We start from the raw sequence: 113,639 nt of genomic DNA, 5'->3' as shown, positions 1-113,639 counted from the left end.
CACCGCCGAGGACCGCCGCCAGCACCGCCTCGATCAGCATCATGAAGAAGGCAAACCAGCTGGCTTTCGCCGTTGCCGCCGCGGCTTTCTCTGCGGCTTCCCGCGCTTTCTGCTCCGCTTCCTGCTTCAGCTGCTGATATTTCTGCATCGCCTGTTGATAGCTTTGCTCAGTCTGATTAACGATCTGTTCCGCTTCCTGATCGCTTTTTCCGGTCCGCGCTTTAATAATGTTTTTCAGCGCATCGCGGTCTGCAGCCTGCAGCGTATCGGCATGACGACTCAGTACACCACGGATCCAATTGGCAATATCATTGTCGGCATTCTGTGGATTCTGTGCCGTCTGTTTCGCCTGGTTTTGCGCATTATTCGCTTCGCTATTTACATCCTGCTGTAAATTTTCCGGCTGCAGTTCCGGTTTGCCGGTCTGACGCAGCGTAGTTTGCAATTCATTTTGCAAATCATCCAGGTTGATATTATTTTCCTGCAGCTTCTCTTTCGCCATATTGGTCACCGATGGCGCTACCGCAGAAATACCGTTACCCAGGGCATTAAAACCGGAGCCTAAAATATTAAAGGCACCGCCGATAATACCGCTGGCAAGGGAAATCGCCAGCCACAGCGTAATCAGGGTACTGACACCAAACATCAGCAGACCGTGCAGCGCACCTTCGCGCTGAGCCAGCCGTCCGGCAACGTAGCTACCGACCGCCAGCGCAATCAGCATGCTGGCCCCGGTCCAAATCAGCGCCCCGGTCCCCAGATGTTCCAGCGGATTTTGTTCCTGCTGGGGATCGATGGTCGTGGCGCCGATCGCGGTTCCCAGCAGCCCCAGTAAAATATGAATGATTAATGCCGCTATCACCCCTGCAAATACGGCACTCCAGGAAATGCGTTTCAACGGTAAACCGCCGTGCGTTTCCACCACCGTTTCCGTGCTGCCATTATTAGTCCAGGTTTCAGGCATATTTATTTCCTCACAAACATTGACGATAAAGAGTAACGCATATAAGAGCACACCCTGTCCTTTTTGATATTATCTAGCGTAGACAGAGAAAACTCTTTTCACCAGATCGGCGGGCAAGAGAAATTAAACTCTGCGTCGCGGGCAAAAAAAAACGCAGCATATTCAGGGAACATGCTGCGCTTATTTTTTAAAGCGTATTAATTAAAAAGGACGCAGACCGCCACCGAAGCCGGGCGTAGCACTGTGCCATAAAATAAAGCCGGCCAGCAGCAACAGCAGGCTGCCAGCCAGCATCACGGCCGGCAACAACCATTGCGCTGCCCCTCTGCTGCTGACCCTGCCGAGACGCACCGCCAGCACGCGCGAGCGCTGCACCAGCAAACCCAGCAGCGACACGGTGAGCGCGGTGCCCAGCGACATGGTCAGCGCCGAGGCCACGCCCCAGCCATACACGCCAATCACTTTGGCAAACAACAGCATCATGATGGCACCGGAACAGGGCCGCAGCCCCATCGACAGCACCACCAGCGCCTGGGTTCTGCCGCTCACCGCACCGGCCAGCTGTTGCGCGCTCGGCAGGTGGGCATGACCGCAGCCGCAGTCAGCATGGTGCTGATGATGCGGCCGTACCGCGCGAATCTGGAGCCCGGTTGCCGGACGGAACGCGCGGCGTAACCCCTGTAGCGCGCGCCAGCCCACCCAGACGCCGAGCGCCATCACCAGCAAATAGCTGCCTTTCTCCAGCCAGTAACTGGTGAGATGCAGCTGGCGCGACGAGGTTTGCAGCACTACCAGCATCAGCGTCACCAGAGCAATCGCCACCGTGCCCTGCAACAGCGCCGCCAGCAGCGTCAGCTTCATGCTGGTTTTCAGCTGCGCCGGATGGGTAGCGAGAAAGGTGCTGATCACCACTTTGCCGTGGCCCGGCCCCAGCGCATGCAGCACGCCGTAGGCAAGGCTGAACAGCATCAGCGTGACACCGGCCTGCTGCGGCTGCTGCGCCACCTGTTGCAGGAGCTGCGTCATCTCACGGTGCAGAACCTTCTGCCACAGTACGCTTTGCAGCAGAATCTGCGGCCAGTGCAGCCACAGCAACGCGCCCGCGCTAATCAGCAGCGCAGCCAGCAGCCACAGTGGCCACCAGCGACGGGAAGCGCCAGGCAGTGAAATCAACGACATGTCAGGGTTACCGTCTGGGCAAACTGCTGGCCGAGATCCATATCTTCGGGCGGTGCGTCAGCTTTATCCAGCGACAGCGCGTACTGTTTTAGCGAGTCATCCGGTTTGGGCGTGTGTAAGTCAAACTGGCAATGGGCTTTCACGGTCTCATCCATGGTGATGGCTTGCGGATTGTCATAATACATATCAACAAAGTAACTGGGATCGAAGGTCTGGATGCGGTACTGCCTGGCGCTTAACGACTGCGGTTCGCCGAACGGCACAATGAACTCCAGCACTGCTTTGTTGCCCTTGCGCGACAGCTGATACTCCTGCGGCAGGTTGAGAAATTTCACCCGATTTTTATCCTGCCACACTTCGGTAAAATAGTGCTGGCCCAGTACATTGGCCATTACCTGCGCCGCCAGCTTTTTCCACACCACCTCGCCGGGTTTGGCGTTGCCGGCATCGTACAGCAGATCGGCGGAGGTGATCTCGTCCATGGTCCATACCATCTTCATCGCGCTGAGATGATCGTCCTTACCGAGCAGTTCGGTCTGCATATCAATAAAGCTGTGTGGATGCGCCCACACGGCGCCGCTGAACAACAGCGTAAAGCTAACGAGCGCAATTTTCATATGTTATAAAGTAACAAATTTTAAAGTCAGAAGGATACCGGGCCAGAAAAAACTGTGACCCGCCCTGAAGCTCTGAACAAAAGTCATGACAAAGGCCAGGGTCAGCGCGTGGAGTTGGCTATTCTTAGCTGAAAAATGACCTGCGGATAACACGATTGATGAGTTCAGCGCATTCTACTGCTCCCCTCTTCAGCCGCGCCCAGCGTCGTTGCCATCTGCTGCTGCTGCTGTTTCTGCCTGCTCCCGCGTTAACGCTTGAAAAGCTCTGCCAGTTAAATGGCGTGGACCCTGTTGTCGCCCGACAGGATATCGCGGATGTCGGAGATGAGATACAGCGCTTTCACCAGCTGGAATTACACCAGATGGTGGATGGCAGCTTTCGCATTCATGGCACGGAACTGGACCGGCGTCTGTGCCTGCTGCACTGGCTGCGCCGCGCGCTGCGCCTGTCGCAGGATTTCGTCTGCACGCATTTTGCGCCGGCACTGCGCCAGCGGCTGAAGGTGCTGAAAATTGAGAAAGCGCTGTGGGATGAAACCAATCTGCAGGCGCTGATCCAGCACTGCAGCCTGCGGCTGGCGCGCGATTTCACGCCGCGCGACCGGCTGTTTCTGCAAATCTTCATGAAATATGCGCTGTGTCAGCGTCAGACGGCGCTGTTCAGCGAGCGCCAGCGCGCCTGGCTGGCGGCGAAGATCGAACGCAGCGCAGCGGATGACGTGATCCATCACTGGCAGAAACGTTGCCATCTGGCCCCGGACGTCAGCGAAACCGATTTCTGGACGCTGCTGTTCAGCCTGATTCACGCGCCAGACGGCAGCCAGCTGGCAGATAGTCAGGCACACAAGCTGATGGCCGCGGTGGAAGCCCTGATCGCCCGCTTTGAGCAACTGGCGCAGACGCGCATCAAAAATCAGCAGCAGCTGAAGCTGCAGCTCTATACTCACCTGGCGCAGGCGCTGGATCGTAGCCACTTTGCCATCGGCATTGATAACAGCGTGGCGCTGGACGTGGCGCGTCTCTATCCGCGCCTGCTGCGCACCACGGCGCGCGCGCTGCAGCACTTCAGCAGCGATTTCGGCACGCAGTTTAGCGCGGAAGAAGTAAGCCTGGTGGCGGTGCAGTTTGGAGGCTGGCTGATGCAGGAGAGCGCGCTACAGGAGAAACAGGTGCTGTTACTGACCGGCGCTGACGCGGCGCTGGAACAGCTGCTGGAGCAGCAGCTGCGGGAAATGATGCTGTTGCCGATCAATATTACCTATCAGGATATGCTGCACTTTCAGCGTGAGGGCGCACCGCGCGATGTGGCGCTGGTGGTGACGCCCTACGCCACCGCCCTGCCGCTCTACTCGCCGCCGCTGATCCACGCTGAGCTGCCGCTGAGCGATCACCAGCAGCAGCGCATTCGTCAGCTGCTGGAGTCTTAAGCCGCGCGTGGCCGCAGGAATAGCGCCGGCAGCGCCACCAGCGCCATCACCCAGAACAGCTGGCCGTGCAGGTGAGTAAACAGCACGCCGCAAACCATCGTCATCACCGCAATGCCGCCGCCCATTGCCAGCGCCGAATAGAGCGACTGCAGACGAATCACCTCTGCGCCTTTACGCGCGGCGATAAAACGCATCGCCGCCAGATGGCAGACGGTAAAGCTGCCGCAGTGCAGAATCTGCGCCACAATCAACAGCGGTAGCGCTGTGCTGGCACCCAGCAGCGTCCAGCGCACCAGCGCGCAAACGCCGGACAGCAGCAGCAGATCGCGCGCGCTCCAGCGGCGAAACAGCCGGTTACTCAGGGCAAAAATCACGATTTCGGCCACCACGCCCAGCGACCACAGGTAGCCCACGACCGACGCGGAGTAGCCCGCTTCCTGCCACCAGATGGCGCTGAAGCTGTAATACGCGGCGTGTGCGCCCTGCATTAGCGTTACGCACAGCATGAAACGCCAGACGCTGTTCTCGCGCAGCAGGTCGCGCCACGCCGCCCAGCCCCCGCTCGCGCCCTGGCGTAGCTCACCCTGCGGTCGGGTTTGTGGCGGCAGCAGCATGCCGGACAGCATCGCCAGCGCGCCTGCGCTCAACAGCAGCAGAATCACCTGCGATGACCAGGCGCTGACCAGCATACCGGTGAGCGCCGAGCTGATAACAAACGCCAGCGAGCCCCACAGCCGTACCGGACCATAGGCCAGCCCGATTTGCTGTGTCCAGGTGGCCGCCAGCGCATCACTCAGCGGCACCAGCGGCGAGAAGAACAGGTTAAAACCAATCATCACCAGCAGCAGCCATAGCCACTGACCGCCCAGCCAGAAACCGAGCGCGAACAGACAGGTCACCAGCGCCAGCAGGCGCAGCGCAACAATCAGCTGCGCTGGATTTTTCACCTGCGAAGCAATCAACAGGCTGCCGGCAAAGCGCGCCACCATGCCACAGCCGAGCAGCAGACCAATTTTTTCCGCATCCAGCCCGTTGCCCTTCAGCCACACGCTCCAGAACGGCAGATAGATGCCATAGCAGAAAAAGTAGGTGAAGTAGCTCAGTCCCAGCCACCTGGCCGATCCGATGGTCATGTTTCCTCCTGTTGACGCTCCGCCGTGCGCGGAATGGCCGTTACTTTCTCAAAGCCGCCTGCGAAAGGGAATAAAAAAAGGATGGCTTGCGCCATCCTTCATCACACTGCGGGTTTAGCGTTTATCAGGCATAAACCGGCAGACGGGCACAGATATCCAGCACTTTCTGTTTGGTGCGCTCGATAGTGGCTTCGTCGTTGATATTGTCGAGAACGTCAGCGATCCAGCCCGCCAGCTCGCGCACTTCCGCTTCTTTGAAGCCGCGACGGGTCACTGCTGGCGTACCGATACGCACACCGGAGGTCACAAACGGGCTCTTCGGATCGTTAGGTACGCTGTTTTTGTTCACGGTGATGTTAGCGCGGCCCAGAGCGGCATCCGCCTCTTTACCGGTCAGACCTTTGCTCACCAGATCGATCAGGAACAGGTGGTTGTAAGTACCACCTGAGACGATGTTGTAACCGCGCTCCAGCAGCACTTCCACCATCGCTTTGGCGTTCTTCGCGACCTGCTGCTGATAAGCCTTGAACTCCGGCTCCATGGCTTCTTTGAACGCGACGGCTTTACCGGCGATAACGTGCATCAGCGGGCCGCCCTGACCACCCGGGAACACCGCGGAGTTCAGTTTCTTGTACAGCTCTTCGTCGCCGTTTTTCGCCAGAATCAGGCCACCACGCGGACCGGCCAGCGTTTTGTGCGTGGTCGAGGTCACGATGTGCGCGTGCGGTACCGGGTTCGGGTACACATCAGCAGCGATCAGACCGGCAACGTGGGCCATATCAACAAACAGCCAGGCGCCGATGCTGTCGGCGATTTCACGCATTTTGGCCCAGTCGCACACGCCAGAGTAAGCAGAGAAGCCGCCCACGATCATTTTTGGCTTGTGGGTCTGCGCCAGTTCGGCCAGCTCTTCGTAATTGATTTTGCCGGTTTCATCGATGCCGTAAGGGATAACGTTGTACAGCTTACCGGACAGGTTGACCGGCGAACCGTGGGTCAGGTGACCACCGTGTGCCAGGTTCATGCCCAGAATGGTGTCGCCCGGCTGCAGCAGCGCGGTGTACACCGCGAAGTTAGCCTGGGAGCCGGAGTGCGGCTGCACGTTAGCGTAATCCGCGCCGAACAGCGCTTTGGCGCGATCGATCGCCAGCTGCTCAACGATATCCACATATTCACATCCGCCGTAGTAGCGTTTGCCCGGATAGCCTTCGGCATATTTGTTGGTGAGCTGTGAACCTTGCGCCTGCATAACGCGTGGGCTGGTGTAGTTTTCCGAAGCAATCAGTTCAATGTGCTCTTCCTGACGCACCTTCTCCTGCTCCATAGCCTGCCACAACTCGGCATCATAATCGGCAATGTTCATATCACGCTTTAACATCCGCATCTCCTGACTCAGCAACTTTTTAACGGCAGTTTAAGCCCCGGCTGGGGGCGAAGGCCAACAGTGTAAACGGTTTTGCCAGGTGACGGTAGCGCCAATCCCCTCTTTTTACGCAAACGATTGGCAAGGCGCTGGCACGGGATTTTTACGCTTTTTAGCCGGGGAAGAAAACCGGAGATTTGTTCATCAGCAGCGGGAAAATTTTTCAGCTTTGCGCGCCCGCCAGCAGATTGACACTCGTCACCCCAGACAAAACGGGGGATTTACAGTGCGCGGCAACAGGCATAACATGCATTTAAAATACATGTTTAAAATTACTCTGAGGATCAGCCCATGCTTGACGCGCAAACCATCGCCACCGTGAAATCTACCCTGCCCGCGATTGCTCAACTCGGCCCGCAGCTGACCGGTCACTTTTATCAGCGGATGCTGACGCAGCATCCCGAGCTGAAGAACGTGTTTAACATGAACAACCAGCGCAGCGGCAATCAGCGTGAAGCGCTGTTTAACGCGATCTGCGCGTACGGCAGCAACCTGGAAAATCTTGCGGTGCTGCTGCCGGCGGTGGAGAAAATTGCACAGAAGCATGCCAGCCTGAATATTCAGCCGGCGCAGTACGCGATTGTCGGGGAAAACCTGCTGGCGACGATTAAAGAGCTGCTCAATCCAGGCGATGAAGTACTGGCGGCGTGGGGCAAAGCCTATGGCGTGCTGGCTGAGGTGTTTATCCAGCGTGAAGCAGCGATTTACCGTGCGTCGGAAGAAAAGGTCGGCGGCTGGCGTGGCGCGCGCGATTTCCGCATCCGTGCGATTACCGCGCAGAGCTCGGTAATTAAAAGCATTGAGCTGGTGCCGAATGATGGAGAGACGGTGGCGGACTTCCTGCCCGGTCAGTATCTGACCCTCAGTCTGCGCCCGGCGGACAGCGACTACATTCAGCACCGCCAGTATTCGCTGACGCATCTGCCGGATGGCAAAGCCTATCGCATTGCGGTGAAACACGAAGCGCAGGGCAGCGTCTCCGGCTGGCTGCATCAGCATGCGAAGGTCGGCGATATCGTGCAGTGCGCCGCGCCGGCCGGGGATTTCTTCCTGCAGGCAGCGGCGCAGACGCCGGTGACGTTGATCTCAGCAGGCGTCGGGCAAACGCCGCTGTTAGCCATGCTGGCCAGCCTGGCGGAGCAGCAGCACCCGGCCGCAGTATGCTGGCTGCACGCTAGCGAAAACGGCGCGCAGCACGCGTTTGCTGATGAAGTCGCGGCGCTGGGTGCGCAACTACCGCGCTTTAGCCGCCACGTCTGGTATCGCCAGCCGCAAGCTGACGACGCGGGACGTTACGACGCGCAGGGTCTGATGGATTTAGCCACCGTCTCAACCGCCCTGACCCAGTCCGAGGGTGAGTTCTGGATTTGCGGCCCGCTGGCATTCATGCAGTTTGTCGCGCGCCAGCTGACCGACGCCGGCATCAGCGCCGACCGCATTCACTACGAGGTGTTCGGTCCGCACAAGGTGCTGTAAATGAAAAAGCCTGCACGCGGCAGGCTTTGTGTCTGGTGAGGAGCGAAGGGCTCAGATGGCCTCTTCGTCTTCCTCGCCGGTACGAATACGCACGACGCGCGCCACGTCAAAGACAAAAATTTTGCCGTCGCCGATTTTACCGGTCTGCGCGGTTTTCATGATGGTTTCTACGCAGGTATCGACGATATCATCGCCCACCACCATCTCGATTTTTACTTTTGGCAGAAAATCGACCATGTATTCGGCACCGCGGTACAGCTCGGTGTGGCCTTTCTGACGTCCGAAGCCTTTCACTTCGCTGACCGTCATCCCGGTGATGCCCACTTCCGCTAAGGCTTCACGCACATCATCGAGTTTGAATGGTTTGATAATTGCATCGATCTTTTTCATCACAGATCCTTTTTTCGCTCCCTCCATGATGGACGGGTAACTATGAGTATAAGTGTTCCTGACGCTGCCGCAGCAAGCTACTCTTTAAATTCGCTGGCGTCCAGTTCGTGGCGCGACAGCAGCTTATAAAACTCGGTACGGTTGCGTCCAGCCAGACGCGCCGCATGCGTCACATTACCTTTGGTCATCTGCAGCAGCTTGCGCAGATAGTTAAGCTCAAACTGGTTGCGTGCTTCGACAAAGGTCGGTAGCGCCGTGTTCTCGCCAGCCAGCGCCTGCTCTACCAGCGCGTCACTAATTACCGGCGACGTAGTAAGCGCCACGCACTGCTCAATCACGTTAACCAGCTGGCGCACATTTCCCGGCCAGCTGGCACTCACCAGCCGTTTCATCGCATCGACCGAGAAGCTGCGCACAAACGGTTTGTGGCGATCGGCCGACTGGCGCAGCAGATGGTTGGCCAGCAGCGGGATGTCTTCGGCGCGTTCATGCAACGCCGGGATCCTGAGATTCACCACGTTGAGACGATAGTAGAGATCTTCGCGGAAGCTTTTCTTCTCCATTGCCTTCGGCAGATCGCGGTGCGTGGCAGAGATGATGCGCACGTTGATGTCGAGATCGCGGTTGCTGCCCAGCGGGCGCACTTTGCGCTCCTGCAGCACGCGGAGAAGCTTCACCTGCAGCGCCTGCGGCATGTCGCCAATCTCATCGAGAAACAGCGTGCCGCCTTCCGCCGCCTGAAACAGCCCTTCGCGCGCACTTACGGCCCCGGTAAAGGCGCCTTTGGCGTGGCCAAACAGCTCGGACTCCAGCAGCTGTTCCGGCAGCGCGCCGCAGTTGATGGCAATGAAAGGTTTGCCGGCGCGCGGACTGGCAGCATGAATCGCCTGCGCCAGCACCTCTTTGCCGGTGCCGCTCTGGCCGTTAATCAATATACTGACGTCAGATTGCGCCACCATGTGCGCCTGCTCCAGCAGCCGCAGCATCAGCGGATTACGCGTGACGATCGCTTCGCGCCAGCCGTCATCGCTGACCGGCGCGCGCTGCGCCAGTGCTTCGTCAATCGCTTTGTATAGCGCATCGCGATCGACCGGTTTGGTCAGAAAGCTAAACACGCCCTGCTGCGTGGCGGCTACCGCGTCCGGAATCGAGCCGTGCGCGGTCAGGATGATGACCGGCAGTCCGGTATGGCGCTTCTGGATTTCAGCAAACAGCGCCAGGCCATCCATTTCATCCATGCGCAGATCGCTGATCACCAAATCGACTTTCTCTTTCTGCAGATGACGCAGGGCTTCCGGCCCGCTGGCCGCGGTCGCTACCTGATAGCCTTCACTGCTGAGACGCATACCGAGCAGCTTGAGTAAGCCCGGATCGTCATCCACCAGCAGTAAGCGTGCGGCCTGTTTCATGGTTACTGCTCCTCGCTTTGGGCATCGCTGGCACCGTGTGTGCTGTCGCCGCTGTCCGGCGCTTTGCGCGATGACAGCTGACGCTCGATGTCAGTCAGTCGCTGCAATTTACGCTGGGTATCGTCCAGCGTTTGCCGCAGTTGCGTTTGCTGCTGACGCAGGCGATCCAGTTCGGCGTCATTGCTTTGCTGCAGCGCGGCGTAGCGGCCGCGCGCCTCGCTCAGCTCCAGCTGCGCGGCCTGGTTACTGCGCCACAGCTGCAGCAGCGGACGCACCGCCGCCGGATAATCCGCGCTGTAGCTGTCGAGCGTATCAACGTACTGACGGCGCTCCACCGGCGTCACGTTGCCGTTCGCCAGCAGGATGCCCTGCTTAAAGGCGCGCGCCCAGTTCTGTACCGGCCAGCGCCGCGCTTCCGCCCGCGCTTCGGCCGCCGACAGCCGCTCACCGCAGTCGATAGCGCGCTGCCAGTAAAGTGGATTGCTCATGGCCGCCGGTGCTTCAATCTGCCAGACATTCTGGCAATCGGTGGCCAGATAATCCGCCAGGCGCACGTCCGGCTCCGGCAGGTTCACCGCACCGCGCGGCGTACTGCTCTGGGGCGGCGCCTGACAGGCGCTCAGGCCGATGGCGATCAGTGCGCCGACGAGAAATCGGCTGGATGTGAGTTTCATTAATCAGGCATTCCCGGCGCTGGTAGTCAAAATGATACGAAAACAGACGTCCGCGTCCGTGCGCGTGACCAACTGCAAATCACCCTGCATCCTGCGCAGGCAATCTTTGGCGATGCTTAATCCCAGCCCGCTGCCTTTCACCGGCCCTTTGCGCTGCTGGCTCCCCTGATAAAAGGGCTCAAAGATCATCGCCTGCTCTTCAGCCGGAATCGGCGTGCCGGTGTTCGCCACCTCAATCCACACCTGGTTGCCCTTCTGCTGGCTCTGCAGCCAGATGTTACCGGATTCGCTACCGTAGTTCACGGCGTTCGAGTAGAGGTTATCAATCACTCGCTGCAACAGCGTCGGTTCCGCCAGACAATAACGGGCCTGCAGATCGACATGCGTGTGCATCTGGCGCGCGCTGGCGGGCAGTGAGTGCACCCTGACGACGCTATCAATGATAGCGTCGATAGCCACCGGTTCCAGCCGCATTGGACTCTCCGCCAGCCGGCGATTGTAGTCGAGCAACTGTTCAATCAGCCGCTGCAGATGACGGCTGCTGGTGTCGAGAATGGCGACAACTTCCTGCTGTTCCGCATTGAGCGGGCCGGCAACCTGATCGGCCAGCAGTTCGGTGCCTTCGCGCAGGCTGGCCAGCGGCGTTTTGAGTTCGTGCGACAGGTGGCGCAGAAACTCATGCCGCTGTGCTTCCAGCCAGCTAAGACGTTCGCTGAGCCAGACTATGCGCTGTCCCAGCGAGCGAATTTCGCGCGGCCCGCGAAAGCTGACGCTATTGCCCAGCGTTTTCCCCTCGCCCAGTCGGTTGATCATGCGTTCGACGCGCTTAACCGGGCCGATAATCATGCCGGTGAACAGCAGCACCAGCACCAGACTGATCAAAAACAGTATCAGCGCCTGCCAGCCAAAAAACTGGCCGCGATCGGCAATTTCGCGCTGCAGCTGCAGGCCGCGTGAAAACACCACTTCACGCGTGGCCTGCACCATGCGGGTGTTGGCGGCGGAGAATGCCTCCAGCGCGCTCGCCGCCGGTGCCAGCAGATTGCCGTTATCACACTGCAGCTTTTCCAGCTGCGGCAGCGCGCTCTGCAATATTTTGAACGTTGGCAAATCGGGCAGGCTGGCGGCATGGCTGCTGAGCATCTGGCCATAGCGGCTCCACTGCGTTTGATACAGGCGTGCCAGACTGGCATCGCCCAGCACACAATACTGGCGATAGCTACGCTCCAGCTCCAGCGCCGTACGCGCCATCGCCTCGCTGCGACGCACGTCGGTGAAGGTGTTGCGGTTAGTGTCCGCCGCCTGATTACTCAATGCTGAAAGGCTTTCCCACGCCTGCCATGCCAGCACCAGCAGCGGCAGCAGCACCAGCAGAAAGGCCATTAAAACCAGTTGCCGCAGGGATCGGGGAAACAGACGCCATCTCTTCACAACCGCGCTTCCTTTAAGGTGAGTTGCAGGCATGCTAGCGAAGTCCGGCAAGGTTAGAAAGGCTGAAAACGAAAACGGCAGGCCTTTTGGCCTGCCGTGAGAGCGACGCCGCAGCATCGCCTGCAAAATAGGTGGAGCCTAACTCAACGTTGCGTCCGGTGCTTGATAACGTTGCAAAGCAAGCGATTATCGGTTGGGTGGACGGCAGGCTCCGTTTGGTGCGTCATTCGATATTTTATGAGCTCAACCGCAGTGCGGGGCAATCATAGACAGGAGAATGAGCAACGTAATGAGTATAGCAACTATCGTGCCAGAAAATAAATAGCCTTGTTAATCAGCATACTGCCAGCTCAGAGAGGGAATTAACGACGCTTTCGGACCGGCTGGTCTGGAAAAAGTGTCGCCGATTAGCAACGGCTTTAACGCGCTAACTTTGCGCCTATAAAAAACAACGATTTAAATGTCACCTTTTAGCGACAATTCAGTCATGGGATTGTCGTCATTTTCCGACATGCCACAGATGTCAGGGAATCACAGCGGATCGACAGCGGTGCCCACGCGACAAAAAATAAAAAAGGCCGCGTTGAGCGGCCTTTGCACGGTGCCCGTGAATGAGCACCGGTAAGAGACAGGATTCAGGTTTAACCCAGCTGCTTGCGCGCGTTGCGGAAAATGCGCATCCACGGGCTGTCTTCGCCCCACTCCGCCGGATGCCACGAATTGCTGACGGTGCGGAACACGCGCTCCGGATGCGGCATCATGATAGTGACGCGCCCGCTTTCGTTGGTCACGGCGGTGATGCCGTTCGGTGAGCCGTTCGGGTTCGCCGGATAGGTCTCGGTGACTTTACCGAAGTTATCGACGAAGCGCAGCGCCACCAGCCCTTTCGCTTCCAGCTCAGCCAGATGCGCACCGTCACGTACTTCAACAAAACCTTCACCGTGCGAGACGGCAATCGGCATGCGAGAACCGACCATGCCGTCCAGCAGCAGTGACGGACTGGCGGCCACTTCCACCAGGCTGAAGCGCGCTTCAAAGCGCTCGGACTGGTTACGCACAAAGCGTGGCCACAGCTCGCTGCCCGGAATCAGTTCACGCAGATTCGACATCATCTGGCAGCCGTTACACACGCCCAGCGCCAGCGTCTGCGGACGATGGAAGAAGTTTTCAAACTCGTCACGCACGCGGCTGTTGAACAGAATTGATTTCGCCCAGCCTTCGCCCGCACCCAGCACGTCGCCGTAGGAGAAGCCGCCACAGGCGACCAGCGCGTGGAACTCCTCCAGACCACGACGGCCCGCCAGCAGATCGCTCATGTGCACATCAACCGCGGTGAAGCCTGCGCGGTGGAAGGCAGCGGCCATCTCAACGTGCGAGTTCACGCCCTGCTCGCGCAGCACGGCAACGCGCGGACGCGCGCCAGTGGCGATCATCGGTGCCGCCACATCCTCTTCCGGACGGAAGGTCAGCTGCACGTTCAGGCCAGGATCGTTATCGTCTTTCTTCGCTTCATGTTCCTGATCGGCACAGGCCGGGTTATCGCGCAGGCGCTGCATCTGCCAGGTGGTTTCAGCCCACCAGGTACGCAGGGTGGTACGGCTTTCGCTGTACACCGCGCTGTCGCCGGAGCGGATAACAAAACGGTCACCCGGCAGCGCTTTACCGATGACGTGAACATTGCTACTCAGGCCGTGATCGGCAAACACTTTTTCCACGGCCGCGCGGTCGGCAGCGTTAATCTGCAGTACCGCGCCCAGCTCTTCCGTAAACAGTGCTGCCAGCGCATCGCTGCCCAGCGCGGCGATATCCGCCTCAATACCGCAGTGGCCGGTGAAGGCCATCTCAGCCAGCGTGACCAGCAGACCGCCATCCGAGCGGTCGTGGTAAGCCAGCAGTTTCTGCTCGCTGACCAGCGTCTGAATTGCATTGAAGAAGCCGGCCAGCTGCGCGGCATCGCGCACGTCGGCCGGTTTGTCGCCCAGCTGACGATACACCTGCGACAGCGCCGTGGCGCCGAGGGTGTTAGCACCGTTGCCGAGGTCCACCAGCAGCAGCAGGTTGTCGCCTTCCGGCTGCAGCTGTGGCGTCACGGTGCGACGCACATCCTCAACGCGTGCAAAAGCCGTAATGACCAGCGACAGCGGCGAGGTCATTTCGCGCTGTTCAGTGCCCTGCTGCCAGCGGGTTTTCATCGACATGGAGTCTTTACCCACCGGAATGGTGATCCCCAGCGCCGGGCACAGCTCTTCGCCCACCGCTTTCACCGCAGCGTACAGGCCTGCGTCTTCGCCCGGGTGACCGGCTGCAGCCATCCAGTTTGCCGACAGCTTCACGCGCTTCAGCGAACCGATCGCGGTCGCGGCCAGGTTGGTCAGCGCTTCGCCCACCGCCAGGCGGCCGGACGCAGCGAAATCAAGCAGCGCTACCGGCGCACGTTCGCCCATGGCAAACGCTTCACCGTGGTAGCTGTCGAGGCTGGCGGTGGTCACGGCGCAGTTCGCCACCGGGATCTGCCACGGCCCGACCATCTGATCGCGCGCCACCATGCCGGTTACGCTGCGGTCACCGATGGTCACCAGGAAGGTTTTCTCCGCCACGGTTGGCAGATGCAGCACGCGGTTTACCGCATCGGCAACAGTGATGCCGTCCCGCACCAGCGCGTCACCTTTCGCCTGCTGGCTGGCCACGTCACGCGTCATTTTTGGCGTTTTACCCAGCAGCACATCGAGCGGCATGTCGATCGGTTTGTTATCGAAATGGCTGTCGGCAAGGTTCAGGTGCTGCTCTTCGGTCGCTTCACCAATCACCGCGTACGGCGCACGTTCGCGCTGGCACAGCTCATCGAACAGCGCCAGTTTGTCCGGCGCAACCGCCAGCACATAACGCTCCTGCGACTCGTTACACCATACTTCCAGCGGGCTCATGCCTGGCTCATCGCTGAGGATGTCGCGCAGGTTGAAGTTGCCACCGCGGCCACCGTCGCTCACCAGCTCCGGCATGGCGTTAGACAGGCCACCGGCACCGACGTCGTGGATAAACAGAATCGGGTTGGCTTCGCCCAGCTGCCAGCAGCGGTCAATTACTTCCTGACAGCGACGCTCCATCTCCGGGTTGTCGCGCTGCACCGAGGCGAAGTCGAGATCGGCATCCGACTGGCCGGACGCCATCGAGGACGCCGCACCGCCGCCAAGGCCGATATTCATCGCCGGACCGCCCAGCACGATCAGCTTCGCGCCAACCACGATCTCACCCTTCTGCACGTGATCGGCGCGGATGTTACCAATGCCGCCGGCCAGCATGATCGGCTTGTGATAGCCGCGCAGCTCAACGCCGTTGTGGCTGTTGACCTGCTCTTCATAAGTACGGAAATAGCCGTTCAGCGCCGGGCGACCAAATTCGTTGTTAAACGCGGCGCCGCCTAACGGGCCTTCGGTCATGATATCCAGCGCGGTAACAATGCGATCCGGCTTGCCGAAATCCTCTTCCCACGGCTGTTCAAAGCCGGGAATACGCAGGTTGGAAACCGAGAAGCCGACCAGACCCGCTTTCGGCTTCGCGCCGCGTCCGGTGGCGCCTTCGTCACGGATTTCCCCGCCGGAACCGGTGGCGGCACCTGGCCATGGCGAAATGGCCGTCGGGTGGTTGTGGGTTTCCACCTTCATCAGGATATGCGCGGCTTCCTGATGGAACTCGTATTCGCCCTGCTGCGCATCCGCGTAGAAACGCCCGACCTCGGAGCCTTCCATCACCGCGGCATTGTCTTTATACGCCGACAGGACGTGTTCCGGATGCTGCTCAAAGGTGTTTTTAATCATTTTAAACAGCGATTTCGGCTGTTTTTCGCCGTCGATAATCCAGTCGGCGTTAAAAATCTTGTGACGACAGTGCTCGGAGTTCGCCTGGGCGAACATATAGAGCTCGATGTCGTTCGGATTGCGGCCCAGTCTGGTGAAGGCATCAAGCAGGTAATCAATTTCGTCATCGGCCAGCGCCAGGCCGAGCGTGCGGTTAGCCTGTTCCAGCGCCTCGCGCCCTCCGCCCAGCACGTCTACGCTTTTCAGCGGCTGCGGCTCATGATGCGCGAACAGCTGTTCTGCCGCGCTGAGCTCCGTGAACACGGTTTCCATCATGCGGTCGTGCAGCAGGCTGGCCAGTTGCTGCCACTGCGCGTCAGTCAGCTGCGGTGCCTGTACATAGAAGGCCAGACCGCGCTCCAGGCGCAATACCTGTGGCAGGTCGCAATTGTGGGCGATATCGGTGGCTTTCGATGACCAGGGAGAAATGGTGCCGGGACGCGGCGTCACCAGCAACAGACGCCCTTGTGGCGCATGTTCGGCGAGAGAAGGACCGTATTTCAGCAGACGCTGCAGGCGGGCTTGCTGTTCCGCGCTGAGCGGTGCGCTGACATCGGCGAAATGGACGTACTCGGCGTAAATATCACTCACCGGCAGATGAGCGTCCTGAAAGCGGGTCAGCAGTTTGTTTACACGAAATGCCGACAGAGCGGGCGAACCACGCAGAATTTCCATCATTAAAGATCTCTCGTCTTCGAAGCGCCGGGCGACGCTTCATGGGGCGCAACAGGGAAAACGGGCGGTATTATAGAGAAATGGCACGGGTTACGAAACCGTTTGCGCAGAAAAACTGAGCCTCAGGATTTGCCTGAATTTTGCGCAAATCTTGCTATATAAGTTGCCCTGTTGCGCTTTGTTGCGCAAAATGCCCCTCGCTCTGGGAGTGCAAAACAACATAAATACTGCCTTTAAAAGACAGAGGCCTGTGAGCCATTACGAGACAACTATTTGAAACGCCTGAAATTAAATTATCTGTTTATCGGTCTGATCACCGTGCTGCTTGCGCTGGCGCTGTGGCCGTCCATCCCCTGGTACGGGGGCGGAAAAGACGCGTTATCACAGATCAAATCGCGGGGAGTGTTGCGCATCAGTACCGTCAACTCGCCGCTGACTTACTACACCATCAATAATGCACCAGCCGGTATGGACTACGAGCTGGCGAAGCGTTTCGCCGATTATCTTGGCGTGAAGCTGGAAGTCACGGTGCGGCCCAACCTCGGCGACCTGTTTGACGATCTTGACGACGGCAAAGCCGACCTGCTGGCCGCCGGGCTGATCTACAACAGCGAGCGCCTCAGCCGTTATCAGAGTGGCCCGAGCTACTATTCGGTGTCGCAGCAGCTGGTGTATCGCATCGACAAGCCGCGGCCCAAAAACCTTGGTGATCTGAAAGGCCGGCTGATTGTGCAGTCCGGTTCAGCCTATCTGTCAACGTTACGTTCCGCCAAAGCGGACAGCTATCCCGATCTCGACTGGGCCATCTCCACCGATATGGGCCAGAAAGCGCTGCTGGAAGCGGTCGCCGACGGCAAGCTCGACTATACCGTGGGGGATTCGGTGACCATCGGCCTGCTGCAGCGTATCCATCCACAGCTGGCAGTGGCGTTTGATATTACCGATGAAGAGCCGGTGACCTGGTATCTGCCGCGTAACGATGACGATAGCCTGAACGCCGCCATGCTCGACTTCTACAGTCAGATGGGGGAAGAAGGCACCATGGCGCGGCTGGAAGAGAAGTATCTCGGCCACGTCGGCACCTTCGATTATGTCGATACCCGCACCTTCCTGCGCGCAATTGATAACACGCTGCCGGATATCAAGCCGCTGTTTGAGAAGTACGCATCCAGTATCGACTGGCGCCTGCTGGCGGCGATTTCCTATCAGGAGTCGCACTGGAATCCGCAGGCGACCTCGCCCACCGGCGTGCGCGGCATGATGATGCTGACGCGCAATACCGCTGACAGCCTCGACGTGAACGATCGTCTCGATCCGGAACAGAGCATTCGCGGCGGCAGCGAATACCTGCGGCGCATGATGGAAAAAGTGCCGGAGACCATTCCGGAAGATGAACGCATCTGGTTTGCGCTGGCGGCCTATAACATGGGCTACGCACATATGCTGGATGCACGCCGGCTGACCCTCAAACAGGGTGGCAATCCGGACAGCTGGGCCGACGTTAAGCTGCGCCTGCCGATGCTGAGCCAGAAGCGCTATTACGCGCAGACCACTTATGGCTATGCGCGCGGCCACGAAGCTTATAACTACGTTGAGAACATCCGTAAGTATCAGATCAGCCTGGTAGGCTATCTGCAGGAGCAGGAGAAACGGCTGGCACAGCAGTCGGCGCTGGAAGCGGAACTCGGTGCCGGTTATCCGGCTGTCGAACCGAAGATTGCGATGAACTAATCGGCGCGCAGCGCCTGCCGCTGCGCACGTTTCTGTTCGCGCCGCATACGGAAGAAGTCGCTCAGCAGCGTGGCGCACTCCTCGGCCAGGACGCCATGCGCAATCTCAATCTGATGATTCATGCCCGGATGGCCGATCACATCCAGCAGCGAACCGGCGGCACCGGTTTTCTCATCCTTCGCGCCATAGACCAGACGGGTAATCCGGCTGTGCACCATGGCACCGGCGCACATCACGCACGGCTCCAGCGTCACGTATAAGGTGGTGTCGAGCAGCCGGTAGTTATCAATCACTTTTCCGCCCTGACGCAGCGCCATAATCTCGGCATGCGCGGTGGGATCGCACTGGCTAATCGGCCGGTTCCAGCCCTCGCCAATCACTCTGTCGCCCTGCACCAGCACCGCACCGACCGGCACTTCGCCCTGCTCCCACGCACGCCGCGCCAGTTCAAGCGCGTGGCGCATCCAGTATTCATCAGTTTGTGGGTTCAACGGGCAACTCCTGCGGATTAACAAGGCGGCGCATTATAGACGGAATCCAGCTGCGATTCACTCCAGCTGTTGCAGTTCACCGCGCGGCGTCACGCGCCAGCGGTGCTGGCAGAAAAACAGCAGCGGGTTATCCTGCTTGCTGTCGCTGTAACCGCTGTACAGCTGCAGCGGCGTACCGATTTTTTCCTCGAGCTGCGCCACTTTTTCATGGCCAAGACAGCGCATGGCTAATACCCGGCCGCCACGGCCCGGCTTCATCTGGCTGGCGATCAGTTTTACGCGCGGCAGAAACGCGGAATCAAAATAGACCTGCTCCACCAGCGACTGCGGCGAGCCGGTAATCAGCCAGACATCGGCATCTTCACTGCTGAGGTAGTCAGTAAGCCGCTGCTGCACCACCGGAAACGCGGTGACGCGCTCGCGAAACCAGCGGGCAAATTCGGCCTCACGCTGGCGCAGCGTGGCCTCACGATGGCCAAAGGTGATAGCCCACAGCAGCAGGCTCATCGGCCAGCGCGCGGCGCGGCCCTTTATCAGCATACCCATGCCGATGACCGGCAGCAGCGGCACCACCAGCACCAGATTGAGCGGCTGGCGGCGCAGCAGATAACGCATAAATGTGCCAAACATGTCCTGCTGATGCAGCGTGCCGTCCAGGTCAAAAAATACCACGCGGCGATGCGAACCCTTTGTCAAACCCGACTCCTTTTTCTAAACGCGGCGATACCTGCTCTACAGTGTAGCCAGCATCGCGCGCCGGGGCGAAAGCTGTCATTTTTAATTCCAGTGGCTACAATGCCATTTGAATAGTTTATTCTCTGCGTCGGCGCGATGTCATCTGACATTCCTGGCCAGACATTTCCTTCCGCGAGCGGCTAAGCTGTGTGCGGGACTATGGATTAAGGATCGGACATGAGTTCATTGCTGCGAATTCGCCAGCTCTACCCACGCCTGGCGCTGAACGAGCGTCGGCTGGCGGATTTTTTGCTGTCGCAGCCTGATCGGGCACGGCATCTGAGTTCACAAAAACTGGCGGAAGAGTCAGGCGTCAGCCAGTCGAGCGTGGTGAAGTTCGCCCAGAAACTGGGTTACAAAGGCTTTCCGGCGCTGAAGCTGGCGCTGAGTGAGTCGCTGGCCGACCGCGATGCCATCACCGTGCACAACCACATTCTGAGTGACGATCCGCTTAAAGTTGTCGGCGAAAAGCTGCTGACGGAAAAAATTTCGGCGATTCGCGCCACGCTGGATATCAACAGCGAAGAGAAACTCACGGAAACGCTGCAGCTGCTGAAGAACGCCAACCGCATTCTGCTGGTCGGCATTGGCGCCTCCGGGCTGGTTGCAAAAGATTTTTCGTGGAAGCTGATGAAGATTGGCATCAACGCCGTCGCCGAGCAGGACATGCACGCGCTGCTGGCCAGTGTTCAGGCGATGGCACCCGGCGATGTGCTGCTGGCAATCTCCTACACCGGCGAACGTCGCGAGATCAACCTCGCGGCGCAGGAAGCGGCGGCGATTGGCGCCGATGTGCTGGCGTTTACCGGCTTTACCCCGAATTCGCTGCAGCAGTGCGCCACGGTCTGCCTGTACACCGTCGCCGAGGAGCAGAGCACGCGCAGCGCGGCCATCTCCTCCACCAGCGCCCAGCTGGCGCTGACCGATTTGCTGTTTATGGCGCTGGTGCAGAACGATCCGGAACGCGCCTCCAGCCATATTCGTCACAGCGAGGAGCTGGTGAAAAAGCTGGTCTGATTGCCCCATGATCAGGGTATTCCCCACCCTGCCTTAGCCCGAAATTGATCATCGGGCGGGGCAATGCTTTTGTTGCCTGTCGTTATCCTTGTTTTGGCCCGATTAAACGCATTTTCAGCATCGGGCTTGCAGGATAATTTCCGATGTATATGATCAGGGCAAATTTACTCATCTCTCTCGTCATGCTGAAACTTATTTCCCGTTATGCAGGAATTGGCGTTATCAACACCGCGATTCACTGGACGGTGTTTGCGCTTATTCTCAAGCTATTCGAGTCAGGCCAGGCTATGGCAAACTTTGGTGCATTCTGCGTTGCGGTGACGTTTTCCTTTTTTGCTAATGCCCGCTGGACCTTCTCTTCTGCAGCCACGCCCTTGCGTTACCTGCTTTATGTCAGCTTTATGGGAGGCATGGCGGCGCTGGTTGGCTGGATGGCCGACGCCTGCACGCTTTCCCCGGTGATTACCCTGATACTCTTTTCCTTTATTAGCCTGGGTTGCGGCTTCATCTACTCTAATTACATCGTTTTCAGGGAAGTAAAATGAAATTGTCTCTCGTCGTGCCCGTCTTCAATGAAGAGGAAACCATTCCACTCTTTTATCAGGCGGTTCGTCATGAATTAGCCGGCTATCAGGTGGAAATTGTTTTTATCAATGACGGCAGTAGCGATGGCAGCGAAAACATCATCAATGCCCTGGCCATCTCGGATCCGCTGGTCATTGCGCTGTCATTTACCCGCAATTTCGGCAAAGAGCCCGCGTTGTTTGCCGGACTGGAGCATGCCACCGGCGACGCGGTTATCCCGATTGATGTTGATCTGCAGGATCCCATCGCCGTTATCCATCAACTGGTTGAACGCTGGCAAGCGGGTGCCGATGTGGTTCTGGCTAAACGGAAAGATCGCAGCGCCGATGGGCATGTCAAACGTAAAACAGCCGAGTGGTTTTATCACTTTCACAACCAAATCAGCTCGCCGAAAATAGAGGAAAACGTTGGCGATTTTCGTCTGCTGTCGCGTGAGACGGTAGAACATATAAAAAGCCTGCCGGAAAGAAATCTGTTCATGAAGGGCATTTTATCCTGGGTGGGCGGTAAAACAGCGATTGTGGAATATGATCGGGCTGAACGCGTCACAGGGGTGTCGAAATTTAATGGCTGGAAATTGTGGAATCTGGCATTAGAAGGATTAACCAGTTTTTCCACCTTCCCCTTGCGCATCTGGAGTTACATCGGCGGTAGCGTCGCGTTACTCTCCTTTCTTTATGGATTCTGGATGATCATCGATAAACTGCTCTGGGGCAATCCGGTGGCGGGTTACCCTTCGTTGCTGGTTTCCATTCTGTTTTTGGGTGGAGTGCAACTTATCGGCATCGGTGTTCTGGGCGAATATATTGGCCGAATCTACATTGAGTCCAAACAAAGACCACGCTACGTAATTAAGAGCAGGAAATGAAAAAAACAGTTTTTGAGCGTCATCCCTCCGCCATGTATCTGATACTGGCCGTCGCTTTACTCATCGGTTATAGCCCGGTTTATTTATCAACATACGGATTTTCCGACGACTGGTTCTATTTATACGCATCCACTACCGATGCATTCAGTATTTTCAAATGGGATATCTTATCGGGCCGACCTTTTTATGGTGCTATCCGCTACTTCTTCGCTTTCCTGATCGATGACGTGCAGGATTTGACATATCTCAGGGTGCTTTCTTTATTCAGTCTGATTTTACTGGGTGGTTACATCATCCGTTTCCTTGAGCGTCGCAGCATTTTTGCCAGCGCGGTCCAGCGTCTGACGTTTGCCACGTTGATTTGTTTGCTGCCCTCATTTCAGGTTTTTGTCGGCTGGACAGTCTGCTTTCCTTATGTCCTGTCCGTGCTGCTGGCGGGCATCAGTTATTCAACGTTGGCGGAAAACAAAGGCCTGGGCCGGGTGCTACTGTCGGCTATTTGCCTGACGCTTTCCTTTGCGATTTACCAACCCGCAGCCATGAGCTTTTTATTCTTTGCCCTGCTCGAGCTGGGCATGACCCGGAATAATCATCAGCGCAGCGCGGTGATCAAGCTGATGTTGATGCTGGGATTTGGCATGGTGATGGCACTGGTACTGGCGAAAGTTCTGCCGCTCGTGCTGTTCAATGAAGTACTGGCCAGAACCAATATCACCTTAGCGCCGCTGAAAAAAATCACCTGGTTTATCGCTGAGCCGCTCAGAAATGCGCTGTGCAACTTTGATACCGGGCGCTCGATTGTCAGCATTATCATCTCCTGCTCCCTGATCATCGTGGGCATTGTGAAGGCACCCGATTTCAAACCGCGTAAAGCTTTTCTGTTCCTGTTTTTCCTGGTCGCGGCGGGCATTCCTAATCTTTTGGTGAGTGAAGACTGGGCAGCCTATCGCACGGTTATCGCGCTGTCGTTAATCACTACCTCAGCCTTCATTGCTGGCTTATTCGTGATCTTTAATAAGCTGAAGATAACCACGTCTGCCAGTATCGTTTGCCTCGTTATTGCAGTGCTCTCATGCATGCTAAATATTCAGAAGGGCTTTTCTACGCCTCAGCAGCGCGAGTATCAGTTGTTAAGCAGCGCAATCACCGGGAACGTGCCTGCAGAATATTCTGGCCAGCTTTATTATCGTATCGATAGCGACAACTTACCTGCTGTCGCAAAATCCAAAAAATACGATGAGTTCGGTTCGCTTTCGCTGGGTATGCCATGGACCTTTGCCGGTATGGCCGACGCGATTAAAAAAGAGCACGCGATGAAGTTTTCTTTGCCAAAGGCGCCCGTTATCTACGGCAGCGATCAATGTCCAGGTAATTGTCTGACGCTGGATGCCACCCACGTGCTGGCACCGGTAAAATAAAGGCCAGCGCCGCCACTATTTCGCTTACCACGCAACGGCTCTGCTTACCGTTGCGTGGTTTACTGGCTATGGCGCGACATCAGATCGGCTGGCGGCTGAATACTACGCTAAGTCATTTTTTGAACGCCACCCGGCGTGATAATATGCGTGCCGCTCAGGGGATCGCCCCGCTGGTTTGCGCCTGCATCGATTGAAAAATCACACTGCAAAGCGCTATTTCAGCAGGCGTTTTACGCCGAAGAGCGGAACTAACCATGAAACATGCAATGAAAACAAGCAACTGATGAGCTTATGCCATGGCACTGATAATTACTGAGCGCTGCATTAACTGCGACATGTGCGAGCCTGAGTGCCCGAACCAGGCGATTAGCATGGGTGAATCGATCTATCAGATCGACGCTGACCGCTGCACCGAGTGCGTGGGTCATTATGATGAGCCGACCTGTCAGAGCGTCTGCCCGATTGATAACACTATTCTTTCAGACCCACAGCACGTGGAAAGTCGCGACGCGCTGTGGGAGAAATTTGTAATGCTGCACGCTTAATCTTCGATAATCACCGTAGCGCAGGCATAGTGTCGCTCGTCGGCCAGCGTGACGTGCACATGCTGCACGCCCAGCTGGCTGGCAATCACTTTGGCCTGTTCAAAGAAGCGCAGGCCAGGCTTCCCCAGCGCATCGTTGTACACTTCAAACTGATTGAACGCTAAGCCGCCGCGAATGCCGGTGCCGAAGGCTTTTGCCGCCGCCTCTTTCACCGCAAAACGTTTGGCCAGGAAGCGCACCGGCTGCTGATGCGCCTGATACTGCTGCCACTCAGCTTCGCTCAGCACGCGGCGCGCCAAACGATCGCCAGAGCGTTCAATCACGCCGGCGATACGCTCGATCTCGACGATATCGCTGCCCAGCCCCAGGATGGCCATTAGCGGCGCGCTTCCCGCATCAGCGCTTTCATGTCGCTAACCGCCGCTGCGAGACCGCTGAACAGCGCACGACCGATAATCGCGTGACCAATGTTCAGCTCATGCATTTCCGGCAGCGCAGCAATCGGCTGGACGTTGTGATACGTCAGACCGTGGCCAGCATTGACCTTCAGACCGCGGCTGGCGGCAAAGGTCGCAGCGCTGGCGATACGCGCCAGTTCGGCTTCGCGTGCCAGCCCTTCCGCTGCTTCAGCATAGGCGCCAGTGTGGATTTCAATGTAAGGCGCACCGCTGGCGACCGCCGCTTCAATCTGGCGCTGATCGGCATCAATAAACAGCGACACCAGAATGCCCGCCTCGCTCAGCTGTTTGACTGCCGCGTTGACCTTGTCCTGCTGACCGGCCACATCAAGGCCGCCTTCGGTGGTCACTTCCTGGCGCTTTTCCGGCACCAGGCAGACAAAATGCGGTTTGATGTCGCAGGCGATGCCCACCATTTCGTCGGTGACCGCCATCTCAAGATTCATGCGGGTATGAATGGTGTCGCGCAGGATCCGCACGTCGCGGTCAGTGATATGACGGCGGTCTTCACGCAGGTGCACGGTAATGCCGTCTGCGCCCGCCTGCTCCGCGACAAACGCAGCCTGTACCGGATCGGGATAGTTTGTGCCACGCGCGTTACGTACGGTGGCGATGTGATCGATGTTGACCCCTAACAGCAACTCAGCCATGACAATCCTTAAATGTGTTCAGTATGTTTGCAGTGTAACGCGCGGAGCCTGTCAGGTGCATCACCCGCGCTCGTCGTTTGCCACATTCGGTCGTTTTTTCGGCACAAACTGACGGAACAGCTCCTGGCTCTTCAGCGGCTTACCGCCCAGATAAGGTTTCAGCGCCATGCGCGTGAAGCGTTTGGCGGCACGCAGCGTGTCGGCGTCGGGAAATTCGCGCTCCCACAGCGCGCGCAGCTGGCGGCCAGTGAAACTGCGCTGATTGACCACCAGACTGGCGATAAAGCCTTTCTCTTCGCGATAGCTGTAGGTCATGCTGTCGTCGACCGCCTCGCCGCTGCCGGCGCAGTGCAGAAAGTCGACGCCGTAGCCCAGATGGCCCAGCAGTGCCAGCTCAAAACGGCGCAGCGCTGGCTCGGGCGAACCATTGGCCGCCGCCAGCGTCTGGATACAGGAGAGATAATCGAAGAACAGTTCGGAGAAGGGAATTTCCTGCTCCAGCACCCGCGACAGCAGCTCGTTAACATACAGGCCGCAGTAGAGCGTGATGCCGCTGAGCGGCAGCGCCAGCGACACCGCTTCGGCGTTACGCAGGGTTTTGACTTCGCCACGGCCGCCCCAGCGCACCAAGAGCGGTGTGAAGGGTTGCAGTGCGCCTTTAAGCTGGGAACGGCGCGAGCGTGCGCCCTTGGCAAGGACGCGGACGCGTCCCTGACTTTCGCTGAACAGGTCGAGCAGCAGGCTGGTTTCGCTGTAAGGGCGACTATGCAGCACAAAGGCGCGTTGCCAGCCTTCCATCAATTAGTCGTCTGTATAACCCAGGCTGCGCAGCGCACGTTCGTCGTCCGCCCAGCCCGATTTCACTTTAACCCACAGCTCGAGATGGACTTTCGCCTCGAACATCTCTTCCATGTCTTTACGCGCTTCGATACCGATGGTTTTGATTTTGGCACCTTTGTTGCCAATCACCATCTTCTTCTGCCCTTCGCGCTCGACCAGAATCAAACCGTTGATGTCATAGCCGCCGCGCTCGTTAGAAACAAACTGCTCGATCTCCACGGTAACTGAATACGGTAACTCGGCGCCGAGGAAGCGCATCAGTTTTTCACGGATGATTTCTGAGGCCATGAAACGCTGCGAGCGATCGGTGATGTAGTCTTCCGGGAAGTGATGATCCGACAGCGGCAGGCGCTTGCGGGCAATTTCCGCAATCGCATCCACGTTTTTACCGGTTTCGGCGGAGATCGGCACGATCTCGAGGAAGTTCATCTGCTGGCTGAGGAACTGCAGGTGCGGCAGCAGGATGCTTTTATCCTGGATGTTGTCGACTTTGTTTACTGCCAGCACCACCGGCACTTTGCCGTCACGCAGCTTGTTCAGCACCATCTCATCGTCAGGCGTCCAGCGCGTGCCTTCCACCACAAAAATTACCAGCTCAACGTCACCGATGGAGCTGCTGGCAGCACGGTTCATCAGGCGGTTGATCGCCCGCTTCTCTTCCATATGCAGGCCGGGTGTATCCACGTAGATCGCCTGATAAGCGCCTTCGGTATGAATACCCATGATGCGGTGGCGCGTGGTTTGCGGCTTGCGCGAGGTGATCGACACCTTCTGCCCCAGTAGCTGGTTCAGTAAGGTGGATTTGCCGACGTTAGGCCGGCCGACAATCGCGATAAAGCCGCTGTATGTTTCGAGTTCGCTCATTCGGGTCCTGATTGGGCAGCCTCACTGCTGAGGCTGCGAAATGACAATTTATTCGAGGCCGAGCTTGATTAACGCCTGTTCGGCGGCGGCCTGCTCTGCTTTACGGCGGCTCGAGCCCACGCCCACCACCGGTTCAGCCATCCCACTCACCTGACAGTGAATGGTGAATTCCTGATCGTGCGCTTCGCCACGAACCTGTACCACCAGATAAGACGGCAGCGGCAGATGACGGCCCTGCAGATACTCCTGCAGGCGCGTTTTCGGATCTTTTTGCTTATCGCCCGGGCTGATCTGCTCAAGGCGATTCTGATACCAGTCGAGAATCAGCTTCTCGACCGTCTGAATATTGCTGTCGAGGAAGATGCCACCGATCAGCGCCTCGACGGTATCCGCGAGGATGGATTCCCGGCGGAACCCGCCGCTTTTCAGCTCGCCCGGCCCCAGACGCAGACATTCGCCCAGCTCAAACTCGCGCGCCATTTCGGCCAGCGTGTTGCCGCGTACCAACGTGGCACGCATGCGGCTCATGTCGCCTTCGTCCACGCGCGGGAAGCGGTGATACAGCGCGTTGGCAATCACATAGCTGAGAATAGAATCGCCAAGAAATTCAAGACGCTCGTTATGTTTGCTGCTGGCGCTGCGGTGAGTCAGAGCCTGCTGCAGTAATTCCGGATGAGTAAAAGTGTAGCCCAGTTTGCGCTGCAGCTTGTTAATGAGGATGGGGTTCATGCGATTCCAGTTGTTCTGTGCGTCTGTGACTCTGCATACCAAACAGGGCTGAAGGTCCAGCACGTTCTGTTTGGTGTGCAGTGGCTCCCTGACTCGCAGGAAGCCAACCGTTTTTAAATCAGTGAATACCGCCAATGCGACTCAGTCGCACGCCGGTCGGCCACTGTCCTTCCTGTTTCTCAAAGCTCATCCAGATAGCAACCGCTTTGCCGACCAGATTCTTCTCGGGCACAAAGCCCCAGTAGCGGCTGTCGGCGCTATTATCACGGTTATCGCCCATCATGAAGTATTGCCCCTGCGGCACAATCCACGTGGCCTGCGGCTGACCCGGCTGCTGATAATACATGCTCGCCTGGCTCTGCGCTTCGTTCACCAGCAGGATATCGTGCGTGACATTGCCCAGCGTCTCTTTGCGCGTGCCAAGACGCAGGCCGCCCCGCAGCGTTTCGCCCTGCGGCACCTGGTAGAAACCGTTGCCGGTTTCGTTACCATCAAAGCCGCTGAAGGTCTGGATGAAATCGCTCGGCTCAATGTTGGTATAGGTCACTGGCAGCGCCGTGTCACACTTGCCCGTGCCGCAGCCTGGGTTGATGGTCAGGGTTTTGCTGTAAGGATCAAACACCACTTTGTCGCCCGGCAGACCGATCACGCGCTTGATGTAATCCACGCTCGGATCTTTCGGGTATTTGAACACCGCGACATCTCCGCGCTGCGGATGGCCGGTCGGGATCAGCGTGGTTTGCGTGATCGGATCTTTGATGCCGTAAGCAAATTTCTCCACCAGGATGAAGTCGCCAATCAGCAGCGTCGGCATCATCGAGCCAGAAGGGATCTGAAACGGTTCGAAGATAAACGAGCGCACGATCAGTACCACCGCCAGCACCGGGAACACCGACGCTGCGGTTTCAACCCAGCCCGGCTGCGCGGCCACTTTGGCCAGCGTTTTGCTGTCGAGCGAATTACCTGCCTGAGCCTGTGCTGCCGCCTGCTTTGCCCGGCGCGCCGGGGCCCACTTAAAGCGATCGATACACCAGATGATGCCGGTTAACAGAGTGGCAATCACCAGAATCAGGGCGAACATGTTAGCCATTAAAGTTCCTTATTTGCTGTCTTTACCGACATGCAGAATGGCAAGGAATGCTTCCTGCGGCAGCTCAACGTTGCCGACCTGCTTCATTCGCTTCTTACCTTCTTTCTGCTTCTGCAACAGCTTTTTCTTACGGCTGACGTCACCGCCATAGCATTTCGCCAGGACGTTTTTACGCAGCTGTTTCACTGTTGAGCGAGCGATAATGTGGTTGCCGATTGCTGCCTGAATCGCAATATCGAACTGCTGGCGCGGGATCAGATCTTTCATCTTCTCCACCAGCTCGCGGCCACGATACTGTGAGTTATCACGGTGCGTAATCAGCGCCAGCGCATCAACGCGTTCTGAGTTAATCAGGACGTCGACGCGCACCATGTCAGAGGTCTGGAAACGTTTGAAGTTATAGTCCAGCGACGCATAGCCGCGCGACGTTGATTTCAGACGGTCGAAGAAGTCGAGTACCACTTCTGCCATCGGAATCTCATAGGTCAGCGCAACCTGTTTGCCGTGGTAAACCATGTTAGTCTGCACACCGCGTTTTTCGATACACAGCGTAATGACGTTGCCCAGAAACTCCTGCGGCAGCAGCATATGACACTCAGCGATCGGTTCGCGCAGTTCAGCAATATTATTCAGCGGCGGCAGCTTCGATGGGCTGTCGACGTACACCACTTCTCCGTCAGTGGTTTCCACTTCGTACACAACCGTTGGCGCGGTGGTGATCAGGTCGAGATCGTATTCACGCTCCAGACGCTCCTGGATGATCTCCATGTGCAGCAGGCCGAGGAAGCCACAGCGGAAGCCAAAGCCCAGCGCGGTGGAGCTCTCTGGCTCATAGAACAGTGAGGCGTCGTTCAGGCTCAGCTTGCCTAAGGCATCACGAAAAGCTTCGTAGTCGTCGGAGCTTACCGGGAACAGACCGGCATACACCTGTGGCTTCACTTTTTTGAAGCCCGGCAGCGCTTTATCCGCTGGATTGCGCTGCAGCGTCAGGGTATCGCCCACCGGGGCGCCGAGGATGTCTTTGATGGCGCACACCAGCCAGCCTACCTCGCCACACTTCAGCTCGGTACGGTCAATTTGTTTTGGCGTGAAAATGCCGAGACGGTCAGCGTTGTACACCTGGCCGGTACTCATTACCTTCACTTTATCGCCTTTGCGCAGCGTGCCGTTTTTAATACGGATCAGCGACACCACACCGAGGTAGTTATCAAACCAGGAGTCGATGATCAGCGCCTGCAGCGGGCCTTCCGCATCACCTTCCGGCGGCGGAATATCCCGCACCAGACGCTCCAGCACATCCGGTACGCCGACGCCGGTTTTCGCCGAGCAACGCACCGCATCCGCGGCGTCAATGCCGACGATATCTTCAATCTCTTCCGCCACGCGCTCCGGGTCGGCCGCAGGCAGGTCGATTTTGTTCAGTACCGGTACCACTTCCAGATCCATTTCCATGGCGGTGTAGCAGTTCGCCAGGGTCTGCGCTTCAACGCCCTGACCTGCATCAACCACCAGCAATGCCCCTTCACAGGCCGCCAGCGAGCGGGAAACTTCATAAGAGAAGTCAACATGGCCTGGGGTGTCGATAAAATTGAGCTGGTAAGTTTCACCGTTTGGCGCGTGGTAATCGAGCGTAACGCTCTGCGCTTTAATGGTGATGCCGCGCTCGCGCTCCAGATCCATCGAATCCAGAACCTGCGCCGCCATCTCACGATCGCTCAGGCCACCGCAAATCTGAATCAAACGGTCAGAGAGCGTTGATTTGCCGTGGTCAATGTGAGCGATAATGGAGAAATTTCGTATGTGCTTCATTTATATGAATATCTTCACGTAGAAAATCAGTTGAAAACGTGAGCACAGACACATTCAGGCAAGTGAGCTTTACCCGGAACCCTGTCAGCCTCATTAATGACGACGCATATTACACTGTTAACGCCGCGCGTTAAAGAATGGAACTGCGGGGAATCGCAACAGAATTCAGCGATTAAGACGAAATGAAAAGGCCGCGCAATACGCGGCCTGAACGGGGATCAACTATGGTTTTCCACCCGTAGCGCATCAGGCGGGAGCGCAACGCTGAGAATCACCGGCTGGAACGCTTCGCGATCGCCAAACCGGCTGGAAACCCCTTTGGCAACAATAAAGCCGCCAACGCCACCCAGCAGCGCACCGCAGGCCGCCGCCAGGTCGCTGTGGAACAGCATCTGGAACAGGCCCGCGACCAGGAACAGACCAAACAGTGGCGTCATATACACCAGCAGCGCAGAACCGAGCAGGCTGCTTTCACGAATGCCCAGCTCAATGCGCTGGCCCGGCTGCAGCGGCTCCGGACTGGCGATGGTCATCACATGGGCGTTTTTCGGTCCCAGCTGGTTGAGCGCATGGCTGCCGCAGCCTTTGCGCGCTGAACAACTGTTGCAGGAGGTTTTCGCTTCCGAATGCAGAGTAGCGACGCCCTCTTTCCATGCCACTACGGTGGCCCATTCTCTCATCATTTTGTGGCACCTGAATCTATGCTGTCCGCGATACGTTTGGCGGTGGTCGGCGGCAATTCGCCCACCACGGTAATTTCACGATTATCGCGCACTTCGGTCTGCACCGTACGACGCCCGGTGCGCAATGACTGGGGCGAACTGCTTTTATCGGCAGGCGTGATGTTAATAGCGAAACTGAACAGGCCATCGCTGTACAGACGGGATTCTACGGTTTTGTTCATCGCCGGAATATCACGCCGGCTTTGCGAAATCAGCTTCATACCGGCCGGCAGCCAGCCTGGCTGCCAGCTGAGCTGCACTTTGTCGCCCGCCGGTAACGACAGCGACGGCGGCAGATTAGCTTTTTCCAGCCCCTGCATCAGATTGCGCACGCCTTCATCAACGGCAAAACTGATGACGCGGAACTGTTCCAGCGTCTCACCGTCGCGATCCAGCAAATCAATCCGCAGCGGCAGTTTGGTATCGACGTCCAGCCACACCACGTAGCTGTAACGCGTGCCGTCACGCGACACGATGCGCACCACTTCGCACATCTGATCGGCCATGCGGGAACGCCCTACCGGAATAAAATCGTAGGCATCGCCGAGGCGCGAGAAGTCAGCGAACATCAGCGGCGGCAGCGCATCAATAATGTGGTTGCCCGGCAGCGAGAACGGATCGAGACCCGGTTCGAAATAGCTGATGTCGTTGCCGCGCTGGATCACCTCACGGCGCGGTCCGTCCATCTGTAATAGCTGGGCGAATACGCGATTGTCGATAACCGCATGGCGGTAACGCAGGGATTCAATGCCCAGACGTGAGACATTGATATAGGCGAATTCGTAGTTGAGGTTCTGGCTGGCCTGCTCCATCTGCTGTAACAACGCCCCGGACGCAGATGTCTGCGCCGGGGCGGTAGATGACCAAAGCAGGCTGCCTGCCAGCAGGCTAACGGCACACCAAAGCTGCTTCATTACTGCTGTTGAGTTCCTAACGACTGAGTTCCGGGAACGTTAGCCTGCGCCTGCTGCGGCGCATTGCTTTCAAACTGCACCTGATCGGCATGCAGACGGCGTTGCAGTTCGTAATCCTGCAGCATGGCATTCACACGGCGACGCTGCTCCTGCACCTGCTGATTTGAGCTGTTGGTGTCAAAAGCATCAGACGGCACGCCCAGGCTGACCGGTGACGCTTTACCCATCATCGGTAAGGTATTAAAGGCTGGCGCGTCCGACGTTTCCGTCGCGCTGCCCGCCGGTGAGCTATTGTAGTGCTGCACACCGACGATCACCGCCAGCGACACACAGGCCGCCACACCGATCTGCGTGATCTGAGCAACCCAGCCGCCACCGCGACGCCAGAACGGCATTTTCTGCCAGCGCGACGGCTCCGGCTGTGCTTCCGGGATCAACGAAGTCACTTTGCGCACCGGCTCGTTTTCGATGGCGGCAGCGACGCGTGCAGAGATATCAAAATGCAGCACTTCGCCCACATCGCCCCGCAGGGTGTCGCGGATCAGATGGTAGCTCTCCCAGCTTTTTTGTAGATCTGCATCCTTCGATAACGACGCCAGCAGCTCATTATCTAAAGTTTCACCATCCATTAAAGCGGAAAGTTTTTCTTTCTGCATGTTTTGGTACCCTTCCAGTAGCCGTTATCACTGACGTTGGATAAGCGGTTGAACTTTATTATCAATGGCTTCCCGGGCCCGGAAGATACGTGAACGTACGGTACCTACCGGACAATCCATGATGGCGGCGATCTCTTCGTAACTCAGACCATCCAGTTCCCGCAGGGTGATGGCCATACGCAGATCTTCAGGCAACGCCTCAATCGTCCGAAAAACAATTTGTTTCAGTTCGTCTGACAACATTAAGTTCTCAGGGTTCGAAATTTCTTTTAGCGCACCCGCACTTTCGAAATTTTCCGCGTCAATCGCGTCCACATCGCTGGACGGCGGCCGGCGCCCCTGAGCCACCAGATAATTCTTCGCGGTGTTGACCGCAATGCGGTACAGCCACGTGTAAAAGGCGCTATCACCCCGGAACGACTCCAGTGCGCGATACGCTTTAATGAAAGATTCCTGAACCACATCAGGCACATCGCCTGACGGGACATAACGTGAAACCAGGCTCGCCACTTTATGCTGGTATCGGATCACCAGTAAATTAAATGACTTTTGATCTCCTTTCTGAACCCGCTCAACGAGAACCTGATCCGTTAACTGCTCGCTCATCCGAGGTAATGTCTCCCCAAATCTCTTTTATGCGTAAGTGAACTGCCAGCACATCTCATTTATTGTGAGCAAGCATGCGCTTAGAGTCCCGTTCTGGCCTGAAGTTCACCACGACCTGATATTTTCTGTACCGGTGCCCTGACATCGTTGTTGTTGATGGTCTTTCAGTGTAGCGACTTACCGCACTGGTGGTGTCGTTGGCGGCACCGATAATCGCTGGCAGAGTACCCTATGACGCCGCATTTTTCACCTTTATTCCCTGAATTTTCAGCGTGTTTGGTATAAAAAACACTAATCGCTTATTTTCAGACATAACTTACTGAAATCGCATTACAATCTGATTATTGCGTCGAATTATCCCGCGTTTTTTGTTCAAAATACTTCACACCAGCAGCGTCCGGGCTTATGCTCGGGGGACCTTTTGTTTAGTAAATTAAACATCATGAACCCCATTCCCGATCATAGCTGTGATGTACTAATTGTCGGCAGCGGCGCGGCCGGTTTATCTCTGGCGCTGCGGCTGGCACCGCACTATCAGGTAACGGTGCTGAGTAAAGCGCAGATTAGCGAAGGCTCCACGCTGTATGCGCAGGGCGGGATTGCGGCGGTGTTTGATGAAAACGACAGCATTGAATCACACGTCGAAGATACGCTGGTTGCCGGCGCAGGCCTGTGCGATCGCGAGACGGTGAATTTTATCGCCAGCAATGCGCGCCCGTGCGTACAGTGGCTGATCGATAACGGCGTGGCGTTTGATCGCGAGCCTCAGGATAACGGTAATGCGCGCTATCACCTGACGCGCGAAGGCGGTCACAGCCATCGCCGTATTTTACACAGCGCCGACGCCACCGGGCGTGCGGTTGAAACCACGCTGGTCAGCCAGGCGCTCAGCCATCCCAATATTCGCGTTATTGAGCGCGCCAACGCGGTGGATTTAATCCTCTCCGATAAAATTGGCCTGCCCGGAACGCGGCGCGTGGTGGGCGCATGGATCTGGAATCGCAATCGCGAACAGGTTGAAACCTGCCGCGCCCGCAGCGTGGTGCTGGCCACCGGCGGTGCGGCGAAGGTGTATCAGTACACCACTAATCCGGATGTCGCTTCCGGCGATGGCATCGCGATGGCGTGGCGCGCCGGCTGCCGGGTGGCCAATCTGGAGTTCAATCAGTTTCATCCTACCTGCCTGTTTCATCCGCAGGCGCAAAACTTTTTGCTGACCGAAGCGCTGCGCGGCGAAGGTGCCTGGCTACTGCGCCCGGACGGTTCGCGCTTTATGCCGGATTTCGATGCGCGCGCCGAACTGGCACCGCGCGATATCGTGGCGCGCGCTATCGATCACGAAATGAAGCGCCTGGGCGTCGACTGCATGTATCTCGACATCAGCCATCAGCCGGCCAGCTTTGTGCGTGCCCACTTTCCGATGATCTATGACAAGCTGCTGACGTTTGGCCTCGATCTGACGCAGCAGCCGATTCCGATTGTGCCCGCCGCGCATTACACCTGTGGCGGCGTGATGGTGGATCAGCATGGTCGCACCGACGTCGACGGGCTGTATGCGATTGGTGAGGTCAGCTACACCGGCCTGCACGGCGCTAACCGCATGGCATCAAACTCGCTGCTGGAGTGTCTGGTGTATGGCTGGTCGGCGGCCGAAGATATTGTGCGCCGTCTGCCGCAGATGCACGCCGTCGATCACCTGCCGGCGTGGGATGAAAGCCGCGTCGACGATGCCGATGAAAGGGTGGTGATTCAGCACAACTGGCACGAGCTGCGGCTGTTAATGTGGGACTACATGGGCATCGTGCGTACCACCAAGCGGCTGGAGCGCGCCCTGCGCCGCATTACGCTGCTACAGCAGGAGATAGATGAATACTATGCGCATTTTCGCCTCTCCAACAATCTGCTGGAGCTGCGCAATCTGGTGCAGGTGGCAGAGCTGATGGTGCGCTGTGCGCTGGCGCGCAAAGAGAGCCGCGGGCTGCACTTCACCCGCGACTATTCGCATACGCTGCCCGAGGCACAGCCTACGGTGCTGCAGCCGGTAGCCTAGCGGAACAGATAGAAATCGGTTACCAGGCTCAGCCAGTCCGCCGAATAGCTTTTATCCTCATCACGAATGGCGAGACGCTCCTGCACGAGTTCGCCTGCGGCAGGTGAAAAGCCCAGCACCAGCCGGTTCGGCGGTCGCTGCGCGTAAGGTGCCACATCATAGCGATAGCGCAGATGCCAGCCTTCGGCGCGCGCCAGTGCAATCAAGTTTTCGCCAGCATCCGCGGGCAGCACCACGCAAAACAGCCCCTCTTCTTCAATAAGCTCTGCCGCACAGCGCAGCAGAGTGGGATGATCAAGCGTTGCCGTGCTGCGCGCGGTATCTCGCTCGACGCTGGCCGAGGCCATACCCGGGGTGAAAAACGGCGGATTGCTGACAATCAGCGAGTAGCGTTTTTCTGCCTGCTCACTCCAGCTGACGATGTCCTGCGCGTGTACCGTGATACGATGCGCCCACGGCGACGCGGCGACGTTCTCCTGCGCCTGCGCGGCGGCGCTGCGCTCCAGTTCGACGGCATCGACACTGACGTCATCCGGCGTGCGCTGCGCCAGCATCAGCGCAATCAGGCCGCTGCCGCAGCCGATATCCAGTATGCGCCGTACGCCTGCCACCGGCGCCCAGGCCCCGAGCAGCACCCCATCGGTGCCGACCTTCATGGCACAGCGATCGTGCGCGACAAAAAATTGCTTAAACGTGAATCCATCTTTTCTTAACATCGCCCGCGCTGGCGGTTGCGGCTGAGACATGCTTAACGACCATTGAATTTGCTCCTGCCGGAAGTGTAACGTGGTCGCGAAGTGAATTCACCTTCACCTGTGCAACACAAACAGATGAAGATTGTGGCTGAACTGTCTATAATCAGCGCCCCAAACTGAGGTAGACCATGACCGTAACCACATTCTCCGAACTCGAACTCGACGAAAGCCTGCTGGAAGCCCTGCAGGATAAAGGCTTCACGCGCCCGACTGCCATTCAGGCTGAGGCCATTCCTGCCGCGCTGGAAGGCCGTGACGTTCTGGGTTCGGCACCAACCGGAACGGGGAAAACCGCAGCCTACCTGCTGCCCGCTTTACAGCACCTGCTCGATTTCCCGCGTAAAAAATCAGGGCCGCCGCGCATTCTGATCCTCACGCCGACGCGTGAACTGGCGATGCAGGTTGCCGACCAGGCGCGCGAGCTGGCCAAACATACCCATCTCGATATCGCCACCATCACCGGCGGCGTGGCCTATATGAACCACGCGGAAGTGTTCAGTGAAAATCAGGACATCGTGGTCGCGACCACCGGCCGTCTGCTGCAGTACATCAAAGAAGAGAACTTTGACTGCCGCGCGGTAGAAACGCTGATTCTGGACGAAGCCGACCGCATGCTGGACATGGGCTTTGCGCAGGATATCGAGACCATTGCCGGTGAAACGCGCTGGCGCAAACAGACGTTGCTGTTCTCGGCCACGCTGGAAGGCGACAACATCAAAGATTTCGCCGAGCGCCTGCTGAACGATCCGGTAGCGATTGAAGCCGATCCAAGCAAAAGCGAGCGCAAAAAGATTCAGCAGTGGTATTACCGCGCCGACAACCTAGAGCACAAAACCAAACTGCTGGTGCATCTGCTGAAGCAGCCGGAAGTGAAGCGCGCCATCGTGTTCGTGCGCAAACGTGAGCGCCTGCATGAGCTGGTGACCTGGATGCACGAAGCCGGCCTGCGCAGCAGCTACCTCGAAGGCGAAATGGTACAGGCTAACCGTAACGAAGCGATCAAACGCCTGAATGACGGTCGCGTTAACGTGCTGGTCGCGACCGATGTCGCCGCGCGCGGTATCGACATTGATAACGTCACCCACGTCATCAACTATGACTTACCGCGCACCGCCGATGTCTATCTGCACCGCATTGGCCGTACCGGCCGCGCCGGACGCAAAGGTACCGCAATCTCGCTGGTAGAGGCACATGACCATCCGCTGCTGGGTAAAATCAGCCGCTACGTCAACGAGCCACTGAAATCGCGCGTAATCGATGAGCTGCGTCCGGAAACGCGTGCACCGAGTGCTAAAGTCACCGGTAAACCGTCTAAAAAGGCGCTTGAGAAACGCAAAGAGAAGAAAGCGAAAGAAGAAGAGAAACCGCGCGTGAAGAAACGTCACCGCGATACTAAAAATATCGGTAAACGCCGCAAGCCAAGCGGCAGCAGCACACCGGAGAGCGGTGCAGAATAAAACAGCATCGCGGCAATTAAATCGCCTCCCTGAGGCGGTTTTTTGCTTTCTGGCCTGCTGAAAAAGCACTTTCGCGGCGTAAAATCTCTCAACCTGCCCTCTTCTCTCTTCAGAAAATAAAAAAAGCCGCGCCAGTAAGCACCGGCGCGGCCTGTATTGCTGTGTGCGTTTTCGTCAGCCGATCAATTACAGGCTTTCAGTAAAGGTACGGGTGATAACGTCACGCTGCTGTTCTGGCGTTAGCGCGTTAAAACGCACCGCATAGCCCGACACGCGAATAGTCAGCTGCGGATATTTTTCCGGATGCTTTACCGCATCCTCCAGCGTTTCACGGCGCAGCACGTTAACATTGAGGTGCTGACCGCCTTCAACGCGCACCTGCGGTTTCTGCTCCAGTGGAATTTCACGGTAAGCAATCTCGCCAAGATCGCTGACTGCAACAACCTGATCTTCCGTGAAACCACCTTTTGCGCACAGGCAGCGGGCTTCGGCTTTCTCATTGTCCAGCAGCCAGAACGAATTCAGCAGCTGCGGATTTTGTGCCTGAGTAATTTGAATACCGGTAATCATAGAGGCCTCCAGGGCTTAGCGCTGCGGCAGGAGCACAGCGCGGTTCTTCGGGTTATGTGATGCTCTGGTATATCACCGCGCTGACCGGCTCGTTTTGATCTGTATCAATTTCGTCCGGCCAGAATTTTTGCTTTCACCTTAATAAATTGATTTATAACAACTTTTATCATTAACTTTTTCTGCAATTGTTCAACTTATTTTTACCCTTCTGCTGCCCCGCCGGACACGCTAAGCTAAAGGCATCAATTTGCAGGGAGTCAATGATGGCTGAGAAGCTAACCTGGCACGATGTGCTGGCTGAAGAGAAAGAAAAACCTTACTTCGTGGAAACGCTGAAAGCGGTAGCTGAAGAGCGAGCAGCGGGCGTGACGGTCTATCCGCCGCAAAAGGACGTGTTCAACGCGTTCCGTCTCACTGAACTGGGCGATATTAAAGTGGTAATCCTCGGCCAGGATCCGTACCACGGCCCGAATCAGGCGCATGGCCTGGCGTTCTCGGTCCTGCCGGGCGTGGCCATTCCGCCGTCGCTGCTGAATATGTACAAAGAGCTGGAACAGGACATTCCTGGCTTTCAGCGTCCGCAGCACGGCTTTCTTGAAAGCTGGGCGAAACAGGGTGTGCTACTGCTGAATACGGTGTTAACCGTGGAAGCTGGCAAAGCGCATTCGCACGCGCGTTTCGGCTGGGAAACCTTTACCGATAACGTGATCAGCGCCATCAACTCCCATCGCGAAGGGGTGATTTTCCTGCTGTGGGGATCGCACGCGCAGAAGAAAGGCAGCATCATTGATGCGCAGCGTCATCACGTATTGAAAGCACCGCATCCTTCGCCGCTCTCGGCGCATCGCGGCTTTTTTGGCTGTCAGCATTTTTCCAAAGCCAATGCGCTGCTGAGCCAGGCTGGCCAGACGCCCATTGACTGGACGCCGGTGCTGCCCTGAAAACACAAACGGCCGCATCAGCGGCCGTTGTTGCAGGGGAGCGGCTTAGCCTTTGGCTTTCGATACCGCAACCATCGCCGGACGCAGCAGGCGACCGTTGAGGGTGTAACCACGCTGCATCACCATCAGCACGTGGTTTGGCGCCACTTCTTCAGACTCCATCATCGACATCGCCTGATGCACATCCGGGTTGAACGGCACATTAGTTTCGCCCACCACTTCCACGCCGAACTTGCGCACCGCACCCAGCAGTGATTTCAGCGTCAGCTCGATGCCTTCAATCATCGAAGCCAGCTCGGTGTTCTCTTTATCCGCCACTTCCAGCGCGCGCTCCAGGCTATCAATCACCGGCAGCAGTTCGTTGGCAAACTTTTCCAGCGCAAACTTGTGCGCTTTTTCCACGTCCATTTCGGCGCGGCGACGGATGTTTTCAATCTCAGCCTGCGCGCGCAGCTGGGCGTCACGCACGCCACCCTGCGCCTGCGCTAATTCCGCTTCCAGCTGGGCGATACGCTCATCACGCGGATCCACCTCAGTTGCTGTCTCCGCTTCCGGCTGCTGTTGTTCCTGTTGAATTTCGTCTGAGACTTGCTCGTTTGGGGTGTTCTGTTCTTTACTACTCATGAATTTCTCCGCGTTTTGCACATTCATCTCGCTGGTTGGCTTATTATGGGGATCAGTTTGACGGTTTCAAGTGAACCCATCACATTGCCTGGCCGTTTTGGCTTATGAGGAACACCCGCTAAATGAACAAACACTTTAACTGCATTGGGATCGTCGGTCATCCGCGCCATCCCACTGCGTTAACCACCCATGAAATGCTCTGGCGCTGGCTGACTGACAAAGGCTATGACGTGATCGTGGAACAGCAAATCGCCCGCGAGCTGAACCTGCAGGATGTGCGTACCGGCAGCCTGGCGGACATCGGCCAGTACGCCGATCTGGCGGTGGTGGTCGGCGGCGATGGCAACATGCTGGGCGCCGCGCGCGTGCTGGCTCGTTACGACATCAAGGTGATTGGCATCAACCGCGGTAATCTCGGCTTCCTCACGGACCTCGATCCGGATAACGCGCAGCAGCAGCTGGATGACGTGCTGCAGGGCGACTACTTCGTGGAAAGCCGCTTTTTGCTGGAAGCGCAGGTATGCAAAGAAGAGTGTTCGCCGCGCATCGGCAGCGCCATCAATGAAGTGGTGCTGCATCCGGGCAAAGTAGCGCACATGATTGAATTTGAAGTCTATATAGACGAAGTGTTCGCCTTTTCCCAGCGCTCGGACGGGTTGATTATCTCCACGCCAACCGGTTCAACCGCCTATTCGCTGTCGGCGGGCGGGCCGATTTTAACGCCGTCACTTGATGCGATTGCACTGGTGCCGATGTTCCCGCACACGCTGTCGGCGCGTCCGCTGGTGATCAACAGTAGCAGCACCATTCGCCTGCGTTTTTCCTCGCTGCGCAGCGACCTGGAGATCAGCTGTGACAGCCAGATCGCCCTGCCGATTCAGGAAGGGGAAGATGTGCTGATTCGCCGCAGCGCCAATCACCTCAATTTAATTCATCCAAAAAACTATAATTATTTTAATACTTTAAGCTCAAAACTCGGATGGTCAAAAAAATTATTCTGAAAAGGCCTGCCGGCTACTTTACTGGATAAAAAACCAGTTTATACTGTATGAAAAACCATATCTGTTTTTACATACAGGTGATTGTATGCTGGCACAACTGACCATCAGTAATTTTGCAATCGTTCGTGAACTGGAGATCGACTTTCATCGTGGCATGACGGCGATCACCGGCGAAACCGGCGCAGGAAAATCCATCGCGATTGATGCGCTGGGCCTGTGCCTTGGCGGCCGTGCTGAAGCAGACATGGTGCGTCAGGGGGCCAGCCGCGCGGATATCTGCGCGCGCTTCCAGCTGAAAGCGTCACCGTCTGCCCAGCGCTGGCTGGCGGAGAACCAGCTCGACGACGGCAACGAATGTCTGTTGCGCCGCGTGATCAGTGTCGATGGCCGCTCACGTGGCTTTATCAACGGCACGTCCGTACCGCTGTCGCAGCTGCGCGAACTCGGTCAGTTACTGATTCAAATCCACGGTCAGCATGCGCATCAGCTGCTCCTCAAAACCGATCACCAGAAACACCTGCTGGATGCCTACGCCGCACACGACGATCGGCTGGCGGAGATGCGTCAGCACTATCAGCGCTGGCACCACAGCTGCCGCGCGCTGGCGCAGCATCAGCAGCTGTCGCAGGAGCGTGAAGCCCGCCGCGAACTGCTGCAGTATCAGCTGAAAGAACTCAACGAGTTTGCGCCGCAGCCAGGCGAGTTTGAGCAGATTGATGAAGAGTACAAGCGCCTGGCGAACAGCGGTCAGCTGCTGTCCACCAGCCAGCAGGCGCTGCAAATTCTTGCCGACAGCGATGACACCAACCTGCAAAGCCTGCTCTACAGCGCGCGTAATATGCTGAGTGAACTGGTCTCGCTGGATGATAAAGTCAGCGGCGTATTTAACCTGCTGGAAGAAGCCGCGATTCAGCTGAGTGAAGCCAGCGATGAGCTGCGCCACTACTGTGAACGGCTCGACCTCGATCCTAATCGCCTGTACGAGCTGGAGCAGCGTCTGTCGCGGCAGATTGCGCTGGCGCGTAAACACCATGTTTCACCGGAAGCGCTGCCGGTACTGTATCAGCAGCTGCTGGATGAAGCGGAACAGCTGTCGCAGCAGGAGAGCGATCAGGAAAGCCTGCAGAGCGACGTCGTGGCTCATCATCAGGCTGCGCTGGCCTGTGCTGAAGCCCTGCATCAGCAGCGCGTTGCCTCGGCGCAGGAGCTGAGCCAGCTGATTACGCAAAGCATGCGCACCCTTGCCATGCCGCACGGTGAGTTTGCCATCGTGCTGGAATTCAATGCCGATCAGCTGACGGCTGAAGGTGCCAGCCGCATTGATTTCCGTGTCACCACCAACCCGGGCCAGCCGCTGCAGCCGCTGGGTAAAGTGGCCTCAGGGGGTGAACTGTCACGTATTGCGCTGGCGATTCAGGTGATCACCGCACAGAAAATGGAAACTCCGGCGATGATTTTCGATGAGGTTGACGTCGGTATCAGCGGTCCGACGGCCGCTGTCGTTGGCCAGATGCTGCGCCAGCTGGGCGAATCGACTCAGGTGATGTGCGTGACTCACCTGCCGCAGGTGGCGGGCTGTGGTCATCAGCACTTCTTCGTCAGCAAAGAAACCGACGGTGCGATGACCGAAACCCACATGCAGCCGCTGGATAAGCGTGCGCGTCTGCAGGAACTGGCGCGCCTGCTTGGCGGCAGCGAAGTAACACGCAACACACTGGCGAACGCAAAAGAACTTTTAGCAGCCTGACACCGCACTTTTTTGCGGCCTGGTGGTCATATGCTTGCTCTGTAGAGGTTTCCAATAGCTCAAAGGTTTATTATCATCGGCAGTCATATCGCCATAATAAAGCCTGCCGTATGCAGAGTTCAGAATTTGATGGCAACAAAACTGCCTGATGAAAGGCGTTTGGCCCCAGAAAAGGAATGTATAGATGCGCTGTAAAACGCTGACTGCCGCGGCAGTGGTAATGTTGATGATGACCGCCGGATGTTCCACCCTTGAGCGCGTTGTGTATCGTCCGGATATCAATCAGGGGAATTACCTGGTCGCCAACGACGTTTCGAAGATTCACACCGGCATGACGCAGCAGCAGGTTGCTTACACGCTCGGTACGCCGATGATGCACGACCCGTTTGGCAGCAACGTGTGGTATTACGTGTTCCGTCAGGAGCCAGGCCATGAGAGCGTGAAGCAGCAGACGCTGACGCTGACCTTCGACAGCAACGGTACGCTGACGAACATCGATAACAAACCGCGCCTCACCGGCACTGAAGACTGAGTGAGCCGCAACAAAAAAGGCGCCTGAGCGCCTTTTTTAATGCCTGTAATTTACTTTTTCGTTGCCGCGCGCTCTGCCCGCTGCCGGCGCATCTCTTTTGGATCGGCAATCAGCGGGCGATAAATCTCTACCCGATCGCCATCCTGCAACCTATCGCTCAGCTTGACCGGACGGCTGAAAATGCCGACCTTGTTGCTGCTCAGATCGATATCTTTGCGCAGCGTCAGCAGTCCGGATGCCTGAATCGCCTGCTCAACCGTGGCGCCCTCTTCCAGGCTAACCTCACGCAGATACTGTTTATACGGTAGCGCGTACACCACTTCAACGCTGATGTCAGCCACGGTAAACCTCTTTGGCACGCTGGGTAAACGCCTGCACCATGCTGTTGGCCAGCTCTTTGAAGATGCGTCCAAACGCCATCTCGACCAGCATGTTGGTGAACTCAAAGTCGAGGCTAAGCTCTACCTTGCAGGCATCGTCGCCGAGCGAGATAAATTTCCAGCCACCGGTCAGCTTGCGGAACGGCCCATCGACCAGCTGCATATGAATACTCTGGTTATCGGTCAGGGTGTTACGCGTGGTAAAGGTTTTACTGATGCCAGCTTTGGAGACATCCACCGCGGCGGTCATCTGGTTACCGCTGTTATCCAGCACGCGGCTGCCGGTACAGCCCGGAAGAAATTCAGGATAAGCATCCACATCATTCACGAGCCGGTACATCTGCTCAGCGCTATACGGGACCAGCGCTGAACGGCTAATCTGGGCCATAATGGTTCCTGTTGGTCACAAAACCGTTGAATTATACCATTTTAAGCTACTAAACAAAAATTCACGCCTTTGCCAGCTGTGCTAAAATAGTGTGTTTTTTACCGCCCCGCAGGACAGGGGATGCGCCCACAGACTGAGTGATGTAGACTACGCCGCACTATGACAAAGAAAAAAGCTCACAAACCCGGTTCAGCCACTATTGCCCTCAACAAACGCGCTCGCCATGAATACTTCATTGAAGAAGAGTTCGAGGCCGGCATGGCGTTGCAAGGATGGGAAGTCAAATCACTGCGCGCCGGTAAAGCCAACATCAGCGACAGCTATATTTTGCTGCGCGATGGCGAAGCCTATCTGTTCGGTTCCACTTTTCAGCCGCTGGCGGTGGCATCAAGCCACGTGGTGTGCGATCCCACGCGCAACCGCAAGCTGCTGTTGAACCAGCGTGAACTGGATTCCCTGTACGGCCGTGTTAACCGCGAAGGTTACACCGTGGTCGCGCTGTCGCTGTACTGGAAAAACGCCTGGGCCAAACTGAAGATTGGCGTGGCACGCGGTAAGAAAGAACACGACAAGCGCGCGGACATTAAAGATCGCGAGTGGAAGATGGACAAAGCACGAATTATGAAGAATGCCAGCCGTTAAGCACTGGAATCTTTTATAATTTTTTGCTAGAGTAAGAAGTCTTGGGGCTGATTCTGGATTCGACGGGATTCGCGAAACCCAAGGTGCATGCCGAGGTGCGGTAGGCCTCGCTAAAAAACCGCAAAAAAATAGTCGCAAACGACGAAAACTACGCTTTAGCAGCTTAATAACCTGCTTAGAGCCCTCTCTCCCTAGCCTCCGCTCTTAGGACGGGGATCAAGAGAGGTCAAACCTAAAAGAGATCGCGTGGATGCCCTGCCTGGGGTTGAAGCGTTAAAACTAATCAGGCTAGTTTGTTAGTGGCGTGTCTGTCCGCAGCTGGCAAGCGAATGTAAAGACCAGACTAAGCATGTAGTACCGAGGATGTAGGAATTTCGGACGCGGGTTCAACTCCCGCCAGCTCCACCAAAATTCTTTCGCGGCGATACCAGAATTGTCCGCTGAAGTCCTGAAAGCCCGCACGGCACAAGCCCTGCGGGCTTTTTTGTGTCCTGCGCGATTTCTTAAGAGTTGCTAGAGTCTACGCCTTATGACACCCTCCTTTAGGCCCACCAGTGTGGGTCCAAAATCAGAGGGTCCAAAAATGCCTAAGGTCGTCACGAAGCTAAATGATACCCAAATCAGGAACACCAAGCCCGGCGAGAAGGAAGTGAGTCTCTTCGACGGCGAGGGCTTGTTTGTGCGAATCTCACCATCAGCAAAAGGTGGTAAGAAAAACTGGTATTTTAGATACACGGTTCCGACGACCCGAAAACGCACAAAAATGAGCCTGGGTACTTACCCTCACCTCACCCTAGCTCAGGCTCGCTCTCTAAGAGACCAGTACCTCGCACTTCTTGCCCAGCAGATTGACCCACAACAGCATAATGCTGAGAAGGCGAATGCCTTAAAAGCGGCTGCTGAACACACATTGCAGGTGGTTGCAAAAAAATGGTTGGATGAGAAGAAAAGAACTTCAGGGATCACGAATGACCACGCAGAGGATATCTGGCGTAGCCTTGAACGAAACGTCTTTCCTGGATTAGGTAATGTTCCGATCAAGGAAATTCGTCCCAAACTCTTAAAGCAGCACTTAGACCCAATTGAGCAGCGTGGAATTCTTGAAACGCTAAGGCGTGTGATTTCCCGATTGAATGAAATTTTCCGCTGGGCGGCTACTGAGGAACTGATTGAGTTTAATCCTGCTGATAACCTCGCACAGCGTTTCACTAAGCCTAAAAAGCAGAATATGCCTGCATTACCCCCGTCTGAGTTACCCCGTTTCCTGACAACGCTGACCAATGCTTCAGTGCGTATGGAGACAAGGCTGCTGATTGAGTGGCAATTGTTAACATGGGTTCGTCCGGGCGAAGCCGTTCGAGCAAGGTGGGCAGACATCGATACAGACAACAGGCTATGGACCATTCCTGCTGATTTCATGAAAATGAAAAAAACTCATAAGGTTCCTTTGAGCAAAGAGGCTTTGCGCATTCTTGATACAATGAGGCAGCTCAGTGGACATAGAGAATGGATTTTCCCCAGCATTAAAGCACCACTTCAACACATGCATGAACAGACAGCTAATGCCGCTATTATTCGCATGGGGTTTGGAGGCGAGCTTGTAGCTCATGGTATGCGTTCGATTGCGAGAACAGCAGCCGAGGAGTCTGGTAAGTTTAGATCTGAAGTTCTTGAAGCAGCGCTAGCCCACTCCAAGAAAGACGAAATTGTTGCAGCGTATAATCGCGCGGAGTATCTCGCCGAACGAAACGCACTTATGCAGTGGTGGAGTGATTATGTGCAATCACAAAAGTTTAAAGCGATTGCTGCATAAGTAGCATCTATACCACTTTATTTTTATTATATGTAATAGAAATATTTTTGAATCTAGATGTGATTTTTAGCTTTTCTTAATACTAACGACAATAACAACCGTCAGTAAAAATCCTGCCGGTTGTCATTAATGAAATGACTCAGATAATTTTACAGTAAGAAATCATCAAGACTTTTACCGTCATCAACAGCTTTTTGTATAGCTTTGGGCGTGCGCCCCTGCCCTGTCCAACTTTTCTCTTTACCATCTTCATCTGTGAACCGATATTTCGCAGGGCGAGGACTGCGACTGGATTTTTGCTTTTTAGTAGTTGAAGGTGGATTCGAGTTGATAAGTAATTCCTGAGGATCAATCCCATCTGCTAAAAGTTGTTCGCGAATAGCATTAAGTTTTACTTTTCTCTCTTCTCGTTCTTTCATGCCCGATTCTTCTTCATGACGCTTTTCTTCAACGATTGCTGTCAGCTTTTCGAGAATTTCTTCAAGAATTTCCAGAGAGGTTCCACGTGCTTGTGCTCTTAAGGTTCGGATACTACCAAAAAGTTTAAATTCTTCACTCATTGCAAAATTCCCCAAATTAAAATTTATGAATTACTACAAATACTTTACAGCTTGATTCTAGTCGAATAATGCTGATAGTCACCTTTTAAAACCAAACTTGGGTGTAAAAAGACTGATTCATAAGCTTTTACTATAATTAAGTGTAGGAATTCATCATTTTTAATTATTCAGCACCTCTCTTTAAGCGCAATAAGATTTAATATCATTCGCTTTAAGCTTTTATTTTTTGAAATGCTAGCAATCTCCTCCACCCGCTAAACTGAGAAGCATATCTCAGATAGAGACTATCTTTTAGGAAACATTTTAAATCGCTATACGTAGTTCTCATAGCCTGTCAAAAACCATTCTGTTGCCATAGGGTAATACATTAAGAAAAGTTAATGCATGAAGAATTGTAAAGACTAATCACCATGTCTGATCAACATGGCATGCATTCAGCTTTTTAACCTATGGCTATTTCGCCAGGCCCGAAGATCACCAAGAAGATAATTGACTCGCTGGTTACGGGCTTTGCTTCCAGAAGAGTAGTACTGAACATAATGCGGACCATCTCCCTTCTGACGATAACGAGCAAGAGTTTTAACACTGACTCCCAGATAAAGCGCAGCTAAATCTACTCCAATTGTGGCATCATCCGGCATGTCATTGAACAAACTCCAGACCTCTGACATATCTCTTAAAGTTTCAATAGTACTCATGCTTGATTCCATAGTTATAAAACTGGTGTGTATTATTAAAGCAATTAATCCTTTTTCAAAAAATCATAAAAACCTATCTTTGAGCTACCTTCACAAACTCTATAATTTCACGAGATAAATCATCCGGGCATTCTAATGGAAGCAAATGTCCACAATCATTGATAACCCTGAATGAATAAGGATTAAAGTAGACTAAAGTACTTCTGATTTGCTCCGTGATATTTGGAACACTCTTATCGTCATTGCCTATTATCAATTTAACGGGGAGCCTGACCTTATCAAAAACACCTTCAAAATTTTCCTGACTTCCGCTATCTGCCCACTTATGGAATGCTTCACAGTCAGCTCGCAAAGTGTCTTCAATAGCAAGTTCTTCAAATGCCTGTTTTGGAGGCTGAAAACAGGATCCATTTACAAATGCTTTGGCTTCTTCTGCTCTACCCGTCCATTCCTTCTGTTGCAGGTATTGCTGGACAGTCATAGGCTGTGGAGTGAGAGGCGAAGGGGCTACAAGTAGAAGTCCACTGATTTTCTCTGGAGACTGCAAAGACATAACAGAGGCAATTTTTCCTGACATCGAATGTCCGATTAAAAACGGTGTTTTAATATTAAGGTTTTCAATATTTTCCCATAAAGCTTCTGCCTGCGACTGGATACTCATATCCTCTAAAGACTCAGAGTCGCCAAAACCTGGCATATCAAAAGCAATGCAATCATAGTCGTTTTTAAGATTTTCAATCACAGGGTACCAGGTTTTCGCAGAACCACCCAGATAATGCATAAAAACCAGAGCAGGCCCTTCCTGATTTCCCTGACGAGTAAAACTAAGCATTTGTAACCTCTGATAGAACCTGAATTTAATTTTTTAATTTAACAGCTGGATTCTAGTCTAAACTCAGAATGACGCAATGTCTGGCCGCACATATAATCTGTTAAATAATATTAATCATAATTTTCATATAATTTATTTTGGGGAGCAGGCTCTTGGACAATGAAAATTACCTTCGGAATGTGTACACCAACCGTTCGCATGAGACTATCCATGAATGGTTACTTGAACTGGAAAATAACTTTAACGAAAAGGACGTGGCTTTTTATCCTGAAGAATTGTTAGCACTGACAAGTGGCATTGAGCCTGAACTTAATCCGCAAATAAGAGCACTGTTGTCTGATCTTAGATCATTGACAAATGATGATCCTCTTGCAGAAGTTATGAGCGAGGAAAATTTTCACATGACATTTCTCGCCGTGACTCAATCCATCTACGAATCCTATAAAGACATTGCTGACATTGCCGACCTGACTGAGCGATTCAGCCTGATTATCAGAAACAGCACTCTTGACGTTAAAGAGCTTCAGCTTGTAGCACTTCCTAATCAGCTGTTACTGGCCGGAATTCCAGACAGCAACTCAATCAGCCTGCGACAAATTTTCTGGAACGATCTTATGAGTTCTGACTGGCAGTCAAAACTGCAGGACCGATATCCGGGAAAAGCTTTACCCCCAGATTTCTGGCATACAACAATAATGAGGTATAAATCGAAAAAACTGCCGCCGCTTGTCAGGGAATACTTCCTATCGAATTCTGATATGAGGTATGGAGAAATTGAGGGAAAAATAAAACTGGTACTTGCTCCGTATAACTGGAACAACCCTTTGAATATTATTTAACCATAATCGGCTTTGAGGATGGTGAGGATCAGCTTTGAGATCCTCATCACATTAACAACAGATTTAGCTGTAAAGTCCATATCTTGAGAGAGGGGCGCTCTAATCCTGACTGTATCCGCTGCGTAAGCTGAAGAACTATTACATGCTGTATGAGCGGAGCTTAATGATGTCTCATGTAAACCAGGCCGTCACCTACGATAGTGATCATCAGTCAAAAGTCAGAAGAATGAATCTCTTTGTATCCATATCCGCTGCCCTCGCCGGGCTTCTGTTCGGACTGGATATCGGTGTTATCTCAGGTGCCCTGCCTTTCATAACAAAACACTTTCAGTTAACCAGCCATGAACAGGAATGGGTTGTCAGCAGTATGATGCTGGGGGCTGCGATTGGAGCAATCTGTAACGGCTGGGTTTCACATCGGCTGGGAAGAAAATACAGCCTTATGGCTGGAGCCATACTCTTCATCGTGGGTTCACTTGGATCGGCTTTCGCCACAAGTGTTGAAGTTCTGCTTACATTCAGAGTTCTGCTCGGACTGGCCGTTGGTATCGCTTCCTATACCGCCCCACTCTACCTGTCAGAGATGGCAACAGAGAATGTTCGCGGAAAAATGATTAGCCTTTACCAGCTCATGATCACCTTTGGTATTGTCGTAGCTTTCCTGTCGGATACAGCATTCAGTTACAGTGGCAACTGGCGGGCAATGCTGGGTGTTCTCGCTATACCAGCAGTGGTACTTTTCGTCATGGTCATTTTCCTGCCTAACAGCCCCCGCTGGCTGGCTTCAAAAGGTCTGCATGTTGAGGCGGAAGAAGTTCTTCGAATGCTTCGGGATACCTCAGAGAAAGCCCGTCAGGAACTGAATGAGATAAGGGAAAGCCTTCGCATGAAGCAGGGAGGGTTTGCTCTTTTCAGGCAAAACCGCAATGTAAGACGTGCTGTCTACCTCGGTATGCTGCTGCAGGGTATGCAACAGTTTACGGGTATGAACATCATCATGTATTACGCTCCTCAGATTTTTAAAATGGCTGGCTTTCAGAGCACTCAGGAGCAAATGGTTGCGACCATAGTGGTTGGCCTGACATTCATGTTTGCTACCTTCATTGCGGTTTTCACCGTTGATAAAACGGGAAGAAAGCCAATTCTGAAGATTGGGTTTAGTGTAATGGCACTCGCCACTATGGTTCTGGGCTACTGTCTCATGAAAGCGGGTCAGGGAGATATCAGTACCGGTCTGTCATGGGTGTCAGTGGGTATGACAATGTTGTGCATAGGCGGCTATGCAATGAGTGCCGCTCCGGTGGTCTGGATATTGTGTTCGGAGATACAACCTCTGAAATGTCGGGACTTTGGGATCACCTGTTCAACCACGACGAACTGGGTTGCAAACATGATTATCGGTGCGACCTTCCTTTCACTTCTGGGTAGCATAGGTCCGGCCGGGACATTCTGGCTCTACACAGGGTTTAACCTGGCCTTCATCGTGATAACTTTTCTCCTGGTCCCTGAAACCAAAGGGGTAACTCTTGAGCATATTGAAAAGAATCTAATGTCTGGCAAGAAGCTCCGTGACCTAGGTCAATGATTTTCAACAACTAATAAATTCCAACCAGCCGGGTCTCGCTTTTTTCGCAAGATCCTTTACAAAACCCTCAGAATAAAGTATTAAATTAACTTTACTATTTGGAGGTGGATTTATGGGAAGCTCAGGTTCAGGAAGTTTTAGCGACTACTCTGGCGCAAAACGACAACATGATGAAAAAGAAGGAATTTCAGGGGGTGACAGCGGAGTTGATCAATGTAAAATCGCTTTTTCAGTTGCCCTAGAAGATGTAGCAATGCATAATTATTTTTTAATAAAAAACAATGTACCGCCTCCAGGCACTAAAATAGAGATAAAATTCAATAATAGACTGATAGTTCACGAAACATCATCAGGATATGCTATAGGAGCATTACCAACTAAATATAATTATTTATTGGCCTGTTTGAAAGATGGATTTAATTATGCAGGTCTTGTAAGTACATCTTACAATTCACCTCTACCACAAGTTGTAGTAGATTTAGGACCAGTATAATGGACAAAAAAATCTTACTTATAGGCGAAGTGTTTATCGATATAACTCTTAAAACTAATAAAACAAAAATGAGGCTTGGGGGAATTGTTCATGCCGCACGAGGATTGTGGGCTAGTGGAATTTCTTACTCAGTTGCCGCAGTTTACCCAAGTTATCTTGATAAAGAAATAAGAGATTATCTTAAAGCACATGGTTGCAGTTCGATATATCATATTGCTGATGTTAAAAACGCTCCTAATGTAATTTTTTTATACGATGAAAAAGAAACAGCTCATCAAGGCTATGAAAATATTCTTAGGGATAAAAAAGAGATTGAATATAAAAAAGATTTAAATCACTTATTTAATTATAAATCAGTAGTTATTTTTCCCGGCGATTTTTCATTAAATGAAATTTTTAACCATATAGAAAAAAATGCTCAGATTAGCATTGATATTGCATATGGAATGGATGATTTATCTCCAATAATTAATTCTAAACTTAACCTCCAGCTATTGACTATTTCAACATCATCTGAATTATTCGAGAATTTAACAAAAGAATATTATGAGAATCTTGTTTTGCAAATAAAATGTACAGGAGTAAAATTTCTTTTGGTAAAAGAAAACAGAGGTGGAAGTATAGTCTATGATTTTAGTAATGAAGTAGATATTGATATTCCAGCATACATAGATGAGACTGTTAATTCAGTTGGAGTTGGGGACGTTTTCACTGCAGTAATGGCGTCGAAAATTGATGAGTTAGGCATTGATTCTGCCTGGCGCGGCGTTCAGGCTGCAACATGTTATGCCAAAACAACTTTCATTGATGATTTTAAAAGGAATTTAAAAAGAGAATATCTTATCAGTATAAATGAATTAAAAAATTTATTAGGTGTGAGAGTTCCCTGGAGTAAAAGAAAAGAAATTAATATTTATTTAGCTGCTCCCGACTTCTCATATATTGATACACGCTTGATTGAAGAAGCTGTATCCTCTTTAAATTATCACAACTTTAATGTTATAAGACCTGTAAAAATAAATGGTGAATTATCTAAACCAGTAAGTTTTATCACACTCAAAGAAACCTATGCAAAAGATATAAAATTGCTAGTAGAATGTGATTTAATTTTTGCAATACCTTTATTAAAAGATGCTGGTACTTTAGTGGAGATTGGATACGCTCTGGCAATTAACAAACCAGTTATTGTCTATGACCCTTTAAATGAAAATGATAACACAATGGTTATTGGTGGAGCTTATTCATATTCGAATAATTTGGATGTCTCCCTCAATGATACTTTTATGAGCATATCTAAAACAATGAGAAAAACGTAAATGGATAAAGAATTGATCGTTTTAGCCTCTGGAGGGCTTGATTCAACTACAATAATCTATGAACTTTTTAAAAAAGGGTTTAAGCCTAAACCACTTTTCTACAATTATGGTCAACATTGTGCAGATAAAGAATGGAAAGTTCTTAATGAAGTACTTCCACGAGGAGTTGAGCAACCTGAATATCATGATATTTCCTCATTATTTGCAGGGTCAAATTCACGTTTAATAAATGAAGCTGATCTTTGGTCGGAAAATATACAAGACAATGATCTTTATGTACCTTATAGAACATTGATCTTTTTGACCTGCGCATGTGCAAGAGCCCAAAGTCTTGAAATATCGCAAGTATATGCAGGCTTTATTAATAGTAATCATGCTAAAGAGATCGATTGTTCTTTTGATTTTCTTAATAACGTAGGTAATTTAACTGAACATATAGGGCCTGTAGAGATTGTTCTTCCCTTCAAAGAAATGTCAAAATCTCAAGTGTTATCAAAAGCAATTGATCTCGAAGTACCAATAGGTAAAACCTTTTCTTGCCAAGCTCAAAGTAAACTTCCTTGCGGAGCATGTCCAAATTGTGTAGAAAGGCTCGCGGCATTGAGAGAGCTAGGCTTACAATTATGAAACATAAGAATTACGATTTAGATCATTACGATATCATTGGATTTGCACGTAAGATAGCTGAACGAGCTAAAGATGTGGGCATTATTAACAATGAGTTAAAAAAAAAGAGAAGAGTTCATACTCATATTGGTGTAGTTGTAGCTGACGCAGCTTTACAAGCAGGATTAAATTACACTAATATTGTGAAACCTCGACTTGAAAGGATTTATGAGAGTTTTCCAGAATGTTATAAACTCAGTAATGTATATTCGATAATTCAAGAAGGTCGTACATCCAAATTTTTAAACTGGAATCATCATGTCAAAGTTGAAAGATTCGAGAATTTAGTTATATTTTTGTTGAGTTATAATATAGAATATGTTGAAGATCTTTATCGAGCTTTAGAAGACATAGAATTCAAAAAGAGATTATTAGATATTCATGGCGTTGGCCCTAAAACAGTTGATTATCTAGCATGCCTAGTTGGTATTGACTCTATTGCTGTAGACAGGCATATAAAGAATTTTGCAACCCAAGCAGGACTCCATATTGAGAGTTACGATCTAATAAAAAATATATTCTGCTACGCTGCAGATTTATTAAATATCCCAAGAAGAGATTTTGATTATTTGATATGGACATTTGAATCTTCAATTTCAAATGAAAAAAAACAACTAACATTATTTTAGCAACTATTTTACATGTTTGTTATGGGCCCGCCCCCTTTTACACTTAAAAGTTTAAATTGCAGGTTGTGATTTATGGAGTGAATTATGAAAAATAGTTTAATTTTCGGATATGCAGCTAGCATTATTAGTTCTATCGTTATAACCCTATGGATTAGCTTCCAACCGATTACGTCAATTCTTTGGTTATTAGCACCTCTTATAGCACCAACAATCCTCTCTTTCTTTATAATTTATACCAGAACAAAGGAAATCAGAGATTTTATTAAATCTGTTAACGATACCATTATATTTACGATTAGCACCGTCATTACAGCCCTGTTAACCTTCAAAACTAGCGGTTTAGAAAGTCCTGAAATTTTCGACAGATTTATGATTAATAACCTTGGATATGTTTCGATCTGTACTTATACGATACTTTTAGTAATGAAAGCTTCGGTAGCGTTTTCAGAATCGATTGATAATTATAAAAATTTATCTTAATTGTTCGTTTTAGGCTTATGTGTTGCTACTAAAAAAATAGCCACAACAGGTAAAAACACAATTATTAAAATAAGTGTTAGCCCTAACGCATCAAATATTGGACCTGGTTCAATTGCTTTCTGTATATTATAATAATTTATATAGAGTACAGTCAGCATCCATGTTATCACTAATGTAAAATAAGCGTATGCCACACAGATTGTTATTTTTCTATCTTTCATAATCCCTCCATATTTTAATAATTGATATCATAGTTAAATCTAAAGTCAAATCTTGATGAGTTTATTATTGCATTTTTAATAGCAAGGGCTAACTCAGCGAAGCTGAGTTGCCTTGCTTTTTCTGCCCTTTGGTTGAAAAAGGGAAGTCAAACCCGACATCATTGACATAATTAATCTATCGATTATAAATATATTAGGCATAAGGAATGTGCTAATTTAAAATAAGGATTTTTCATGGAAATTTTATTTAATCCTCCTACTGCAGAGAACTTACGTATCCATTGCGTTAGCGTCAGACTAAATAACTCAGAGCTAAATACTTTGAATCAGGAGCGTAAACAATACGCTAAGGGCGAATGGCTTCGCATGTGTTTGCTTAGGAACCATGTACCTGTTGTCCCAGAAATAAACCAAAGCGCATGGAAAATGTTTGGTGAGATAAATCAAAGGCTCAACAAGCTCTTAAACCACCTGAATGCTAAGCAATGCTGCAGCCCACTGACCAAGACAGAACTCTATGCTGTTAAACGTCAAATTGGTGATCTTCGCTCACGACTTCTCACAGCTGATCTATGGAGTATCCCCTCTAATGAAGGGCATGCAGAAGATCAAACGCGGTAAGAGCTTCGCCGGAGTTGTTCTATATGCGTTAAAGCCAGGAACGCACCATAAAACTGACCCAGTGGTCATAGGGGGTAACATGCTGGGAGACTTAGCAGCTGAGTTGATAGCTGAGTTCAGCGCTTCTGCTTCACTTCGCCCTGACGTTGTCAAACCGGTATGGCACAACTCGCTTCGCCTGCCACAAGGTGAATCCCTCACAGCGAAGCAGTGGGTCATGTTTGCCGACGACTATATGAATCGCATGGGGTTTAGTGAAACGCACCTGCGCTGCTATGTCATACATGACGACGAGGCAGGTCAACACATTCATATCATTGCCAGTAGAGTCGACTTGGTAGGAGGGAAGCTCTACCTGGGCAGGAACGAAAACCTGATTAGTACACGAGTAATCCAGGAACTTGAGCTAGCGCATGACCTGACCAGAACCAAGGGTCCTTCCCCTTTACAAGACCCTTCCCTCTTTAGTAGGCGTAAGAGGCTATCACGTGGTGAGGAACAGAAAGAGAAGCGCGAGCAGGTTCCGGCTCCGAAGACGTTCCTGCAGGACACAATTGATACACTCCTCCGTACTCACAATGACATTCCGAGCTTCGTTGAAGCACTTCATCTGCACGGTATAACGCCCATTCCCAATATTGCCACTTCTGGCCGCATGAATGGTTTCTCGTTCGAATACTCAGGTATAGCTTTCAAAGCTTCCCAACTAGGTAAAACATACTCGTGGGCAACACTGCAAGAGAAGCTTCGCTACGAACCTGAACGTGACAATCCACTGCTTTTTGATTTGAAATCTTCGGCTATAGGAAGTATTGAGCCAAGTGAGTTAGTAACAGAGGCTACGAAAGAGGATACTACGCCGTCATTGACTGCTGCCATGACAGAAGAGGTTACTGCATGTCCTCCGCAGCGCGAACATAGAGTTGAGACAGCGGAAACCTGCAAAGCACCTACGCCTGTCAGCATTGTTCTAACAGCATTGGAACCAGCAAGGAAGAAAGATTACATCATGACAGCAGTTATAAAATGGCTACTGAGCATTCCCTACCTCACAGCGTTCACAGAGTTGCTCAAAAAGGCCGGTAAAACGTTTCTCCATAGAAAATCCTCATTTTCCGTTATCAATGCGGTCAGATCAGCCGAACCTGAGGTCAAAACTTCAAACGAAACACCTGAAAACTTTTCAAAAAGCTTATACACGCCTCGCTAACCAACCCTCTGAAGAACATCATCTTTCCTGTCTAAGCGCTTCAAAACACAAAATAATTGATCGTTTTTACAGATCAATTACTAGCCATATGATAGCTTGAACCTATCAAATAAGATCTATCGATCGGTACAAGTGATTTGCTTAAGTTTTGAGCTTGCTCAAAAATGCCCAATAAAAGCAGTGACCAATCAGCTAGTTACAGACATGACTATCTTCCACTATTGGTTTTAAAAGGAATTCAATATGAGCAGCATGAGTATGAGAAAACCCTCTTACTTCCGTTCAATCAGAGTCTGGTTCACAATCGGCGTGGCCGTTTTAATCGTCCTCAAGGCAAAACCAACAGACGCCATGGGAATGCTTATTCTCTGGTGTATACCCGCTTTTTTCTTACTCGTGACAGCCGGTGTTAGCTATAAGCATAAGAAAGATAACGTCTCAACTTTCGATAACTTCAACGAAGGCAATGACGGATTCTGGAGCCATGAATTCAACGACTCGAAGCTACTGCTTAATGAAAAACAGCAAACTATCACTATCAAGAATGGTGCTAACGAAAAAACGTATCCGTTTAGCTCAGTGATCAGTTGGCATTTCAATCTCGACTCAGGCGGATATGACGGCGGCTTTGGTACCGGTGCTATCAGACAGCAGAACCTGAATAACTCAGGCCTTTTTATTGAAGTAAAGGACGTCATGTTTCCCGTGTGGCAGGTGAAGTTTTACCCGCAGAAAGGCAAGTTTCACCAGGATACAGGGTATAACGATGTCAAAATGCAGATTACACGGTGGTTGAGAGTTTTATCGCAAGCTATTAACAAGGAATAAATAATGAAAGCTAAGGTTGCAGCAGCTTTATTAACCTTTACCGTTTTATCAGGTTGTGCGTCAACAGCAGGGAATCAATCAATTAAAAATGAGACGCAGCAAAGTATTGCGTCAAAGATCTTCAAAGGTCGAACCACAAAGCAAGATATTCAAAAGCAGTTCGGTGAACCTACTCGTAAGAACGCCGTTGAAACTAATGAGGACATGTGGTTTTACTCAATCATGAGCTCCAATATGTCAGCAATTTCGTATATTCCAATCGTTGGAATTTTTTCAAATGGTACTGACGTAAAAAGTAAGGCGCTAACAGTTACTTTCCAGGGAGACAAAGTCGAGAATTGGTCCTTCAGTGAAAGCAACGATTCGGTTAATAACGGGTTATAAAATGAATCTTAATATGTACTCTTTAAAATTTGAACTGACATAGCCATGGCACAGATTTAAACCTTATCTGACAGGCTGCTCCGTGCCAAAAGCGGACGCACAAGGTAGGTGCGTCCTTTTCATAAGCTACATCGGGCTCTTATATTGAAAATGAGTATTTTTGAAACGTGGTCGTTCATACTTCGGACTGTAAACTCTTGCATGATCATCAATCACAACTTTACTACCAAGAATATCTCGAGCTTCTCCTAACGCCCACACAGTAGAAAGATCATTAGTCAAATTTCTGTAGAGAGCACGAAAACCTCTGGGTTTTTTGATATCATATAAGAACTCAGGAACTTTAACTTTAAAATTAAAAGCCGGTAGTTTTGGAAGTGAATTAAGAGCTGCAACAGTATTATAAACATGCACGAGCTTAGTTACAGGTACACCTTGTCTAGTCTTAAGTCCATATTTAGTTCGAATGTGATCTGATTCTTTAGAAATTTCAGTAAGTAATACACCTACTGACTTATTAGCTTGTGGCAATTCATTCTCGTCAAACAAGCGCTTTATTTCCCGCATTTTCTCGCGAGCCCTTACAAATTCGTTGTTGTTCCTTATGTTATAAGCCGCCTGAGCAATACAACTTGGATCACCAGTTTCTTTTGCGAGCCATGCTGAAAATAAAGGGAGCGAAGTGGCAGTTGCTACTGCTTTACCACCAGAATGAATATCAATCAGATCATGACTTAGCGAAGTGGAAAATTTTTCTACGATATGTTTAGCATAGTCAAAACCATAAAGACAGTTTTGACTTAAGTACGTTTGTTGATACGCTTGGCGCAGTGGGTATAAAAAAGTATCTGCTTGAAGATGCTTAGCTGTGAGGGAATAAAACACTGATCTATTAGCCAGCCATACAAGCGAAGCCACGAATGCCTTAATTGCATCTGCTACATCACCAGCAGATGTACCATCACCCCATTTTGCTCCAGGGACTTTGTAACCCTCACTAATACGTTTTCCAAATCGATCAAGGAATTCAACATCGCCATTCGTTCTATTACCAGATTCAGTAGCATCACCTAGTTCCGAAAAAATGGCGGCAGCTATATTTCCATATTTTTCAAACTCTCTACCTCCATCAGATAAATTCTTCAATGTTAAATGATAAACACTTGAACTAATGTCCCATGTACATACGATATGTGTCTGAAGAAGTTCAATTAGTTTTTTAAAATCGTCATTAACAAATGTTCCGCCACGAATTTTAGGTTGTAAGGAATCAGCTATTCTTTTTGCTTCACTTTCAATTTTATCCAAACCATATTGTGTTTTATTAAGGAATGATATCTCTTTGAAATTTGAAATCCTATCTTGACGGTATTTTGGAATGTAATCATCGATCGCGATAACATGATCATAAAACAAAATTGACTGTATATAGTTCTCAAATGCTATTATATCTGTATCTACAGAGTCCTTAGATTTAGTTATGACTTTTCCCTCGATTCTTTGGACTGCAGTTAGAGTTGAATTATCAATCAGTGCGTATGTCATTTAAACTCCTTAAATAAATGAAAGCAGTAGTGGACGTAAAAAAATCAATAAAATAAATTCCTTGAAATCAATTATCAACCATATACATCATTTATACACGCCAGAAAAGTGCTCACAGAAATGCTATTTATGGCGCTATCAAAATCTCCATCGAAAATAATCGAAATCTCTCTTGGTAGCAGGCATCGTAAGATTGATCGCTTCTCGCTCAAACCAAACTGTTAGATTAGATTGTCTGCTGCTAGTGAATACCGGAAAATCATGTCTGAACTAATACGCTTAATGATTAAAACCTCGGGTTCAAACCCGGCGTCTCTTAGTTTGTGTCAAGCACAACTTATCGGTTACAATTCTGAAGTGTTCTTATGTTTCACGGATAATGGATATGAATAAACTACAAATCGAACAACTACTACTACAGGAAGTGTTCACACCCAAAGAAATTTCCGTTATCCGTCAACACGCTGAGAAAGACGCTTACCCCTACCCCTGGTTATTATCTCAACTTTCAAAAAGATTTGTTATTTCTGTTATCCTGCTGCTCATACTTTGCGCAGGCTTTATCTTCACATTAAGCCATGGTACTCGGGAAAACCTTGTCTCTTACTCTATTACATTTTTAATAGGTTTTGGAATCTTGTATGTTTTCGTTCCATTGAAACCTGCGTTTAAAGCATTCAGATTCATGAGAAAGCATAGTCATACTTTTTGAGAAATCAAAAAAACTACTTATGCAAGCGAAAAATTATGCCACCTCTACCGCCTACAGCAATACACTCTCCACAAGATATATCTATATAGTATTTTACCGGATTGGGCATATTTCCCATCATCCACGGAAGTTCCTCAGAAAATGTCAGGTCAGAGGTCGAGACAATCCACACAGATTTGCCATTAAAGGAAGCTTGCTCTACCTCGTGAAAGCGTTCATCCCAGCCATAGCCACTTTTCTTAGCATATTGTTCTGCGATTTCAATAGCTTTATTTTCCGATATCATTGCTGAACTCCATACCAAACATTATACATCAACCCTCCAACCACTACTGGCCCCAAAAGAATACCTGCGGTTTCATGCCGCAATAATGTATAGGTAATTTCGTAGGTATTTCCAAGAGGGAATTTGAAGCCTTCAATAATATATCCCCTACTCATCCCTCTGGCTCTTAACAAACCAATAGTTTCAGCAAGTGACTCTTCCAAGTATCGTAATATATATGATTTATTATATGCGCTTTGTCTCATGAAAACCCTAAGTTCTCTTAATAAATAGAACTTAGGCGCAATTGCCATGTGTACCTGTTCATGATAAAGAGTTGAAAGCATCTGCAAATATGCGTCATCTTTTGACATTGCACCAGGATAGTAGTTGCGTCCTACTTCTACGTCCCCCCAGGGTTTTGTGCGTCCCTGAACGACGTCACTATGCTTTGTGATTTTTATCTTAGGAGTATAACGCCAGCCTCCATTGCGAGGCAGGTTCATTTTCCTTCCAATATCGCTGCTGTATCTAGGCATTTTTACTCCTCTGAAAGGAGTTTTAAATGTATCACCAGGCTTCTTCTTTAAAAGAAGTGCGAGGACAGTATTTACACCTATCAGAGTGATCGCATCTGCTAAATCCTTCGCGGCTGCGTCAAGATCACCATCGCTACGAGCTGCGTTAGTTTTAGTCGCAAAGCCATATAGCTTCTCAGCCGCTTCAAGTGCCACGCCCCCTACGGCCACCCAACCTACAATGAGAAGCACTAAATCAGCGATTTCACCAATCCCGAAAAAGTGTGCACCGGCCCAAACCACAATTACCCCCGCCATAGTTGCTAGTGCCGAGGGGGTGACCATTGCAAGAAGCTGTTGACCAATGTCAGCAGGTAAAAATGCCGACGCCTTAGAAATCACTAACTTTAGTCTTGACTGTATATCGTTAGGAATGACGTCCATGCTTCATCCTCAACTGTTGTTAAAGGATTTATAGATTAACTCTTTTTATCAAAAAATCTCCAGTTTTTTATAAACATCCTCACATTAGGGATCATCGAACATGAAAAATCATTCACAGGGCTTGACACAATCAAATGTAGAACAAAAAACCAATAAATATACACTCTTAGCAGCTTAGTGACGATTAAAAAAAACTAACAAGATAATCGACTAATAACTTAACTCATTAAGCCTTAAGGTATCCAAAACTCTCTCATTTTTCTGTAACCTAGTTTCAATAACACCATAGATTTGCATCTAACTTACGGTTCAAAGAAATTACTTTACTTACTTCACAGTTTGAGCTAAATATTTTGATTAAGTTCGCTTTAAATGTATATTGATATAATAATATTTTCTTATTACGATTAATTAACTTCAAAGGATAGAAGAAATGAGATCTAAACTACTAAATATCTCTGTTAAAAACATAGGCTGTATTGGACCAGAGGGTGTTAACGTTAAACTCGATGATATTCTTTGTCTTGTTGGGCCAAATAACTCCGGTAAAACAACAATACTCAGAGCTTATGAACTTGCATTTAACCCTAACATTTTCAATATTAATAGTGACAGGTGTAATTGGTCAAAAGCAGATCAAATATCAGAAGTTATACTTGATGTTCATATTCCTGAAGGAATGGGGAACGTAGATGAGAAGTGGAAAATAATCGATGGTGTAAAAAGAATAGTTAGGAGTTCATGGTCTTGGGACGAGGATGGTAAATCTACTAGGAAAACATGGGATCCACAATTAAATGACTGGGCGGCTGATGGTAAAGCTGGTGGTGCTGATAATGTATTCAAGTCCCGGCTCCCAAGGCCTATGCGCATTAAATCATTAGATGATGCTGTAACAACAGAAGATATTTTGCTAACGCTAGCTTTAAGCCCTCTTGTCAAAGAACTTAAAACATTAGAGAGTGATTGCGACTCACAAATATCAAAAGATAAAGCTGCTTTAGCTGCTACTGTAAATGCTCTAGCTGGGCCGCATCAGCAAAGATTGTCTCATATATCTGAACAAATACAGTATGGATTTCAAAATATTTTTCCTGGTCTCGGGGTGCAACTTCATGTCGAAATGACACCTCCAGAGCTCAAAATTGAAAACCTCCTCAAACAAGGCTCAGGATTACTCGTTGAGGAAGCAGCTGGCAAATCTCGAATCGGACAGCAAGGCACTGGAGCAAGGAGAGCATTATTTTGGGCAATGTTACAAGTACACAATGAAATCAGCCGTCAAACTGAGAAAAGAGATGCTCTTCTCAAACCATTAAAAGATCAACTAAAAAAAGAGATTAAAAAAAATTCAGAAAGCGAATCTGTAAAACTACTCAATCAACAAATTGAAGCTATCAATAATGGTGATACTATCCCAGAGGACGCTGAGGATCCCGCATTACCTGGCTATATACTTTTAATGGATGAACCTGAAAATGCGTTGCACCCAATGGCTGCAAGAGCTGCTCAGGCACACCTTTATGCTCTCGGTAAACATCCTGACTGGCAAGTATTAATAACTACACACTCTCCATATTTTATCAATCCATTAGAAGATCATACTACCATTGCAAGAATGCAGCGTTCATCAGATGGAAAATCATTGTCCCCGAGATTATACATAGCAGATGAAGCTGATTTCTCATCAATTGAAAAGGACAATCTTCAAGCTTTACAACTGACCGATATCGGGTTTGCTGAAATTTTCTTTGGCAGTTACCCTATTATAGTTGAGGGTGATACTGAACATGCAGCTTTCATTTCAGCAATTGTAAAGACACAGCACGAAATGTCTGGAAAAGTAAGTATAATAAGAGCACGAGGTAAAGCTGTCCTAATTCCATTAATAAAAATGTTACGTCATTTCAAAACTAATTTTGGTATCATTCATGATATTGACTGGCCTTATCGTAAAGATGGTTCTAATAATGGAATGTGGACAATTAATAGTACAATTAGAGATGAGATAATAAAATGCAGAAACAACGGCCATACCGTCTACCATCGATGGAGCATACCCGATTTTGAACGTTACTTAGGAGGATCTGAGCTTGGAAAAGATAAGCCTTATTCAGCTTTCATCAGAATTTCTGCAGATGAAGTTTTGAAACTTAAAGTACAAAGATTAATTTCATCACTTTTTGAGGGCGAAAATCACGATCCTGTTGGACATAAGGCCGACTCAGATTTTAGTGCACAAATTCTTTCTGAGTTATCTGAGTGGGCAAGAGTTAATAATCAAACAAACAACATTAGAATAATTGGAATTTAATTAAAAATATTGCTAACAAAAAACTTCTAGGGTGTTAATTTTTAATGCCCTATTAATATTTAATTAAATTCGCTTTCCTTTGCCTTTCTTTCTTCTAGCAATCACTTGATCTAACAAGACAGCCTTCTCGTACTTGACTCGTTCCTCATGATACACACTCTCGGCTTCATCTTCATTATCAATGATATAGTGGATTAAAGCACGAAAGAAAAAAGTAATCTCATGCTCATAACCCAGCTTTACGATGACTCGGGGAGTGCTCGATTTTAAAGCATTCGAGAGCATTGATATGATCGTGAAGCGATCTATCAACTCTGTTTTTGATTGAGGAAGATAATATTTTAGATAGTAACCAACACAGAATAACCAGATGTATCGAACTATCTTACTATGTGGGAAACCCGATTTTTTTAATCTTTCAATGAACATCTGCAAAAGCAGAAGTAGCTTTTCTTCCTTTGAAAGAACGTCCTTTATTTTCATAGATTGCATCCTTGCAAAATCGAACAACCATTCCTTGGTTGTATATACAATATAACATACAAAATAAATTGCGCAACATCTGCGCAATTAAATAATTACTCAGCATTTGTTTCCCTGTCTATTTCTGGCAATTCAGCATTAAGCTTCTCAAAACTAATTCCATAGTTCATAGCATTGTATTGCCATACAACAAACATCTCTTCTAAGTTTCTGAGCTCTTCGCTTAAAAGCTTATTTCTGGATTCAAGATTACTAATACGCTGCGAGGCAATCCTCAAATTAGCAGGTCGTTTAACCTCATCAACCCCTGACTTGATTTTTTTCTTCTTGAGATTGAATGCCATGACGATATCTTTGTGAAGCCCTAGTGATTGACGGGTCGGCCGCTTTCCAATCAGTGGTTCAAGCTTATCACAAAGATATTCCCATGAAAGCTTTCCTGACTTCTCACAATCCCAGCCTGCTATAAGGTTCTTAATTGTATTGATATCCTTACTGTCTAAATGTTTAGCCATTTAATTCTCCTTATTAATTGTGTTTTTCTCTTTTGTTTTCGATTTCTTCAGTACTGCTTACTGAGGTAAGATTTTTCATATGCGTAAAATCGTCGCCATTCATTCTTACTAATGCCCCGTCCTCAAGATTTTTGCTTTTGAGCAATGCAATCAAATCCTGAAGTCTTGTTTGTGTTTTTTCATGAAAGGCAAACCATTTTTCGGCACCGTATTCTTCCGCCTCCATATCGATTTTTGCCTTCTGCAGAAGCTGCTCCGTGTCTGCCGCCTTGGCCTCTAACCTGCCCAGCGAGTCTTTGTCCCCTTTGACACATATATGATTGCTGCAATTGATACAGTCCCTGAACTTCGTACACGGAGAGATTACGTAGTCATGAGTGCAGTAGCCGAACTCTGTCACGTGAATGGCTGCGTGGCCTGTATCATTAACATCAATACGCCATTCAGGGTTTGCTATTGCCCGAGGGGTGGTGTTTTCTGGTTTAATGCCAATATTCTGCACACCATGCTTAAGTGACTCCTGGATTTTCTCTTCCTGGGTGGCGTGGTTATAGGTCCTGTTTTGTGTTTCCCTCACTCGTCCTGACCACTTGGCTAGTTCAAAATCTCCAAGCCCACCACGTTGTGCAATCGTATTGAGTAAGTGTCTTGCCTGATGACTTCTGAGTGAAAGGTTGTTCCCCTTTGACCCTCTGTAGCCGTGCCTGTCAAAAATCGTAGAAATGGAGTGCGTTCTGCGATACTCAGTGCTTCCCAGATTGACGCTGACAAGTGTGGCAGTTGGTCTGAAAAGACTTCTTTGTGTTTTGATACTACTGCTGAGTTGATACCGGAACAGTAGGCATAGTGCATTGCTGTAACGTATGTTTTTTTCTTTATCGTACCAGGGGAAATCTGGATAATTTTCGATATCCTCACCATTAAGTTCAATCTCTCTGGCATAGGCTCGGGATCCTTCTGAAAGCCCAATCAGATTTTTTATCGCCAATTCAGCAACAGGAACCATGACTTCTGGTATCCATTTCACATTTCCACCAAAACCTTTTTCGGAATAGAATCTCAGCCCATACCTTAGCTTTCCATCACTGCCCGCCTCACGGATTTCACAATCAGCAGGCAGCGTCAGAATTTCGGTTACTCTGGAAGGTGCACACATAAGCAACGCAAAAACGGAGCTTATGAACAAATCCACTTCTGAAAGCTGGTCTTTTGGAAGTGCGAAAATTTCTGCTATAGCAAATAATGACTCTTCGTCAGGCAACTTTGCCTCACGGGCCTCTTCTGCAGTTTTAGTGAGCTTGTTGCTTGCTTCCTGCGCTTTAAGTGGACTCTTCCAGAGGAGTGACTGCGTGACCAGGAATTCTTTTTCTCTGAGAAATGAAACCAGTCCTTCAAGGACTTTGCCGCAAGCGTGTGCTACTGCTTTGGTGCATGTGCTTTTTAAGGTGATAACGCACTGGTTCAGAACAGTAAAATTAACGTACTGAACATGACTTCGCCCATTGACCTGCAGAAGGGCTGCCTCAAGTGTTCTGAAGACGATATTAAGACGCTGATTAATTTTCTTGCCCCCATTCATATAGTGGTAAAGGACATAGCTTTTAGCGAACTCAATAAAATTCGTGTCTAATGGCTCATTTACAATAACAGAGCTTTTTTTAACACCTTTGGCAGGCGTTTTAGTAAAAAGGAAAACATTTGGCCAATTGACTTCCTCCCAGTTCACTAGATCGTTTTTATTGAGAGTGAATCGACAGTAGTTTTCAAAATCATTAATATTTTTTGCGCAATATTTTTCCCTGCGCGTTTCAAGCACGCTCACCTTTTCATTTTCTATATTATCCATTTAACACCTCCGGGTTTGATTTAAATTCTTTGCACTTTTTTATTACCTCTGATACAGCAATAATTGTTCTGTCCAGTATTTGCGTAGTTACAGGATCATCCACTATGCACTGAATCCTACGACGCTCATCAAGTAAGTATTCGAGTAGTTTTTCATGCGGCCCTTCAACAAAAGGTCTAAAATGCATGCAGGTATAACAGGGTATGGGAACACACGCTGTGCAGGATTTGCAACTGGCGCATTGTCCTGACTTTTCACCTGTATTAATTCTGATATTGCCACCGGGATTTTTATCCTCACTTTTATTAATCAGCTCCCCCTGGAACATTTTCGCGTAATATCCGAGCTCAACGGAAACGGCTTCTTCGATTTTATTTAAACTTTCTGGACCTGACTGAACATAAACGCCTGTATACATTAAGGTTGAGTGATCAAGTAATTCTCCTATAACTACTTCTCCGTAACCTTCTCTTGCAAGCCGTGTACCTAACGTGTAGCGAAACCGCCTGGCATTCATGTTTATTACTTTACCCGTCCTTTCCGAAACCACGTTCTCTGTTATAGCGATTCTTTTGAGCGTTTGGGTACACTTTACCGCATAAGCATGTAGCCTGTCTGAAGACAGAATCTCATGTAAATTCTCACAATCAACAACCCCTTCAAGTCTTTCCTTACAGAAAAACAATGGTAATTCTAATATCTCTTTCTCTGAGAGTTTTCTGCCAAGCTGCTTGCTAAAACTCTCAGAGACAATACGCGACTGCTCTTTAAAAATATTGAATAATTCACCTGTAATTTTGAATCGCCTGAATGAGGCTCTATACTTTTCGCCCTGTTTTATTCTGGGGATATCAATATAACATTCATTTATGGTTCTTTCTTTTATGATATCTTTAGTTTTTATCTGTGTGATTTGTAAACTTCTTCTGCCTGTGTGTATAGTGATCAAGGCCATTGCCAGATCAGAATAGGATATCGTACCCTTATGGTATGCACGTGAGACAGCATCATAAAAGTTATCAAACTCCATGTCTGTCAAAGGCCCCTGATGTGGGTCTCGTCTTTTAACAACCTCCCCTTTTTTATTATCTTTAATCGTCCAGTCATCAACGAGGTCAACACAACTTTTGGTAACCCCCTTAAAACCTAACTCATACCATTTTTTAATTAGGATCCTTAGACAAATAAGATCTTGATTCGAGAACTTATTACTTGACTTTGTTGTTAACATTACAAATTCGTCAATCGAATCAAAACTCATAAACGAAATGAATTTCATGAAGACTCTGTTAATTTGCTTAACAGATCCGGGGCTGATTTCTTCTGCGAAATATTTTAGTGTATTTACGTAACCGTACCTGAGGTTATCTGACAACTTTTCAATGACCTCACCCACATTCAACTTTATATTTCTACTTAACTCCCAGAATTCATCATCAAATGCGAATGTGTAACCATCGTTTTTTGCATGAAAGATATCTTGACGCGCGTTCATAAACTTTAATTTATTCATAAAATACCCCGCTTCGCTTTTGGAAAATACCTTTCTGAATTGCCAGGGCTGCTTTCTCTGTTTTTGAAACGATAAATCGTCTGTTGTAGGTTTGTGCTGTTCCAGAACCCGGCTCCCAACCCATATGATTGGAACGCATTTTCTCTTGCATCTCTTCACTCACATGCTCGGTGCTTTCATCCATCAGTTTCGAAAATAAATAGTTCCAGGTGTGTCTGAACTTATGTCCAGTCAACTTGCTTAAACCTGAGTCAATGCCTCTCAGTCTATAAATGATCTTATGGTATGCAGGAACGGACAGAGGATCGCCACGTGTCTCTCCTTCTTTGTGAGTAATAAGAAGATATCCATGCTTTTTCTTTCTGATGTTGGCTTTTCTTTCTCCCGTAATATATGAATGGAGAAGTCTGGTAAGTTCGTCAGACATGGGTAAATCTCTTTCAAGCGTTTTTACGAGGGGCTGATTGACTCTTGTGTCCTCAATACTGTCAGCTCTCCTTCTTATGAAAAGCATTTGCGCTGAAAAATCAATATCTTCTACTCTCAGATTCAATAACTCGCCACACCTTATCCCTAATGAATGTAATATTATGACTATAAGCTGATTTCTCTGGCGAACTTTTTTGTTGAATGGATTGAATTCACATTGAGGTTCAATAAATGAAAGAAGTATATCCATGTCTTCTTCTTCGATTGTTTTATAGATATTCCCTTCTGAATTCCTGTATTTTATCTTCGGCCTTCTGGATTTTATTTTCCCCACGAAATAGGTAATTTTCCTGTAGCCATCATCAATATTTTTAATAGTTAGCAGACACAACCATTCGAGATATTTTGCTATTGTCGTAAGCCGTATGTACTTTGTCGCACTGCATACTCCAGGTTGATGTTCTTTAATATTAATCACTTTCGCAGTTCTCATCCTTTTCCCGACAAAATCCCTCAGAAGGTCAATTTCATTGTTATCCAGGAATCTGGCGGTTTGAATTCTCTCTTCAATGTCTATGTTACGTATAAAAAGAAACCGATAAAAAAGCGCGATACACCCTGCCTGAGTCTCAATTGTTTTTATCGAATCATCACTGTTTCTCAGTTGTGTTGTAATAAATAAACATGGATAAAATACCGGGATGCCTGTTTTCTTGTTTTTTATTATGCAGTAACGTTCCCCACTCTTCATTTTAAATGTTTTGATACCATATCTTTCCATAATTCCTCCTTATTTATGTTTAATATTTTGCAAATCATGTATAGGTTAAATATTCAAAAACAATAGCCTATACATATTTTGCAGAATTATTTTATTAATATATCGCTTAATAGTTGTCAATAAAGGATGGATCTAAATTTTTCTTTGCAAATATGTATTAGGTATATAATAGGTTTATTCTATTTACCTGATACCTTAAAATCCTCTGCATAGCTTGGTATAACTAACTTTGCATTATTTCCGTAAAGTATTCTGCAAAATTAACACCTGTTATAATCAAAATTCTTTCCAACTTCATTATCGCTTATCAAGCGGTATGTATTTTAAATATCATAATATTTAAACCTGTCAATAGTTGACTTTATTTTAAAATAAGCTACTTATTGGTTATTTAAGAAGAGCAACCAATGATCGATATAAAAAACAACATAAATAATATGTGGATTTACTTTCCTGAGCATGAAAATGATATTTTAAATGAAGTTTGTATACTTACTTCCTTTCAGTTTTATGACCGTTATCTTTTGGAGTTATCTGCAAGGGAATTCTTGGATTTTTTCCAATATCTTTGCGATTATAAAATCAATAACGAATTTGACGAATCGCATGCAATTTCTCAACTCATTAATTATGGTCTTGGCTACAAATCAGATAAAAGCCATGACAATCAGCCAAATGACTTTAGCTTTTTTCGTGATCGTGTTGAAAAACTTAGAAGTGAACACTTTGCTGAAAGAATCAACAGTGAAAAAAACAAACTAGGATTAAATATTAACTGCATTAGAGGAGGGAGCGGCCTGCATGAGCGTCTATAACTTACACATTTAGGGACATTCATAGCCTTTAAATCATGAAAGGATTTCAATTATGCAACTTCAATGAATCATAATTTGATAAATTTAGTCAAAAAACTACTGTTATGAACTCCTGATTTCTTCACTTTGGGCCCGGCTTTGGCCCAGCTGCTAATTGTAGTTATGAAGAAAACTAGCAAGATCAGAAAAGTATATTTGTATCTACAGAGACGCCAGCGCTTCACATATGGAAGCGATTCGCAAGTTGCGCATCGACTCACCGCAATCAGTTCAGCTTGGCCTGCTCAGCTCTTTTCAATCGAATCCTCAACCCACCGCTAAGTCAGTTGGCAATTCTGCATTTTCAATCCTAGGCTCATATCAACTAAGCGCCTAGAGATGCATCAATCATCCAGCCATCGCCCGGCTTCCGCAGAATCGATCAGGAGCTGAACAGTAAATGGCTTGTGCGGTTCGCTAAAATCATCTGGAAAGTATCGCTGAAAATTAATTGATTTCGGATCAATGCCAAACCTTTCAGAATACTTTTCAAGTAGCTCATAGGCATCAAGAGGATCCATACGAAAATCTTTATTCAAATCAGTAGAATGCTTTAAAGAATAACGTCGAAAGGTAAAAAGGCTTCTACCATTGTACTCGGCCAGAAGTGAATAAACTGCCTGTTCAATATCCTGCCTTACCATATCTTATCTTCCTCTGTAACAATGCGATTGTAACGTACCATAGACTGATAACCTATTTGCGCCACATCGCCCGCCAGGATCACCCAGCCAACCACAGGAATAGCACGCCCTACAAACGTCGAAAGCTTTGATGTCATTATTCTTTTAACTTCAAAAGGATTTGCGGGATTTTGAATCCAGGTAGGTAAGCGGAAAGGGAGCCGAATATCCCTAAGCAGTTTCCTTAAATACTTTGAGGCATAACTTGTGCCGGGCGTAGCACTACCCAGCTTGCCTCTGACGGTGATAGTGTTCTGACCGCTATAAATTGCTGCTGCCGCCAGAACATCCTTCGCGCCAGTGAAATGTTCTGCGGTTACGTCTACCATAATCCAGAAGAATAATTCCCCCCGCACTGAGATTTGTTAGTCCACCATAAAAGTACGTTCCATTTAGCTGTTCGGTGGTATCCATCACCTTCTCCTTTCGCTTTATACGGGGCAAATCTTAAACCCAGGGCCGGACAATTACCATTCCTGTTTCATTCTATTCCTTATCTTATTATGCTCTGCCGATTGTCAACTCAGCCAGCTTAGCTCAGGTAATCACATCTGATATTGATGTACATCTTTCCTTCAGCATGCGTAAGTAACATCAGACATACTCAATAGCCGCAACACTGTAATCTTCACACCATTCCCTGATAGTTTTCCCGCCCCCCTATCAAAAACATTTCCTTCAAATCGCCGCAGCGTTTTCATCGCTGGCGCGAAGCGCTGCCAGATCGGCCTGCTGACCAAATATGCCCCAGTTGGCTTCTTCGATTTCCTGTATCACCACATAGACAGGCGCGACAGAAGTGCCTGACGGACGACGGTCCAGAATTGCGGTTGCTCCCTCGATCAGCTTCTTCTTTGCTTCCTCATCCAGGCCACCTTTGATGACATATATCTGAAGGGACACAACCGGCAACCATGCGGGTTCATCTCCCATAAAGACGTCGTCAGAAGAGTATTCGGCAAAGTAGGTCCAGACCGTACTTCGAACCAGAGGGGAGTCTGGCAGCGCCTCGCAATTAAGTCCTAACTGCGTCAGATCTCTGGCAACCTGTTGACGCTCAGCCGCATCAAAGGTACCTGCTGGCGCATGAATGATCATTTTAGGCATCAAATAGCTCTCATTGCATCAGGGGAACAGGATGGATTCCGCACCGGGCGGAATCCATCATCGGGCAACTAAATGGACTGCCCACCGGAAACTTCAATGCGCTGACCGGTGACCCAGCGGTTGTCCGGTCCCAGCAGGCTGGCAATCATCGGACCGATGTCATCAGGCAGGCCCACGCGACCCAGCGCGGTCATACCCGCAAACGCCTGGTTGTAATCAGGGATGTCACGCACCGCGCCACCCAGGAAATCGGTCTCAATCGCTCCCGGAGCCACGGTATTCACGGTGATGCCGCGGCTGCCCAGTTCTTTCGCCATATACACGGAGAGTATTTCAACGGCGCCCTTGGCAGCCGAGTAGGCCGAGAAACCCGGGAACGACACGCGGGTCAGCCCCGAGGAGAAGTTGACGATGCGTCCGCCATCGACCAGCAGCGGCAGCAGCGACTGCGTCAGAAAAAACACCCCTTTGACGTGTACGTTAAATAACGCGTCAAACTGCTCTTCCGTGGTTGCGCTAAAGTCGGCCATTTCCCCATGCCCGGCGTTGTTGATCAGATGGTCGAACGTTTCGCGTCCCCAGTCACCTTTCAGGATATTGCGCACGGCGGCGACGAAACCCGGGAAGGACGATACGTTGCTGGTATCCAGTTGCAGCGCAACTGCTTTACGGCCAAGCGCCTGAATTTCATTCACCACGGCGTCCGCCGCCTCTTTACCCGTACGATAAGTCACGATGACATCACCACCATGGCGGGCAATGCTCAGTGCGGTATTACGGCCAAGACCCCGGCTGGCGCCAGTTACAAGAGAAAGGGTTGTCATGAAATATCTCCTCAATAGTGGGAGAGTGATTCTAACAATCGGCAGAATTACAAGGTTGCCCAATAATTTTTAATTATTGCCTGATTATTTTTATATTTTTATTTGATGCCGTATTTACTAGAATGTCTTCATCTGAAATTTTTTATTAATTGCCTGATAATATGAAAAAGCGTGATCACTCGTATGAGGAACGTCCTGCTGGGGACAACGAGTTTCAATCTGCCGGGAGGATGGCGTCCTTGCTGCAGGCGGCAAGACGCTACGCTGATGAATACCACAACGGAGCGGGCGTTGCTGCAACGCCGGTGGATGGGGTGTTCATTCTGCGCGAGACCGCACCTACCGCGTTGCAATTCGCTATCACTAAACCGCTAATCGCAATGGTGTTGCAAGGCAGCAAACGCGTGACCATGGGCAGCGATCGTTTTGATTTTGGCGCGGGAGAATCCCTGCTGATCACCATGGACGTGCCAACCGTGAGTCAGGTTATCAGCGCCAGTGCCGACACCCCTTATTATTCTCTGGTCGTGGAACTGGATGCGGCGGTAATTAGTGAACTGATGGCAAATATGGTCGGGCTGGAGGCTGCCACGGATTTGCCCGTAAGCATTGATCAGATCGAAGAAGATGTGGCAGAAGCCGCTTTGCGCCTGCTGAACATGCTTAGCAGACCGCGCGCGCTCGCCGTGCTGGGCAGCCAGTTGGTGCGGGAGTTGCATTACTGGCTATTGTCAGGACGACACGGCAGCGCGCTGCGCGCCCTCGGCAGCACTGACAGCCATGCCCGGCGGATTGCACGGGCAGTCGCGATCATTCGGGCCAATTATGCGCAACCGCTGCGCATGAAAACCCTCGCTGACGCCGCCGGTATGAGTCTCTCGGTATTTCACACGCATTTCCGCCATGTCACCACGCTCACCCCGCTGCAATTCCAGAAACAACTGCGCCTGCTTGAAGCGCGGAGACTGATGCTGACGGAAGGGACGGCCATCGGTATTGCTGCTAATGCGGTGGGATATGAGAGCGTGACGCAGTTTACCCGTGAATATTCACGGCTGTTTGGTTCACCGCCAGCCCGGAATATTCGGGAAACCCGCGCACTCGAGCGTTCGGCCCTGTCCGGTGAGCCGATAAGGCAATAAATTATTCGAGTCTGTCGCTGCCGGGACATATATTCCGGCAGATGACGGAGTCAACTGGTCAGTTATAGACCACTAGCAACGGAAAAGTTAACTGAATCATCACGCATCATTCAGGTACTTTCGAGCAGTTGATAGTATTGGTTTTAATACACAGCAATTAAAATTTTATCATTCGAACCAGTTCGTCGTTCATATCCATGTCGCCACGATAAGAAATAAAACGTAAAGTTCCTCGGGCTTCGACACTAAGTTAGCACAGTTATGTTTATCTTAAGAGTTTGGCATGTAGCCAATCTATTATAGTCGGTTCATGACGATTGCAAGAAAGCGGAGATATAAATCTCAGAAAGTGATTTTTTTAGTAGGTACCACCTATAACAGGGCTGATGAAGTTTCGATATAGCCTTGTACTTTGATAACTATATCCTCTTAGATACTCTACTAACTTCTTCACCACACCACATTCTAACAAAAATTCGCTTTTACTCCCTATATCGTTGTGCGCTACAATCATAGACCATTCGGTGAGTCGGAAGCTGGCGAAGCCGCGTCCGATTTTTAAGGTCTATCAATACAGGGAACGTTTAGGTGAATAGCATATTTCTAAAAATAGATGGTATAAATGGAGAGTCACAGGATTCATCTCACCAAGGCTGGACGGATGCCAACTCATACTCATGGGGGGTGCGTAGAAATGGTGAAGGTGTCGGGCCCGGTAAAACAAATTACCATAATCTCACTGTGCACTGCCAGGTTGATAAAACCACTGCCCCAGCACTGCTATATGCATCTAATGGTAATAAAATCAGGAAGGTAGAACTTTGTGCCTGTAAGGCTGGAGGAGAACAGGTTGAGTACTATCGGGTGACACTTGAAGGGGTAATAATTTCCGAAGTGCTACTTCGGGATATGGGCATGTCCACTGATGTCGAGTATGAGTTTCAGGCAGACAAGGTTAAGTTTCAATATTGGGAGCAGTCTGCCTCCGGTATTAAAGCCGCAGAATCCCGCATGGGGTGGGACATAAAAAATTCACAGTCCTGCTTCTGATAAGGGGAAATGCGGATGTCTACATCCATAATCTATGGCATGGTTGATGAGTTCAATAAAAACTGTACAGAATTGCTGGTAACTGCCAATCGCGCGGCGGCATTCTTTATCAGTGATGGACTTATCAGAACAGAATACCTGTACGATATTGAGCAAATCGTCCGGGCATACAAAAATGACTTCGCCAGAGAAGAGCGCAACCCCTTCCGTCAAGGCGTTATACTGGATGATTTGAAAAAAGAAGTTGATTTAACGAAGCGTGAATATCAGATTTTAAGAATGAAAAACTACGTCACCTACATTCTTACAGATGTGTTCGAAGAGCATGGGATCATTAAATATGGAAAAATAGCATTAGGTATAGCGTCCGGAACAGCTCAGACAGTTGCCGGTGGCAGCCTTCTTTTAGCTGGTACCCGATTTCATGTCCGCAGATTTCAAGGTGCAGGCATTCTCTTGATGGCTCACGGTGCAAACAATGTTTTTGAATCAGCATCCCCTCTGATTTATGAACAAGCACATGCAGGTATTATCAGAAAAATATATCGTAAAGCAGCTATACTTTCTGGCTTTAACAAAGATTCAGGAGATCTGGCTTATAGTATGGTTGATTTCTCTCTCAATGTATATGCAGCAATACGATCACCAATACTTCAGCAAAACAACAATAGGTTAGTCAAAAAGGGCCTTTTTGAAAAACCCGGCACAGGTGCATTATTCAGGGCCGTAGAAAAAGACTATGTTATGAAATGGAACACTAAAAAAACACCAATGAAGCTTTTTTTTGCGGCAGATACTGTTCGGAAAGGCGTTATGGAATTCCCATTAGGTGGATATAAGCAAGATTTTTAAAAAAAACTTCTAATATACAGATTTACCAGCTTCATTTGGGTGAAGAGACCTAATTTATTTTTTCTGGCCGTATAAATAAAATGCACAACGGCTGAAATAACTATCGCACTAAAAAAATAACCAGCCCCTTCTGTTTCACCGACAAAACAAAAAGCCGCCGTAAAAAAGATCAGCATATAGAGATAAATAACGATAACTGAAGACACATCATTGGATAATATCGCGATGACTGAACGCAGGTTAATATCTGAGGTGATTTGCTTTGTAAAAAGCGAATTTATCTCTTTGTAACCAGCTCTAAAACTGAGCAACTCAGACTTATTGAAATCATCACCCCGTATTTTTGATTCAATTTTTTTCAACTTTTTTTGGGTTTTTCCATTCATAATTCCAGCGTCCCTGACCTGACTCATATAGACATTATAATGATCTTGCCTGCTTAATTGGAAGCCCCAAAGTAAATCAACTCACTGCTCAGGGCTTCGGTAATCTCAATCAAAGTCATGCCTGATCGGCTATGGCGAGATTCGAGCTGTCTTTTACGTCTTACTCCAGTACCTGCACAAAAAATCGCACGACTTTTAGGCTTGCGCTGCTGCCCCGCCTTTTCTCTAGCCGACTATGGCACTTAGCACTCATCGTTTCCTTATCCTCTGCGTTGCGCCAGCATTACGCATGCATGGCTCCTACGGCACACGGCTGCGCACTTATGCCAGAAATGCCCACAGAAACGGTACGATTCACTTACAGTTTATTCCTAATGCCCTGCGTTGCGCTCTGTGCCACTCTTAACTACGCTCATAACACTTATGATGCTTAATGAGGGAATAATATTATGAAAAAGACGATTATTGCGTTATCCGCCATTCTTCTGACTTCTACGGCGTTTGCCGCCACACACGCAACCGATGAAACTGTCGCTGACGCCAAAGCGGGCGCCAATACGGCGAAAGAGAAACTGCATCAGGCGCAGCATCAGGGTGAAGAGCAGCAGCTCAAAGCTAAACATGCTGCCGAAGGTAAAAGCGATAGCCTGACCAGCAAAGCGAGCGAAAACTCGCAGAAAGCCTGGAACAGCACCAAAGAAGGTACTGAAAAAGGTTGGGACGCCACCAAAGAAGGCGCGCAGAAAGGCTGGAACAAAACCAAAGAAGGTGCCAGCGATCTGAAGAAGAAAGTCTCTGAGTAATTTCTTCTGATGTAGACAGCGATTGCTCTGCATTCATTTGAGTCAAAAACGCCTGGTGCACTGCATCAGGCGTTTTTACATCATAAGCATATTAATCCGCAGCGAACTTAGTTAAATTTCATTCGCAGGAGCTGCTCTCGCGGCATGGCAAATGGGATGGATTTGGCGCTGATGCAAAAAGTTAATGATGTATCTTTGGTTGAGGTGCAACACGCAACGGACCGCGAACAGGCGAAATCAGAGGTATTACTCAGCGGTAGGTCTACCGGCATAATCATCCCCGGAAAAATCCTTGAAGCAGGTGTCAAAGTTACTGATAACCGCTATGTGCTGTTTGTCACGGATGATGTGCTCTACGAGGAATCACTAACGATTGTGCTGATTGATTCCTCTCAGGGCATTCAGGAAATTGTCACTATTGGCAATGAGTATAACTCCGGCACATTTGAGCAATTGCATATCAGTGACCATTCACTTCAGTTTCGTTTTATCGGTGATTATATCTGGGGCCTGACACTGGAAGATTCACCGAAATTCCAGCTGCCATTTTTCAGCGATCCGAAAGGTGTCTCCCGCAGTAAAGCATTTACCCGATTCATGAAAATCACGGCTTTACCCGTTTGATAAACACGAACTCATTACCCCAAAAGGCCGCGATGCGGCCTTTTTTGTGCCTGCCAGCAACCGGATTAATACAAAACGCTGCGATCCCGCTCCTGGATTCGGGCAAATTCCTAATCAGTGATTGATTAATAAGCAGACTGCGCGAATAGTAAGCGAACCGGCCATCGGGTGCCGGCACAAGGAGAAAGCACATGGGATATTACGTACTGAGAAAAAGTGATACAGCATTGTCGCAGAAATACTGGTTTGTGCTTAAAGCCAGCAACGGCGAAACCATCGCCACCAGCGAGATGTACAGCTCTAAACAGGCGGCGGAAAACGGCATCCGCTCGGTGCAGCAAAACGGTACGTCGACCACCATTCACGACGAGACCTGACCTCGCGCATGACTGCGCAGTGATGCGCGAAGGTGGGTCATTGACCCTGCAAGCGGCGCAATGTATTACGCGATCAATCGCGCCGCTAAGCATCCCCGGTGAACGGGTACCACGCAGCACCACGGGCCCCTCCCTCAATCGCCACCGACGCTTTGCATCGGCCGGCCTTTGCCCCTACACTTGCCGCATCGCCCTTAACCATTAATTAACTTTATGTCCGATACATTTCAACGCCAGCCGCTGCCCTTGCCGAATGGCCACAATAAAGTGCTGCTGCACTCCTGCTGCGCTCCCTGCTCGGGAGAAGTGATGGAGGCGATGCTGGCCTCCGGCATCGATTACACCATTTTCTTCTACAACCCGAACATCCATCCGCTGAAAGAGTACGAGCTGCGCAAAGAGGAGAACATCCGCTTTGCCGAGCAGTTTGGCGTGCCTTTTGTTGATGCCGATTACGACAAAGACAACTGGTTCGAGCGCGCGCGTGGCATGGAGTGGGAGCCGGAGCGCGGCGTGCGCTGCACCATGTGTTTCGACATGCGCTTCGAACGCACCGCGCTGTACGCGCATGAACACGGTTTCCCGGTGATCACCAGTTCACTCGGCATTTCGCGCTGGAAGAATATGCAGCAAATCAACGACTGCGGCGTACGCGCGGCGGCGCGCTATCCGGATATGCTGTACTGGGAGTTTAACTGGCGTAAAGGTGGCGGTTCGTCGCGCATGATTGAGATCAGCAAGCGCGAGCGCTTCTATCAGCAGGAGTATTGCGGCTGCATCTATTCGCTGCGCGATACCAACCGTCACCGCGTAGCAAGTGGTCGCGAACGCATTGAAATCGGCGTGCAGTACTATTCGCCGGATGAGTAAGAAAAAAACCTGCTGGCGCTAACCAGCAGGCTAAGCATTACCAGTTCAGCAGCTGGCCGCGGTAATCCACGTAATGATGGCCGCCACGTCCGCTAAACTGCTGCAGTTGCGTGACCATGCCCTGCGCACTCTCGGTGACGCTGATATCCGCGCCCTCACCGCCCATGTCGGTTTTTACCCAGCCCGGATGCAGTGACAGCAGCGTGCTGCCCTGCTGGTGCATCTGCGTCGCCAGCGCGCGACTCAGCATATTCAGCGCCGCTTTGCTGGCTGAGTAGAACGGCATCGCCGCGTCACGGTTCTCGTTGAGGCTGGCGAGACGCGACGTGGTCAGGCCCAGTACGCTCTGTTTATCGCGCAGCAGCGGCAGCAGGCTCTCCGCCAGGCGCACCGGCGCCACCGCATTGGTAAAGAACAGCTCGCTAAGCTGCGCATCGTCCACGTCGCGCAGCTGTGACGCGTGCGGACCAAGAATCCCGGCGTTAATCAGGATGCAATCAAAGGGTGCGTCGCCGAGCTGCCGGACCAGCGCGTCACGCTGCGCGCCATCGGTGATATCCAGCGCCAGCCACCGCAATTGCGGATGCTGAAACGAAACCGCCGTGGAACGGTAGGTGGCGGTCACCTGCCAGCCCGCCTGCAGTAGTTGCTGCACCACGGCCAGGCCAATGCCTTTTGACGCCCCAATAATCAATGCTCGCTGTTGTTGGCTCATCTGTCTCTCGCTGGTTGGTGTGCCACGAAAAAGGGCAGGATATCCTGCCCTGTTGTCCTTACCGGAACACTAACGTTAGCACGACGATGACCACCATAATTATCAGCAGGTGGCACACCGTTTTATCCAGGTTGCGTTGCTTCATCGCGCCTCCTGCACTCAGAACCACTGGCCAAAGCGCTTGATATACAGCGTTTTCATGCCCTGCGCCACCAGGCAGTAACCGAGCAGCGTGGCCAGCAGCCACGGGAAATAGCTCCATGGCAGCGGCACCAGGCCGACCATCGCGCCGAGCGGCGAGAACGGCAGCAGAATGCCGGCAATCATTACGCAGGCGGTGGTCAGCAGCACCGGCAGCGCCGCGCGGCTCTGGATAAACGGAATCTTGCGCGTGCGCAGCATGTGCACCACCAGCGTCTGCGACAGCAGCCCTTCCACAAACCAGCCGGACTGGAACAGCGACTGCATCGCTGGGGTATTCGCCGCGAACACGTACCACATCAGCGCAAAGGTGGTGATGTCAAAAATTGACGACGTTGGCCCAATCCACAGCATAAAGCGTTTGATGTTGCGCGCGTCCCATTTGCGTGGTTTGCGCAGGAACTCGCGATCCATTTTGTCCCACGGCAGCGCCAGCTGTGACAGATCGTACATCAGGTTCTGAATCAGCAGGTGAATCGCCAGCATCGGCAGGAACGGAATGAACGCGCTCGCCACCAGCACCGAGAACACATTACCGAAGTTCGAACTGGCGGTCATGTTCAGGTACTTGATGATGTTGCCGAACGTCTCGCGCCCCTTCATCACGCCCTCTTCCAGCACCATCAAATCCTTTTCCAGCAGGATGATGTCTGAAGACTCTTTGGCGATATCCGCCGCGCTGTCGACCGAGATCCCCACATCGGCGTCACGCAGCGCCGGCGCATCATTGATGCCGTCACCGAGAAAACCCACCGTATGGCCCTGCTGCTGCAGCGCACGCAGAATGCGTGACTTCTGCAGCGGCGTCAGTTTGGCAAACACCGAGCTGCGCGCCGCGGCCTGCGCCAGCTGCTCATCGCTCATCGCGGCAATCGCCTCGCCGGTGAGGATCTCGCCACAGTCGATGCCCACCTGCTGACAGATGCGCGCCGTCACTACCGGATTATCGCCGGTCAGCACTTTGACCGTTACGCCGTTCTCGTTCAGCGCGGTAATCGCCTTCGCCGCACTCTCCTTCGGCGGATCGAGGAAGGTCAGCAGCCCTTCGATGGTCAGCCCCTGCTCATCCGCGACGCTGAGCGCCTGTTGCAGGCCCGGCTCCGCCAGCGCGCGGCTGGCCACCAGCAGTACGCGGAAGCCCTGCTGATTGTACTGATGCGCCAGCGCCAGCAGCTCCGCGCGACGGGTTTCATTGAGCGGCTGAATCAGTTTGCCTTCGCGTTCGGCGCTGGCAATGCTCAGCATCTCCTCGACTGCGCCCTTACAGATCAGCATCTGCTGGTTGAGGCGGCGGTCACGCACCACCACTGAAACGCGCCGACGCACAAAATCAAACGGCAGCTCATCCACTTTGCTGTAGTAGTCGCTCATGTCCGCGCTGATGCGTCCTTTGCCGTAACGCAGGATGGCGCGATCCATCAGGTTAGGCGTGCCGCTCTGGTAATGGCTGTTGAGCCAGCTCAGCATCAGAACGCGCGAGTTCTCTACCCCGGCACAGTCGAGATGGTGCTCGAGGATAATGTTGTCCTGCGTCAGCGTGCCGGTTTTATCGGTACACAGAATGTCCATGGCGCCGAGGTTCTGGATCGCGTTCAGGCGTTTGACGATCACTTTACGGCGCGACATGGCAATCGCCCCTTTGGCCAGATTCGAGCTGACAATCATCGGCAGCATTTCCGGCGTCAGTCCCACCGCCACCGCCAGCGCGAACAGCGAAGCATCCAGCCAGTCGCCTTTGGTCAGGCCGTTAATCAGCAGCACCACCGGCACCATCACCAGCATGAAACGAATCAGCAGCCAGCTGACGCTGTTCACGCCGCGATCGAAAGCGGTTTGTGTGCGGTTACCAACAATCGATTTCGCCAGGCTGCCGAAGTAAGTTTCCCCGCCGGTCGCTACCACCACCGCTTTGGCGCTGCCGCTGGAGACGTTGGTGCCCATCAGGCATACGCTGCCCAGTTCCAGCAGCGACGCATCTTTGTCGCTGGCGCTGGCCTGCTTGCTGGCCACGTGGCCGGTGACGTCATATTTCTCCACCGGCAGCGATTCGCCGGTCAGAATCGCCTGGCTGATAAACAGATCGCGTGAGTCGAGCAGCCGCACATCGGCGGGTACCAGATCGCCCGCCGAGAGATAGATGATGTCGCCAGGCACCAGGCTGGAGATGTCCACTTCCTGTTTCTGCGGCGCCTGCTGTACCGATTCCCGGCGCAGCACGGTGGCGGTGGTGCGCACCATCGATTTCAGCGCCTGTGCCGCTTTGTTGGTGCGAAACTCCTGCCAGAAGCGCAGCAAACCGCTGAGCGTTACCATCGTCACAATGATGATGACACCGGTCAGATCGGTCTCCTCGCCATGCCGCAGCGGCATCCAGTAGTCGGTGAAAAAGCTCACCAGCGCCAGCGCCAGCAGCACATAGATGAACGGATTATTGAAAGCCTGAATCAGCTGCACCAGCGCCGGTGGCGCTTTATCATGCTCCACCTGATTGCGACCATAAATCTGCAGCCGCGCTTCCGCTTCGCGTTCGACCAGCCCCAGCGCATCGCTGCGCAGGCGCAGCAGCGTTTCGTCGGCGGTAAAAGCGGCTTCGTCTTCAATCAGATAGCGTGCGGTTTTCTGACGTGCCGGACGCACGGTGTTCCAGGCTTTTTTTTCCTGGTTGAGTTTCATGTCAGTCATGATGACACTCCTCGTTTATTTTTTACGGCAATAACGATCCCTGCGCGCCAGGCGCACAAGTCGAAAACATTAATTGTCACGGCGTGACCGGATTAAATTAAAAATAACCTGTCGGGAATTTCCATATTACCTCCCGGAAATAATGGGCGAAGAAAGTCGCTCGCTGAATAACGAGTGAAATAACATAATCCTGGATAACGCTGCGCGCAGCAGCAGCCTGAAGCGGCTTAACGCGCAGGGAAGCTCAGCACGCTGAAGATCAGCGCGCGCATCGAGGCGGAGGGAAAAGTGCGTTTAAAATCATGTGCATGATGCTATTCCCACGGGCATCAGCCCGCTGTGGTGTCATTATCAGGGAACAATCATCAGAAACAGGTGAGGATTGCTGCCCGCCATGTTGGCAAGCAGCGACAAAAGAATTCGCGCGTCAGCTTGCCTTGTATTGCCATCGATAAGGGTGACTGTCCAACTGAATTCTCCTGTGTGAAGTTGCGGCTATTATAGGAGGGCGAAAAGCGAAGTAAAGTTAATTATTCCGGGGTTCAGGTTGATTTAATTTTCGTTGCGATTTGGTTGATAATGCGTGCGGATATAAGGTGCGCCAGAATAATCCGATCGCGTTACGCCCTCTTGCTTATAACTGAAGCGCACCGCTTAGAACCTTATGGCATATGCATAGCCATAAATTGACTATTCTTCACTGTAGCGCTCTCGTAAACTCGCGTTACTTTTTTAAGGCAAGGAAACAACATGAAAAAAATTATTCCCTCACTGCTGGCGCTGTCGCTGGTAGCCGCCTTCTCTGCGCAGGCCGCCACGCCGAAAGATACGCTGGTGATTGCGCAGTCTACGGATGATGCGGACAGCTTTGATCCGGCCCAGGGCTTTGAACTGACCACGGTGCAAGCGTTCACTAACATTTATCAGCGCCTGGTGCAGTCCGATCCGGCCAATCCAACCGATCTTAAGCCAACGCTGGCGACGTCGTGGCAGCCGGGCAGCGATAACCGCAGCCTGACGTTTGCGCTGCGCAAAGACGCGAAATTCGCCAGCGGTAACCCGCTGCGCCCGGAAGATGTCATCTTCTCGCTGGGCCGCGTGGTGAAACTCAACCTCGATCCGTCCTTTATTCTGACCCAGCTCGGCTGGAACAAAGACAACGTCGACAGCTTCCTGAAAAAGGTCGATGAAGACCACGTACAGATTAGCTGGAGCGCCAACGTCAGCCCGGCCTATGTGCTGAGCCTGCTGTCCGCGCCGGTCTCCTCGATCGTTGATGAAAAAACCGCGCAGGCCAACGCCAAAAACGGTGATTTCGGCCACGCGTGGCTCGGCACCCACTCGGCCGGCAGCGGCCCGTTCCAGATTCGCAAAGTGGTGCTGCATGAAGCGATACTGCTCAGCGCCAACCCGACCTCACCGGCCGGTGCACCGAAGCTGAAAAACATTCTGATCAAAAACGTGCCGGAGCCGGCAGCGCGCCGTCTGCTGCTGGAACAGGGCGATGTCGATATCGCGCGTAACCTCGGTGCTGACCAGATCGCTGCGCTGAAGGGCAAAGCCGGCGTGAAGACCGAAGCGATTCCGATGGCGTCGCTCTACTACATTCAGTTCAACGTCGGTGCCAATCCGGTACTGAAGAACCCGGCGCTGTGGGAAGCGGCACGTTACCTGTTCGACTATAAAGGTATCGCCAATGACCTGCTGAAGGGCCAGTTTGAAGTGCACCAGACCTTCCTGCCGAAGGGTTTCCTCGGTGCGCTGAACGACACGCCTTACAGCTACGATCCGGAGAAAGCCAAAGCGATTCTGCAGAAGGCCGGCCTGACCAACGTCAGCTTTAAGCTCTCCACCAGCAATCAGCCGCCGTACCTTGATATCGCGCAGGCGCTGCAGGGCAGCTTCGCCAAAGGCGGCGTGAAGGTGGAAGTGCAGCCGGGCTTAAGCTCTGAAGTCTCCACCCGCGTGAAGGCGCATCAGTATGAAGCTACGCTCAACGCCTGGGGCGCGGATTACTTCGACCCGAACACCAACGCCGCGTCTTTCGCTTACAACCCGGAAGATGGCAGCAAAACCATTGCTTACCGTTCAGACTGGCACATTCCGGAGCTGAGCAAACAGACGCTGGCGGCGACGGCCGAAGCCGACAGCAATAAGCGCGTTGCGCTTTATCAGGCGATGCAGCGTGAAGTGCTGAAGAACTCGCCGTATGTGATTGGCCTGCAGGCGCGTAACCTGATTGCGCTGCGCGACAATCTGCAGGGCTATGTGCAGGGGATCAACCCGGACATGGTGTATTACGCGCAGGTTTCGAAGTAATGGCAGCGTCAGCGTCATCGGCCGGGTTCGCCCGGCCACTCTGGCAGCGCTTCAGCCGCCTCGTCACCAGTCTGCTGTCGCTGCTGGTGACGCTGGTGGGTTTGTTAGCGTTTACTTTCATGCTGTCGCACCTGTCGCCAGTCGACCCGGTGCAGCAAATCGCCGGCGATCACGCCAGCGAAGCCACCTATGCTCAGGTGCGTCACGACCTGGGGCTGGATCAGCCGGTACTGGTACAGTTCTGGCGCTATATCAGCCATCTGGCGCAGGGCAATCTCGGCCTGTCGCACCTGACCAATCAGCCAGTCAGCGCCGACCTGATGCGCACCTTCCCCGCCACGCTTGAGCTGGCGACCTGTTCGATGATTTTCGCTGCGGTGTTCGGCGTGACGCTCGCGCTGCTGGCGGCGTGGAAACCGGGCAGCGTCATCGATAATGTGGCGCGCTTTATCTCGCTGCTGGGCTACTCGGTGCCGGTGTTCTGGCTCGGCCTGCTGGGCCTGCTGCTGTTTTACGCCGTGCTGCACTGGTCCGCCGGTCCGGGCCAGCTGGATGATATCTGGATTTATACCCTTGAACCGAAGACCGGCTTTGTACTGATTGATAGCTGGCTCTCCGGCGATGCGGAAATGTTTCGCAACGCGATTGCCCATCTGTGGCTGCCGGTGGTGATTCTCGGCCTGCTGGCGATGGCAGGCATTACGCGTTTGCTGCGCGCGGCGCTGCTGGAAGAGAGCAGCAAAGAGTATGTGGTGCTGGCGCGCGCGAAAGGCGCTGGCCGGGCGCGCATTCTGCTGCGTCATATTTTCCCCAACGTGCTGGGCACGCTGATCACCGTTATTGCCCTCTCCTACGCCACGCTGCTGGAAGGGTCCGTGCTGACGGAAACCGTATTCGCCTGGCCGGGCGTCGGTCGCTACATGACCAACGCGCTGTTTTCCGCGGATGTTCCGGCGATTCTCGGCGCTACGTTGCTGATTGGCAGCTGCTTTATCCTGCTCAATGCCGTGGCCGACGCCCTCACCTGGTTAACCGATCCGAGAACCCGATGACTCAACAACTTCATGAACTGGAAACCGTGCGTCCGCGCCGGCGCCGGGCGCGTATCACCTCGCTGACCATCGGCCTGACGCTGGTGATCGTGCTGGTGGCCATGGCGCTGCTGGCGCCGCTGCTGGCGCCGTTTGATCCTAACGCGCAGGTGATTGAACAGCGTCTGCTGGCGCCGTCGGCGCTGCACTGGTTCGGCACCGACGGCTTCGGCCGCGATTTATTGTCGCGCGTGATCTACGGCGCACGTCCGACGCTGCTGCTGGTGTCGCTGATTCTGGTGCTGACCATCCCGGTTGGCCTGTTAGTCGGCATCACTGCCGGCTACGTCGGCGGCTGGACCGAACGCGTGCTGATGCGCATCACCGATATTTTCCTGTCGCTGCCCAACCTGGTGATTGCGCTGGCGCTGGTGGCAATGCTGGGTCCGGGCCTGATGAACGGCGCGCTGGCGCTGGCGCTCACCAGCTGGCCGCCGTTTGCACGGCAGGCTCGCGCGGAAACCCTGGCATTGCGCCGCAGCGATTACCTCGCCGCCGCGCGCATGCAGGGTATTACCGGCCTGCGCCTGATGTTTGGCCACATTCTGCCGCTCTGCCTGCCGACCGCCGTGGTGCGTGCCGCGCTGAGCCTCGGCGGAATTATTCTTTCTGCCGCCGGGCTGGGCTTCCTCGGCATGGGCGTACAGCCGCCAACCGCCGAATGGGGCTCGATGGTAGCAGAAGGCAGTAAAGTGATTTTCGACCAATGGTGGGTGGCGGCAGCGCCCGGCGCAGCCATTCTGTTCGCCAGCCTGGCGTTTAACCTGACAGGCGACGGCCTGCGTGACCGACTGGATACCCGCCATGCCAAATGATCTGTTAATTGATGCGCAGGGGCTGACGATTCGCAGCCACGACGCGCTGCTGGTGGATAACATCAGCTTTACCCTTGGCCGCGAACGCGTGGCGCTGGTCGGTGAATCCGGCTCGGGCAAATCCCTGACCGCGCGTGCGCTGATGGGCCTGCTGTCGCCCGCGCTGCAGCTGCAGGCTGACCGGCTACAGGTGGCGGGCGCAGACGCCCTGCATCTGCGCGAGCGCGACTGGATCGGCCTGCGCGGCGGCAAAGTGGCGATGGTCATGCAGGACCCGAAATACGCGCTCAACCCGACGCGCACCATTGGCTGGCAGGTTGAAGAGCCGCTGGTGCTGCACCGCAAGCTGAGCCGTGCCGAGCGCAAAGAGAAAGTGTGCGAGATGCTGGACGCGGTGGGCCTGCCCGAGCCGCGCCAGCTGATGAAGCGCTATCCGCATCAGCTCTCCGGCGGCATGGGCCAGCGCGTGATGCTGGCGATCGCGCTGATTACCGATCCCGATCTGCTGATTGCCGATGAGCCAACCTCGGCGCTCGATCACGCCATGCGCGATCAGGTGCTGGCGCTGATTCGTCGCCTGGTGGAGCAGCGCAACATGGGCCTGCTGCTGATCAGTCACGATCTGCAACAGGTCTCCGAGCACTGTCAGCGGGTGATGGTGATGTATAAAGGCCGCCTGCTGGACACCCTGCCGGCGGCGCAGCTGTCGGACGCCAGCCATCCTTATACCCGCACGCTGTGGGCCTGCCGTCCGGGTAAAGCGACGCATGGCGAACGCCTGCCGGTGCTGGATCGCGCGGCGCTGGAGAAGATGCATGATTGAATTAGCCAACCTGAGCGTCTCGCACAAACAGGGTTATGAACTGCGCACCGTGGTGCACGATGTGAACCTGCAGGTGGCGGCCGGCGAGTGTTTCGGTCTGGTGGGGCCTTCCGGCTGCGGTAAATCGTCGCTGCTGTGGGTGATGGCCGGACTGAATCCGCACTGGCGCGGCCAGATGACGCTGGCGAATACCGCCGTGCAGCCGGGCAAACCCTTTACCGGCCAGCTGCGGCGCGATGTGCAGATGGTGTTTCAGGATCCTTACGCTTCGCTGCATCCGCGCCACCGGCTGCGCCGCACGCTGGCGGAACCGCTTAAGCTGCTGCGACGCGACAACATCGACGATCGCATCAACGCGGGCTTCCGCCATGTCGGGCTGGATCCGGCGCTGGCGGATCGCTACCCGCATCAGCTGTCCGGCGGACAGCGTCAGCGCGTGGCCATCGTGCGCGCCCTGCTGCTGGAGCCTAAGATCCTGCTGCTGGATGAGCCGACATCGGCGCTGGATATGTCTGTGCAGGCCGAGATCCTGAATCTGCTTAACGATCTCAAACAGAATGATGGCCTGACCATGGTGCTGGTCAGCCACGATCCTGACGTAATCGATCATATGTGCGATCGCGCTGCGCGCATGGCGCAGGGCCGGATTGTTGGTTAGCATGGCATGAGCGCAACGCGGCGCGGTTTATCCCGAAGGTAGATTGCGCCGCTGCCCAACAGCCATTCAGTCATCTAAAGGAACACCGTATGACGGTAAAATTACGTCCGCTGGAGCGGGAAGACCTGCACTTTGTCCATCAGCTGGATAACAATGCCAGCGTAATGCGCTACTGGTTTGAAGAGCCGTACGAAGCGTTTGTGGAGCTTTCTGACCTGTATGATAAGCACATCCACGATCAGACCGAGCGGCGCTTTGTGGTGGAACACGACGGGCAAAAAACCGGGCTGGTCGAGCTGGTGGAGATCAACCACGTGCATCGCCGGGCGGAGTTTCAGATCATCATCGACCCGGCGCATCAGGGCAAGGGCTTAGCCAGCAGAGCGGCAAAGCTGGCGATGGATTACGGCTTTTCGGTGCTCAATCTCTACAAGCTGTATCTGATTGTCGATCAGGAGAACGAGAAGGCGATTCATATCTACACCAAGCTCGGTTTCGAGGTGGAAGGCGTGCTGAAGCACGAGTTTTTCATCAACGGCGAGTACCGCAACACCATCCGCATGTGCATTTTCCAGCAGCAGTACCTGGCGCAGCATAAATCCGGTAATGCGATGGTGAAACCTACCGCGCAATAATAACCCTCGGCACAAACCGTAGCGGCGCAATTTATTGCGCGTATTTAACTAAGCGCGATAAATCGCGCCGCTCCGCATCCGTGCAAATTATCCGCCGCGTGCGCCGACCACGTTAAGATGCGGCTGCGGGTGCGCTGGCTTCAGGTCATACATGCCGCCATAAAACGGATCGACCACCAGCCAGCCGGGGAAACCGAGCAGCGGAATATTGCCCAGCACGTACCACAGGTTGGCACTGGCTTCGATGGGCAGCGTCAGCGGCACGTAGCCCGGACTCTCCAGCATCACCTGATAATGTTTCTTACCGAAATAGGTGCCATTGGATTTCGCCAGATCCACCGTCTGCGGCGTATAGCCCTGCGCCACCGCGCGGCCGGTTTCATCCTGCACGGTGAAACGCGCGCCCTGCGGCACAGAGTCAATTTTTACCGGTTGCGTTTCGGTGCCGACAATGGTGGCACAGCCGCTCAGCAGCAGCGCACAGGCGGGAAGAAGATGTCGCAGGTTCATAGCAGGTCCGCATCAGAATCAGAAAGAACAGTCTAAACTGCCCTCTCGACCTTTTCACCCGCCTCAATCGCGCTATCAGTGGCGCTTTTCTGCGCTTTATTACGGTTGACAACAGGCGGCAATCGCCGCGATATCCTGCGGCGTGGTGCGGCAGCAGCCGCCAATCAGCCGGGCGCCCGCCTGTTGCCACTCGGGGAACTTATCGTGCAGCGTGCAGCCAGACGGCGCTGAGTGCCAGCTTTTGCTGACAGCATCATACTGCTCGCCGGAGTTAGGATAGACCAGCAGCGGCTTGTCCGTCAGCGCCTGTAGCGTTTGCAGCGCCGGCGTCACGCTCTCCAGCGCCACGCAGTTGAGGCCGACAGCGACCACCTGCGGCGCGGCATTGATGACTTCCGCCACCTTGCTCAGCGGCGTGCCGTCACTCAGGTGTTGCGCATCGCGCAGCGTGAAGGAGAACCACGCGCTGCTGTGCGGGAACTCCGCCAGCAGGCTAATCAGCGCCTGAATTTCACCAAACGACGGCAGCGTTTCACACGCCAGCAAATCCACGCCCGCCTCCAGCAGCGCCGCCACGCGCGGACGGTGGAAATCTTTCATTTCGGCAGCCGGTAAGGCGTAGTCGCCGCGATACTCGGCGCCGTTGGCCAGATAAGCGCCGTAAGGACCGACCGATCCGGCCACCAGCAGCGGTGCCTGGCTGCCAGAAGCGGCACGGTAATCGTCACGCGCCCGCTGGGCCAGCGTCACGCTCTGGCGGATCAGCGCACTGGCCTGGCCGCTATCCAGTCCGCGGGCGGCAAAGCCCAGCGGCGTCGCCTGATAGCTGGCGGTGATCGCCACATTAGCGCCGGCGGCGAAATAGTCATAGTGCACCTGATAAATCAGCTCGGGATTTTCCATCAGCACTTTGGCTGACCACAGCGTATCGGCCAGATTACAGCCGCGCGCTTCCAGCTCTGTCGCCAGCGCGCCATCCAGAATCAGGGTATCAGTGTGAGTCAGGGCCGCAGCGATGGGGTTACGCGACATCATCGGTCTCCTTAGCGTTGAAAGCGTGTTGGCGTTTTTGCGTCAGATAATAAGCAGCGTAGCAGAACAGTACAAAAGGAATGCCGCACCATAGCGCGATGCGCTGTGACGGGTCAAAGGCCAGCCCGATGCACGCCAGCAGACACAGGGTAAATCCGAGGATCGGCACCAGCGGATAGAACGGCGCGCGGTAGGCCAGCTGCTGCGGCGTATTGCCCGCCTGCAGATAGCGACGACGGAACATGTAGTGTGAGGCGCAAATGCTCAGCCACACCGCCACCACGGCAAAGCCGGAAATCGCTGACAGTGCCACAAACACCGTATCCGGCGCGATCACGCTGGAAAACAGCGCCAGCAGGCCACCGAGCATACTCACGGTGATGGCCAGCTGCGGAATGCCGCGCCGGTTGACCCGGGCAAAGCAGCGCGGCAGCGTGTTTTCATTGGCCAGCGACCACAGCATCCGTCCCGAGGCGTACAGTCCGGAGTTCGCGGCTGACAGGATCGCGGTGAGGATCACGAAGTTGAAAATATCCGCCGCGTACGGGATGCCAATCTTTTCGAACACCAGTACGAACGGACTTTTAACGATGCCCGCCTGATCCATCGGGATCAGCGCGGCCAGCACAAAGACCGTGCCGATAAAGAAGATGATCAGGCGCGCCACGGTGGTGCGAATCGCCAGCGGCAGCGCTTTCTGCGGCTGCTCGGTTTCACCCGCCGCAATGCCGATCAGCTCGGTTCCGGAGAAGGCAAAATTCACCGCCACCATGGTCATCAGAATCGGCAGCGTACCGTGCGGCAGCCAGCCGGAAGCGGTCAGGTTATGTAATCCCGGCGCCGCGCTGCCGTCTTTCATCGGGATGAACCCCAGCATCGCCGCTGCGCCCAGCACGATAAAGGCAATGATAGTGATCACTTTAATGATGGAGAACCAGAACTCTCCTTCGGCAAAGAAGCGCGTCGAGACACTATTCAGCAGATAGATGGCGACACAGAACACCAGGCACCACAGCCACACCGGCACCGTTGGGAACCAGTACTGCATGCAGAAACCGGCGGCGGTCAGGCTGGAGCCGAGCGCCACCGTCCAGGTGAGCCAGTAGAGCCAGGCCACGGTGTAACCGGTCGCCGGACTGAGGTAGCGCGCGGCGTAGACGTGAAACGCGCCGGTTTCAGGCATCGCTACCGCCAGCTCGCCAAGACACACCATCACCAGCCATACCACCAGCGCACCAATCAGATAGGCCAGCAGCGTGCCCGCTGCGCCGGTGGTGGAGATGATGTAGCCGGTGTTGAAAAACAGCCCGGTACCAATCACGCCGCCGAGCGACAGCATCACCAGATGCCGCACCTTCATGCTGCGCTTGAAGTTTGCCTGCGAAGGCGTCGGTTCAGTTTGCATTCTTTATATCCATATGGACGTCTAAACTTCTATATGGACACAGAGTTATACGCATCCGCGCGGTAATTTGCAACGTGGGAAAGGGTAAGGATTGGGAAAGCGTGTGCAGCCCCGCCGCGACGGGGCACACCAGTCAGGCGCCGAAGACGCCCTGCAGATAACGCTCCAGCGCCATGCGCGAGCTAAAACCGTGGGGAATACCGTAGTGCTCCTGCGAATCTCCCATCAGGTAGAGAGGGAACTGCGTGTAGTGGTCGCAGGTTTTCATCTCTGATGCGGGTTCAGCGAAGTGCTGACTTTTTTCTTTCAGGGTGGGATGAATGATCAACGCTGTGCGCCCCATGCGGGCTTCGCGATTCACATAGACGTAGTTTTCGCCACGGCGATAACCATAAGTTTTGGGTGTCAGGACGTCCATTTCGAATCCTGCTTTTTCCAGTACGCGCGCTACCTCATCCGGACGTAAATACATGCTTGCTCCTCTCTTCTCACAGCCCCGCAACCTTACATCAGCACGACAGCACAGGACATTCGGAATTTCCCTAAAGCCTGGCACACGGCTGCGTTTAGTCACGTTTCGTCTACACTTAGTATTACGTTTTAAGTCAAAGGGAGCGAAAAATGTTTAATCGAACCAGCAAAAACGATGACATTGATATCAATCAGGATGTAAACGAACTGGCCGATTCGCTGGAAGCCTTACTGAAATCTTACGGCAGCGAAGCCAAAGATGAAGTGGATAGCGCACGCAGCCAGGCGCAGGCCCTGCTGAAACAGACGCGCGCTAAACTCAACGGCAGTGGCAACCGCGTGACTCAGGCCGCGCGCGATGCGGGTTATCAGGTGGATGCTTACGTGCATGACAAACCGTGGTACGGCGTGGGTGTCGGTGCCGCCGTCGGTCTGGTGCTGGGCGCGCTGCTGATGTCACGCCGCTAAATCGCTAAAAAATCATCAGGAGCCTCGCGTATGCGGGGCTTTTTTTTGCGCGTCACTCCGCATTAGCGCGCCGATGCAGCCGCTGTCAGGCTGGTTAAAATTGCCGCAAAACCCTTTACAAAAATTTTTTCCCTGCGCCAGGGCGCATCATCGCTGGCATTCGCCCTAATCTGACTGCTTAAATCACAAAACCCTATATCTGGTGGGCTTGACCACTAATACCACTACATCTAGTATTCAACACATCAACTCGCTACCAGATGTCAGCAGGGACGACGTTCGCAGCAAAAGGGTTTTTGCTTCGTATCTCGCAACCTGACCACAACCAGAGGGAAATACGAATCATGCGCATTATTATTTACACTAAGAGCCAGTGTGTCCAGTGTGACGCCACCAAAAATGCCATGGATCGCAGTGGCATCGACTATCAGCTGATTAACCTTGATACCCAACCGGAAGCCATCGATCAGCTCAAATCGCTCGGCTATCGCCAGGTGCCTGTCGTAATGACGCACAACGACCACTGGAGCGGCTTCCGTCCCGACAAAATCGCCGGCCTGCGCCAGCTCGCTGCCGTCGGGGGATAAAGCGATGTTTCCACTGGTCTATTTTTCCAGCCAGTCGGAAAACACGCACCGGTTTATCACCCGTCTCGGCCTGCCTGCGCGGCGTATTCCGCTCGACGCCACGCAGCGCCTGCACATCGACCAGCCCTACATTTTAGTGGTGCCGAGCTACGGCGGCGGCAGCGCGCGTGAAGCAGTGCCGAAACAGGTGATTCAGTTCCTTAATGATGACGCCAACCGGCGCGGTATCCGCGGTGTGATTGCTGCGGGCAATCGCAACTTTGGCGCGGGCTTCTGCCTGGCCGGCGACATCATTGCGCAGAAATGTCAGGTTCCCTATCTCTACCGCTTTGAGCTGATGGGAACCGCCGACGATATTGCCCATGTTAAAGCGGGAGTGACCCAATTTTGGCAACGACAGACACCCTGAACAGCACACAGCTGGACTACCACGCGCTCAACGCGATGCTGAACCTGTATGACGCGGATGGCCGCATCCAGTTCAGCAAAGATCATGAAGCCACACGCCAGTTTTTCCTGCAGCACGTGCAGCCCAACAGCGTGCCATTCGACTCGCACGGCGAGCGTCTGCGCTATCTGGTGGCCGAAGGCTATTATGAAGCCGGGGTGCTGAACCAGTACGATTTCGCCTTCCTGTGCCAGCTGCACGAAGAGGCTGACGCCTGGGGCTTCCGTTTTCACACCTTCCTCGGTGCGTGGAAGTTTTATACCAGCTACACGCTAAAAACCTTCGACGGCAAACGCTATCTGGAAACCTTTGAGCAGCGCGCCTGCATGGTGGCGCTGACGCTGGCGCGCGGCAATGAAACGCTGGCGCGGGAACTGCTGGCCGAGATGCTGAGCGGTCGCTTCCAGCCGGCTACGCCCACCTTCCTCAACTGCGGTAAACAGCAGCGCGGCGAGCTGGTCTCCTGCTTCCTGCTGCGCATTGAAGACAATATGGAGTCGATTGGCCGCGCGGTGAATTCGGCGCTGCAGCTGTCGAAGCGCGGTGGCGGCGTGGCGTTTCTGCTCTCCAACCTGCGTGAATCCGGCGCGCCGATTAAGCGCATTGAAAATCAGTCATCCGGCGTAATTCCGGTGATGAAGATGCTGGAAGATGCGTTCTCCTACGCCAATCAGCTTGGTGCGCGTCAGGGCGCGGGCGCGGTGTGGCTGAATGCGCACCATCCGGATATCCTGCGCTTCCTCGATACCAAACGTGAAAACGCTGACGAGAAGATCCGCATCAAAACGCTGTCGCTCGGCGTGGTGATTCCGGATATCACCTTCCAGCTGGCCAAAGAGAACCGCGATATGGCGCTGTTTTCGCCTTACGACGTTGAGCGTATTTACGGCAAGGCGTTTGCTGATATCAGCATCAGCGAGCACTACGAGGCGATGCTGGCCGACGATCGCATCCGTAAAACCTTCATCAAGCCGCGCGACTTCTTCCAGACGCTGGCGGAAATTCAGTTTGAGTCCGGCTATCCCTACATCATGTATGAGGACAGCGTGAACCGCAGCAACCCGATTGCCGGTCGCATCAACATGAGTAACCTGTGTTCGGAGATCCTGCAGGTTAACAGCGCCAGCGAGTATCACGACGATCTGAGCTATCGCCGCGTCGGCAAAGATATCTCCTGTAACCTTGGCTCCCTGAATATCGCCCACGCCATGGACTCGCGTAATCTGGCGCAAACCGTGGAAGTGGCGGTGCGCGCGCTGACGGCGGTTTCCGAGATGAGTGACATCACCTCCGTGCCGTCGGTGGCGGAAGGCAATCGCCGTTCGCACGCTATCGGTCTCGGGCAGATGAACCTGCACGGCTATCTGGCGCGTGAAGGCATGGCTTACGGTTCGCCAGAGGCGCTGGATTTCACCAACCTCTATTTCTACTGCGTGACGTATCACGCCCTGCGCACCTCCAACCTGCTGGCGCAGGAGCGCGGCGCGCGCTTTGACGGCTTTGCGCAGTCGCAGTACGCCAGCGGTGCCTATTTCGACAAATATACCCAACACAGCTGGCAGCCGCGTACTGCCCGGGTGGCGCAGATTTTTGCCGATGCCGGCATCGCCCTGCCCGACCAGGCGGACTGGCTGGCACTGCGTGCGTCAGTGATGCAGCACGGTTTGTATAACCAGAACCTGCAGGCGATTCCGCCGACCGGTTCCATCTCTTACATCAACCACGCCACGTCGAGCATCCACCCGATTGTGTCGCGCATTGAGATCCGTAAAGAGGGCAAAACCGGCCGCGTCTATTACCCGGCTCCGTTTATGACCAATGACAACCTTGAGCTGTATCAGGATGCCTATCAGATTGGTCCCGAAGCGATTATTGATACTTACGCCGAAGCCACCCGGCACGTCGATCAGGGACTGTCGCTGACGCTGTTTTTCCGCGATGACGTCACGACGCGCGATATCAACAAAGCGCAGATCTACGCCTGGAAGAAAGGCATCAAAACCCTCTATTACATTCGACTGCGTCAGATGGCGCTACAAGGCACGGAGGTACAGGGCTGCGTTTCCTGTGCACTGTGATGATGACTATGCAACTTAAACAGATTCAGGCGATTAACTGGAACCGCATTCAGGACGAGAAAGATCTCGAAGTGTGGAACCGTCTTACCAGCAACTTCTGGCTGCCGGAGAAGGTGCCGCTGTCCAACGATCTGCCGGCATGGCAGTCGCTCGACCCGCAGCAGCAGCAGCTGACGATTCGGGTGTTTACCGGTCTGACGCTGCTCGACACCATTCAGAACGTCATTGGCGCACCGGGACTGATGGAAGATGCGCTGACGCCGCACGAAGAGGCGGTGCTGTCGAACATCAGCTTTATGGAAGCGGTACATGCGCGCTCTTACAGTTCGATCTTCTCCACGCTGTGTAACACCGCCGACGTGGATGCCGCCTACCGCTGGAGTGAGGAGAATACCGCCCTGCAGAACAAGGCGAAAATCGTGCTGGATCACTACCGCGCCAGCGATCCGCTGAAGAAGAAAATCGCCAGCGTCTTTCTGGAGTCGTTCCTGTTTTACTCCGGCTTCTGGCTGCCGATGTACTGGTCAAGCCGCGGCAAGCTGACCAATACCGCCGATCTGATTCGGCTGATTATCCGTGATGAAGCGGTACACGGTTATTACATCGGCTATAAGTACCAGAAAGCGCTGGAAACCGTTGACGACGCGCGCCGCGCTGAGCTGCAACAGTTCGCCATCGATTTACTGCTGGCGCTGTATGAAAACGAGGTGGTGTACACCGAAGCGCTGTATGCCGACGTGGGCTGGTCCGAAGAGGTGAAAACCTTCCTGCATTACAATGCCAACAAGGCGCTGATGAACCTGGGTTACGAAGCGCTGTTCCCGGCGGAGCTGACGGCGGTGAATCCGGCGATTCTGTCGGCGCTGTCGCCCAACGCCGATGAAAACCACGATTTCTTTTCGGGTTCCGGTTCATCCTATGTGATGGGCAAAGCGGTTGAAACCGAGGACGAGGACTGGAATTTTTAGTCGCGTGCGGTGCACGGTAAGGGGTGCACATTGCACCGTAAGCGGTGCGCATCAATGCGCACCCTACGGTTGGGTTAATCATGCCCTACGGCAGTTATGTTTATGCATCTGTAGGGTCGGCATTCATGCCGACCGGAACGCGCCTCCAGCGGTTAGGTTGATGATACATCCACAGGGTCGGCATTTATGCCGACCAGGTTAATTTCATGCCGATTCCACTACGATCTGATCATTCATTTTTCTCTCCTGCATTCCCGCCGTCCCCCCCGAAATAACGTTAATTCCGCGCGTGATTATTTTATCTATTTAGCGCCATTCATCGTCGGAATATTTCGCCTGACTAAGCGTGATTTATCCGCCTTCCGGCAATAATTCTGGCCGAAACCGGTTTAATTTCACAAAAAATTCAGAAAAAATTTATCCCGTCTCATCCCTTGCAGGCACTGGAATTAGCCACTGTCGCGCCATACGTGTCACGCCAGATATTTCCGTCAAGGGTTGTCAGATAATCTCACTATGCTACGGTATAGGCGCTTAAATTTACGCAGGGTACAACAAGAAATAGTCAGACATTTAACCAGGAATTTCATTACTGCATGGCAATTAAACTTGAAGTAAAGAATTTATATAAGGTATTTGGCGATCATCCCGAAAAGGCATTTAAGCTGATTGAAAAAGGCGAGAGTAAAGAGAGTATTCTGGCGAAAACCGGCCTCTCACTCGGCGTCAAAAATGCCAGTCTGGCCATTGAAGAAGGCGAGATCTTTGTCATTATGGGGCTGTCCGGCTCCGGCAAGTCCACTATGGTTCGCCTTCTCAATCGTCTGATCGAGCCGACACGCGGCCAGGTGATTATTGATGGCGTCGATATTGCCAAAATATCCGACGCAGAATTGCGTGATGTGCGCAGAAATAAAATCAGCATGGTATTCCAGTCATTCGCACTGATGCCGCACATGACGGTACTAAATAATACCGCGTTCGGCATGGAATTAGCTGGCGTGGCGCTGCAGGAGCGGCAGGAAAAAGCGCTCGACGCGCTGCGTCAGGTTGGACTGGAAAATTATGCTCACGCCTGGCCCGATGAACTCTCCGGCGGAATGCGGCAGCGTGTTGGATTAGCCCGCGCACTGGCGATTAATCCGGATATATTGCTAATGGACGAAGCCTTTTCCGCACTTGATCCATTAATTCGCACGGAAATGCAGGATGAACTGGTAAAACTGCAGGCGAAACATCAGCGCACCATCGTGTTTATTTCCCACGATCTGGATGAAGCGATGCGTATTGGCGACCGCATCGCCATCATGCAGGGCGGCGAAGTGGTGCAGGTCGGCACGCCGGATGAAATCCTCAATAATCCGGCCAACGATTATGTGCGCACCTTCTTCCGCGGCGTGGATATCAGTCACGTCTTCAGCGCCAAAGATATCGCCCGCCGCAGCGCCGGCGCGCTGATTCGTAAGGCCGCCGGTTTCGGTCCGCGGTCGGCAATCAAACTGCTGCAGGATGAAGACCGCGAATATGGCTACGTGCTGGAGAAACAGAAATTCATCGGCGTCGTCTCCACTGACTCGCTGAAAGCGGCACTCGCCGCCGGTGAAGGGCTGGATAACGCCCTGCTCGACGCACCGCTGGCGGTTCCTGCCGATACCTCGCTCAACGATTTGCTCTCTCACGTCGCGCAGGCACCCTGTGCGGTGCCGGTGATCGGCGAAGATCAGCAGTACGTCGGTATCATTTCCAAAAGCACGCTGTTACGCGCTTTAGATCGTGAAGGAGCCCAGCCATGAGTGCACAAAACGCCAATCCATGGGAAAGCGCCAGCCAGACCAGCGCACCACCCGCCACCAGCAACGCCGCCGCCGCCAGCAGCGATCCGTGGTCCGCGACAGGCAGCAGCACACCGGCTGACAGCAGCGCCAGCGCCGCCGATGCCTGGGGCAACGCCGCCGGCAGTACATCGGATGCCGCCAGCAGTGGTGGACACGATGCCGTCAGCAGCGCCGCCAGCAGCAGCGACTGGCTGAGCAGCGCACCGGCCGCGGCACCGGAGCACTTCAGCCTGCTGGATCCGTTCCACACCACGCTGATTCCGCTGGATCGCTGGGTCACCGAAGGCATCGACTGGGTAGTTACCCACTTTCGCCCGCTGTTTCAGGGCATTCGCGTGCCGGTGGATTATATCCTTAGCGCCTTCCAGCAACTGCTGATGGGTCTGCCTGCGCCAGTGGCGATCGTGGTGTTTGCGCTGATTGCCTGGCAAATTGCCAGCCCGGCGATGGGCCTCGCCACGCTGATATCGCTGGTGCTGATTGGCATGATCGGTGCCTGGTCCCAGGCGATGGTGACGCTGGCGCTGGTGCTCACCGCCCTGCTGTTCTGCGTACTGATTGGCCTGCCGCTTGGCATCTGGCTGGCGCGCAGTGAGCGCGCGGCGCGCATCATACGGCCCCTGCTGGATGCAATGCAAACCACGCCGGCGTTCGTCTATCTGGTGCCCATCGTCATGCTGTTTGGTATCGGCAACGTGCCGGGCGTGGTGGTGACGATTATCTTTGCCCTGCCGCCGGTGGTGCGTCTCACCATACTCGGTATTAAGCAGGTGCCGGCTGACCTGATCGAAGCCAGTGAATCTTTCGGTGCCAGCCCGCGCCAGATGCTGTTCAAGGTCCAGCTGCCGCTGGCGATGCCGACCATTATGGCTGGCGTGAATCAGACGCTGATGCTGGCGCTGTCGATGGTGGTCATCGCCTCGATGATTGCCGTTGGCGGTCTGGGCCAGATGGTGCTGCGCGGTATTGGTCGCCTCGATATGGGTCTCGCCAGCGTGGGCGGCGTCGGTATCGTGATCCTCGCCATCATTCTCGACCGCCTGACGCAGTCAGTAGGTCGCGACAGCCGCAGCCGTGGCAGCCGCCACTGGTACAGCAGCGGGCCGCTGGGTTTGTTGCTGCGTCCATTCAGTAAAAAAGCCTGATTTCTTTGGGCGGCCCGCTGCGGTCGCCCGTCTCCGACGTCACACGTAAAATAAGGAATGACTATGCGCAAGACAGCTCTATTCGCCGCCGTCCTGACCACGGTTGCCGCGACGCACGTGTCCGCCGCCGACCTTCCGGGCAAAGGCATTACCGTTAAACCGGCTCAGAGTACCATTTCCGAAGAGACCTTCCAGACGCTGCTGGTGAGCCGCGCGCTGGAGAAGCTCGGTTACACCGTTGAGAAGCCGAGTGAAGTGGATTACAACGTGGCTTACACCACCATTGCCGGCGGTGATGCCACGTTTATCGCCACCAACTGGCAACCGCTGCATGATGACATGTACAAAGCCGCCGGCGGTGATAATAAATTTTATCGCCAGGGCACCTACGTCAGCGGTGCCGCGCAGGGTTACCTGATCGACAAGAAAACCGCCGACCAGTACCACATCACCAACATCGAGCAGCTGAAAGATCCAAAGCTGGCCAGACTGTTTGATACCAATGGCGATGGCAAAGCAGACCTGACCGGCTGTACGCCTGGCTGGGGCTGTGAAGCGGTGATTAACCATCAGATCGAGGCCTACAAACTGAGCGATACCGTGGTACACAACCAGGGTAACTACTCGGCGATGATTGCCGACACCATTACGCGCTTCAAACAGGGTAAACCGATTCTCTATTACACCTGGACGCCATACTGGGTCAGCGACGTGCTGAAGCCGGGTAAAGATGTGGTGTGGCTGCAGGTGCCGTTCTCCTCACTGCCAGGCGCGCAGAGCAAAGTGGATACCAGACTGGCCAACGGCGCCAACTATGGCTTCCCGGTGAACACCATGCATATCGTGGCCAACAAAGCCTGGGCGGAGAAGAATCCGGCGGCGGCCAAACTGTTTGCTGAAATGAAGCTGCCGATCGGCGACATCAATGCCGAGAACGCCGCGATGCATGCCGGTCACGCCTCAGAAGCGGACATCAACGGCCACGTTGACGGCTGGATCAAAGCTCATCAGGCGGAATTTGATAAATGGATCAGCGACGCCATGGCGGCGGCGAAATAAGCCCACGCGGCACCTCGTCTCAGCCACGTGGTGCCGCCATTTTCCGCCCTCCCGCCCCGTCAGTAAGCGAAGCGTGCGCTATAGCGCACTGGTACGTCCTGTTAATTAACACAACATTGAAATAATTTTTTGGGTTACTATTACCCACATATGATTATTTACCCGCTTTTCCCACCAGCTATGTCTCCTTTCCGCCGCCCGCATCAGGTCCGTCGCGCCAGGATGAGTCTGCGTTATCGATGGCATTCACCCTGCCACAGGCCGGTTATACGGCAGACGACGAACGGAATTCATCACGCCGCTGATGCTGGCGCGTTACCCGGACTAACCGGTGCCTTGTCGATTAACCCATTGATTTACTCCAGCAAAGCCAGCCGGGAAAAGTGTTTAGAAAACGTAAAGATCAATGCAAAGTGGTGAGCGATACTGTTCATTAATGATTGGCTTTGTTATGGTTAGCCTCACAGTTATTCACCTAAGTTATTTTTACTCGCGAAATTATTCAATCCACTGAAGGTTTCGCTTAGCGAATTGATGACGATGGCGGCTTTGTCTGCAAAGCGGCTGGTCAGGGCGCAGAGCCCAGGGTTATGGACCGACCTGGAACGCCAGGTGCTGACAGTGTGACGGTGCAAACAATCACAGGCGGAAAATATGACTACGCTTAATCTGTCACCCTCATTATTATATTTGTTGCAACTAAGAGGTTTTTAATGGAAAGCTCGTTTACTCCCATTGAGCAGATGCTAAACATCCGTGCTAATCGCCACAAAGATTTTCCGCTGCAGGAGATCATCCTGACCCGTCTGTGCATGCACATGCAGGGTAAGCTGCTGGATAATCGCAACAAAATGTTGAAGGCGCAGGGAATTAACGAAACTTTATTCATGGCGCTGATTACGCTGGACGCGCAGGAAAACCAGAGCATTCAGCCTTCTGAGCTGAGCTCGGCGCTGGGTTCTTCCCGCACCAACGCGACGCGCATCGCTGATGAACTGGAAAAGCGCGGCTGGATCGAGCGTCGTGAGAGCGATAACGATCGCCGTTGCCTGCACCTGCACCTGACGGAAAAAGGTAACGAATTCTTACGTCAGCTGCTGCCACCCCAGCATCAGAGCCTGCAGTATCTGTGGTCTTCGCTGACCGATACCGAGCAGGAGCAACTGGAAGCCATCACGCGTAAGTTGCTTAACCGTCTCGATAAAATGGACGAAGATCAGGTTATCGCTTCCCTGTCGCGTTAATAGCAAGAACTGCGACACAATCACCCACCGAAATCGCTATTTTAATCCCCTTTTATCCGGCCAGCGTTGCAAACGCTGGCTTTTTCGACTCGGGCGACCGTGTTGATGGATCAACACATCCCGACTAAATGGCAAACGTGGAGAACGACATGAGTGCGACAGCGGAAGCTCAAAGCCCGCAACAGCCCGCGAACAAAAAGAAGAAGCGCAAAGGTGCGCTGATCCTGCTGGCTATCGTGTTTATCATGATTGGTGTGGGTTATCTGGCTTACTGGTATCTGGTGCTGCGCCACTTCCAGGAAACCGATGACGCCTACGTGGCAGGCAACCAGGTGCAGGTGATGGCCCAGGTTTCCGGCAGCGTGAATAAAGTGTGGTTCGAGGATACGGATCGGGTGAAAAAAGGCGACATTCTGGTGTCGCTGGATAAAACCGATGCGCAGCAGGCATTCGAGAAAGCGCAGACCGCGCTGGCCACCAGCGTGCGCCAGACGCACCAGCTGATGATCAACGGCAAACAGTATCAGGCCAGCATCAAGCTGCAACAGACCGCGCTGGATCAGGCCGAATCCGACCTGAAACGTCGTGAGCCGCTCGGTGCCGCCAATCTGATTGGTCGCGAAGAGCTGCAGCACGCGCGTGATGCCGTGGCCACGGCGAAAGCCCAGCTGGACGTGGCGATTCAGCAGTACAACGCGAACCAGGCGATGATCCTGAATACTGACCTCGAAAACCAGCCGGCGGTAAAACAGAGCGCCGCTGAGCTGCGCGATGCCTGGCTGGCGCTGCAGCGCACCGACATCCGCAGTCCGATGGACGGCTATGTCTCGCGTCGTAGCGTGCAGGTCGGTTCACAGATCTCCACCAGCACACCGCTGCTGGCGGTGGTGCCGGCCACCAACCTGTGGGTTGACGCCAACTTTAAAGAGACGCAGCTGGCAGGCGTGCGCATCGGTCAGCCCGCCACGGTCATCAGTGATATCTACGGCGATGATGTGGAGTATCACGGTAAAGTGGTTGGTCTGGATATGGGCACCGGTAGCGCCTTCTCGCTGCTGCCAGCACAGAACGCCACCGGTAACTGGATCAAAGTGGTACAGCGCCTGCCGGTGCGTATCGAACTCGATCCGCAGCAAGTGGCGCAACATCCGCTGCGTATCGGCCTGTCCATGCTGGTGAAAGTAGATACCCAGAACAAAGATGGCGCCGCGCTGGCCAGCAATGTCCGCACCCAGGCCGCGTATGAAAGTAACGCGCTGGCAATCGACCTTGCGCCGGTTAACCAGCTGATCGCTGACATTGTCCGTGCCAACGCGCAATAACCTCGCGGGAGGCTGTTATGGCACAAAAGCCGCTTGAAGGTGCGCCGTTAGTTCTGATGACCATCGCCCTGTCGCTGGCGACGTTCATGCAGGTACTCGACTCCACCATCGCTAACGTGGCGATCCCAACCATCGCCGGTAACCTCGGGGCGTCCAACTCGCAAGGCACCTGGGTGATCACCTCGTTCGGGGTGGCGAATGCCATCTCGATCCCGATCACCGGCTGGCTGGCAAAGCGCGTCGGTGAAGTGAAGCTGTTCACCTGGTCGACCATTCTGTTCGCGCTGGCCTCCTGGGCGTGCGGCATGTCCGAAAGCCTGGAAATGCTGATCTTCTTCCGCGTGATTCAGGGCGTGGTGGCCGGTCCGCTGATTCCGCTGTCGCAAAGTTTGCTGCTGAACAACTACCCGCCAGCCAAGCGCAGCGTGGCGCTGTCGCTGTGGGCGATGACGGTGATCGTTGCGCCGATCTGCGGTCCGATTCTTGGCGGCTGGATCAGTGATAACTATCACTGGGGCTGGATCTTCTTCATCAACGTGCCAATTGGCGTGGTGGTGGTGATGCTGACGCTGCAAACCCTGCGCGGGCGCGAAACCAAAACTGAGATCCGCCCGATCGATATGGTCGGTCTGGTGCTGCTGGTGGTGGGGATTGGTTCTCTGCAGGTGATGCTTGACCGCGGTAAAGAACTCGACTGGTTTGGCTCAACCGAAATCATCGTGCTGACGGTGGTCGCGGTGGTGTCGCTAGCCGTGCTGCTGGTGTGGGAGCTGACCGACGATCACCCGATTGTCGATTTGTCGCTGTTTAAGAAGCGAAATTTCACCATCGGCTGTCTGTCGATCAGTCTGGCTTACATGCTGTACTTCGGCTCGATCGTCCTGCTGCCGCAGCTGCTCCAGGAGGTATACGGCTATACCGCCACCTGGGCAGGGCTGGCATCGGCGCCGGTGGGGATCATTCCGGTGATTCTGTCGCCGATCATTGGCCGCTTCGCCCATAAGCTGGACATGCGGCGGCTGGTGACCTTTAGTTTTATCATGTACGCGGTGTGCTTCTACTGGCGTGCGTATACGTTTGAGCCGGGGATGGATTTCGGTGCCTCCGCGTGGCCGCAGTTTATCCAGGGGTTCGCGGTGGCCTGCTTCTTTATGCCGCTGACCACCATTACGCTGTCCGGCTTGCCGCCAGAGCGTATGGCGGCGGCCTCCAGCCTCTCGAACTTTGTGCGTACGCTGGCGGGTTCAATCGGAACGTCGATCACCACCACCATGTGGACAGATCGCGAATCGATGCACCACAGCTACCTGTCGGAATCGGTTAATCCCTTCAATCCGAATTCGCAGCAAATGTATGACCAGCTGCAAAGCATGGGCATGACGCAGCAGCAGGCGTCGGCTTATATCGCCCAGCAAATTACTAATCAGGGCCTGATTATCTCGGCTAACGAGATCTTCTGGGCATCGGCGGGGGTGTTTTTGGTCCTGCTGGTTCTGGTGTGGTTTGCCCGTCCGCCGTTTGGCGCAGGCGGTGGCGGCGGTGGCGCGCACTGAGTGACAGAAACAAAAACGGGCCACAGCGGCCCGTTTTTTTATTTATGCGTTCTGACGCCACCATTCGGCGAGCAGGATACCGGTCGCGACCGAGACGTTGAGGCTTTCAACGTTGCCGGTACCGCCAATCGACAGGCTGATATCGCCCTGCTGGAATGCGCTGTCTGACAGACCTTCACGCTCCTGACCCAGCACCAGTACCATTTTGGCTGGCAGCGCCGCCTGCGCCAGTGGCGTACCGGCGTGGCTGGATGTGGTCACGATGGTGTAACCAGCTTTGCGGAATGCTTCCAGACCCGCAGCAAAGCTTTCACCGCTGATCGCCTGGACGTGCTCTGCACCACCTTCAGCCGTGCGAACTGCGGCACCCGACTCCAGCAGCGAGGCATCATTGACCAGCAAACCTTTGACGCCAAAGTGCGCGCAGCTGCGCATGATACCGCCAAGGTTGTGCGGGTTGCTGACATCTTCCAGCGCCAGTACGCAGTCTTTGCTCTGCGCCTGCTGCAGCCATTCCGCCACCGGCATGCCCATGCGCTTCTTAATAATGAAGCACACGCCGCCGTGGTGTTCAGTCCCGGACGCTTTCGCCAGCTCGGCGTCGTCCACCACGTGATAGGCTTTGCGGTTTGCCGCCAGCCAGCGCAGGGTTTCGCGGAAGCGCGGCGTGACGCTTTGCACGAACCAGGCACGGACGATGCTTTCGGGACGGCTCTGGAACAGCGCCTGGCAGGCGTTTTCGCCGTACACGCGCGTCTCTTCCTGACGCTGACGGCGAATCAGTTCCGGGTCGATAACCGGCTTGCTGCTGGCCGCTTCGTCACCCGTATCCGCTTCAGCGGCGACAGGCGGACGTGACACGGTGCGCCACGGTGAATCACTGAAGCCACGATCGTCCCGATCGCTGCGGCGACCGCGCGCGCTATCGTCACGCGGACCGCGCGAACGGCCAGCATCGTCACGTGGACCACGCGAACGCCCGGCATCATCGCCACGGGCGGTGCGCGGACGACCGCTCTCTTCATTATTACGGGTGCTGCGAGGACCAGAGCGACGATTCTCTTCCTGGCGCGCAGCAGGACGGCCGCCTTTGCCGGTACGGGGATTTGGCTTCTGACCGCCCTCCTCATCACGTACGTACATCACTTTTACCTTGCCGCTTTTGCCTTTAAATTCGTCGTTCATCTGTTCCTCCAGCATTGAGAGCGCGAAGATTACCTGATGTGTCGGCGCTTAGCTATCAACTATTGAACCTATTGCTTAATCCAGATTGAGCATAGCATTCAACCTTTTCATAATGTTCACCAATCCTAAGATTTACAGGTCCGGTTTGAGGTGACGATGAATACTGTATGTGCCTCCTGTCAGGCAACTAACCGCGTTCCCGAGGAACGTCTGGCCGACGGAGCCAAATGCGGTCGCTGCGGCGATGCGCTGTTTAGCGGTGAAGTGGTGAATGCCACGGCGGCCACGCTGGATAAATACCTGCAGGACGATCTGCCGGTCGTGGTCGACTTCTGGGCGCCATGGTGCGGTCCGTGCGTGAACTTCGCGCCGGTGTTTAAAGACGTCGCCGACGAGCGGCGCGGCAAAGTGCGCTTCGTGAAAGTGAACACTGAGGCGGAACCTGCGCTCAGCACGCGTTTTCGCATCCGCAGCATCCCAACCATTATGCTGTTCAAAAACGGTGAGATGGTGGACATGCTGAACGGTGCGATGCCGAAAGCGCCATTCAACGAATGGCTCGACGAATCACTCTGATCCCCCAGGGCCAGCCACGCGCTGGCCTTGTTTTTGCCCTTCTATTACACTGGCGTTTTTCCCTGTCCGCGATGCTATGTCTGAAAATGCCGTTCTGCGCCTGCGTGCGCAGCGTTTAGCGCGTGCCACGCGCCCGTTTCTCGCCCGAGGCAACCGCGTGCTGCGCTGTCAGCGCTGCCTGCTGCCGCATAAAAACTGTCTGTGCGCGACCCTGCAGCCGCAACAGGCGCGCAGCCGGTTTTGCCTGGTGATGTTTGATACTGAACCAATGAAACCCAGTAATACCGGTCGGCTGATTGCCGACATTCTGCCGGAAACCCAGGCCTTTGGCTGGTCGCGCACCGAGCCCGACGCCGCGCTGCTGGCGGCGGTGCAGACGGCCGATTATCAGCCGATGGTGGTGTTTCCCGGTGCCTACGCCGATGCCGATCGCCAGGTGCTGACCACGCCACCCACCGGCGGTAAGCCCCCGCTGTTTATCATGCTCGACGGCACCTGGACCGAAGCGCGCAAAATGTTCCGCAAAAGTCCGTGGCTGGATAGCTTTCCGGTGATGTCACTGAATGTGGCGACGCCGTCGCGCTACACGCTGCGCGAAGCCCATGCGCCGGGCCAGCACTGCACCGCCGAAGTGGCCGCCGCGCTGCTGGAACAGGCAGGTGATGTCCCGGCGGCGCAGGCGTTGCAGCAGCACTTTGAACGCTTCCGTCAGGCCTATCTGGCCGGTAAACCCCACCATCCGATACACGCGCAAGCAGACAATTTCTGAAGCTGGCTCGCAGCCTGACATCGACAAATCGGCAACCGGCGTAAAAGCGTTTACAATCATGCCAATCCCGAGAGCAGGAGCGAATGATGAGCCAACGTGGACTGGAAGCGCTGTTACGACCGAAATCAATTGCGGTGCTGGGTGCGTCGATAAAACCGAGCCGCGCTGGCTATCTGATGATGCGCAACCTGCTGGCGGGCGGCTTTGGCGGTCCGGTGTTGCCGGTCACGCCCAAATACAAGGCGGTCAGCGGCGTTCTGGCCTGGCCGGACGTGGCCAGCCTGCCCTTCGCCCCCGATCTGGCGATTATCTGCACCCACGCCAGACGCAATCTGGAACTGTTACAGCAGCTGGGAGAAAAAGGCTGTAAAGCCTGCATTATTCTCTCCGCCCCGGCCAGCCAGCTGGAGGCGCTGAAAGCCTGTGCCAGCCAGTGGCAGATGCGCCTGCTGGGCCCCAACAGTCTGGGCCTGTTAGCCCCCTGGCAGGGGCTGAATGCCAGCTTCTCACCGGTACCGATTGCGAAAGGACGCATCGCCTTTATTTCGCAATCGGCGGCGGTTTCCAACACCATTCTCGACTGGGCGCAACAGCGCAACCTGGGCTTTTCGTGGTTTATCGCCCTGGGCGATAGCCTGGATATTGATGTCGACGACCTGCTGGATTTTCTTGCTCGCGATGGCAAAACCAGCGCCATTTTGCTCTACCTGGAACACCTGAGCGACGCCCGGCGCTTCGTTTCTGCCTCGCGTAGCGCAGCGCGTAATAAACCCATTCTGGTGATCAAAAGCGGTCGCAGCCATCAGGCACAGGCGATGATCGGCACCGGCAGCGGGCTGGATGCCGCCTGGGATGCCGCCATTCAGCGCGCCGGTCTGCTGCGCGTGCAGGACACGCATGAGCTGTTTTCCGCCGTGGAGTCGCTCAGCCACATGCGTCCGCTGCGCGGTGAGCGCCTGATGATTATCAGCAACGGCGCCGCTCCGGCAGCCCTGGCGCTGGATGAACTCTATGCGCGTAACGGCAAGCTGGCGACGCTGGATGAGCCCACGCTGCAGGCGCTGGCGGCCCTGCTGCCGGAGGGCATCGGGCGCGGTAATCCGCTGGATTTGAAAGATCATGCAACGCCCGCGCTGTACGTGGCCTGCGTAACACAGCTGCTCGACAGCCATGAACTGGATGCGCTGATGATCATCCATTCACCCAGCGCCGTCTCTCCGGCCAGTGAAACCGCCGCGCAGATTATTGCGGCGGTGGCTGCGCATCCGCGGGGTAAGCAGGTGACGCTGCTGACCAACTGGTGCGGCGAACACTCTTCGCAGGAAGCCCGCCGCGCATTCACCCAGGCCGGCATTCCGACCTGGCGCACGCCAGAAGGCACGGTGACGGCATTCATGCACCAGGTTGAGTATCGGCGTAACCAGAAACAGCTACGCGAAACGCCAGCGCTGCCGCTGGGCCTGACGCAAAACAGCGCCGAGGCACATCAGCTGCTGCAACAGGCACTGGATAGCGGCATTACCACGCTGGATACGCACGAGGTGCAGCCCATACTACAGGCTTACGGGCTGGCAACGCTGCCAACGTGGATCGCCAGCGACAGCCAGTCTGCCGCTAAGATTGCCGACCAGATTGGTTATCCGGTGGCGCTCAAGCTGCGCTCGCCGGATATTGCGCATAAGTCGGATGTACAGGGCGTGATGCTCTATCTGCGCAGCGCGGCAGAAGTTGAACAGGCAGCAGACGCCATCTTCGATCGCGTGCGTGAAACGCATCCGCAGGCGCGCATTGACGGCCTGCTGGTGCAAAGTATGGCGAACCGCGCCGGTGCACAGGAGTTGCGGGTGGTGGTTGAGCATGACCCGCTGTTTGGCCCAATCATCATGCTGGGCGAAGGCGGTGTGGAGTGGCAGCCGGACAAGCAGGCCGCCGTGGCGTTGCCGCCGCTGAATATGACGCTGGCGCGCTATCTGGTGATTCAGGCACTAAAGAGCGGCAAAGTGCGCAGCCGCAGTGCACTGCGACCGCTGGACATCACCGGTCTGAGTCAGCTGCTGGTGCAGGTATCAAACCTGGTGGTCGACTGTCCGGAGATTCAGCGGCTGGATATTCATCCGCTGCTGGCATCCGCCAATACCTTTACCCTGCTGGACGTGACGCTGCAGCTGGCTCCATTTCATGGCGACAGTGAGGCGCGGCTGGCGATTCGTCCCTATCCGCACCATCTGGAAGAACAGGTGCAGCTTAAAGATGGCCAGCGCTGCCTGTTTCGCCCGATTCTCCCGGAGGATGAACCGCAGCTACGCGCCTTCATCGCCCAGGTCACCAAAGAAGACCTTTACTATCGCTACTTCAGTGAGATCAATGAGTTTACCCACGACGATTTGGCGAACATGACGCAGATCGATTACGACCGGGAGATGGCGATTGTCGCAGTACGCCAGCATAACGGTGCTGATGAGATTATCGGCGTGACGCGCGCGATCTCCGATGCTGACAATATCGACGCAGAATTTTCGGTATTGGTGCGTTCCGACCTGAAGGGTTTGGGCATGGGCCGGCGGCTGCTGGAAAAGATGATCCGCTATACGCGCGATCACGGCCTGCAACAATTGAACGGTATCACCATGCCGCACAATACCGGCATGATTACCCTGGCGCGAAAACTCAATTTTCGTGTGAATATTCAACTGGATGATGGCATTGTCAGCCTGAATTTACCGCTGGCTGACACCGGTGACCTGGCTGTAGAGAAAGGTAAAAATCCTCCTTAACCGGCCGGTTGATGTTATTATTTACCGTTAGGATCATGATTTGATGGCAAAAGGCCATACAATGAACAGAGAAGAAGTGCACTGTGATGTTGTCTAAATTCAAACGCAATAAACACCAACAACACCTCGCACAGCTGCCTAAACTGTCACAGTCCGTGTCGGATGTGACCACGCTTTACTCGCCCGCCGAGTTTCGTGAAACCCTGCTGACGAAAATCGCTACGGCAGAAAAACGCATCTGCATCGCCGCGCTGTATCTGGAAAATGATGACGGCGGACGCAGCATTATGCAGGCGCTGTATGCAGCACGTCAGGCGCGACCGGAACTGGATGTCAGCATTCTGGTGGACTGGCATCGTGCGCAGCGCGGCCGTATCGGTGCCGCGCGCGGCCTGACGAATGCCGACTGGTATTGCGAAATGGCGGCGCAGCATCCCGATATCGCGATTCCGGTGTATGGCATTCCGGTGAACACCCGTGAAGCGCTCGGAGTGCTGCATCTGAAAGGCTTCATCATTGACGATACGCTGCTCTACAGCGGTGCCAGCCTGAACGATGTTTATCTGCATCAGCATGACAAATACCGTTATGACCGTTATCAGCTGATCCGTAATCCGCAGCTGGCGGACACCATGTTTCAGTGGATTGGTGAGAATCTCAAACATTCTGAGGCCGTTAACCGTCTCGACCAGGCCGAACGTCCCTCCAGCCCGGAAATCAAGAATGAAACCCGCCAGTTTCGCCAGGAGCTGCGCAGCTTCAATTATCAGTTTACCGGTGATGCCGGCAACGAATCACTGGCCGTCACGCCGCTGGTCGGGCTGGGTAAACGTAGCCTGCTGAACAAAACCATCTTCCATTTAATGCCCTGCGCCGAGCGTAAGCTCACGCTGTGCACGCCGTACTTTAACCTGCCGGCCATTCTGGTGCGCAATCTGATCCAGCTGCTGCGTCAGGGCAAAGAGGTCGAGATCATCGTCGGCGATAAAACCGCCAACGATTTCTACATTCCGCCACACGAGCCGTTCAAGATTATCGGTGCGCTGCCCTATCTGTATGAAATCAACCTGCGTCGCTTCCTCAGCCGGTTGCAGTATTACGTCAACAACGGCCAGCTGACGGTGCGTTTGTGGAAAGATGGCGACAACAGCTATCACCTGAAAGGCATCTGGGTTGATGACGAATGGATGATGATCACCGGTAATAACCTCAATCCGCGCGCCTGGCGACTCGATCTGGAAAATGCGGTGCTGATTCACGATCCGCTCAACCAGCTGGCAGAGCAGCGCGACAAGGAACTGGCGTTGATCCGTCAGCACACCACGGTGGTGAAACATTTCCGCGAGCTGGAGAGCATCTCTGATTATCCGGCAAAGGTGCGTAAGCTGATTCGCCGTCTGCGTCGCATCCGTATCGACCGCCTTATTAGCCGTCTGCTGTAGCCGATGCGTGCGCTCATCCTCTGTGCGGTATTACTGTGTAGCGGATGTGCGCATGTGGCGCAGGACAACTGGACCGGCCAGGATAAGGCGCAACACTTTTTCTCCTCTGCCGCCCTGGCTGCCGCCGGCAGTGAGATCGCTCAGCATCAACACCAGGGCCGCGAGCAAAATCTGCGCTTCGGCCTGCTCTTTTCGCTGAGCTTCGGCGTAGCCAAAGAAGCCTGGGACAGCCGCCCTGCCGGGAGCGGCTGGAGCTGGAAGGATCTTAGCTGGGATGTCGCCGGTGCGGCCAGCGGCATTGCCCTGTGGGGCCTGAGTCAGTAATCACAGCGCAATCCCCTTGCCTTTGCGGTGCAGCATCAGTGATACCAGAAATGCCAGCGCGCCCATTGCCGAGACATACCAGAAGAAGGTGGTTTCGATGCCGTGCTTCTTCAGTAACAGCGCCACGTACTCGGCCGAACCGCCAAAGATAGCGTTAGCTACCGCATAGGAAAGCCCCACGCCCAGTGCCCGCACTTCCGGCGGGAACATCTCCGCTTTAAGGATGCCGCTGATAGCGGTGTAGAAACTGGTAATAATTAGCGCCAGCATCACCAGCACGAACGCCAGCCCGCTACTTTGCACATTCTGCAGCAACATCAAAATCGGCACGGTACAGATAGCCGCGCCAGCGCCGAAGATCATCATTGATGCCCGCCGGCCAATCTTATCTGACAGCGCGCCCACAATTGGCTGAATCAGCATGAATACCAGCAGCGCGCCGGTCATCAACGCACTTGCGCTACGCGCATCCATACCCGCCGTGTTCACCAGATATTTCTGCATGTAGGTTGTGAAGGTATAGAAGCTCAGCGATCCGCCGGCGGTAAAGCCAAGCACCATCAGGAAGGCGCGCGAGTGGTTACGCAGCAGGCCAAGAATGCTGCCGGCATCGCGAAGTTCCCGGTGCTTTTTCTCTGAGGTTTCATTCAGTGAGCGACGCAACCACAGAGCGACCACTGCCAGAACCGCGCCAAGAAAGAACGGGATACGCCAGCCCCAGCTGCGCAGCGCTTCATCACTGAGAATTTGTTGCAGTACCACGACCGTCAGCACGGCTAACAGCTGACCGCCAATCAGGGTGACGTACTGGAACGACGCGTAGAAGCCTTTGCGCCCTTCCAGTGCCACCTCACTCATGTAGGTAGCGCTGGTACCATATTCACCGCCCACCGATAAGCCCTGAAACATGCGCGCCAGTAGCAAAATCACCGGCGCCGCAATGCCGATTTCACCATAGCCGGGTAAACAGGCGATGACCAGCGAACCAAAACACATCATGCATACCGAGATCAGCATCGAACTTTTTCGGCCGTGACGGTCCGCGATGTAGCCGAATAGCCAGCCACCGATGGGACGCATTAAGAAGCCCGCCGCAAACACGCCGGCCGTTTGCAGCAGCTGGGTAGTGGTGTCGCCGGCCGGGAAAAATACATGAGCAAAATAGAGCGAGAAGAACGAGTAGACGTAGAAATCAAACCATTCGACCAGATTGCCGGACGACGCGCCGACAATGGCCCAGATGCGTTGTTTACTGACGGCTGCCGCTTCCGGCTGGGCCGATTTTTGTTGTAAGTCGGTCATCTTTTACCTCATTTCCTTGCGAAGAACATCGCTAAAGCAATGAGTAAAGCATCTGAGAGCAGCGCGGGGGAATCAGAGCCCGTTCAGGATGACAAAATGTGACAGAGCTGGAGTTTTAGGGAGAGATTTTGCAAGGGGTTAAGTGGATTTAGCGATCGCCAGACGTAAAAAAGCCCCGGACTCTCGTTCGGGGCTTTTTTACTGGTTTGATGCCTGGCAGTTCCCTACTCTCGCATGGGGAGGCCCCACACTACCATCGGCGCTACGGCGTTTCACTTCTGAGTTCGGCATGGGGTCAGGTGGGACCACCGCGCTGTTGCCGCCAGGCAAATTCTGGTGCACGAAACGAATCTTTTTCACTGAGGCCGCGTTGGCCGCCCTCGTAAAGTCAGTCACATACTCGTGTATGCTCCTTCCTTTCCTCCGGCCTGCCGCCTCGCCTCAGCGCAAAATCTTTCGTTTCCGCTAATTTTTCCGTCACAAGCTGAAAATTCTTGGGTCTCTCGGACCAAAACGCCTCTGGCGTTGTAAGGTTAAGCCTCACGGGTCATTAGTACCGGTTAGCTCAACGCATCGCTGCGCTTACACACCCGGCCTATCAACGTCGTCGTCTTCAACGTCCCT

Annotated in this window: 110 protein-coding genes, 2 rRNA genes, 1 other RNA gene and 2 pseudogenes (1 of these 115 running past the window's edge); 60 read left to right on the top strand and 55 right to left on the bottom strand. The window is 52.9% G+C overall.

The annotated features are described in order from the left end of the window. From F3J36_RS09370 to F3J36_RS09360, 3 genes are all read right to left on the bottom strand, one after another. On the bottom strand, positions 1–964 hold the 5' portion of the coding sequence (locus F3J36_RS09370; RefSeq protein WP_058758290.1) for a hypothetical protein. It extends 50 nt beyond the left edge of the window; 964 of the gene's 1,014 nt are visible here — the first part of the coding sequence; its start codon is at positions 962–964; its stop codon lies off the left edge, out of view. A gap of 201 nt (positions 965–1,165) precedes the next feature. Beyond that, positions 1,166–2,143 carry a nickel/cobalt transporter gene (locus F3J36_RS09365; protein ID WP_166719565.1) on the bottom strand — a complete coding sequence of 326 codons (978 nt, stop codon included), beginning with the start codon at positions 2,141–2,143 and terminating at the stop codon, positions 1,166–1,168. Further along, a complete protein-coding gene (locus F3J36_RS09360) occupies positions 2,134–2,760 on the bottom strand; it encodes a DUF1007 family protein (RefSeq protein ID WP_166719564.1) in 627 nt (208 codons plus the stop codon). Before F3J36_RS09360 ends, F3J36_RS09365 begins: the two co-directional genes overlap by 10 nt. Positions 2,761–2,918: 158 nt before the next feature. Here F3J36_RS09360 and csiE point away from each other — a divergent pair, with 158 nt between their 5' ends. Continuing rightward, positions 2,919–4,187: a stationary phase inducible protein CsiE gene (gene csiE, locus F3J36_RS09355; protein WP_058770857.1), complete on the top strand. Its 1,269-nt coding sequence runs from the start codon at positions 2,919–2,921 to the stop codon at positions 4,185–4,187. Here the strand turns inward: csiE and F3J36_RS09350 are convergent. Both F3J36_RS09350 and glyA read right to left on the bottom strand, forming a co-directional pair. After that, a complete protein-coding gene (locus F3J36_RS09350; RefSeq protein ID WP_166719563.1) occupies positions 4,184–5,320 on the bottom strand; it encodes a 3-phenylpropionate MFS transporter in 1,137 nt (378 codons plus the stop codon). The genes csiE and F3J36_RS09350 overlap by 4 nt on opposite strands. Positions 5,321–5,444: 124 nt before the next feature. Then, positions 5,445–6,698 (bottom strand): serine hydroxymethyltransferase, encoded by a 1,254-nt coding sequence (gene glyA, locus F3J36_RS09345; protein ID WP_021506540.1) that lies wholly within the window; start codon positions 6,696–6,698, stop codon positions 5,445–5,447. Between the two features lie 336 nt (positions 6,699–7,034). Here glyA and hmpA point away from each other — a divergent pair, with 336 nt between their 5' ends. Continuing rightward, positions 7,035–8,219 carry an NO-inducible flavohemoprotein gene (gene hmpA / locus F3J36_RS09340; RefSeq protein WP_166719561.1) on the top strand — a complete coding sequence of 395 codons (1,185 nt, stop codon included), beginning with the start codon at positions 7,035–7,037 and terminating at the stop codon, positions 8,217–8,219. A 51-nt stretch (positions 8,220–8,270) separates the two neighbouring features. Here hmpA and glnB read toward each other — a convergent pair whose 3' ends face one another. From glnB to purL, 5 genes are all read right to left on the bottom strand, one after another. Next, positions 8,271–8,609 carry a nitrogen regulatory protein P-II gene (gene glnB, locus F3J36_RS09335; protein ID WP_007886217.1) on the bottom strand — a complete coding sequence of 113 codons (339 nt, stop codon included), beginning with the start codon at positions 8,607–8,609 and terminating at the stop codon, positions 8,271–8,273. Positions 8,610–8,686: 77 nt separating this feature from the next. Further along, positions 8,687–10,018, bottom strand: coding sequence for a two-component system response regulator GlrR (gene glrR, locus F3J36_RS09330; protein WP_125309206.1), 1,332 nt, complete (start codon positions 10,016–10,018; stop codon positions 8,687–8,689). Positions 10,019–10,020: 2 nt separating this feature from the next. Further along, positions 10,021–10,692 carry a two-component system QseEF-associated lipoprotein QseG gene (qseG, locus tag F3J36_RS09325; RefSeq protein ID WP_021506537.1) on the bottom strand — a complete coding sequence of 224 codons (672 nt, stop codon included), beginning with the start codon at positions 10,690–10,692 and terminating at the stop codon, positions 10,021–10,023. 3 nt (positions 10,693–10,695) lie between these two features. After that, complete coding sequence (locus tag F3J36_RS09320) at positions 10,696–12,123, bottom strand: HAMP domain-containing sensor histidine kinase (protein WP_166719560.1); 1,428 nt, start codon at positions 12,121–12,123, stop codon at positions 10,696–10,698. A gap of 641 nt (positions 12,124–12,764) precedes the next feature. Further along, positions 12,765–16,655, bottom strand: a complete 3,891-nt coding sequence (gene purL / locus F3J36_RS09315) for a phosphoribosylformylglycinamidine synthase (RefSeq protein WP_166719559.1) — start codon at positions 16,653–16,655, stop codon at positions 12,765–12,767. Between the two features lie 270 nt (positions 16,656–16,925). Between purL and mltF the strand changes: the two genes are divergently transcribed. Then, the gene (gene mltF, locus F3J36_RS09310) at positions 16,926–18,383 is read left to right on the top strand and encodes a membrane-bound lytic murein transglycosylase MltF (protein WP_021506534.1); all 1,458 of its coding nucleotides are present in this window, start codon (positions 16,926–16,928) and stop codon (positions 18,381–18,383) included. Here mltF and tadA read toward each other — a convergent pair. After that, complete coding sequence (gene tadA / locus F3J36_RS09305; RefSeq protein ID WP_071813580.1) at positions 18,380–18,874, bottom strand: tRNA adenosine(34) deaminase TadA; 495 nt, start codon at positions 18,872–18,874, stop codon at positions 18,380–18,382. The genes mltF and tadA overlap by 4 nt on opposite strands. Positions 18,875–18,931: 57 nt before the next feature. Further along, positions 18,932–19,570: a phosphatidylglycerophosphatase C gene (gene yfhb, locus F3J36_RS09300; protein WP_010618503.1), complete on the bottom strand. Its 639-nt coding sequence runs from the start codon at positions 19,568–19,570 to the stop codon at positions 18,932–18,934. A gap of 216 nt (positions 19,571–19,786) precedes the next feature. On the opposite strand from yfhb, the gene F3J36_RS09295 reads away from it, so the two are divergent. The 5 genes from F3J36_RS09295 (at position 19,787) to F3J36_RS09275 (ending at position 24,042) form a co-directional block, all read left to right on the top strand. Next, the gene (locus F3J36_RS09295) at positions 19,787–20,626 is read left to right on the top strand and encodes a MurR/RpiR family transcriptional regulator (protein WP_021506531.1); all 840 of its coding nucleotides are present in this window, start codon (positions 19,787–19,789) and stop codon (positions 20,624–20,626) included. Positions 20,627–20,808: 182 nt separating this feature from the next. Beyond that, positions 20,809–21,171, top strand: coding sequence for a GtrA family protein (locus F3J36_RS09290; RefSeq protein WP_031279382.1), 363 nt, complete (start codon positions 20,809–20,811; stop codon positions 21,169–21,171). After that, positions 21,168–22,079, top strand: coding sequence for a glycosyltransferase family 2 protein (locus F3J36_RS09285; RefSeq protein WP_021506529.1), 912 nt, complete (start codon positions 21,168–21,170; stop codon positions 22,077–22,079). Before F3J36_RS09290 ends, F3J36_RS09285 begins: the two co-directional genes overlap by 4 nt. Continuing rightward, complete coding sequence (locus F3J36_RS09280) at positions 22,076–23,497, top strand: glucosyltransferase domain-containing protein (RefSeq protein ID WP_247653165.1); 1,422 nt, start codon at positions 22,076–22,078, stop codon at positions 23,495–23,497. The genes F3J36_RS09285 and F3J36_RS09280 overlap by 4 nt, the downstream gene beginning before the upstream one ends. Positions 23,498–23,793: 296 nt before the next feature. After that, positions 23,794–24,042, top strand: a complete 249-nt coding sequence (locus F3J36_RS09275; RefSeq protein ID WP_088518104.1) for a YfhL family 4Fe-4S dicluster ferredoxin — start codon at positions 23,794–23,796, stop codon at positions 24,040–24,042. Here the strand turns inward: F3J36_RS09275 and acpS are convergent. The 11 genes from acpS to rpoE form a co-directional block, all read right to left on the bottom strand. Further along, a complete protein-coding gene (acpS, locus tag F3J36_RS09270) occupies positions 24,039–24,419 on the bottom strand; it encodes a holo-ACP synthase (RefSeq protein WP_010617758.1) in 381 nt (126 codons plus the stop codon). The two genes, F3J36_RS09275 and acpS, sit on opposite strands and share 4 nt — an antisense overlap. Next, positions 24,419–25,150: a pyridoxine 5'-phosphate synthase gene (pdxJ, locus tag F3J36_RS09265; RefSeq protein WP_132464690.1), complete on the bottom strand. Its 732-nt coding sequence runs from the start codon at positions 25,148–25,150 to the stop codon at positions 24,419–24,421. The genes acpS and pdxJ overlap by 1 nt, the downstream gene beginning before the upstream one ends. 60 nt (positions 25,151–25,210) lie before the next feature. After that, positions 25,211–25,948, bottom strand: a complete 738-nt coding sequence (gene recO, locus F3J36_RS09260) for a DNA repair protein RecO (RefSeq protein WP_058775641.1) — start codon at positions 25,946–25,948, stop codon at positions 25,211–25,213. Positions 25,949–25,951: 3 nt separating this feature from the next. Beyond that, the gene (gene era / locus F3J36_RS09255) at positions 25,952–26,854 is read right to left on the bottom strand and encodes a GTPase Era (RefSeq protein ID WP_058758278.1); all 903 of its coding nucleotides are present in this window, start codon (positions 26,852–26,854) and stop codon (positions 25,952–25,954) included. Between the two features lie 48 nt (positions 26,855–26,902). Beyond that, positions 26,903–27,583, bottom strand: coding sequence for a ribonuclease III (rnc, locus tag F3J36_RS09250; RefSeq protein ID WP_021506523.1), 681 nt, complete (start codon positions 27,581–27,583; stop codon positions 26,903–26,905). Between the two features lie 118 nt (positions 27,584–27,701). After that, complete coding sequence (gene lepB, locus F3J36_RS09245) at positions 27,702–28,673, bottom strand: signal peptidase I (protein WP_021506522.1); 972 nt, start codon at positions 28,671–28,673, stop codon at positions 27,702–27,704. Positions 28,674–28,682: 9 nt separating this feature from the next. After that, positions 28,683–30,482, bottom strand: a complete 1,800-nt coding sequence (lepA, locus tag F3J36_RS09240; RefSeq protein ID WP_058758277.1) for a translation elongation factor 4 — start codon at positions 30,480–30,482, stop codon at positions 28,683–28,685. Positions 30,483–30,700: 218 nt separating this feature from the next. Further along, positions 30,701–31,165 (bottom strand): SoxR-reducing system protein RseC, encoded by a 465-nt coding sequence (gene rseC, locus F3J36_RS09235; protein ID WP_021506520.1) that lies wholly within the window; start codon positions 31,163–31,165, stop codon positions 30,701–30,703. Then, positions 31,162–32,118, bottom strand: a complete 957-nt coding sequence (rseB, locus tag F3J36_RS09230) for a sigma-E factor regulatory protein RseB (protein ID WP_166719558.1) — start codon at positions 32,116–32,118, stop codon at positions 31,162–31,164. The genes rseC and rseB overlap by 4 nt, the downstream gene beginning before the upstream one ends. Next, positions 32,118–32,774, bottom strand: a complete 657-nt coding sequence (rseA, locus tag F3J36_RS09225; RefSeq protein WP_166719557.1) for an anti-sigma-E factor RseA — start codon at positions 32,772–32,774, stop codon at positions 32,118–32,120. Before rseA ends, rseB begins: the two co-directional genes overlap by 1 nt. A 27-nt stretch (positions 32,775–32,801) precedes the next feature. Continuing rightward, entirely contained in the window at positions 32,802–33,380 is a 579-nt protein-coding gene (gene rpoE / locus F3J36_RS09220; protein ID WP_010617748.1) for an RNA polymerase sigma factor RpoE, read from the bottom strand. 442 nt (positions 33,381–33,822) lie between these two features. Here rpoE and nadB point away from each other — a divergent pair, with 442 nt between their 5' ends. Then, on the top strand, positions 33,823–35,430 hold the full coding sequence (nadB, locus tag F3J36_RS09215) for an L-aspartate oxidase (protein ID WP_166719737.1): 1,608 nt from the start codon (positions 33,823–33,825) through the stop codon (positions 35,428–35,430). Here the strand turns inward: nadB and F3J36_RS09210 are convergent. Next, positions 35,427–36,176: a tRNA1(Val) (adenine(37)-N6)-methyltransferase gene (locus F3J36_RS09210; protein WP_166719556.1), complete on the bottom strand. Its 750-nt coding sequence runs from the start codon at positions 36,174–36,176 to the stop codon at positions 35,427–35,429. The genes nadB and F3J36_RS09210 overlap by 4 nt on opposite strands. 137 nt (positions 36,177–36,313) lie before the next feature. Between F3J36_RS09210 and srmB the strand changes: the two genes are divergently transcribed. Next, positions 36,314–37,642: an ATP-dependent RNA helicase SrmB gene (gene srmB / locus F3J36_RS09205; RefSeq protein ID WP_021506515.1), complete on the top strand. Its 1,329-nt coding sequence runs from the start codon at positions 36,314–36,316 to the stop codon at positions 37,640–37,642. Positions 37,643–37,828: 186 nt separating this feature from the next. On the opposite strand, the gene grcA is transcribed toward srmB, so the two are convergent. Further along, on the bottom strand, positions 37,829–38,212 hold the full coding sequence (gene grcA, locus F3J36_RS09200; protein WP_166719555.1) for an autonomous glycyl radical cofactor GrcA: 384 nt from the start codon (positions 38,210–38,212) through the stop codon (positions 37,829–37,831). A gap of 263 nt (positions 38,213–38,475) precedes the next feature. Between grcA and ung the strand changes: the two genes are divergently transcribed. Next, a complete protein-coding gene (gene ung / locus F3J36_RS09195) occupies positions 38,476–39,153 on the top strand; it encodes a uracil-DNA glycosylase (RefSeq protein ID WP_127834787.1) in 678 nt (225 codons plus the stop codon). A gap of 45 nt (positions 39,154–39,198) precedes the next feature. Here the strand turns inward: ung and grpE are convergent, their stop codons facing one another. Then, positions 39,199–39,777, bottom strand: a complete 579-nt coding sequence (gene grpE, locus F3J36_RS09190; RefSeq protein WP_031279366.1) for a nucleotide exchange factor GrpE — start codon at positions 39,775–39,777, stop codon at positions 39,199–39,201. Between the two features lie 122 nt (positions 39,778–39,899). Here grpE and nadK point away from each other — a divergent pair, with 122 nt between their 5' ends. From nadK to bamE, 3 genes are all read left to right on the top strand, one after another. Further along, positions 39,900–40,778, top strand: a complete 879-nt coding sequence (gene nadK, locus F3J36_RS09185) for an NAD(+) kinase (RefSeq protein ID WP_058758272.1) — start codon at positions 39,900–39,902, stop codon at positions 40,776–40,778. An 85-nt stretch (positions 40,779–40,863) separates the two neighbouring features. Further along, positions 40,864–42,525, top strand: a complete 1,662-nt coding sequence (recN, locus tag F3J36_RS09180; RefSeq protein ID WP_166719554.1) for a DNA repair protein RecN — start codon at positions 40,864–40,866, stop codon at positions 42,523–42,525. 184 nt (positions 42,526–42,709) lie between these two features. Continuing rightward, the gene (gene bamE, locus F3J36_RS09175) at positions 42,710–43,057 is read left to right on the top strand and encodes an outer membrane protein assembly factor BamE (protein ID WP_021506509.1); all 348 of its coding nucleotides are present in this window, start codon (positions 42,710–42,712) and stop codon (positions 43,055–43,057) included. Between the two features lie 50 nt (positions 43,058–43,107). Here the strand turns inward: bamE and F3J36_RS09170 are convergent, their stop codons facing one another. After that, complete coding sequence (locus F3J36_RS09170; RefSeq protein WP_166719553.1) at positions 43,108–43,398, bottom strand: RnfH family protein; 291 nt, start codon at positions 43,396–43,398, stop codon at positions 43,108–43,110. After that, positions 43,391–43,825 (bottom strand): type II toxin-antitoxin system RatA family toxin, encoded by a 435-nt coding sequence (locus F3J36_RS09165; protein ID WP_021506507.1) that lies wholly within the window; start codon positions 43,823–43,825, stop codon positions 43,391–43,393. Before F3J36_RS09165 ends, F3J36_RS09170 begins: the two co-directional genes overlap by 8 nt. 159 nt (positions 43,826–43,984) lie before the next feature. On the opposite strand from F3J36_RS09165, the gene smpB reads away from it, so the two are divergent. The 3 genes from smpB (at position 43,985) to F3J36_RS09150 (ending at position 46,280) form a co-directional block, all read left to right on the top strand. After that, positions 43,985–44,467, top strand: a complete 483-nt coding sequence (gene smpB / locus F3J36_RS09160; protein ID WP_021506506.1) for an SsrA-binding protein SmpB — start codon at positions 43,985–43,987, stop codon at positions 44,465–44,467. Positions 44,468–44,510: 43 nt separating this feature from the next. Next, positions 44,511–44,875: a transfer-messenger RNA gene (gene ssrA, locus F3J36_RS09155) on the top strand. A gap of 175 nt (positions 44,876–45,050) precedes the next feature. Then, positions 45,051–46,280 (top strand): integrase arm-type DNA-binding domain-containing protein, encoded by a 1,230-nt coding sequence (locus F3J36_RS09150; RefSeq protein ID WP_166719552.1) that lies wholly within the window; start codon positions 45,051–45,053, stop codon positions 46,278–46,280. 149 nt (positions 46,281–46,429) lie between these two features. Here the strand turns inward: F3J36_RS09150 and F3J36_RS09145 are convergent, their stop codons facing one another. The 3 genes and pseudogenes from F3J36_RS09145 to F3J36_RS09135 all read right to left on the bottom strand — a co-directional run bounded on the left by F3J36_RS09145 (position 46,430) and on the right by F3J36_RS09135 (position 48,370). Then, complete coding sequence (locus F3J36_RS09145; protein WP_166719551.1) at positions 46,430–46,840, bottom strand: H-NS family nucleoid-associated regulatory protein; 411 nt, start codon at positions 46,838–46,840, stop codon at positions 46,430–46,432. A gap of 437 nt (positions 46,841–47,277) precedes the next feature. Next, a pseudogene (locus tag F3J36_RS09140) lies at positions 47,278–47,538 on the bottom strand (hypothetical protein); the annotation flags it as partial. 73 nt (positions 47,539–47,611) lie between these two features. Further along, the gene (locus F3J36_RS09135; RefSeq protein ID WP_166719550.1) at positions 47,612–48,370 is read right to left on the bottom strand and encodes an alpha/beta fold hydrolase; all 759 of its coding nucleotides are present in this window, start codon (positions 48,368–48,370) and stop codon (positions 47,612–47,614) included. Positions 48,371–48,522: 152 nt separating this feature from the next. On the opposite strand from F3J36_RS09135, the gene F3J36_RS09130 reads away from it, so the two are divergent. From F3J36_RS09130 to F3J36_RS09100, 7 genes are all read left to right on the top strand, one after another. Further along, positions 48,523–49,209 carry a hypothetical protein gene (locus F3J36_RS09130; protein WP_166719549.1) on the top strand — a complete coding sequence of 229 codons (687 nt, stop codon included), beginning with the start codon at positions 48,523–48,525 and terminating at the stop codon, positions 49,207–49,209. A gap of 166 nt (positions 49,210–49,375) precedes the next feature. Next, positions 49,376–50,794 (top strand): sugar porter family MFS transporter, encoded by a 1,419-nt coding sequence (locus F3J36_RS09125; protein WP_166719736.1) that lies wholly within the window; start codon positions 49,376–49,378, stop codon positions 50,792–50,794. Positions 50,795–50,906: 112 nt separating this feature from the next. Beyond that, complete coding sequence (locus F3J36_RS09120) at positions 50,907–51,287, top strand: hypothetical protein (RefSeq protein WP_166719548.1); 381 nt, start codon at positions 50,907–50,909, stop codon at positions 51,285–51,287. Beyond that, positions 51,287–52,603, top strand: coding sequence for a nucleoside 2-deoxyribosyltransferase (locus tag F3J36_RS09115; protein WP_166719547.1), 1,317 nt, complete (start codon positions 51,287–51,289; stop codon positions 52,601–52,603). Before F3J36_RS09120 ends, F3J36_RS09115 begins: the two co-directional genes overlap by 1 nt. After that, complete coding sequence (locus tag F3J36_RS09110) at positions 52,604–53,230, top strand: 7-cyano-7-deazaguanine synthase (protein WP_166719546.1); 627 nt, start codon at positions 52,604–52,606, stop codon at positions 53,228–53,230. Further along, positions 53,227–53,898 carry a hypothetical protein gene (locus tag F3J36_RS09105; protein WP_166719545.1) on the top strand — a complete coding sequence of 224 codons (672 nt, stop codon included), beginning with the start codon at positions 53,227–53,229 and terminating at the stop codon, positions 53,896–53,898. The genes F3J36_RS09110 and F3J36_RS09105 overlap by 4 nt, the downstream gene beginning before the upstream one ends. An 84-nt stretch (positions 53,899–53,982) precedes the next feature. Continuing rightward, positions 53,983–54,378 carry a hypothetical protein gene (locus F3J36_RS09100; RefSeq protein WP_166719544.1) on the top strand — a complete coding sequence of 132 codons (396 nt, stop codon included), beginning with the start codon at positions 53,983–53,985 and terminating at the stop codon, positions 54,376–54,378. On the opposite strand, the gene F3J36_RS09095 is transcribed toward F3J36_RS09100, so the two are convergent. Then, entirely contained in the window at positions 54,375–54,599 is a 225-nt protein-coding gene (locus tag F3J36_RS09095) for a hypothetical protein (protein ID WP_166719543.1), read from the bottom strand. The genes F3J36_RS09100 and F3J36_RS09095 overlap by 4 nt on opposite strands. A gap of 234 nt (positions 54,600–54,833) precedes the next feature. On the opposite strand from F3J36_RS09095, the gene F3J36_RS09090 reads away from it, so the two are divergent. The 4 genes from F3J36_RS09090 (at position 54,834) to F3J36_RS09075 (ending at position 57,642) form a co-directional block, all read left to right on the top strand. Further along, positions 54,834–55,220: a hypothetical protein gene (locus tag F3J36_RS09090; protein ID WP_166719542.1), complete on the top strand. Its 387-nt coding sequence runs from the start codon at positions 54,834–54,836 to the stop codon at positions 55,218–55,220. Beyond that, positions 55,198–56,430, top strand: coding sequence for a relaxase/mobilization nuclease domain-containing protein (locus tag F3J36_RS09085; RefSeq protein ID WP_166719541.1), 1,233 nt, complete (start codon positions 55,198–55,200; stop codon positions 56,428–56,430). Before F3J36_RS09090 ends, F3J36_RS09085 begins: the two co-directional genes overlap by 23 nt. 243 nt (positions 56,431–56,673) lie before the next feature. Beyond that, positions 56,674–57,258, top strand: a complete 585-nt coding sequence (locus tag F3J36_RS09080) for a DUF4755 domain-containing protein (protein ID WP_166719540.1) — start codon at positions 56,674–56,676, stop codon at positions 57,256–57,258. 3 nt (positions 57,259–57,261) lie between these two features. Further along, the gene (locus F3J36_RS09075; protein WP_166719539.1) at positions 57,262–57,642 is read left to right on the top strand and encodes a hypothetical protein; all 381 of its coding nucleotides are present in this window, start codon (positions 57,262–57,264) and stop codon (positions 57,640–57,642) included. A gap of 126 nt (positions 57,643–57,768) precedes the next feature. Here the strand turns inward: F3J36_RS09075 and F3J36_RS09070 are convergent, their stop codons facing one another. Continuing rightward, positions 57,769–59,187 carry a hypothetical protein gene (locus tag F3J36_RS09070; RefSeq protein WP_166719538.1) on the bottom strand — a complete coding sequence of 473 codons (1,419 nt, stop codon included), beginning with the start codon at positions 59,185–59,187 and terminating at the stop codon, positions 57,769–57,771. 385 nt (positions 59,188–59,572) lie between these two features. Between F3J36_RS09070 and F3J36_RS09065 the strand changes: the two genes are divergently transcribed. Next, the gene (locus F3J36_RS09065) at positions 59,573–59,899 is read left to right on the top strand and encodes a hypothetical protein (RefSeq protein ID WP_166719537.1); all 327 of its coding nucleotides are present in this window, start codon (positions 59,573–59,575) and stop codon (positions 59,897–59,899) included. Between the two features lie 13 nt (positions 59,900–59,912). Here the strand turns inward: F3J36_RS09065 and F3J36_RS09060 are convergent, their stop codons facing one another. Both F3J36_RS09060 and F3J36_RS09055 read right to left on the bottom strand, forming a co-directional pair. After that, entirely contained in the window at positions 59,913–60,185 is a 273-nt protein-coding gene (locus F3J36_RS09060; RefSeq protein WP_166719536.1) for a hypothetical protein, read from the bottom strand. Next, positions 60,182–61,126 carry a hypothetical protein gene (locus tag F3J36_RS09055; RefSeq protein ID WP_166719535.1) on the bottom strand — a complete coding sequence of 315 codons (945 nt, stop codon included), beginning with the start codon at positions 61,124–61,126 and terminating at the stop codon, positions 60,182–60,184. Before F3J36_RS09055 ends, F3J36_RS09060 begins: the two co-directional genes overlap by 4 nt. Positions 61,127–61,559: 433 nt before the next feature. Between F3J36_RS09055 and F3J36_RS09050 the strand changes: the two genes are divergently transcribed. Beyond that, on the top strand, positions 61,560–63,440 hold the full coding sequence (locus F3J36_RS09050) for an ATP-dependent endonuclease (protein ID WP_166719534.1): 1,881 nt from the start codon (positions 61,560–61,562) through the stop codon (positions 63,438–63,440). 63 nt (positions 63,441–63,503) lie between these two features. Here the strand turns inward: F3J36_RS09050 and F3J36_RS09045 are convergent, their stop codons facing one another. From F3J36_RS09045 to F3J36_RS09025, 5 genes are all read right to left on the bottom strand, one after another. Then, positions 63,504–63,923, bottom strand: coding sequence for a hypothetical protein (locus tag F3J36_RS09045; protein ID WP_166719533.1), 420 nt, complete (start codon positions 63,921–63,923; stop codon positions 63,504–63,506). 95 nt (positions 63,924–64,018) lie between these two features. Further along, positions 64,019–64,438, bottom strand: a complete 420-nt coding sequence (locus tag F3J36_RS09040) for a hypothetical protein (RefSeq protein ID WP_166719532.1) — start codon at positions 64,436–64,438, stop codon at positions 64,019–64,021. 13 nt (positions 64,439–64,451) lie between these two features. Next, positions 64,452–66,284: a hypothetical protein gene (locus F3J36_RS09035; protein WP_166719531.1), complete on the bottom strand. Its 1,833-nt coding sequence runs from the start codon at positions 66,282–66,284 to the stop codon at positions 64,452–64,454. Beyond that, complete coding sequence (locus tag F3J36_RS09030) at positions 66,277–67,797, bottom strand: site-specific integrase (protein WP_166719530.1); 1,521 nt, start codon at positions 67,795–67,797, stop codon at positions 66,277–66,279. The genes F3J36_RS09035 and F3J36_RS09030 overlap by 8 nt, the downstream gene beginning before the upstream one ends. Continuing rightward, positions 67,790–69,007 (bottom strand): site-specific integrase, encoded by a 1,218-nt coding sequence (locus F3J36_RS09025; RefSeq protein ID WP_166719529.1) that lies wholly within the window; start codon positions 69,005–69,007, stop codon positions 67,790–67,792. Before F3J36_RS09025 ends, F3J36_RS09030 begins: the two co-directional genes overlap by 8 nt. A gap of 407 nt (positions 69,008–69,414) precedes the next feature. Here F3J36_RS09025 and F3J36_RS09020 point away from each other — a divergent pair, with 407 nt between their 5' ends. Continuing rightward, entirely contained in the window at positions 69,415–69,822 is a 408-nt protein-coding gene (locus tag F3J36_RS09020) for a hypothetical protein (RefSeq protein ID WP_166719528.1), read from the top strand. Between the two features lie 383 nt (positions 69,823–70,205). Here F3J36_RS09020 and F3J36_RS09015 read toward each other — a convergent pair whose 3' ends face one another. The 4 genes and pseudogenes from F3J36_RS09015 to F3J36_RS09000 all read right to left on the bottom strand — a co-directional run bounded on the left by F3J36_RS09015 (position 70,206) and on the right by F3J36_RS09000 (position 72,475). Further along, entirely contained in the window at positions 70,206–70,505 is a 300-nt protein-coding gene (locus F3J36_RS09015) for a DUF1493 family protein (RefSeq protein ID WP_166719527.1), read from the bottom strand. Further along, positions 70,499–70,958: pseudogene (locus F3J36_RS09010) on the bottom strand (STM2901 family protein). The gene F3J36_RS09015 and the pseudogene F3J36_RS09010 overlap by 7 nt, the downstream one beginning before the upstream one ends. 264 nt (positions 70,959–71,222) lie before the next feature. After that, positions 71,223–71,651 (bottom strand): tautomerase family protein, encoded by a 429-nt coding sequence (locus F3J36_RS09005; protein ID WP_166719526.1) that lies wholly within the window; start codon positions 71,649–71,651, stop codon positions 71,223–71,225. A gap of 68 nt (positions 71,652–71,719) precedes the next feature. Further along, a complete protein-coding gene (locus tag F3J36_RS09000) occupies positions 71,720–72,475 on the bottom strand; it encodes an SDR family NAD(P)-dependent oxidoreductase (RefSeq protein ID WP_021506490.1) in 756 nt (251 codons plus the stop codon). Between the two features lie 230 nt (positions 72,476–72,705). Here F3J36_RS09000 and F3J36_RS08995 point away from each other — a divergent pair, with 230 nt between their 5' ends. From F3J36_RS08995 to F3J36_RS08985, 3 genes are all read left to right on the top strand, one after another. Then, positions 72,706–73,617 (top strand): AraC family transcriptional regulator, encoded by a 912-nt coding sequence (locus tag F3J36_RS08995; RefSeq protein ID WP_166719735.1) that lies wholly within the window; start codon positions 72,706–72,708, stop codon positions 73,615–73,617. 588 nt (positions 73,618–74,205) lie between these two features. Further along, the gene (locus tag F3J36_RS08990; RefSeq protein WP_166719525.1) at positions 74,206–74,667 is read left to right on the top strand and encodes a type VI secretion system tube protein Hcp; all 462 of its coding nucleotides are present in this window, start codon (positions 74,206–74,208) and stop codon (positions 74,665–74,667) included. A 15-nt stretch (positions 74,668–74,682) separates the two neighbouring features. After that, positions 74,683–75,519: a DUF4225 domain-containing protein gene (locus F3J36_RS08985; RefSeq protein ID WP_166719524.1), complete on the top strand. Its 837-nt coding sequence runs from the start codon at positions 74,683–74,685 to the stop codon at positions 75,517–75,519. Here the strand turns inward: F3J36_RS08985 and F3J36_RS08980 are convergent. Next, positions 75,516–75,905: a hypothetical protein gene (locus F3J36_RS08980; RefSeq protein ID WP_166719523.1), complete on the bottom strand. Its 390-nt coding sequence runs from the start codon at positions 75,903–75,905 to the stop codon at positions 75,516–75,518. The genes F3J36_RS08985 and F3J36_RS08980 overlap by 4 nt on opposite strands. 449 nt (positions 75,906–76,354) lie before the next feature. Here F3J36_RS08980 and F3J36_RS08975 point away from each other — a divergent pair, with 449 nt between their 5' ends. From F3J36_RS08975 to F3J36_RS08960, 4 genes are all read left to right on the top strand, one after another. Beyond that, entirely contained in the window at positions 76,355–76,708 is a 354-nt protein-coding gene (locus F3J36_RS08975; RefSeq protein WP_021506488.1) for a hypothetical protein, read from the top strand. Positions 76,709–76,852: 144 nt separating this feature from the next. Next, a complete protein-coding gene (locus F3J36_RS08970) occupies positions 76,853–77,332 on the top strand; it encodes a hypothetical protein (protein ID WP_247653164.1) in 480 nt (159 codons plus the stop codon). A 191-nt stretch (positions 77,333–77,523) separates the two neighbouring features. Further along, the gene (locus F3J36_RS08965; protein ID WP_104094051.1) at positions 77,524–77,709 is read left to right on the top strand and encodes a YegP family protein; all 186 of its coding nucleotides are present in this window, start codon (positions 77,524–77,526) and stop codon (positions 77,707–77,709) included. 213 nt (positions 77,710–77,922) lie between these two features. Continuing rightward, a complete protein-coding gene (locus F3J36_RS08960) occupies positions 77,923–78,579 on the top strand; it encodes an epoxyqueuosine reductase QueH (RefSeq protein WP_031279356.1) in 657 nt (218 codons plus the stop codon). A gap of 37 nt (positions 78,580–78,616) precedes the next feature. On the opposite strand, the gene F3J36_RS08955 is transcribed toward F3J36_RS08960, so the two are convergent. Both F3J36_RS08955 and mgtA read right to left on the bottom strand, forming a co-directional pair. Further along, a complete protein-coding gene (locus F3J36_RS08955) occupies positions 78,617–79,294 on the bottom strand; it encodes an SDR family oxidoreductase (RefSeq protein WP_166719522.1) in 678 nt (225 codons plus the stop codon). Between the two features lie 159 nt (positions 79,295–79,453). Beyond that, positions 79,454–82,177 carry a magnesium-translocating P-type ATPase gene (gene mgtA / locus F3J36_RS08950; RefSeq protein WP_166719521.1) on the bottom strand — a complete coding sequence of 908 codons (2,724 nt, stop codon included), beginning with the start codon at positions 82,175–82,177 and terminating at the stop codon, positions 79,454–79,456. A gap of 750 nt (positions 82,178–82,927) precedes the next feature. Between mgtA and F3J36_RS08945 the strand changes: the two genes are divergently transcribed. From F3J36_RS08945 to speG, 6 genes are all read left to right on the top strand, one after another. Beyond that, positions 82,928–84,496: an ABC transporter substrate-binding protein gene (locus tag F3J36_RS08945; protein ID WP_058776471.1), complete on the top strand. Its 1,569-nt coding sequence runs from the start codon at positions 82,928–82,930 to the stop codon at positions 84,494–84,496. Beyond that, on the top strand, positions 84,496–85,548 hold the full coding sequence (locus tag F3J36_RS08940) for an ABC transporter permease (protein ID WP_021506482.1): 1,053 nt from the start codon (positions 84,496–84,498) through the stop codon (positions 85,546–85,548). Before F3J36_RS08945 ends, F3J36_RS08940 begins: the two co-directional genes overlap by 1 nt. Further along, on the top strand, positions 85,545–86,402 hold the full coding sequence (locus tag F3J36_RS08935; protein WP_031279350.1) for an ABC transporter permease: 858 nt from the start codon (positions 85,545–85,547) through the stop codon (positions 86,400–86,402). The genes F3J36_RS08940 and F3J36_RS08935 overlap by 4 nt, the downstream gene beginning before the upstream one ends. Then, complete coding sequence (locus F3J36_RS08930) at positions 86,392–87,225, top strand: ABC transporter ATP-binding protein (RefSeq protein ID WP_088515750.1); 834 nt, start codon at positions 86,392–86,394, stop codon at positions 87,223–87,225. Before F3J36_RS08935 ends, F3J36_RS08930 begins: the two co-directional genes overlap by 11 nt. After that, positions 87,218–87,883 (top strand): ABC transporter ATP-binding protein, encoded by a 666-nt coding sequence (locus tag F3J36_RS08925; RefSeq protein ID WP_021506479.1) that lies wholly within the window; start codon positions 87,218–87,220, stop codon positions 87,881–87,883. The genes F3J36_RS08930 and F3J36_RS08925 overlap by 8 nt, the downstream gene beginning before the upstream one ends. Before the next feature lie 89 nt (positions 87,884–87,972). Then, positions 87,973–88,518, top strand: a complete 546-nt coding sequence (gene speG / locus F3J36_RS08920; protein ID WP_166719520.1) for a spermidine N1-acetyltransferase — start codon at positions 87,973–87,975, stop codon at positions 88,516–88,518. A gap of 87 nt (positions 88,519–88,605) precedes the next feature. On the opposite strand, the gene F3J36_RS08915 is transcribed toward speG, so the two are convergent. The 4 genes from F3J36_RS08915 to F3J36_RS08900 form a co-directional block, all read right to left on the bottom strand. After that, positions 88,606–89,028, bottom strand: coding sequence for a hypothetical protein (locus tag F3J36_RS08915; protein ID WP_058758247.1), 423 nt, complete (start codon positions 89,026–89,028; stop codon positions 88,606–88,608). Positions 89,029–89,127: 99 nt separating this feature from the next. Beyond that, a complete protein-coding gene (gene mmuM, locus F3J36_RS08910; protein WP_166719733.1) occupies positions 89,128–90,060 on the bottom strand; it encodes a homocysteine S-methyltransferase in 933 nt (310 codons plus the stop codon). After that, entirely contained in the window at positions 90,050–91,465 is a 1,416-nt protein-coding gene (gene mmuP / locus F3J36_RS08905) for an S-methylmethionine permease (RefSeq protein WP_166719519.1), read from the bottom strand. Before mmuP ends, mmuM begins: the two co-directional genes overlap by 11 nt. 133 nt (positions 91,466–91,598) lie before the next feature. Next, complete coding sequence (locus tag F3J36_RS08900) at positions 91,599–91,937, bottom strand: DUF2002 family protein (RefSeq protein ID WP_021506475.1); 339 nt, start codon at positions 91,935–91,937, stop codon at positions 91,599–91,601. 149 nt (positions 91,938–92,086) lie between these two features. On the opposite strand from F3J36_RS08900, the gene F3J36_RS08895 reads away from it, so the two are divergent. From F3J36_RS08895 to emrB, 11 genes are all read left to right on the top strand, one after another. Continuing rightward, complete coding sequence (locus tag F3J36_RS08895; protein ID WP_021506474.1) at positions 92,087–92,404, top strand: DUF883 family protein; 318 nt, start codon at positions 92,087–92,089, stop codon at positions 92,402–92,404. Positions 92,405–92,748: 344 nt separating this feature from the next. Further along, positions 92,749–92,991: a glutaredoxin-like protein NrdH gene (gene nrdH / locus F3J36_RS08890; RefSeq protein ID WP_058758244.1), complete on the top strand. Its 243-nt coding sequence runs from the start codon at positions 92,749–92,751 to the stop codon at positions 92,989–92,991. 4 nt (positions 92,992–92,995) lie between these two features. Next, complete coding sequence (nrdI, locus tag F3J36_RS08885; protein WP_166719518.1) at positions 92,996–93,400, top strand: class Ib ribonucleoside-diphosphate reductase assembly flavoprotein NrdI; 405 nt, start codon at positions 92,996–92,998, stop codon at positions 93,398–93,400. Then, on the top strand, positions 93,379–95,517 hold the full coding sequence (gene nrdE / locus F3J36_RS08880) for a class 1b ribonucleoside-diphosphate reductase subunit alpha (RefSeq protein ID WP_166719517.1): 2,139 nt from the start codon (positions 93,379–93,381) through the stop codon (positions 95,515–95,517). The genes nrdI and nrdE overlap by 22 nt, the downstream gene beginning before the upstream one ends. Before the next feature lie 8 nt (positions 95,518–95,525). Next, positions 95,526–96,485: a class 1b ribonucleoside-diphosphate reductase subunit beta gene (nrdF, locus tag F3J36_RS08875; RefSeq protein ID WP_166719516.1), complete on the top strand. Its 960-nt coding sequence runs from the start codon at positions 95,526–95,528 to the stop codon at positions 96,483–96,485. A 596-nt stretch (positions 96,486–97,081) separates the two neighbouring features. Beyond that, positions 97,082–98,278: a glycine betaine/L-proline ABC transporter ATP-binding protein ProV gene (gene proV, locus F3J36_RS08870; RefSeq protein WP_021506469.1), complete on the top strand. Its 1,197-nt coding sequence runs from the start codon at positions 97,082–97,084 to the stop codon at positions 98,276–98,278. After that, positions 98,275–99,465, top strand: a complete 1,191-nt coding sequence (gene proW / locus F3J36_RS08865; protein ID WP_166719515.1) for a glycine betaine/L-proline ABC transporter permease ProW — start codon at positions 98,275–98,277, stop codon at positions 99,463–99,465. The genes proV and proW overlap by 4 nt, the downstream gene beginning before the upstream one ends. Before the next feature lie 63 nt (positions 99,466–99,528). Beyond that, on the top strand, positions 99,529–100,524 hold the full coding sequence (gene proX, locus F3J36_RS08860; protein ID WP_166719514.1) for a glycine betaine/L-proline ABC transporter substrate-binding protein ProX: 996 nt from the start codon (positions 99,529–99,531) through the stop codon (positions 100,522–100,524). Positions 100,525–101,237: 713 nt separating this feature from the next. Beyond that, entirely contained in the window at positions 101,238–101,768 is a 531-nt protein-coding gene (gene mprA, locus F3J36_RS08855; protein ID WP_021506466.1) for a transcriptional repressor MprA, read from the top strand. 149 nt (positions 101,769–101,917) lie between these two features. After that, a complete protein-coding gene (gene emrA, locus F3J36_RS08850; RefSeq protein ID WP_166719513.1) occupies positions 101,918–103,090 on the top strand; it encodes a multidrug efflux MFS transporter periplasmic adaptor subunit EmrA in 1,173 nt (390 codons plus the stop codon). A gap of 17 nt (positions 103,091–103,107) precedes the next feature. After that, on the top strand, positions 103,108–104,643 hold the full coding sequence (gene emrB / locus F3J36_RS08845; RefSeq protein ID WP_021506464.1) for a multidrug efflux MFS transporter permease subunit EmrB: 1,536 nt from the start codon (positions 103,108–103,110) through the stop codon (positions 104,641–104,643). Between the two features lie 42 nt (positions 104,644–104,685). Here emrB and F3J36_RS08840 read toward each other — a convergent pair whose 3' ends face one another. Next, the gene (locus F3J36_RS08840) at positions 104,686–105,828 is read right to left on the bottom strand and encodes a tRNA/rRNA methyltransferase (protein WP_166719512.1); all 1,143 of its coding nucleotides are present in this window, start codon (positions 105,826–105,828) and stop codon (positions 104,686–104,688) included. A gap of 156 nt (positions 105,829–105,984) precedes the next feature. Here F3J36_RS08840 and trxC point away from each other — a divergent pair, with 156 nt between their 5' ends. The 5 genes from trxC (at position 105,985) to F3J36_RS08815 (ending at position 111,713) form a co-directional block, all read left to right on the top strand. Further along, on the top strand, positions 105,985–106,404 hold the full coding sequence (gene trxC, locus F3J36_RS08835; protein ID WP_021313847.1) for a thioredoxin TrxC: 420 nt from the start codon (positions 105,985–105,987) through the stop codon (positions 106,402–106,404). A gap of 76 nt (positions 106,405–106,480) precedes the next feature. Beyond that, positions 106,481–107,173, top strand: a complete 693-nt coding sequence (locus F3J36_RS08830) for a tRNA-uridine aminocarboxypropyltransferase (RefSeq protein WP_127834471.1) — start codon at positions 106,481–106,483, stop codon at positions 107,171–107,173. Between the two features lie 86 nt (positions 107,174–107,259). Further along, positions 107,260–109,947, top strand: a complete 2,688-nt coding sequence (locus F3J36_RS08825) for a bifunctional acetate--CoA ligase family protein/GNAT family N-acetyltransferase (protein WP_166719732.1) — start codon at positions 107,260–107,262, stop codon at positions 109,945–109,947. Between the two features lie 83 nt (positions 109,948–110,030). After that, a complete protein-coding gene (pssA, locus tag F3J36_RS08820; RefSeq protein WP_176428114.1) occupies positions 110,031–111,389 on the top strand; it encodes a CDP-diacylglycerol--serine O-phosphatidyltransferase in 1,359 nt (452 codons plus the stop codon). Between the two features lie 3 nt (positions 111,390–111,392). Beyond that, the gene (locus tag F3J36_RS08815; RefSeq protein ID WP_166719511.1) at positions 111,393–111,713 is read left to right on the top strand and encodes a YfiM family lipoprotein; all 321 of its coding nucleotides are present in this window, start codon (positions 111,393–111,395) and stop codon (positions 111,711–111,713) included. Here the strand turns inward: F3J36_RS08815 and F3J36_RS08810 are convergent, their stop codons facing one another. The 3 genes from F3J36_RS08810 to F3J36_RS08800 form a co-directional block, all read right to left on the bottom strand. Continuing rightward, positions 111,714–113,015, bottom strand: a complete 1,302-nt coding sequence (locus F3J36_RS08810; protein ID WP_166719510.1) for an MFS family transporter — start codon at positions 113,013–113,015, stop codon at positions 111,714–111,716. It abuts the gene before it with no gap. Positions 113,016–113,226: 211 nt separating this feature from the next. Continuing rightward, positions 113,227–113,342: ribosomal RNA gene (rrf, locus tag F3J36_RS08805) — 5S ribosomal RNA — on the bottom strand. Positions 113,343–113,544: 202 nt separating this feature from the next. Beyond that, positions 113,545–113,639: ribosomal RNA gene (locus F3J36_RS08800) — 23S ribosomal RNA — on the bottom strand; the annotation flags it as partial.

Origin of the sequence: Pantoea sp. Cy-640 (assembly GCF_011752635.1) — a bacterium.
Lineage (GTDB): Bacteria > Pseudomonadota > Gammaproteobacteria > Enterobacterales > Enterobacteriaceae > Pantoea > Pantoea dispersa.
The sequence above is the reverse complement of the archived record's forward strand: the minus strand, read 5'-3'. Positions and strand labels throughout refer to the sequence as shown.

What these genes read in the sequence shown, in the direction of transcription:
- lepB (WP_021506522.1), bottom strand. Translation starts at nt 28,673, where the DNA reads ATGGCTAACATGTTCGCCCTGATTCTGGTGATTGCCACTCTGTTAACC.
- speG (WP_166719520.1), top strand. Translation starts at nt 87,973, where the DNA reads ATGACGGTAAAATTACGTCCGCTGGAGCGGGAAGACCTGCACTTTGTC.
- F3J36_RS08930 (WP_088515750.1), top strand. Translation starts at nt 86,392, where the DNA reads ATGCCAAATGATCTGTTAATTGATGCGCAGGGGCTGACGATTCGCAGC.
- F3J36_RS09165 (WP_021506507.1), bottom strand. Translation starts at nt 43,825, where the DNA reads ATGGCCCAGATTAGCCGTTCAGCGCTGGTCCCGTATAGCGCTGAGCAG.
- F3J36_RS09080 (WP_166719540.1), top strand. Translation starts at nt 56,674, where the DNA reads ATGAGCAGCATGAGTATGAGAAAACCCTCTTACTTCCGTTCAATCAGA.
- hmpA (WP_166719561.1), top strand. Translation starts at nt 7,035, where the DNA reads ATGCTTGACGCGCAAACCATCGCCACCGTGAAATCTACCCTGCCCGCG.
- F3J36_RS09350 (WP_166719563.1), bottom strand. Translation starts at nt 5,320, where the DNA reads ATGACCATCGGATCGGCCAGGTGGCTGGGACTGAGCTACTTCACCTAC.
- F3J36_RS08940 (WP_021506482.1), top strand. Translation starts at nt 84,496, where the DNA reads ATGGCAGCGTCAGCGTCATCGGCCGGGTTCGCCCGGCCACTCTGGCAG.
- proX (WP_166719514.1), top strand. Translation starts at nt 99,529, where the DNA reads ATGCGCAAGACAGCTCTATTCGCCGCCGTCCTGACCACGGTTGCCGCG.
- ung (WP_127834787.1), top strand. Translation starts at nt 38,476, where the DNA reads ATGGCTGAGAAGCTAACCTGGCACGATGTGCTGGCTGAAGAGAAAGAA.
- mmuM (WP_166719733.1), bottom strand. Translation starts at nt 90,060, where the DNA reads ATGTCGCGTAACCCCATCGCTGCGGCCCTGACTCACACTGATACCCTG.
- rpoE (WP_010617748.1), bottom strand. Translation starts at nt 33,380, where the DNA reads ATGAGCGAGCAGTTAACGGATCAGGTTCTCGTTGAGCGGGTTCAGAAA.
- F3J36_RS09090 (WP_166719542.1), top strand. Translation starts at nt 54,834, where the DNA reads ATGGAAATTTTATTTAATCCTCCTACTGCAGAGAACTTACGTATCCAT.
- F3J36_RS09365 (WP_166719565.1), bottom strand. Translation starts at nt 2,143, where the DNA reads ATGTCGTTGATTTCACTGCCTGGCGCTTCCCGTCGCTGGTGGCCACTG.
- F3J36_RS09150 (WP_166719552.1), top strand. Translation starts at nt 45,051, where the DNA reads ATGCCTAAGGTCGTCACGAAGCTAAATGATACCCAAATCAGGAACACC.
- F3J36_RS08995 (WP_166719735.1), top strand. Translation starts at nt 72,706, where the DNA reads ATGGCGTCCTTGCTGCAGGCGGCAAGACGCTACGCTGATGAATACCAC.
- F3J36_RS08955 (WP_166719522.1), bottom strand. Translation starts at nt 79,294, where the DNA reads ATGAGCCAACAACAGCGAGCATTGATTATTGGGGCGTCAAAAGGCATT.
- srmB (WP_021506515.1), top strand. Translation starts at nt 36,314, where the DNA reads ATGACCGTAACCACATTCTCCGAACTCGAACTCGACGAAAGCCTGCTG.
- F3J36_RS08985 (WP_166719524.1), top strand. Translation starts at nt 74,683, where the DNA reads ATGTCTACATCCATAATCTATGGCATGGTTGATGAGTTCAATAAAAAC.
- F3J36_RS09095 (WP_166719543.1), bottom strand. Translation starts at nt 54,599, where the DNA reads ATGAAAGATAGAAAAATAACAATCTGTGTGGCATACGCTTATTTTACA.
- F3J36_RS09105 (WP_166719545.1), top strand. Translation starts at nt 53,227, where the DNA reads ATGAAACATAAGAATTACGATTTAGATCATTACGATATCATTGGATTT.
- acpS (WP_010617758.1), bottom strand. Translation starts at nt 24,419, where the DNA reads ATGGCCATCCTGGGGCTGGGCAGCGATATCGTCGAGATCGAGCGTATC.
- nrdH (WP_058758244.1), top strand. Translation starts at nt 92,749, where the DNA reads ATGCGCATTATTATTTACACTAAGAGCCAGTGTGTCCAGTGTGACGCC.
- F3J36_RS09035 (WP_166719531.1), bottom strand. Translation starts at nt 66,284, where the DNA reads ATGGATAATATAGAAAATGAAAAGGTGAGCGTGCTTGAAACGCGCAGG.
- glyA (WP_021506540.1), bottom strand. Translation starts at nt 6,698, where the DNA reads ATGTTAAAGCGTGATATGAACATTGCCGATTATGATGCCGAGTTGTGG.
- F3J36_RS09135 (WP_166719550.1), bottom strand. Translation starts at nt 48,370, where the DNA reads ATGCTTAGTTTTACTCGTCAGGGAAATCAGGAAGGGCCTGCTCTGGTT.
- F3J36_RS09285 (WP_021506529.1), top strand. Translation starts at nt 21,168, where the DNA reads ATGAAATTGTCTCTCGTCGTGCCCGTCTTCAATGAAGAGGAAACCATT.
- F3J36_RS09280 (WP_247653165.1), top strand. Translation starts at nt 22,076, where the DNA reads ATGAAAAAAACAGTTTTTGAGCGTCATCCCTCCGCCATGTATCTGATA.
- F3J36_RS09125 (WP_166719736.1), top strand. Translation starts at nt 49,376, where the DNA reads ATGTCTCATGTAAACCAGGCCGTCACCTACGATAGTGATCATCAGTCA.
- grcA (WP_166719555.1), bottom strand. Translation starts at nt 38,212, where the DNA reads ATGATTACCGGTATTCAAATTACTCAGGCACAAAATCCGCAGCTGCTG.
- F3J36_RS08830 (WP_127834471.1), top strand. Translation starts at nt 106,481, where the DNA reads ATGTCTGAAAATGCCGTTCTGCGCCTGCGTGCGCAGCGTTTAGCGCGT.
- rseC (WP_021506520.1), bottom strand. Translation starts at nt 31,165, where the DNA reads ATGATGAGAGAATGGGCCACCGTAGTGGCATGGAAAGAGGGCGTCGCT.
- F3J36_RS08960 (WP_031279356.1), top strand. Translation starts at nt 77,923, where the DNA reads ATGTCCGATACATTTCAACGCCAGCCGCTGCCCTTGCCGAATGGCCAC.
- F3J36_RS09020 (WP_166719528.1), top strand. Translation starts at nt 69,415, where the DNA reads ATGATCGATATAAAAAACAACATAAATAATATGTGGATTTACTTTCCT.
- F3J36_RS09120 (WP_166719548.1), top strand. Translation starts at nt 50,907, where the DNA reads ATGGGAAGCTCAGGTTCAGGAAGTTTTAGCGACTACTCTGGCGCAAAA.
- F3J36_RS09360 (WP_166719564.1), bottom strand. Translation starts at nt 2,760, where the DNA reads ATGAAAATTGCGCTCGTTAGCTTTACGCTGTTGTTCAGCGGCGCCGTG.
- glrR (WP_125309206.1), bottom strand. Translation starts at nt 10,018, where the DNA reads ATGAAACAGGCCGCACGCTTACTGCTGGTGGATGACGATCCGGGCTTA.
- F3J36_RS09030 (WP_166719530.1), bottom strand. Translation starts at nt 67,797, where the DNA reads ATGAATAAATTAAAGTTTATGAACGCGCGTCAAGATATCTTTCATGCA.
- F3J36_RS09040 (WP_166719532.1), bottom strand. Translation starts at nt 64,438, where the DNA reads ATGGCTAAACATTTAGACAGTAAGGATATCAATACAATTAAGAACCTT.
- emrB (WP_021506464.1), top strand. Translation starts at nt 103,108, where the DNA reads ATGGCACAAAAGCCGCTTGAAGGTGCGCCGTTAGTTCTGATGACCATC.
- era (WP_058758278.1), bottom strand. Translation starts at nt 26,854, where the DNA reads ATGAGCGAACTCGAAACATACAGCGGCTTTATCGCGATTGTCGGCCGG.
- F3J36_RS08840 (WP_166719512.1), bottom strand. Translation starts at nt 105,828, where the DNA reads ATGAACGACGAATTTAAAGGCAAAAGCGGCAAGGTAAAAGTGATGTAC.
- F3J36_RS09070 (WP_166719538.1), bottom strand. Translation starts at nt 59,187, where the DNA reads ATGACATACGCACTGATTGATAATTCAACTCTAACTGCAGTCCAAAGA.
- F3J36_RS08925 (WP_021506479.1), top strand. Translation starts at nt 87,218, where the DNA reads ATGATTGAATTAGCCAACCTGAGCGTCTCGCACAAACAGGGTTATGAA.
- F3J36_RS09055 (WP_166719535.1), bottom strand. Translation starts at nt 61,126, where the DNA reads ATGGACGTCATTCCTAACGATATACAGTCAAGACTAAAGTTAGTGATT.
- glnB (WP_007886217.1), bottom strand. Translation starts at nt 8,609, where the DNA reads ATGAAAAAGATCGATGCAATTATCAAACCATTCAAACTCGATGATGTG.
- F3J36_RS09110 (WP_166719546.1), top strand. Translation starts at nt 52,604, where the DNA reads ATGGATAAAGAATTGATCGTTTTAGCCTCTGGAGGGCTTGATTCAACT.
- F3J36_RS09015 (WP_166719527.1), bottom strand. Translation starts at nt 70,505, where the DNA reads ATGGTAAGGCAGGATATTGAACAGGCAGTTTATTCACTTCTGGCCGAG.
- proW (WP_166719515.1), top strand. Translation starts at nt 98,275, where the DNA reads ATGAGTGCACAAAACGCCAATCCATGGGAAAGCGCCAGCCAGACCAGC.
- F3J36_RS08915 (WP_058758247.1), bottom strand. Translation starts at nt 89,028, where the DNA reads ATGAACCTGCGACATCTTCTTCCCGCCTGTGCGCTGCTGCTGAGCGGC.
- F3J36_RS09210 (WP_166719556.1), bottom strand. Translation starts at nt 36,176, where the DNA reads ATGTCTCAGCCGCAACCGCCAGCGCGGGCGATGTTAAGAAAAGATGGA.
- F3J36_RS09005 (WP_166719526.1), bottom strand. Translation starts at nt 71,651, where the DNA reads ATGCCTAAAATGATCATTCATGCGCCAGCAGGTACCTTTGATGCGGCT.
- recN (WP_166719554.1), top strand. Translation starts at nt 40,864, where the DNA reads ATGCTGGCACAACTGACCATCAGTAATTTTGCAATCGTTCGTGAACTG.
- qseG (WP_021506537.1), bottom strand. Translation starts at nt 10,692, where the DNA reads ATGAAACTCACATCCAGCCGATTTCTCGTCGGCGCACTGATCGCCATC.
- F3J36_RS09100 (WP_166719544.1), top strand. Translation starts at nt 53,983, where the DNA reads ATGAAAAATAGTTTAATTTTCGGATATGCAGCTAGCATTATTAGTTCT.
- csiE (WP_058770857.1), top strand. Translation starts at nt 2,919, where the DNA reads ATGAGTTCAGCGCATTCTACTGCTCCCCTCTTCAGCCGCGCCCAGCGT.
- F3J36_RS08810 (WP_166719510.1), bottom strand. Translation starts at nt 113,015, where the DNA reads ATGACCGACTTACAACAAAAATCGGCCCAGCCGGAAGCGGCAGCCGTC.
- F3J36_RS09295 (WP_021506531.1), top strand. Translation starts at nt 19,787, where the DNA reads ATGAGTTCATTGCTGCGAATTCGCCAGCTCTACCCACGCCTGGCGCTG.
- emrA (WP_166719513.1), top strand. Translation starts at nt 101,918, where the DNA reads ATGAGTGCGACAGCGGAAGCTCAAAGCCCGCAACAGCCCGCGAACAAA.
- F3J36_RS08970 (WP_247653164.1), top strand. Translation starts at nt 76,853, where the DNA reads ATGGCAAATGGGATGGATTTGGCGCTGATGCAAAAAGTTAATGATGTA.
- rnc (WP_021506523.1), bottom strand. Translation starts at nt 27,583, where the DNA reads ATGAACCCCATCCTCATTAACAAGCTGCAGCGCAAACTGGGCTACACT.
- nadB (WP_166719737.1), top strand. Translation starts at nt 33,823, where the DNA reads ATGAACCCCATTCCCGATCATAGCTGTGATGTACTAATTGTCGGCAGC.
- F3J36_RS08895 (WP_021506474.1), top strand. Translation starts at nt 92,087, where the DNA reads ATGTTTAATCGAACCAGCAAAAACGATGACATTGATATCAATCAGGAT.
- F3J36_RS08975 (WP_021506488.1), top strand. Translation starts at nt 76,355, where the DNA reads ATGAAAAAGACGATTATTGCGTTATCCGCCATTCTTCTGACTTCTACG.
- F3J36_RS08935 (WP_031279350.1), top strand. Translation starts at nt 85,545, where the DNA reads ATGACTCAACAACTTCATGAACTGGAAACCGTGCGTCCGCGCCGGCGC.
- F3J36_RS09115 (WP_166719547.1), top strand. Translation starts at nt 51,287, where the DNA reads ATGGACAAAAAAATCTTACTTATAGGCGAAGTGTTTATCGATATAACT.
- nrdF (WP_166719516.1), top strand. Translation starts at nt 95,526, where the DNA reads ATGCAACTTAAACAGATTCAGGCGATTAACTGGAACCGCATTCAGGAC.
- F3J36_RS09000 (WP_021506490.1), bottom strand. Translation starts at nt 72,475, where the DNA reads ATGACAACCCTTTCTCTTGTAACTGGCGCCAGCCGGGGTCTTGGCCGT.
- F3J36_RS09290 (WP_031279382.1), top strand. Translation starts at nt 20,809, where the DNA reads ATGCTGAAACTTATTTCCCGTTATGCAGGAATTGGCGTTATCAACACC.
- lepA (WP_058758277.1), bottom strand. Translation starts at nt 30,482, where the DNA reads ATGAAGCACATACGAAATTTCTCCATTATCGCTCACATTGACCACGGC.
- F3J36_RS09060 (WP_166719536.1), bottom strand. Translation starts at nt 60,185, where the DNA reads ATGATATCGGAAAATAAAGCTATTGAAATCGCAGAACAATATGCTAAG.
- recO (WP_058775641.1), bottom strand. Translation starts at nt 25,948, where the DNA reads ATGGAAGGCTGGCAACGCGCCTTTGTGCTGCATAGTCGCCCTTACAGC.
- F3J36_RS08825 (WP_166719732.1), top strand. Translation starts at nt 107,260, where the DNA reads ATGAGCCAACGTGGACTGGAAGCGCTGTTACGACCGAAATCAATTGCG.
- mgtA (WP_166719521.1), bottom strand. Translation starts at nt 82,177, where the DNA reads ATGACTGACATGAAACTCAACCAGGAAAAAAAAGCCTGGAACACCGTG.
- F3J36_RS08900 (WP_021506475.1), bottom strand. Translation starts at nt 91,937, where the DNA reads ATGTATTTACGTCCGGATGAGGTAGCGCGCGTACTGGAAAAAGCAGGA.
- F3J36_RS09085 (WP_166719541.1), top strand. Translation starts at nt 55,198, where the DNA reads ATGCAGAAGATCAAACGCGGTAAGAGCTTCGCCGGAGTTGTTCTATAT.
- F3J36_RS08965 (WP_104094051.1), top strand. Translation starts at nt 77,524, where the DNA reads ATGGGATATTACGTACTGAGAAAAAGTGATACAGCATTGTCGCAGAAA.
- purL (WP_166719559.1), bottom strand. Translation starts at nt 16,655, where the DNA reads ATGATGGAAATTCTGCGTGGTTCGCCCGCTCTGTCGGCATTTCGTGTA.
- rseB (WP_166719558.1), bottom strand. Translation starts at nt 32,118, where the DNA reads ATGAAGCAGCTTTGGTGTGCCGTTAGCCTGCTGGCAGGCAGCCTGCTT.
- F3J36_RS09045 (WP_166719533.1), bottom strand. Translation starts at nt 63,923, where the DNA reads ATGAAAATAAAGGACGTTCTTTCAAAGGAAGAAAAGCTACTTCTGCTT.
- nadK (WP_058758272.1), top strand. Translation starts at nt 39,900, where the DNA reads ATGAACAAACACTTTAACTGCATTGGGATCGTCGGTCATCCGCGCCAT.
- smpB (WP_021506506.1), top strand. Translation starts at nt 43,985, where the DNA reads ATGACAAAGAAAAAAGCTCACAAACCCGGTTCAGCCACTATTGCCCTC.
- trxC (WP_021313847.1), top strand. Translation starts at nt 105,985, where the DNA reads ATGAATACTGTATGTGCCTCCTGTCAGGCAACTAACCGCGTTCCCGAG.
- F3J36_RS08980 (WP_166719523.1), bottom strand. Translation starts at nt 75,905, where the DNA reads ATGAATGGAAAAACCCAAAAAAAGTTGAAAAAAATTGAATCAAAAATA.
- F3J36_RS08945 (WP_058776471.1), top strand. Translation starts at nt 82,928, where the DNA reads ATGAAAAAAATTATTCCCTCACTGCTGGCGCTGTCGCTGGTAGCCGCC.
- F3J36_RS09050 (WP_166719534.1), top strand. Translation starts at nt 61,560, where the DNA reads ATGAGATCTAAACTACTAAATATCTCTGTTAAAAACATAGGCTGTATT.
- nrdI (WP_166719518.1), top strand. Translation starts at nt 92,996, where the DNA reads ATGTTTCCACTGGTCTATTTTTCCAGCCAGTCGGAAAACACGCACCGG.
- F3J36_RS09275 (WP_088518104.1), top strand. Translation starts at nt 23,794, where the DNA reads ATGGCACTGATAATTACTGAGCGCTGCATTAACTGCGACATGTGCGAG.
- F3J36_RS09145 (WP_166719551.1), bottom strand. Translation starts at nt 46,840, where the DNA reads ATGAGTGAAGAATTTAAACTTTTTGGTAGTATCCGAACCTTAAGAGCA.
- F3J36_RS09075 (WP_166719539.1), top strand. Translation starts at nt 57,262, where the DNA reads ATGAAAGCTAAGGTTGCAGCAGCTTTATTAACCTTTACCGTTTTATCA.
- mprA (WP_021506466.1), top strand. Translation starts at nt 101,238, where the DNA reads ATGGAAAGCTCGTTTACTCCCATTGAGCAGATGCTAAACATCCGTGCT.
- F3J36_RS09065 (WP_166719537.1), top strand. Translation starts at nt 59,573, where the DNA reads ATGAATAAACTACAAATCGAACAACTACTACTACAGGAAGTGTTCACA.
- rseA (WP_166719557.1), bottom strand. Translation starts at nt 32,774, where the DNA reads ATGCAGAAAGAAAAACTTTCCGCTTTAATGGATGGTGAAACTTTAGAT.
- F3J36_RS08815 (WP_166719511.1), top strand. Translation starts at nt 111,393, where the DNA reads ATGCGTGCGCTCATCCTCTGTGCGGTATTACTGTGTAGCGGATGTGCG.
- pdxJ (WP_132464690.1), bottom strand. Translation starts at nt 25,150, where the DNA reads ATGGCTGAGTTGCTGTTAGGGGTCAACATCGATCACATCGCCACCGTA.
- proV (WP_021506469.1), top strand. Translation starts at nt 97,082, where the DNA reads ATGGCAATTAAACTTGAAGTAAAGAATTTATATAAGGTATTTGGCGAT.
- mmuP (WP_166719519.1), bottom strand. Translation starts at nt 91,465, where the DNA reads ATGCAAACTGAACCGACGCCTTCGCAGGCAAACTTCAAGCGCAGCATG.
- F3J36_RS09025 (WP_166719529.1), bottom strand. Translation starts at nt 69,007, where the DNA reads ATGGAAAGATATGGTATCAAAACATTTAAAATGAAGAGTGGGGAACGT.
- grpE (WP_031279366.1), bottom strand. Translation starts at nt 39,777, where the DNA reads ATGAGTAGTAAAGAACAGAACACCCCAAACGAGCAAGTCTCAGACGAA.
- bamE (WP_021506509.1), top strand. Translation starts at nt 42,710, where the DNA reads ATGCGCTGTAAAACGCTGACTGCCGCGGCAGTGGTAATGTTGATGATG.